This is a genomic window from Bacteroidota bacterium (assembly GCA_023957335.1).
GTDB lineage: Bacteria > Bacteroidota > Bacteroidia > NS11-12g > UBA955 > JALOAG01.
Genome location: JAMLHC010000006.1, coordinates 57672 through 173014, shown reverse-complemented (window position 1 = coordinate 173014; position 115343 = coordinate 57672). Strand labels below are relative to the sequence as shown.

The window sequence follows — 115343 nt, the reverse complement described above, 5'->3', positions numbered from 1 at the left end:
CTTTACTATGGTATTTTTAATGACACTTTTAATGACCAAGGGTATTCAGCCATTGGCAATATTACTCCTTTTAGCAGTCGTGGTCCGACAGCAGATGGCAGAATAAAGCCCGATATCTTAGCGCCCGGTATGGATGTGGCAGCCCCTATTTTTCTACAAGAATTCCCAGGGTGGTCAAAGAATAGACTGGTTGCCATTACTGAATTTAATGCTGACACATTTGCTTATGGGGTTTTTTCAGGTACTTCAATGGCTTCACCTCAAGTAACAGGCACAGTAGCTTTGATGTTGCAAGCTAACCCAAAGCTTACATCATTTCAGATTAAGCAGATTCTTGCTAAAACTGCAATTGTTGACAGTAAAACAGGTGCGGTTCCAAATAATAACGCAGGATGGGGAAAGGTCAATACCTATGAAGCTGTAAAAGAATCATATAGAATTCTAAGTACAGGTGGTATCCATTTCCAAGTTCCTAAGATTATTGCATTCCCAAACCCGAGCTTTGATGAGGTTACCATTCAATCTGAACAAGAACCGATTGAACAGATTGCAATATATGCCATGAATGGTGTGCTGATTTCCAAAGAAGATTTCTCGGAGAAAATGTTTTCAGTCAAACTTTCTCTAACGGAATTAAAAGGAGGAGTCTATATCTTAAAGGTAAATCACCAAGTTCTTCGTTTGATTGTGGATTGAATTTAGGTTCTTGAAAAAAATAAAAATCAAACTTGTTTTGAATAGATAAAAAACTATTTTTGCACCCACGTTTTCAGAAGGGGCGGAAGTACAAAACCAACTGAAATTTTTGTAAAAATGATCCTGTAGCTCAGCCGGTAGAGCATTACACTTTTAATGTAGGGGTCCTGGGTTCGAATCCCAGCGGGATCACAAAGGGGAAGATGTTCAGTCTTCCCTTTTGTTTTTGTAATCATTTAATCTTCCCTTTATGCTTCACATGAAAAAAGCCGAAAAATATGAACTTGCAATGAAAGAAATCGTTGCTGTTTGGGATAAGGATATTCATCTGACAGGTAATCTTGCCAATATCACAGCAATACTCAAAACACATTTTGATTTTTGGTGGGTTGGTTTTTATCAAATAATCAATAATAAACTTCAACTGAGTGCTTTCCAAGGACCGGTTGCTTGCACGCAAATTGCCAAAGGAAAAGGCGTTTGTGGCACTGCATGGGAGCAGGAACAAACTATTGTAGTGCCAAACGTACATGAGTTTTCGGGACATATTGCTTGTAATTCGGAATCTAACTCGGAAATTGTTATTCCTGTAATGTGTTACAATTCTGTTTGGGGAGTTTTAGATATTGACAGCAAGGAGCTTAATCACTTTGATGAAACAGATGCAGTCTATTTAGAAAAGATTGTGAGTTTTGTGTCGAACAACATCACTTTAATAATACCGTATTAATAAATCATGTTAGGATTAAAATTAGCCACAGACCCGCGTTGGGTGGACATTGCAAGTATGAGTCTCGAAGAAATACTCACAGACCATGCATGGTGTGAGCAAAAAGCTGCTACCAATGGAATTACCGTAATTTCAAAATTCTCAGAATTTGAGAATATGTTAGAGGAGGTAACTCCTGTAATTGCAGAGGAATGGGGGCACTTTCGCAAAGTTTTGAAAGAATTAAAAAAACGCAATCTAAAGTTAGGTGCACAGAGAAAAGATGAATATGTAAACGCACTTTATAAGCTTGAAAAAAAAGGGGGAAGCAGAGCTGAGGCATTGACCGAAAAACTACTTATCTGTGCGATGATTGAAGCTCGGAGTTGCGAGCGATTCAGGCTGTTGTCATTGCATATTCAGGATGAAGCACTCAAAGAGTTTTATCATGAATTCATGGTGTCTGAAGCAGGGCATTACACACTGTTTATCAAACTTGCAAAAGACATTATGCCCTCCGATTATGTTGACAAACGCTGGCAATATTACTTAGATGGAGAAGCAGAGATTATGAAACAGTTTGAATATAGAAAAGGACGTATTCACTGACAATAATTCATTATCCCATGTCATTTGAAATTTTAATTTTGCAGTCGTGGAAGAAAAATTTGAAAACAGTGGGATTATTCGTTCTGTAAAAAACCTTTCCCCTTCGGTAAAACATTATCAAGTTGAACTCAGCAACAAAGATTCTTTTGATTTTATACCGGGTCAATTTGTCATAATCTCATTTCCAGGAATACATCACCAGTTCCCTTATCGTAGCTATTCGATAGCCTCTGCACCTAATGGCAATTCCTTTGAATTGTGTGTAGTTTTGAAAGAAGACGGTGCCGCAAGCCCCTTGCTGTTTCACATGCAAGAAGGTAATAAAATCCATTTTAGTGCTGCTCAGGGAAAGTTTGTGTTAGTTGAGGAAACAGCAGGAAAAACCTTTTGTTTTATTTGTACCGGAACCGGTGTAGCACCTTTTAGGTCTATGATTCATCATTTGATAAATAACAATCTGCCTTTTGAAAAAATCATACTGATTTTTGGCGGGAGAACTCAAGAGGATTTACTTTATAGAGATGAATTTGAAGCACTTGCAGCACAAGATAAAAGGATAGCCTATTTGCCGGTTTTGTCTCGTGAAAACTGGGATGGATATAAAGGATATTTGCATCAAGTGTATTTGAATAACCCTGATTTTGTAGGCAAACAAAATATGCAGTTTTATATTTGCGGATGGTCGGGTATGGTGCGAGAGGCGAAGAACAATCTCAAAGAGATGGGCTATTCGCGCAAAGAAATTAAATTCGAACTTTTTGACTAATGTGCTATGGGGTATAAAGCACGTTTGACAGATGTCTTTCAATTTATGAAAGTGTTGAATAGACATCGTATTGTCAATGCCATTGGGCTGTATAGGTCATATCAACAAGCGCGTAAACAAGTTCCACGAGAAGCAAAGTATTTCCCCGCTGCCTTGAATATTGAACCAACCACCTCATGCAACCTGAGATGCCCTCAGTGTCCAAGCGGTTTAAGGGCTTTTACGCGCCCTACAGGAATGTTGCAGCCGGAATTGGCAGAGAAAGTAATTAATGAGCTTGCGCCTACGCTGATGTTTCTTACTTTATATTTTCAAGGAGAACCATACCTGAACAAGGATTTTAACCAAATTGTACGTTTAGCGGCAGACAAAAAAATTTATACCATTACCAGTACGAACGGACATTTTTTCAAAAACAGAGAAATGGCAGAAGAAGCCGTTAAAAGCGGACTGAGCAGATTAATCATTTCCATAGACGGAGTCAGCCAAGAAAGTTATGAGCATTACAGAGTTGGCGGACAACTTGAAAAAGTGCTGTCAGGAACCCAAGAAATTTTTGAAGCTAAGAAACGGCTAAAGAGTTCTACACCTTATGTGGTTTGGCAGTTCATTGTATTTAAACATAATCAAAATGAGATTTCTGCTATTAAAAATCTTGCAAAAAAATACAAAGTAGATGGTTTGCAAATCAAAACAGCACAAGTCTATAATTACGAAACCGGAGATGATTGGATACCGGATGAGGAAAGTAAAAGTCGCTACAAAAAAGTTGATGGTAAATTTATCTTTAAGAACAGCCTGTTAAACCATTGTTGGAAAATGTGGCATAGCGCAGTAGTAACCTGGGATGGAGGAGTTGTGCCGTGTTGTTTTGATAAAGACGCTAAACACAATTTTGGCAATTTGAATGAAAATACGTTTGCAGAAATCTGGCAGGGACGCAAATACATGGGCTTCAGACAGAAACTCTTTTTGGGGCGCAAAGAGATTGATATTTGTCAAAACTGCTCGGAAGGAACCAAAGTGTTTCTCAGCAGAAAATAACAGATTTTAAAATTTCCAACCGGCAAAGTTTCCCGAACTCATCATCATCCATACCGCAGGCTCTTTTGTTTTCTGCTCATTTGCAAATGTCTGAATATCGATGATACTTTTGGCAATAATGGCATTTGGAAAGGTTTTATTAAGTAAGTCTTCGTTAGGGAAAGGTTTCTCTTTGATCGCGAGAGCATGTTTGTCAACAAACACAAGGGCTGCATCGGCACAGTTTAATGCATCCTGATAATGTGGTATGAAATCTTCGTTCAAGCTGCTGTAGGTATGTAGTTCCAACATGCACACAAAATGGCGATTGGCATATTTTTGTCTGACAGCCTGCACTGCGGCTTTTACCTTGGATGGAGAGTGAGCAAAATCGCGCATGACAATTACAGATTCGGATTCAAAAATTTTTTCTTGTCTTTTGCCCGTACCACCAAATGACATCATACTGTTAAGAAAACTTTGTGTTTCAATACCTATGGTTTTACAAAGCAAAGAAGCAGCTTTCATATTTTGAAAATTAAAGGCACCAAAGACTTTCATTGGATATTGATGTGAGTCAACGATTACTTTTGAGTTGGACTCAGTATCTTCAAACTCAAAAGCATCATACTGTTCAAAAAGGATTTTACTTTTAAAATAGGGCTCATCAGCTACAGTTTTATGCACAAATAACTTTGCGCCCTGTGCCAGACTGCCCGTAAAAAAATTAAACTGTTCTACATATTCAGGATAAGTTTTGAAAACATTGATGTGATCCCACGCAACCCCTGTAATTACGGCTGCATGCGGTTTGTAATGTAGAAATTTAGGTTTGGAATCGAGTGCAGACGATAAATACTCATCACCTTCAATAATCATATAAGGTGCATCGCTCAGGCATACCATTCTTTCAAATCCCTCAAGTTGTGAGCCTACTAAGTAGTCAAACCGGATTTGATGTTGTTTTAAACTGTGCATCACCATTGCGGTTGTAGTGGTTTTGCCATGACTCCCCGCAATTACAATACGTGTTTTGCTTGCTGCATGAGAGGCAATGAACTCGGGAAATGATTGAATTTTGAGTCCTAGTGATTGGGCTTTCAGCAACTCAGGATTGTTGGCTTTGGCGTGCATACCAAGGATAATGAGGTCTATATCTTTTGAGAGTTTATCTTCAAACCAACCCTCTTTTTCGGGTAGCAGCCCGGCATTTTGTAATCTCTCTTTTGCAGGACTAAATATGGTGTCATCACTTCCGCTCACATGATGACCTCTGAATTGAAGCTCCAGAGCGAGATTGTGCATAACCGCACCGCCAATGGCTATAAGGTGTATTCGCATATAAGATTAGAATTGTGCAATAATTTCAAGTTGGGTTCTAAAAGCGTGGATGGCATTTCCAAATTCTTTGAAAGTCTTGTCCCTTAATACATCCGCGTGTTTTGCAATATACTTGTCAAAATCAGTAGGAGAGTTATATAGATATTGAATTGCATAAGTTGGACCGTGTTCAATGTGTTCCGGAGAAATCAGTTTGAGCATTCTGCATTCTGTAAAACAACCGGTTTGCATTACTTCAGGAATATGAGTGTGCTTCATCCATTCAAGCCATTTTGTTTCAATGGCATGTTCTGCATGGCAGGTTACATTGTAATAATACATGGGGTAAAAGTACATAGGCTATTCACTCATCTTTTTCAATTTTATAAACATAAAATCAATGTTTGCACAAGTTTTAATCCAGGCAGACTTTTGGTGCAAAATACTTAATTGTATATATTCTACATTGCACTTTTAGCAAGCAATGAAAGTCTTGTTGATGTTGGGTAGTCGGAATAAATAAGAATTGTGCAAATTCCTTTTATCTAGTAAACAAATTACATTCACTAAGGGATTTGAGAATTATAAATGGTAAATGAGGATTATAAATCAGTCAACCCTTCGTGCATTTCCAGTACAAGTCTGTTAAGAGAATGATCAACATCTATAATAAGACTATGATGAATAGGGACGAGTATAGACTTATTCTCCATTTCAATATCCAATAAATCATGCATGGGCATTTGAATCAATTCTTTAATAATTCCAATTCTTTCATTGTTCTGGTTAAAGAGTTCAAGCCCGATAAAGTTGTGATAATCTATCTCCTGATTGTCAGGCAAGTCAGATGTATGTATTTGAATATCAAGCCCGGCAATGGATTGTGCTTCTTTTTCACTGTTGATGTCTTCCAGTTTGATATATTCATTGTCAGCATTATAAGACTCAATTTTATAGGGCACCCATCTTCCTTCTCTTTTCAAAAGCATAAATCCCGATTGAGTAATAGCATTGAAAATGTCGTCAGAATCAACGGCAATTTTGACAGCACCTTTGAATCCATGTGCTTTCACAATAAAACCCACCTTTTGGGTGGGTTTTGAATGAATATTTGCTGTTAAACGGTTTGACATCCGTTATTTTGATTATTCAGCAGTAGGTTCTTCGCTTGTTTCAGCAGTAGTATCATTTGCCGGAGTAACTTCTGCAACCACTTCTTCGCTTGTTTCATCAGTTACTACATCTTCAGTAGGCTCTTCTGTCGCTACTTCCTCTACAGGTGTGTTTTTAGCAAGAATTTTAGCGCTTCTTGCTTCTTTCTTCGCTGTTTCAGCTTTCAATCTTTCAGCCATGATATCAGCCTTAGACTTCACAACTCGAGTCTTTTTGCCTTCTACTTTGCTGACTTTTTGTTCCCACCATGCATCAAATTTTGCATCGGCTTGTTCTTGAGTTAAAGCACCTTTCTTTACACCACGGTTAAGGTGTGCTTTGTAAATTGCTCCTTTGTAAGAAAGGATTGCGCGTGTAGTGTCGGTAGGTTGTGCACCTCTTTCAAGCCATTTTACTGCACTATCAAGGTTCAACTCAATAGTTGCAGGGTTTGTATTAGGATTATAAGTTCCTAATTTTTCAATGGTCTTACTGTCTCTTGGAGCACGTGAATCAACCGCCACAATGTGATAGAAAGCACTTTTCTTTCTACCATGTCTTTGTAATCTTAATTTTACTGCCATTTTGTTTGTTATTTAATTTAACCGCAAGTTCTCCTGATTTGCGGGGGTGCAAAAGTAATGTATTTTCTAAATAAAATATATATTGTTTGAAGTCTTTTTTTAGGGCATGGGTTTCCATTGATTTTTTTTGTTGGCTATCTGTAGTTTCCACATAAAAAATAAACCTGCAATGAAAAAAGAAGCTAATAAAATAACACTATTGCGCATGCCTCCCGTTATTTGAATGAGAATACCATAGCTAAGTGTACCAATGAAAATTGCTACCTTCTCGGTTAATTCATAAAAACTAAAATAGGATGCATTGTCTTTCTTGCCCGGAATGATGCTTGCAAATGCCGAACGCGATTGACTCTGTGTGCCACCCATTACAGCACCTACGGCTACGGCTAAAATATAAAAATGGGTTGCTGTCTTAATAAAATAGGCGCTTACACAAACTGCAATCCAAACAAAAAGCATAATGCTGATTGAAAAGAAAGTACCTTTAATCTTGGATATAAAGGCAAAAAAATATGCACCGGCTATACCTACTAACTGAATGAGCAAAATCACAATGATGAGTTTGCTGCTTTCAAGGTGCAGTTCCTTAGTGCCAAATAAAGTGGCGATGTACATCACCGTTTGGACGCCCATACTGTAGAAAAAGAATGCGAGCAAAAACTTAGATTGAACCGGCACCTTTCTAATAGATTGCTGCACTTGAAGGGCTTCAAGATATCCTTTTTTTAATAGTCCTTGTGGTGTGTTCACAGTTGGTGAATGGGGCATTTTGGATATTGAATACAAACCAAAACATGCCCACCAGATCCCCACGCTCAAAAATGCAAATCGTGTAGCTTGTTTTGAATCCGCAAATCCAAATGTGTCAAAAAAGGATATACAAATCAGATTAATGATGAGCAAAATCATACTGCCTGCATAACCCATAGCAAAGCCCTGCGCACTGAGTTTGTCAAATCTGTCGGGGGTGGATATTTCGGGTAGATAGGCGTTGTAAAAAACCAGGCTGCCTGCATAACCTATCGTAGATAATGCAAACCCGGATATTCCAATCCAAAGATATTCTTCAGAAAAAAAATAGAGAAATGCACATGATAAACTTCCCAATAAGGTGAAGAGTGTGAGAAAGCGTTTTTTCAATCCCGCTACATCTGATAAGCCGGACAGCAGAGGGTTGATGAGTGCAACTATTAAAAATGAAAAAGCCAGAATGAAAGAATAGAGAGCAGTATTTTGTATTTGTATGCCCCAAACTCTTAGCATTTCAGCTTTACTGGCTGTTACGATTTCAAAATAAATAGGAAAAATTGCACTCGTAATGGTGAGTGAAAATGCAGAGTTTGCCCAGTCATAAAGACTCCAAGCTCTGGTTTGTGATTTAATATTCTTTTCTGTTGTCAAAGATTATTCAAGCCAAGAGCGGTAGTACTGATTATCTTCCACGTCAAGAGCCGCCTGAGTTAGGTAGCTGGCGTTGAATGTGTCTATCATCACAGCGAGTTCGCGTGTTTCTTTTTGACCAATACTTTTCTCGAGTGTACCCGGATGTGGACCATGCGGAATCCCTTTGGGGTGAATTGTAAACATCCCTTTGTCAACATGCTTGCGGCTCATGAATTCGCCATCTACATAATAAAGCACTTCGTCACTATCCACATTGCTGTGGTGATAGGGAGCAGGGATTGCAAGAGGATGGTAGTCATACATCCTTGGGACAAATGAACAAATGACAAAATTATGTCCTTCAAATTGCTGGTGTATGGGAGGGGGCATGTGAACCCTGCCTGTAATCGGCTCGTAGTCATGGATTGAAAAAATATAAGGGTAAACCAAACCGTCCCAACCGATTGCGTCAAATGGATGTGTTGCATACACAAAATCATATTGATAACCTGTTTTTCTTACTTTCACAAGGAAATCGCCATGCTCGTCATAAGTTTTTAAATTTTGTGGTGTTTTGATGTCGCGTTCACAAAAAGGAGAATGCTCAAGTAATTGACCTTGATTGTTAGTGTAACGTCTTGGGAATGTAACCGGACTAAAGGATTGTGTAATTAAAAGTCGGTTATCTTCATCATTGAAATGCATTTGATAAATGGTGCCTCTGGGAACCACAATATAATCACCATATTTGAACTGAAGTTCTCCATAAATACTCTTCATGGTTCCAGAACCGTGATGCACAAAAATAATTTCGTCTCCTTCAGAATTTTTGAAGAAATAATCTGTCATACTCTTTTTGGGTGCAGCAACAGCAACGTTTACATCATTATTGCCGAATAAGACAACCCTGCTTTCCAAATAATCTTCCTTGGGTTGAACATTAAAGCCCTGCAAACAGCGCGGGGTAATATTATCTGTAGTAACATATTTAGGGCTAATGTCAACGGATTTGCCTATTTGCTTAATCATTGTAGGAGGGTAATTATGATAAACAATTGAGTAAATACTTGAAAATCCTTCTGTGCTGATAAGCTCCTCCGCATATAGACTTCCATCCGGTTTGCGAAACTGTGTGTGCCTCTTAGGTGGCACTTGACCTATTCGTTGGTAAAATGGCATATTAGTAAGTCTTTTAAATTGTGTCAAAATTAAGCATTTTTGCAAGCATGGAAACACGAACCTTAAAAAAGTGTTTAATTACTTTTTTTAGTATGGTTATATTGCTTGTAGCTTGTAAGCATGAAGTCAAAAGATATATAGACCCTGAAGACACTCATTATTCCGTAGATGTCCGTTCAGTAAGCAGAAGGATTAATAAGGACTCTAAAAATGCTGAACTTTATTACAAAAGAGCCAATATTTTCTTTGTAGAGAATAAATTTAAAGATGCAATTGCGGATATTAATGTCGCCATTGAACTGAGTCCTAAGGTAGCCTTTTATTATATGAAGCTCGGGGAATATTATATGTCAGGCGATACAGCAAATGCTAAAGAGGCTGAGAAAGCTTATTTGAAATCTATTGAACTTGACCCGAGCAAAGAAGAAACGCACTTAAAGTACGCCATATTATTATTGGCTAAGCAACAATACAAAGAAGTTGTTGAACAACTGACGAGTGTTTTAAATATCAACTCTTCTAATGCAGATGCGATGTTTTACTTAGGGATGGTTAATAAGGAAACAGGTGATACTGCAAATGCAATCAAGCGTTTTCAGGAAACTGCCAATATAGACAATGGTTATTACAATGCCTATATGCAACTTGCATTTTTATATATAGATAAAGACCCGCAACTTGCTTTGTCTTACGTAGATAATGCTATAAGAGTGGATGAATTCAGCGATGAAGCTCATTATGCCAAAGGGTTGATTCTTGAAGACAGAGGTGAATATACTATTGCAAAAGAGTTTTATAAACGCACAATTGAATTGAACCCACAGCACAGATTTGCTTATTTTAGGTTAGCTTACATAAATGCAGAAGTCGATAAAAACATGAACAAAGCATTAGAATACCTTGATAAGCTATTGAATATTGACCCGGATTTTGTTCAAGGGTTATATTTCAGAGGTGCAATCTATAAACAGATGAAGATGTTTGACAATGCTTATAATGACCTGGAAAAAGCCAGTCGGCTACAGCCCGATAATCAAGAAATCAAAGCTGAGTTAGAAGAGTTGCGCAAAGGCTGATATAAATTTTAACAATAATTTAAACTATGAGAATACTTGAAAACATAGACCTCAAATCTGTTCTGGTAATGGATATTGAAACAGTATCGGGTTGCAAAAATTTTTCAGATTTACCCGAAAAATGGCAACAACTGTGGAGCAAGAAGGCAAACAACATTAAGGCGGCAGAAGAAGACACTCCTGAATCGCTCTATCCAAGGGCTGCTATTTATAGTGAATTTGGCAAAGTCATCTCTATTTGCTGTGGTATTTTTATCAAAAAAGAAGGAGAGTGGTTCTTCAAATTAAAGGACTTCTCAGGACATGATGAATCCGTATTGTTGAACGATTTTGCAGATATGCTGAATAAACATTTCACATCAGGTCTGTCACGTTTTTGTACACACAATGGACGCGAATTTGACATCCCTTATCTTTGTCGTAGAATGATTATCAATGGAATTAAATTACCGGCAATGATGGATATGAGCGGTCTTAAACCTTGGGAAATACAGCATATTGATACATTGGAATTGTGGAAATTTGGAGATTATAAAGCCTATACCTCTTTGAATGTGCTTGCAGCCGTTTTGGATATTCCTTCACCCAAGGACGATATTGACGGCTCAATGGTGGGTGCAGTATATTGGCAGGAAAATGACTTACATAGGATTGTTACTTATTGTAAAAAGGATGTAGTCACTACTGCACGTGTTCTAATGAAATTGAAAGGATTAAAACCAATTGAAGATGACTATGTCATCATGTAGTGTAGGTGTCTTGTGAAATAGTTTTTGGGGGTATGCTTATTCAATTGTGTATTATTGAGTGCTTGAATTTCATTTATATATGAATGCAAAAACTCTTTATATAATCAGACACGGTCAAACAGATTTCAACAAAAGAAATATTGTACAAGGAAGTGGTATAGACTCCGACTTAAACACTGTTGGTCGTTTGCAAGCTGAGAGTTTTTACGATTTCTATAAAGACGAAGGGTTTGACATTGTTTATACATCAGGATTGAAGCGAGCTATCCAAAGTGTTGATTCATTTATTCAAAATGGGTTTGAACATAGAATTCATCTTGGACTGAATGAAATCAACTGGGGTGTTTTGGAAGGTAAAGAAAATTCACCACAGCAACGAAAAATCTTTGATGAAATCATGAAAGAGTGGCGTATGGGAAACCTTGATAAAGCCATCGAAAACGGTGAAACGCCAAGACAATTGATGCATCGACAAACACAAAGTTTAGACGACATCCTGAAAACAGATGCTAAGAAAATACTTATTTCTTCACATGGCAGAGCATTGCGCAGCTTCATGTGCCTACTCACATGCCAATCTCAACAAAATATGCATTTGTTTCCCCATACCAATTTAGGGCTTTACGTGTTGGAACAAGTTGACGACAGGAGATTTGAGATTGTGATGAAAAATAATACCGACCATTTAGCAGATGCATTAGTAACGAGTTATTATTAATCGTTACTTACCGTTATTGTCAATCATGAGATTTTTTTACATCCCCTTGTCCTGTCTAATTGCGACTGGAATTATTTGTCAAATCATGTTTAAAACTTTCGGATAACCACAGAGGCTGTAGGATTAATTTCGCTGTTTGATTCAAGCTATGGCGGAAAACCCTATTTCATATACAGAAGATAATATTAAATCCCTTGATTGGAAGGAGCATATACGACTGCGCCCAGGTATGTATATCGGGAAGCTGGGTGATGGCGCTGCTGCGGACGATGGTATTTATGTTTTGATTAAAGAAGTGGTGGACAACTCTATTGACGAACACATGATGGGGTTTGGCAATAAGATTGAAGTGAGTATTGCCGGGAATAGAGTTTCGGTGAGAGACTATGGGAGAGGTATCCCACTTGGCAAAGTGATTGATTGTGTTTCTAAAATCAATACAGGTGGCAAATATGATTCAGGTGCTTTTCAGAAATCTGTGGGTTTGAACGGTGTGGGAACCAAAGCAGTCAATGCACTGTCTAATTATTTTATGGTGCAATCATTTAGAGATGGCAAAGTCAAAACAGCCGAGTTTGAAAAAGGTGTTTTGGTCAATGACGCACCCTTGGCAGCTACCGGACAAACCAATGGTACATTGATTGTTTTTGAACCGGATAATACCATTTTCAGAAATTTTCGCTATATCCCGCACTTTATGGAGGATCAGTTCTGGAACTATAGCTTTCTGAATGCAGGTTTAACATTGAATTTTAATGGTCAAATCTTTCATTCCAAAAGAGGATTGTTGGATTTGCTGGAACGCAAAGCTGATATTGAAACACTTCGCTATCCGATTTTACATTTTAAAGGAAAGGATATTGAAGTCGCTTTTTCTCATGGAAATCAATATGGTGAAGAGTATTATTCTTTTGTAAATGGTCAAAATACTACACAAGGTGGTACACATCTATCTGCTTTCAAGGAAGCATTGGTGAGAACCTTGCGTGATTTTTACAAAAAAGATTTTGACCCTTCTGATGTACGCTCTGCAATCGTTGGAGCTATTGCAGTTAGAGTTCAAGAGCCGGTTTTTGAAAGTCAGACTAAAACCAAATTAGGTTCAACTGAAATGTATCCCGGAGGGAATTCTCTCAGGGTATTTGTCAATGATTTTATCAAAAAGGAGTTAGACGACTTCCTGCACAAAAATCCATCAATTGCAGATGCTTTGCTTTCGCGTATTCAGCAATCTGAAAGGGAGCGAAAGGATATGGCAGGAATTAGGAAACTTGCCAATCAAAGAGCCAAAAAAGCCAATGTTCACAACAAAAAACTTAGAGATTGTAGAATTCATTTTACGGATGAAAACAAAGATGAAAGATTTGAAACCACTTTATTTATTACAGAAGGGGATTCAGCTTCGGGCTCAATTACTAAATCCCGAAATGTGGAAACACAAGCGGTTTTTTCATTGCGCGGTAAACCTTTGAACTGCTATGGGCTTAGCAAAAAAGTAGTGTATGAAAATGAAGAGTTTAATTTGTTACAACACGCTTTGGGAATAGAAGAGGGGATTGAGTTTTTGAGGTATAACAAAGTTGTTATTGCTACTGATGCAGACGTGGATGGTATGCATATCCGTTTATTGATGATGACTTTCTTTTTGCAATTTTTTCCTGATTTAGTTAAAAATGGTCATGTATATATTTTAACTACACCACTATTTAGGGTGAGAAATAAGAAACAGACGGTGTATTGCTATGACGAAGCTGAAAAACAAAGTGCTATTTCCCAGTTGGGCAACAAACCTGAAATTACGCGATTCAAAGGGCTGGGAGAGATCTCTCCTGACGAGTTCGGGATGTTTATTGGTGCGGATATGAGGCTTGAACCAATTATCCTCAGAAAAGATACTCCTATTGAAAAACTTCTGAAATATTATATGGGGAAAAATACCCCTGACCGACAAGAGTTCATTATAGAGAATCTAAAAATAGAAAAAGAGGATATTGTTAAAGAAGAAATAGATTCGACAGTAGTTTCAGCCAAAAAAGAAGAAGAAGTAGCAGCCTGATTATTAAGAGAGCATTGAAGTAAATGAGTTACGAAGAAGAAGATCCCATAGAAGAAGAAAATTTGAATGAAGAAGAAGTTGATTCATTAGAAGAATCGGATGGTGGAATTGTGCATGATAACAATGCAGATGGTGGCGTATTGCCGGTTTCTGGCTTATATGAAAATTGGTTTTTAGATTATGCATCTTATGTTATTTTGGAGCGAGCCGTTCCTGACCTCAATGATGGTTTAAAGCCTGTTCAGCGCAGAATTTTACATGCGATGAAAGAGATGGACGATGGCAGATACAACAAAGTTGCCAATATCATCGGACAGACCATGCAATACCATCCTCACGGTGATGCCTCTATTGGTGATGCGATTGTGAATTTAGGACAAAAAAATTTACTCATTGACACACAAGGTAACTGGGGTGATATTCGAACCGGTGATAGTGCAGCAGCTTCCCGATACATTGAAGCCAGACTCACGTCATTTGCACTTGAAGTGCTCTATAATCCACAAACAACCACTTGGGTTAATTCTTATGATGGTAGAAAAAAAGAGCCTTTGCACCTGCCTGTTAAGTTTCCTTTAGTTCTGGCACAAGGAATAGAAGGGATTGCTGTGGGACTTGCAACCAAAATTATGCCTCACAATTTCAAAGAATTGTGTCAAGGGTCCGTAGATGTGCTCAAGGGCAAAAAAACACATATACTGCCGGATTTCTTAACCGGTGGCATGGCTGATTTCTCTAACTATAACAGCGGAATGAAGGGTGGTAAAATCAGGGTGAGGGCACGCATTGAACAGGCAGAAGGGAAAAGACTGCTGGTAAAAGAAATTCCCTACGGTACTACAACCGGGTCTTTGATTGATTCTATTGTGAAAGCCAACGACAACGGCAAAATCAAAATTCGCAAAGTCATTGATAATACTGCCAAAGATGTTGAAATTGAAATTCAGGTAATGCCCGGTATCAGTCCTGAAATGACGATAGATGCACTCTATGCTTTTACGGATTGTGAAGTTTCTATTTCTCCCAGTGCATGTGTGATTGTAGATGATAAACCGGTTTTTCTGTCGGTGGATGAAATGCTTGAAATCAGCACACATAAGACTGTTGATTTACTTGAGCAGGAACTCAAAATAAAATTAGCGGAACTGAATGAAAAATGGCATTTTAGTTCCTTAGAGAAAATTTTTATTGAAGAAAGGATTTATCGCGACATTGAAGAGTGTGAAACTTGGGAAGAAATCATACAAACCATAGATAAAGGATTAGAACCATTTAAACCCAAGCTCAAAAGAGATGTAACTGTTGAGGATATTGCCAAATTGACTGAAATTCGAATCAAGCGTATTTCCAAATTTGATTCTTTCAAAGCAGATGAACTGCTGATAGCACTTGAAAAACAGATTGCAGAAGTGCTTTATAACCTTGAACATCTTGTGGATTATGCCATTGATTATTTTGAAAATCTGGTGAAAAAATATGGTAAAGGAAAAGAAAGGCAAACAGAAATCAGATTGTTTGATACCATTGAAGCTAATGTTGTTGCGGTTGCTAATGAAAAACTCTATGCAAATTTTGCAGAAGGGTTTGTAGGTATGGAACTAAAAAAAGATGAATACATTACGGATTGCTCTGATATTGATGATATTATCGCTTTCCGAAAAGACGGGAAATATCAGATTAGTAAGGTGGCAGGTAAGCAGTTTATGGGCAAAGACCTGATTCATGTGGATGTATTCAGAAAGAACGATGATCGCAAAGTGTACAACGTTGTGTATGTGGACGGGAAAAGTAAAATTGCCTATGTGAAACGTTTTAATGTATTAAGTCTTATACGCGACAAGGAATATGACCTTACTAGCGGAACACCCGGTTCTAAAGTGTTGTATTTTACTGCTAATTACAATTCAGAAGCCGAAAAGATTGGTATTTATTTAAGTTCGCTTGCAAGTGCAAAAAAGAAACTCTTAGAATACAATTTTACAGAATTAGCCATCAAAGGCAGAAACTCTCGCGGCAATTTGCTGACCAAACACCCTATTAGGAAAATTGAGATGACTGAAAAAGGTGTTTCAACGGAAAGGGGGCGCGATATTTATTATGAACTTGAAATTGGAAGGCTTAACACTGATGGGCGGGGAGAATACCTAGGTTCTTTTACTTCGGAAGATAGAATTTTGGCAATTTTTCACGATGGAAGTTACGAGATTACGGATAATGAACTGACGCACAAATTTGACGGTAAAGAGATTCTGTTTCTTCAGAAATTTAATACTGCTCAACCCATTAATGCGGTTCATTACGACCCGGATACAAAAGCTGTTTTTGTTAAACGCTTTAAGATTGAAACAACTACACTGGGCAGAAAATTTAGTTTTATCAGCGAAGGTCGAGGAGCTAAGTTGCTTATAGCATCTACATTTGAAAATCCTGAAATTGAATATAGTTATAAGAATGAACGCGGGGTGAAAATTTCTCAAAAAGTAACACTTGCAGATTTTATTGATGTTAAAGGGTGGAAAGCCACAGGAAATAAGCTTACTTCTGAAAGGTTGACAAGTATCAAATTACTTTCACCATTAAAAGGAGAAATAACAAAAGAAAATATTGGGGATAATATACCAAACAAAGAAGAACAGCAGATTGAATCCCAAGATATTGAAGATGTTGAAAAAGATGATGGAGATGAGACTTCGCCAATACAAATACCGCCTTTGCCCATATCTGAAGAAGTTGTGCAAGAGACAGTGATAAAACAGCCTAAAACAGAAAAAGAAAAACCGGTCGATAAGCAAACCGAAAATGAGCCTCAACCTAAAAAGCCGGTAATTAAAAGTCCCCGCCAAGATATACCTGAAATCAAGATGACCGTGGTTGACACACGAACCAAGAATGAGGACGAGGATAATGCCGATAGTTTTGGACAAAAAAGCCTTTTTGATTTATAATTTAAGATATGTTCAGCCATATTGATACAACCATTGGAAAACTGCTCATTAACGGACTATTTATAGCTTCTGTACTTACACTGCGAGCGGTTGTTTTGCATTTATACAGACGCAGAAAAAACATTGTGAATGGTTTAGATAATTTTATTGTGGGTATCAATACAATCTCACTTATTATCATTCTTGTTCTGTTGTTCTTTGCTTTTCTTCAACTCGTTAATATTGAAATCAAACACTTTTTTACCTCTATTTCCATTATTGCTGCCGCTATCGCAATTTTGTCCAAAGATTATATTTCTAATGCTATCAATGGAATGACGCTTATGTTCAATACCAATATTGAAATAGGAGATTATGTGAAAATTGATGAACAAAAAGGCAAAATCATCAACCTGAGTTTAATGAATGTGCAACTGAAAAGCGAAGAGGGGGATTTAGTGTTGATTCCAAACAATCTTGTTTTGAACCACCAGATAGTAAATTATACTAAAGGAGATACGCGCAAGGCACAGGTTGAATTACCATTGCCGATTATAATGTTTGAGGATATAGAAAAAACAGAGCGAGTATTTAAAGAAACAATCAGCGAGTTTAATCACAAAGCCAATTTGAATAGCTTTAATGTGCGTATTGTTGATATTCAAAAAGATGTTGTAACTGTGCGTTTGTCCATTATTCTTCATGAAACAGATTGGGAGATTGACAAAGAAATTCGCAAGAAATGGATTAACAAATGGGCGTTGCTCAAACAACAATTAGAAAAATAAGATATTTCTATATGCAAAAAAGCAAATTTATAGCCATAGAAGGTGCAGACGGGGCAGGCAAATCAACTCAAATAAAACTGCTCACAGAGTACCTTGAACACAAAGGTGTTGCAACCCGTTTTGTGCATTTCCCGCGACTGAACAAAGGACTTTTTGGAGAAGTGATTGCAAGATTCCTGAGAGGTGAATTTGGAGAATCGGATAAAGTGCATCCACAATTGGTTGCATTGCTTTTTGCAGAAGATAGAAAAGAATTTGCACATACTTTAAAAGGCTGGTTGAGCGAAGGCTGTTATGTACTTGTAGACCGCTACGTGTATTCCAATATTGCCTATCAATGTGCAAAAATCCAAGACCCGTTGGAGAAAATGGCGCTTAAAAAATGGATTCTCACCTTAGAATTTGAGTATAATCAAATTCCCCAACCGGATTTGTCCCTGTATTTAGATGTTCCATTGAACTTTACTCGCAAAGCTCTGGAAGACGAAAGGGAAGGGCTGGATCGCGTTTATTTACAAGGCAAATCAGATATTCACGAAAAGGATATAGACCTCCAAGCATCTGTAAAAAATGAATATGAAAGTCTGATTCAGACAGAGAATGATTTTCAGCGCGTTGTATGTTACAACGAGAATGGTTCAATGAAAAGTATAGAACAAATTCATTCAAGAATACTAAGTCTTGTTGGGATTTAAGCATTCAAGTGCCTAAACAAAAAATGCGACTCTATGAGTCGCATTTCAGAATTTTTATTTTAAGAGAGTTTACATATTTCCCATAGGGGTGCTCATTTTGCGATTTCCATTACATTTATTAGCTGAATAGCAAGAGCTGAACATTGACACTATCACAAATAATAACATCAATAGGGTGATTGTTTTTTTCATTTATTTTTATCTTTTGAATTCTTATTTAATACCAAGCTTTTTGGCTATATTCTTAGGTAAAGCATCTTTGTGAATCATAATATTGATTGTTTTATAGGCTACATAATTCCATGAAGCATAAAGATATCCGTCACAATCATTATGTTTGGTTCCCCAACTGTTTTTTACAATAAAATATTTGGTTCCGTTTTGATCTTTAACCAAGCCGGTAATATGCATTCCGTGATCATCTGTGGTTTCCTGAGCGTCAAACGCAATTTGGCGCATTTCCTGCGTAATCGGTTTTTCAGCCATAGGGTAAATGAAAGCATTACCTGAACGTTCCGCTTCGCTTGGGTTGTTGAAAACAACATTGTCTTTTCCTTTTACTTGAATCATTGAATCATCAGCAGGGACAAGGGCTAAGCCGTTTTTATGTGAAAAACATTTTTCAGACACATCCGAACCCCATGCAAAGGTGTAACCATTGTTAATGGCACTTTCCATGACCTGCATAAATTCATCTAAGGGTAGATTGTAACTGGAAGTCATAGCCCAATTATCGGGCACTTCTATTACAAAACTACTATAAAAAGGATGGTGTGTAAATGATGTCAGGGAAACATAGTCGTCCATATTTAATCCAAGATAATTGGTGAAACTTTGTGGGGTGTATTTCTTTCCTTGATATTCAAAACTTTCTGGAACAGTACCAAAATACGCATCGAGTATTCCGTTAAATGCTCCTTTCCATGCTGTAGTGAGAGATTTTTGAGGATTGTCTTTTAGAGCATCCACAAACCCCTTGAGCACAGCATCTACTTCAGCATGATTGTGTTTTTCTGTCCCGTAATGAAGTCCGGGATATGCTGATTGAGGCACAATGCCATATCTTCTTATCACCCAAGGAATATCATTAAAAGCACCTCCACCGGAGAAATTGTGGTTGCCCTGCATTCTTACGTACATATCAGCTTTGCCCATCCATGCATTGCGTACAATATACATTTCACTAAGCAAATGTTGACCTTTTCCCATGCGGAGTAGTTCGGATTCCAAAAACGACAAGGTAGAAAAACTCCAACAAGTTGAACTTCGGTTCTGGTCTTGCACCGGCATTGCTTCGTTGGCTTTTATCACAGAAAAACGATAAAAACTTTTTTTGGAATTTGTAAGAGTGTCACTGCCAAAGACGGCAAGAGTCATTACAAGAAGTGCTAATGTTAAAGCACTTTGTTTGAATATAAATTTAATTTTCATTTTGCGCTTGCAATTAAGAGAAAAAACAAGTGTAGTTAGGATAATTTAATCTGTCAATAATTAAGATTGTTCTAAAATAAAGACATAGAATTTAGGTTATTCATCAAGTTTAAGCACTGCAAGGAAGGCACTCTGTGGGATTTCTACACTTCCAACTTGTCTCATACGTTTTTTCCCTGCTTTTTGCTTTTCTAAGAGTTTGCGTTTTCTGCTTATATCGCCACCATAACACTTGGCTGTAACATCTTTGCGCAATGCAGAAATAGTTTCGCGGGCAATAATCTTTGCTCCGACTGCAGCTTGAATTGCAATCTCAAACTGTTGTCTGGGAATGAGTTCCCTGAGTTTTTTACAAATCTTTTTTCCTAAATCATACGCTCTGTCTTTGTGAATAATGGCTGAAAGAGCGTCAACCGGCTCTTTGTTGAGCATTATATCGAGCTTTACAAGTTTGGAATCTTTGTATTCAGAAGGGGAGTAGTCAAAAGAAGCATAGCCTCTGGAGATGGTTTTAAGTTTGTCATAAAAGTCAAAAACAACTTCTGCCAAAGGCATCTCAAACGAGAGTTCCACTCTTGAAGTGGTAAGATAAATTTGGTTTTTAATCACTCCACGTTTTTCCAAACAGAGTGACATGATAGAACCTACATAATCAGCAGCTGTAATGATAGATGCATTGATGTAAGGTTCTTCTACTTTGTCAATTAATTCGGGTGGAGGAAGGTCGCTGGGGTTATTTACTTCGATGAATTTTCCTTTGGTCGTGTATGCCTTATATCCAACGTTCGGAACGGTTGTAATTACGGTCATTCCGTATTCCCTCTCTAATCTTTCTTGTATGATTTCCATGTGTAACATTCCCAAGAATCCACAACGGAAACCAAAGCCTAATGCAGCCGAAGATTCCGGTTCAAAAACTAAAGAAGCATCATTGAGTTGCAACTTTGCCATGACATCTCTCAACTCTTCGTAATCTTCGGTGTCAACAGGATAAATCCCGGCAAAAACCATGGGTTTAACATCTTCAAATCCTTTGATAGCTTCAGATGTTGGGCTGTTTTTTAAGGTTATCGTGTCGCCTACTTTTACTTCACGTGCATTTTTAATACCTGTGATAATATACCCCACATCGCCTGTTTCAACTTGATTTCTTGGCTCTAAGCCCAAGCGTAACACTCCGACTTCTTCTGCATAATATTCCTTGCCGGTATTCATAAATTTGATATGGTCGCCTTTTCTAACAACGCCATCAAGGATTTTGTAGTAGGCAATAATACCTCTGAATGAATTGAAAACAGAATCAAAGATAAGTGCTTTTAATGGTGCATTTGCAGCACCAACCGGATGCGGAACCTTTTCAACAATCGCTCTCAGGATGTCGTACACGCCTTGTCCTGTCTTTCCGCTGGCATGAATTATATCTTCTTTTTTGCATCCAATTAAATCAATAATTTGGTCTGAAACTTCCTCCGGCATAGCACCGGGTAAATCTATTTTGTTGAGTACGGGAATAATTTCCAAATCATTATCTAAAGCAAGATAGAGGTTTGAAATGGTTTGTGCTTGGATTCCTTGGCTTGAGTCCACAATCAATAAAGCACCTTCGCAAGCTGCAATGGAGCGCGAAACCTCATAGGAAAAGTCAACGTGCCCGGGTGTGTCTATCAGATTTAACACATATTTCTGTCCATCCAACGTATAATCCATTTGAATAGCATGGCTTTTGATGGTAATACCGCGTTCTCTTTCAAGATCCATACTGTCCAACAATTGCTCTTTCATATCTCGCGCTGAAATAGTTTTTGTGTATTCCAACAAGCGGTCAGCCAAAGTACTTTTTCCGTGGTCAATATGAGCGATAATACAGAAATTACGTATGTGTTTCATTTAGGGGGCGCAAATATAAGGACAAGAAAGGAAATTTTATTGAACAAAAAAGCCTTTACAGATACTGTAAAGGCTTTTGAAACTATCAGAAAGTATGGTTATTTGTCTTTTTCTGCTTCTGCAAAGTAGATTGGTTGAAGTCTTACGCTCATTGGTTCAGCATATACCTCACGCATTTGAAATACGACTTTATAACTGTATTTGGCTTTTGTAAAATACTCCTTCAATTCTGTTGCAGGGCGTGTCAAGAAGAGTGTTGTAGATTCTAATCTGGTTGTAGAATCATTTCCAATTAATGCTATCAAAGTGTCTTGCATTCCTTCGGCTGAAAGATAAATTTTAATATTACGGCAAAATCTAAAATTTGAACTGTCGGGGGTGATCATATTCAACTCCATTGCGTTGAGCGTCATGCTTTTTACCTGATCCATCGTGTATCCCTTTTCTGAAAGTTTTAAACTAAGCGAATTGGTTACGTCTGCTGAGTTTACAGTTACCAAGGCATAGCGATCGACTGTGTCTGGGATTGCAACAGATGCTGTTTCATCCAATCTGATGCGTACTGTTTCGGTTTTTGAACAACTTGTGAAAATCATTGCTCCTAAAATTATAAGAGAGATGATTGAAGATGTGTGTTTCATTTTCATGGCGCAAAAGTAATAATTTTTAAATAATAATAAATATCACCTAAAGTAAAAGTATGAAAGTAGGAAAAGTTAATTTTGGTAAATCCTCCCTATATAATCTATCGCTTTCTTAGCAGTTGCTTTGCTCATGGCTGTATCGGCAAATATATATCAATACTGATGTTGTTTTTATTTTCCCATCCCATTTTACGGATTTGAGGATTGTAATATCTAAGGGTTTTATAGTTAATACTGTTTTGTGCAGCAAATTCAACCCAGTTAATATTTGAATCAGAAATGGTGATTTTCTTATATTCAAAAGGTTGATAGAATTGGTTGTCATCCAAGTGGAATCCATAGTGCTTAGGGGCTTGTATAATATATTTTAAAGCTAAAATTCTAAATATATAACGTGAGGTTTCGTCATTCAAAAATAAATCGTAATATGAAGTTTGATTTTGAGCATTGATTTGTCTCATCATTCCTTCCATACCTGCATTGTAGGCTGCGGCTGCCATTGTCCAAGTTCCAAACTTTGCTTTCGCTTCTTTTAAGTATTTGCAAGCAGCATGGGTTGCTTTGTCAATATTATACCTTTCATCAATTTCGCTGTCAATAAACAAACCATAAGTCGGAGCGGTTTCTTTCATGAACTGCCACATTCCTGCAGCACCTGACGGAGATATAACCTGTGACAAGCCGCTTTCTGCTACACACAAGTATTTCATGTCATCTGGTACATTTTCTTCTTTTAGAATTTTTTCAATGATGGGGAAATAACGTTGGGCTTTTTTCAAAATTAAGATGGTAGAACTGTGCAAAAAAGTATTTACGACCATTTCTCTATCAAATCTCTCTGTCAAATCAGGGTCTGAAAAATCTATGGGTTCTCCGCAAAAATCAGGTTTTTTGGGTAGGGCAGGGGCGTGTATGTTTTGTACACGAACGTTTTCTTCGGATGTATAGTTGGAAGCTTCAACCGGAATATAAGTGTTGGCAGCATTACTCTTAAAAGATTGCAATAAAGCAATAATAATCAAAAGTAATCCGGCTAATCCGAGAATTTGCAGTCCTCTTTTTAAAATCATTTGTGGTGTGGTCATAGAAATAGTTTAAAGGCAAATATAAGTCTTTTCAGATGTTATATTTGTTATTTGTCGTTACAAGAGGCAATCCGACTATTTTCCCTCGTAAATACAGCCGGAGCTTGCTGTTTCTTGTACACAAATTTTGGAGAGAAGTGGCAGTTGAGGTTTGAGCACGTCCCATAACCAAATTGCAAGATTCTCGACAGTCGGATTTTCAAGTCCCTTGATATTGTTGAGTGTTTGGTGGTCTAATTGGTTTACAAGCGGGTTGATTGCAGTTTTCATAATGCCAAAATCCATAATCCAGCCTGTTTCTTTATCTACTTCACCTTTGAGATAGATTGTAAAGCGGTATGAATGTCCGTGAATATTTCTACACTTATGCCCTTCGGGAACATTGGGTAAGTAATGCGCTGCCTCAAAATTAAACTCTTTGTAAATCTCCATTTCCGGGTGTCTCAAAAACGTCTGCGAAAATAAGACTAAGGTTTTGAATAATTAGGGTTTGTTGTAAAAGATTCATCTGTCAATGTTTTGAGAAATGCCAGCAAGTTATCCTTCTGTTCTTGTGTAAGCATCAGACCATTTTCTTTTTGTGGCAGAATCATCAAAGGGTCAATATTGGGAGAGTTCATGTGAACCCCACTGTTGTAGAATTCTATAACTTGTTCAAGCGAAGAAAAGCGTCCATCATGCATAAATCGCTTTCTTAATGTAGCATTTCTCAGCGTTGGTGTCTTATAGGTGCCCCAGTCAGACATGTTGCCTGTTACATCATACCTGCCTTTGCTGCCATTAAAAACGCTGTCTAAACCGATATTGTGAAAATCATTGTCTGTAAACAGCATACTTCCATGACAGTGAAAGCAATCACCGGTTTCAGTAAAGAAAATATCCATGCCGTCCATTTCGGCTTGTGTCAGTGCTACCTCGTTCCTCAAATATTGGTCATATTTGGAATTTCCCGAAATTAAAGACCTGAAAAATTGTGCAAGTGAATAAGCGATTTCTTTTGAAGTGATTTCATCTACACCAAAAGCTTCTTTAAAAGCTTTTTTGTAGGCAGCATCTGCGTTGATTTTGGATAAATCTGTTTGGAAAAATTCGACTACCTCATAAAGCATCACGTTCTCAAGTCCTTGGTCTTTTCTTCCCTTCCATAAAAAATTTTTACTCCAGCCTAAATTTACGTGCGGCAAGACGGTTGTCGGAAACCCGGGGTCAGATGTAAAGCCCTCGGATTGAAAATGACATTGAGAACATGAACGTCCGTCATTGGATAAAATGGGGTCATAATACAACTTGCGTCCTAATGCCAATCTTTCTTTGGTCATTTTATTATCAGAGGGAAAAAGCATTTCCGGAAAAAATCGTGGAATGTCAAGGGTAATAGGAGTTTGCTTTATATCTGAATCCGCTGGCGGCTTAGGCTTTTCTCTCCTACATGCGCTAAATGCAAACAACGCAACCAATAATATAAACAGAAGTCTTTTCATGATTTTATTTTTTAATAGAGAAAATGTCAGCACCATTATTTTTAAGTTTCATCATTGCAGGAGGTTTGTTCATGGAGTAACTTCCATCCGTAACAAAATCATACACTTCGGGGTTTTTGAACCATTCATTCAAATTCATTGAAAGTGAAATATGAGTAGTGTTGTCTATTCCAACTTCAAAAGAATGTTTGAGTTGAATTGCAATGAGGTTTTTATTGTTTCCAATGTGCATTGCAAATCCTTCCTCTTTATCATTATTCTTATACACCCCTTCAAACTTCATAAAGTGATATCCTCCGCCCATTTGATCGGGCCAAGACATGTTTGCCATGTCAATATTGGCATCTAATGAACGTGAAATGTTATGTGCGGAGTCAATTCCGAAGTAGAAAGTAATCTCGTTATATTTACCTGAAGGGATATCTGTAAATGAGAATGAATTTGTTTCAGGTTTAAATGCATTCACATAAATTACCTTGGATGATTTATAAACATCTCCATTCTCGTGCTTAAACTTGAAGCCGGACAGAAAGTATTCCATCCTTGTAATTTTGTAGTTGTAACCGGCTTCGCTTGTATAAGCAAAGGTATCGGTCATAAGAGCAGTGCCATCCACGTTGTAAGTTACTTTGAAAGCTGTAGTGCCATTTCCTTTCTTGGGCACTTTCTTACAGCCCCCAAATGTCAATAAAGTTAATGTGATTAAAATAAAAGTTAAATGTTTCATAATAAATAAAGTTTATGATACAAAGGTACTATCTGTTTGATTGACAATCTATGACAAAAGTCATGTTAACTGTATTGTTGCGACAAGTAGCAATTTCAATCTTCGTTCAAGTGAATGCAGTCCTATTTAATGAGTGCATTGATTGCTTGTGCGAGTGTGGTATCTTTTGCCGAGATTTGATTCCCTTGATCATGTGTTACAAGCCAAATTTCTACTTTATTATAAGTATTAGTCCAAGTGGGGTGGTGGTCAGCTTGCTCAACTAAGTGTGATACCTTAATCATAAAAGCAAAAGCATCATTAAAATCCTTGAAGATAAACTTACGATAAAGTCCTGATGGTGTAGTTTCCCAGCCGGTAATTTTTGCTATATCCATGTCTGTAAAATGATAGGTCAAAATTATTGAAACTTTTATAAAATAAACACAGTCAAACACAAGGAAATCTGAACGAAAATTAAAATATTTGCAAGCAATATGAACACAGATAGGAGCAAAAGTAGAATAGTGAGAGCCCCCAGAGGTTCCCAATTAACATGCAAAGGGTGGTTACAAGAAGCCGCTTTTCGCATGATACAAAACAATTTAGATCCGGAGGTTGCAGAAAAGCCTGAGGAATTGATAGTGTATGGAGGCTTGGGCAAAGCCGCCAGAAATTGGGATGCTTTTGACAACATATTGGAAGCCCTAAAAAATCTGGAAGAAGATCAAACATTGTTGATTCAGTCCGGTAAACCCGTTGGGGTACTTCCCACACACAAAGATGCTCCCAGGGTTCTGATATCAAACTCTCAGCTTGTGCCAAAATGGGCTACATGGGAACATTTTAGAGAACTCGAAGCCAAAGGACTGATGATGTATGGGCAGATGACTGCCGGTTCGTGGATATACATTGGGACACAAGGAATTTTACAGGGTACTTATGAAACCTATTTGGCACTTGCAAATAAACACTATGGAGGAACACTCAAAGGTAAACTCAATGTAACGGCAGGACTTGGCGGAATGGGTGGAGCGCAACCGCTTGCTATTACTATGAATGAAGGAGTTGCCTTGGTTGCAGAAGTGGAAGAGTGGAGAATCCAAAAAAGATTGGATACAAGGTACATTGACAAGATGTCTAAGAATATTGACGAAGCGATTGACTTGGCACTTGAAGCAAAATCAAAAGGTGAGGCTACATCTATCGGGGTGCTTTGTAATGCGGTAGAACTATTGGGCAGGCTGATAGAACGAGGCATCACACCCGACACCCTTACAGACCAGACTTCGGCACACGACCCCTTGATTGGATATTTTCCTGAAGGTTTGACTGTTGATGAGGCAATCAAGTTGCGTGAGACTAACCCTGATAAATATGTTGAACTATCCTATCAAACCATATATAAGCATGTGAGCCAAATGTTGGAACTGCAAAAACGCGGTGCGATTACTTTTGACTATGGAAATAATCTACGGGCAAGAGCTTTAGAGAAAGGGTTGAAAAACGCATTCGACTTTCCGGGATTTGTACCTGCTTATATCCGCCCTTTGTTCTGTGAAGGGAAAGGACCTTTTCGCTGGGTGGCGTTGAGTGGCAACCCGCAAGATATTTATGAAACAGACAAGGTTATTTTGGAACTTTTTCCTGAAAATCAAGGGCTCAAACGTTGGATTAAGATGGCACAAGAAAGAGTGGAGTTTCAGGGATTGCCGGCACGCATTTGTTGGCTTGGACAAGGGGAGAGAGAAAAAGCTGGGCTTGCATTCAATGAATTAGTTAGAAGCGGAAAAGTGGATGCACCAATTGTAATTGGCAGAGATCATTTGGATACCGGTTCAGTAGCATCTCCCAACCGCGAAACCGAAGCAATGAAAGACGGCAGCGATGCAGTAGCAGATTGGCCCATATTAAACGCATTGATAAATACAGCCGGTGGAGCCAGTTGGGTGAGTCTGCATCATGGAGGAGGCGTGGGGATGGGGTATTCAATCCATGCAGGTATGGTGATAGTTGCAGACGGTACCGATGATGCCGCCAAACGATTAAAACGTGTGTTGCATAATGACCCTGCCATGGGTGTTATCAGACATGCCGATGCAGGTTATGAAATTGCAGAAGAAACAGCCAAGAAATTTGGGTTGGGGTAAGGATTTTGTATATAATAAGATATGATTTTGATAACATCAATTTGGTAGTTTAAAAATTATATTTAATTTTGACTCGAACTAAAAACATTTGTGTTATGAAAAATATATTAAAAATAATGGCACTGAGTGTATTGGCTTGTGGCGTATTTGAAAGTAATGCACAACCTCAAGAATATGGCGTTTTTAGAGAAAATTGGGCATTGATCAAACAGGAGGGTATGTACGGATTTATTGATATTAACGGTAAAGTAGTAGTGCCATGTCAATACGATAGGATTTACGAATTTGGCGCTATTAGAAAAAATTGGGCATTGGTCAAACAGGAGGGTATGTACGGATTTATTGATAATGAGGGTAAGGAAGTTGTACCATGTCAATACGATAAGATTTTTGCATTTGGCGTTTTTAAGGAAAATTGGGCATTGGTCAAACAGGAAGGTATGTACGGATTTATTGATATGAGCGGTAAAGAAGTAGTACCATGTCAATACGATCAGATTTTTGGATTTGGCGCTATTAGAGAAAATTGGGCATTGGTCAAACAGGAGAGTATGTACGGATTTATTGATAATGAGGGTAAAGAAGTTGTACCATGTCAATACGATAAAAAAAATGGAAAATTTCGTTTCCCCTTTCTCAATTAATATTGTTCTGAATGCATAATTACGTTATTTACCTCTAATCAGGTAAATGCCTACAAGGATAAAACTTAACGAAAGAAGTTCGGCTTTGCCAAATGCTTCACCATCCATCACACCCCACATTGCTGCAACAAAAGGGAGCATATAATTTACCGCAGCACCAAACAGCGCATTTGTTTTTTGGATAAGTGCATTGTAAACAAACAATGAAAGGGCAGTCCCAATGACTCCTAACACTATGATAGCTGTTAAAGAAATATCCCAATCAGTTGACGGAGCTTGCAAAACATTAGGGGCATCACTTACAAAAAGCACTCCCGTTGCAGGAAATGCCACTATGCTCAATGGCAACATACCGGCAAGAATGGGTTTGATATGACCAATTTTTGATTTAATAATATTGAGGTTAATTCCATAAAAGAACGTTGCCAAAAACACTAATAGGAATGGGATAAAAGAGAATTCCTTTATTTGGATTTCCATCTTGCTGAAAATCATGAAAACAGCACCGGCTAGACCTATGATTAAACCCGTAATTTGTTTCCAATTAGATTTAATATTGAAAGCAAGAACACCCACGATGAGTGTAAAAACAGGGGTGAGTGCGTTGAGTGCACCCGCCATGGAACTATCCAACCCTGATTTCTGTGCATAGGTGAACATGAATGCCGGAAATCCATTTCCAATAAAACCTGCCACTATCAGCCATATCCAGTCTTTGGGCTCAATTTCTTTGCGGTATTTTACAAGAAAAGGCACAGCAATAAGCCCCGCAAAAAATAAACGCATGGAAGCAACCTGAAAACTATTGAATGCAATCAGCCCTTTTTTCATCAAGATAAATGAGCTGCCCCAAATAAAGCCGAGTATAATTAGAATGGTAAATTGACCAAACTTGGTATTAAGCATAAATACTGAAATTGGGGTGCAAAAGTAGTCTTAAGTTTTGCAACTTATTCATAATGTCTTGTCATGAAAAGATTAAGGTTAGATGGAAGTGAAAGCTGTGAAACACTTACTGATATTGTTTGTCAGACATTCTCAATTGGTCAAATTATGCCGTTTTTTTCTTTTTACTCACTAATTTGAATAACACAGGAGCAGTTACTATAAACACTAATCCTAATAAAATGTATTCCAAGTTGTTTTGAACCCACGGAATATCTCCCAAAATATAACCTGCTGTCATAATAATTCCCACCCAGGCAAATGCACCTATTATATTGTATATTGAGAATTTTCTAAAATCCATTTTAACAGTTCCTGCAATAATTGGAGCAAACGTTCTTACAATAGGTAGAAAACGAGCTATTGAAATTGCAAATCCACCTCTTTTATCATAAAATTCGTGAGCGGTTTGTATGTGTTTTCTTTTAACGAGCCAAGTGTCTTTTTCTCTGATTACGATATGTTTAAATTTATACCCGAACCAATAACCAAAAAAGTTACCTAAGATTGTTGAAATTGCAAACATAAACATCCAAAAAGTCAAATTGAGTATCTCGTTTGAGAATGGATAATGAAGCTCGTTTACAGAGGCAATGATCATTCCCGAGATGAATAATAACGGGTCTCCCGGAAGAAAGAATCCAATGATTATACCTGTTTCAATGAATAATATCAATAGAACCAAATACAAGCCCCCATTTTTCATTATCCAATCAGGATTTGTTAAATGTTGCAATGTTTCAATTAATATTTCCAAAGTAGATTATTCTTTCGGCTTGCAAAAGTAGGACAAGCGGGTTACATGATAGCAATGCTATCAAATTGAGTTTATCTGAAATAAGATTAGCTTTAAAGACAATATTAAGAATAGAAAAGCATTGGTGAAAACTAATGAAACCGGTATTTATCATTTTTATTGAAAATGAACTTGTACCAATATGCTTCCGTTATTCTTGATTTTCAATGTGCTATTTATTAGCCGACATTAAGATTACTTTGTTGGCGCTCCACGTTCTACCCAGGTTGCAAATATTTCCGATAACGTCCATGTTTCTCCCATATAGCTATAAGGATTAGCGTTCATATAATTTAAAAATATCAGCACTTCATCTTTGGTAACATTTATCATAACTTCTGCAATTGTTCTTCCAAAATACGGATTATTCATATCAATAATACTTGTAGTTAATCTTTCATCGAAACTAAAAAGATCTCCAGCATTTTTAATGTCATCAATCATTTCCGTTAGAATTTCATTGACTCTCTGCTCATTCATTAATTCATAAGGACTCGTATAAATATGATAGAAGGCCGTTCCCTCTATTGTTGATATTAGGAAGATTCTTTTTCTATATAACTCAAAAAAAACATTTTCCTTAAGGGCATTGGTTGGAATAAATAAAGAAGTGCTTAACATTATTATATAGTTGTTTCCTGCCACAAATTCTTCAATTTCATCTGCATCCGTAATCATTCTTAGATAAGGAATTAAGCCCTCTGAATCTAATACCTTATTGTATATTATCGAGTTCTCTGTTTTTTGATCTGCTCCTAATGGAAATGTTTTGACGACTGTAATTCCTGTATCAGTTTGTGTTAATACTACTAAAGTAGGGGGAAGTGTCAATGACTGTGCGTCTAATTCATTAGAAAATCGGTTGCTCGCTATCGTAAATTGAAGCGTGTCTTTTGTAGATTGAGAAAAATCTTTTTTATTAGAACTAATGGAAACAGGATAGAAATAAACTGCTTCGGGGTCTTCCCAATAATTTGTGGTCTTAGATTGATATCCCTTTTGAATGGCAATATTTCCTATTTGTGTCACCGTATCTTCATTGAAGGTGTATTTTTTATTCTGTTTTTTAGAATTTAAGATATTCTTCTTTACTTGTTTATTTAAGTAAGGTTCAGAATCGGTAGAGTCTAATAACTCTCCTTTCTTATTAATTTTAGCCCAAAAGTCCATGTAACCATCTAATCTTACCCATGTGTAACCTTTATAAAAAGGGTAAGCATGATAATATTGAAAGGGAATGACGGTTTCTCCTTTTTCGTTAATGAATCCCCATTTTCCATCGTATTGGTCATAACAATCAAAACATCCTTTGGAAACAGCAGCTAAACCGTCTTGAAAGTTAGTTACATATTCATAGATAGGAGGAATAACAACTTCTTTATCGGGTGTGCAAAATCCCCACAAATGCCCGCTTCTAAAAGGTATTAAGTCTTGAGCGTAATTTGATAGGGAAGAGCTTAATAAACAAGCTGCAATAAGTATTGCTTTTAGTTTCATCTTTTTTCTATTTCTTTTAATTCGAAACAAATTTAAGATATCTCCCAATATGCTGAAGTAGGTATTTATACCTATTGTACCTTAATTGAAATACCGACTTTGAGTTTAGGATTATGCAGATTTTGGGAATACCCTGCTTGCGTCCAAACCGTTTGTTGACGGCTGTCACTATTCTACTACCTTGCTCGGCTTGGACAAAAAATACACTCTTGCGAGCTTTGGTTCAGGCGTTGGCTTTGAGTGGCTTGCAAGCGTGTTTTATTGATTGTGAATGGGCTTTTCATTCCTTGCTTTTTCTTTCAAAATAAAGCTCTGGTAAAATTATTTTTACTTCCTGTTCGGTGTCTTCTTTTTTCCAGTAAACAATGAAATTTACTTTTGCACTCTTCAAGCAATAGTTTTCCGCTTTCTTACTTTCAATTTGGCTTACAAACTTCTGTGAGAATTTCAAAACTGATTGTCCTTTTAAATTCAAACATTCTTCTCCGTTCAAAGTCAAAGTATCTCCACTTGTTAGTTGAGAAATTAAATGTTGTTTGTTAATGAAGTAATCAAGCCAAACATCTGTATATGTCAAGTGCATTGCTATTTCGTTTGGCGGTAAATAAATTTCTCTATCGTCAATTCGCTCTATATTTTCTACCGAGAGATTATCAAGGAAATTTGAATTAATGTGAACGGTCAAATTCTGCTTTGCTCTTGTCATTGCAACATACAAGAGCCGTTTAGCTTCGTCAGTTGCAGGATTGAAGTTTTCTAGCATCAGGAAAACATTGTCAAACTCTTTCCCTTTTGCTTTGTGAATGGTTGAAACAAAAATTGTTTCTCCGTTCTCATTGAAGAAATCTTCCAACTTGGATTCACGAATGAAAACTTCCAAATCAGATTTGTATTTCTTCTTTGGGTTGGTCGCTTCAAAATCTTTGATGATGTTGTTGCATACTTCCAATTTGGTGCTGTTCCTAAACTTGTCTATCAATTCCCGCTTCGCATTTGCCCAAACATCATCGCTGATTATGAAAACATCGTCAGCCAAATTCAATTGGCTTAAAAAGAATCTGACTTCGGAAAGATTATACAAACTGAAACCATCATTGGTTTGAATCAACTTCGCTTGCATGTCATGTTTTAAAAGGAGCCCAGTGATTTGGAGTGCTTCTTCATTCGTCTTTGTTAGCACACATGTAGTTCCTGTAAGTCCAGTTGTGAGTATGTCATGCACAATCGGAGTAATGAGATTGCCGCTTTGATAACGAACCAATTTTATTTTTCCGTTGTCGGCTTGCTTCGGAATGATTGGAGTGTCTTTTAAGCGATGACGAATTCTTTTTACAAACTGATTCGTGAATTCAACAAGATTGTTTTTGCTTCTGTAGTTCTCAACCAATTCATGCTTGACTGCTTTGCTCACGTGAATAAAATGTTCAAGATATTTTGCACTTGCTCCTCTGAATTCATAAATGTTCTGGTCATCATCACCAACTGCAATCACTCTCATTTCTTCGTTCTGTTCCATCAAGGCGTTTATCAGATTGTATTCATCTTCATCCATGTCTTGTGCTTCATCAATCACTAAAACAGTTTTGGTAATTCGGTTTGCTTCAACTTCCTTGTTTTTAATTTTTTCAATCGTCTTTTTCAAAATCACATTGGACTTTTCCAAACTTCCAACCTTACCTAACAAATCAAAGCAGTAGGAGTGAAAGGTTTTTATCTCAATGTAGTTTGCTACATTGCCAATTAACTTTAACAAACGCTTCTTAAATTCAGTTGCTGCTGCCCTTGAGAAAGTTACCATGAGCAACTGCTCATGTTTTACATCTTCCATCAAAAGCAATGAAGCCAATTTATGAACCAACACTCTTGTTTTACCGCTTCCAGGTCCAGCTGCTACGACAATGTTTTTAGATTCATTGTCGTTTATAATTTTCAACTGCGTTGGAGAAAGATCTCCAAAAAGTTGTTTGAATTTTCCCGGAGTCATTTTGAGTTTTAGAGTATCAACTTTGCTTCCAGGGAAATACTTTTTAAGAAACGAACAGTAGTTTAATTGAAAATAATCCTCCACAAATTGTAATGCGTCCTTGTAGTTATCAATCATTTTCTTGGCATATTCGCCAACAATATGAATTTGCTGAACCTTGTTTTCGTAAAACTGATTTAGCTTCCGATAATCTTCTTTTGTGTATTTTTTGTAATTATCTTGCTCAACTCTTTCAATGGTCAGTTTGTTATAGACAACAAGAAATCCTCCTTCAATTTTTATGGCATCAATCCTTGACAAGTAGAAAAGAGTGTCTTCTACATCGTCAAGAGTAATTTTTATTTCAAACAACTTCGGCTTCCTTTCAAACTCCTCTTTCAATTCGTGAACTGAAAACTCAACCAATACTTCCTCTTTGTCTTTATCATCTTCTGAAACATTCAGTTTACTTTTCTCATAGAGATGTTCAACTATGAACTTTGCCAACTCATGCCGCTTATCCAATTTTTCTCTCAGCGTTTCTTTTGGATGCAGGCAAAGAACCACAACATTATTTTTTGAGTATTCAAGATTCTGTCTCTTAATCCAATTCTTGATTGCCCAAAAGTTGATAATGGTTTTCAGCTTGTTTGTATTTACATCTTCACAACCGTTTGCCTCTGCTTCTTCGTTAAGTTCCTTGATGTGAAATGTCTTTTCCTGTTCCTTAAAAACTGGAAGCAAGAAATTTTCAATCTTACTGAATGTTTCAACTATGTTGAGAGAACGGTTTCTATTTTCTCCTTTCTTAATAAAAGCGGTCAAGTCCTTTGCATCAGCCAAAATCTTTTCCTCACGAAGAAGATTCACAATGTTTATCACTTCTTCTTTTACAATTCCCAAATGGTCGCTGATGTAATCAATTCTTGATTCGGCTGCTTCATCGTTTGCTTGCTTTCTGCTCTTACTTGAAAAAAGTTTCTTGATAATTCGGATTCCTTTTTCTTTTTGCTTTTCCTCAAATCGTTCCGAACCATTAATTTTGTCAATGGCTTCTTGTGCATTCTTTGAAAGAATACTATTAGCGAAAACTCTCGGCATGTTTTGTCCTCGCTTCAAATAACCAGCATCTTCTAAAGCGGCAATCGCTGTCGTTACTCTTGTTTCAATCTCTACAACATTATCATCCCAACCTGCTTTCCGTGCAATCTCCAAAGCGGAGTTTGAAACTGTTGAACGGAACTTTGTAATCTCTTTTATTGCTTTCCAAATTTGTTGAATTTCTTTAATTGAAAGTTTAGTTTGATTTAGAAGAATAAAGTGTTTGCTTAAATCTTCTTCGTTAAACAACACAAAGCAATCAGCTGTTATATTTTCATCTCGTCCAGCTCTTCCTGCTTCCTGAATATAGTTTTCAAGTGAATCGGAAATTTCATAGTGAATCACCATTCCAACATCTTTCTTGTCAACTCCCATTCCGAAAGCAGAAGTCGCCACCATTATTTGTGTATCTCCATTGATAAACAAATCTTGGTTTTCAGATTTTTCCTGCTTATCCATTTTGCCGTGATAAGGTCTTGCACTAAAACCGTCTTTGGACAACCTTTCTGCCAATAAATCGGCTTTTCGTGTTCTTGAAACATAAATGATAGTCGGGCAATTTTTTTCCACAATCAGGTCTCTTGCTTGCTGATACTTTGTTTCCTCGTCTCCTTTTTCAAAAACTTTGTATTGAAGATTTGTTCTTGATGCTTTTGAAGTGAACAGTTCAAGGTCAAGCGAAAGTTTTTCTTTGAAGTAGTCCCGAATATCTTCAATAACCTTTTGCTTAGCTGTTGCTGTGAAACATGAAACTGGAATTCCGTCTTCAAGATTTTTCTTTTCCTGAATTTGCTTGATGAAATCACCTATGTATAAATAGTCAACACGGAAATCCTGTCCCCACGAAGAAAAGCAATGTGCTTCGTCAATAACAAAGCGAACAATCTTTCTTCCCAAAATCAATCTCTCAATTGTCCGTGAACGAAGTGATTCAGGCGAGATGTAAAGAATAGAAGCAGAACCATCCTCAACTCGTTCAAAAGATTTTGCTCTTTCAATCGGGTCAAGCAAACCATTTATTGTAACCGCATCTGTGATTCCAACTTTTTCAAGATTGTCAACTTGGTCTTTCATTAATGATTGCAAAGGAGAAATCACAACTGTCAAACCCTTTGAACATTCTCCACTCATCAATGAAGGAACTTGAAAAGTGATTGACTTGCCTCCGCCTGTCGGGAAAACTGCAAGAATGGATTTGTTGTCAACGGCTGCTTTGACTGCTTTCTCTTGCAGTGGTTCACCTCCGTAGGTTCTGAATGAATCAAAACCGAAAAGTCGTTTCAATCCCTTGTGAATGTTTAATGCGTTGTCGCAATACACGCAACCGCTTACACAAGGTTTGTTTCGCAAGCGAAACATTATCCGTTCAACTTCAGGATAATTTTTCAGCACCCAAGGCGGTGTGATGGAATGTATTTTCTTGTGTTGAATGAAAGAATCTACAAGCGATAAACAGTATGCAAGTTCAATCGGGTATTCGGAAATTATTTTCTTCAAGTCAGCTTGTTCGCAAATTTCATTTTTAAATTTTTGGCGAATCAGTTGTTCAATTTCTGTGCTTACTCCCGTGTATGCAATGAAACGGAAAAAGGAGTGGAACTCCTTTTTGTCTTTCAAAAGCAAATAGAAAATCTGTTTCAGTGTTTCGTCTGTTTGCCTGAAGGCGGCAACTTCGTCATTGAACAAATCTCTTGCTTTAATAGAATCATTCAAAGGATTGTTAGAATCCTCTGATTGAAGTTTGTCATCTTTCAACAAAGCATGATATGGCTTTGTCGGAAATATCAGGGGAGAGAGAAATAAAGTGTCAATGATGTTTGCAGAATTTACTCCCGCATCATTGAGTGCTTTGCCGATATATTTTATGTCGTGGTTGAAAATGTTGTGTCCGCAAATGAATTGTGTTCCGTTCAGAAACAATATGAATTCAGCAACCGAAGTTTTATGAAAAGAACTTCCATCACCCTTGACACTTCCGATGTCAAGAATCTTTCGGCTCTTTGGCTCAACTTCCGTATCAATGAATGCTATTGAGTTCATTTAAACACATTTTTCCTATGCCATCCAAAATTCTCGCTCAAAGGATAATAACTTTTCATTCTCGGCAACTGTATTTCTTTCCCCTCAAACGCCCTTATGTTATAGCTCGTTTCAACTTCTTTAAAACTTTTTGAAACAACCACCCGATAATCGTCATCAATGGCAATCAATCCTCTATCAAAAGCCCTGTGTAAATTCGGGCATAAAGCAATGCCATTCGTTACAGAATCATCATAGCTTATACTAAAGGGCACAATGTGGCAGGCATCAATCATGGATACATTTATTGTTGCATCAATCTTCATCCCTGATACGCAACAAGTATTGTTGTAAATTTTTGGAATCTCTCTCTTGAATAAACTTCCTCGAAGGAAAATTTCTTCATCGTCTTTTTGTTCAAGCAGTTTTTTGATTTCCTGGCGATACTCTTCTGGTGGTTCTTTGAGGATTTTATTTTCTATGTCATCAAATAAATTTTGTTGACAACCAGTTGAATTATTGAAATTACCTTTACTATTTGGGAAATAATCGTCCAATAAAAACTGCATCAAAATTTCATTACACTTCTTGTCTATTATCAATTCATGTAATTCTTCATCTATTACTGCACAATTAACGGCAGCGTTTAGGTTGGAAAAACTTCGCATGGATGCTGATAGTAGAAGAATATTTTCAAAGCCTGGATTTGGAATAAGTTTCCAAAATTTATCGCTGGTTAAATGATAGAAGGGTAAGGCAAATCTGCAATCGTGATTTGAAGTACCAAGAGAATTCCAATTTGATTTGAAAAGAGCTACTAACTCAGGAGTGATGTAAATTCTTTGGTTGTTGTTAATTCCGTTTTGAAAAGTTTGTAATACAGATATCAGCAAAATAGGTTTGTGTGGAGCAACGCCATGAGCCCTGTCTATTCTTAGCTTTTTAAATGCTTTGAGATATTTCTGTAAAAGCTCTTGCACGCTCGTATGATTTATTTTATTTAATACAACTTTTCAATTTTTTTAAGTGCATTCCAAACGACTTGTAAAAGCATTGTGGAATCCTTTCCACCACTAAAACCTATTATCCAAGGTCTTGTTGGGTTCTCGTCATAGAGGTATTGGTCTATAATTTCGTTTTCTAAATGCTGTATGTTTAATGACATGGTTGTTTTACTTTCTTCTTGTTATTTAACATTTTGTAAAAGCGTATTCTAAAAAGTGGCTCATTTGTTTTTTTTGAAAGGTTGCCTTGCGTGTCGGATAAAACCCAATGTGTTATTTGTAAGTTTGCATTTAGTCTGTTGTTTGTTATTCTGCTAAATGTTTGCACCGTTGTCAAATACACTATCTCCCTATTCCCAACCACCTGCAATACTAAACCAAATACCTTTTCAATGCAAGTTTTTTAGTTCTTGTTGAAAGCCTTGATTGGCGAGGGTTTGCATGGTTGTTGTCTTAGATAATTTTTATGCAAAATTTGCACTGTTTAAAGTGATTTTGAGTATGAATGTTCAACATACACACTCTGAATCAGGTTAAAAGTACAGTTATGTTTTTGTTGTCTGATAAGTGAAGGGAATATGACAAAACTGCCATCTCTGCCATATTGCCTTTGTGCACAGACAAAATGTTACTATTTAGATTTGCCGCTTATTTATTTTTTGCATGAGTAGATTTAGGATAAAGAACGGTTCTCGCAATCTTATAGATGAATGATGAAATTAATGGATGAAAAAAAGTGTGAACGTGTTATATGGTATAGAATTCGCGCATTGCGTTAGCGTATGTTATCAAGGTGTTTTAAAACAAAAAGCAGCAAGGAAATGAAAAAATCAATTTTAAATGTAGTTCAATTTTTTGCAATAGGATTTTTATTGAATTTTTCGGATGTAAATGCACAATGTGTTTATCCGGTTCACAATGTTGTAATTTCAAATCCCGGTTCTAATGCGAGTTGGACTTCTTCGGGTGGTCAAACGACCGGTGGCACTCGTTCTAAAACAATACAAATAGGAACTTCACCTGATATTTTTATGAGAATAACTTGGATTGCACGTTCTAGTTCTGCAGTTACTGTCGGCAATTGGGATTATACTGCCGGTGGCTATGCTGCATCTTGGCAACCTGTCGTTACAGTGCCCAGGTCAACCTCTGCTACCGACACCGCTTGGGCTGAATTTAAAGTAGAGTTTGCATCCCGCAACGGAGCAGGGGCAAATAGTTTCAATAATAATCCCTACACTTTCCCTTGTTTGGCTATGACCATTCTTGATATAGATGGAAGCGGAAATTCTACCGGAACAAATGCTTTTAAAGAAACAGTTTGGGTGTCTGCTCCTTCAATGCCTTATGGGATAACTGGTTCAGCAGTAACTTCCGGTATGATTGGCAATTGGATAGTGAATGTGAGCGGGTATCCTGTTTACAATAACATTGATTCTTCTATTCATGCGGCACAAGTACAGATGAACTTTGTCAATGTTCAAAATTTTGATATACGAGCAGGTGTCATTGGTACACGTAGCGCCAACGCTACAGACCGTCAGAATTCTTTTTGGTTTCTGCCTTTTGGCGCACTTACGGTTCCTTTGCCTGTAAGCTATGTTAACCAAACTCTTACTGCTACTACAAACAGCATTGTGTATCATTGGACGACTGCTACCGAAAACAATAACAGCCACTTTGAAGTACAAAAAAGTACAGACGGGGTGTTTTGGAATACCATCGGAAGTAAGCAGGGAGCAGGAAACAGCTATGAGAATCATTCTTATGAGTTTATTGATAATCAACCTCTGCCCGGATATAATTTATATAGATTAAAACAAGTCGATATAGATGGTGTGTATCAATACAGCGAGGTTCAGAAATACTATTGGGAAGGTACTGATGATAATGTACTTATTTATCCTAATCCCTCTAATGGTATCGTGTATATTTCCGGAATGGTGCAACCTGATATAAAGATTTTTTCTTTAGCTACCACTCATATTGTGGCAGAGAGTAAACAGTCTCAACAGATTGACATAAGCAATTTGCCTAACGGGGTTTACTACATAGAGTTATCCAATGGTTTAGGCTCTGACAGAATAGTCAGAGAGAAAATTATTAAGCAATAAGCTATCCTTTTTGTTTTCTTGCTTCAAACATCATAATGGCGGCTGCCACAGACACGTTCAGTGAGTCGTTTTGCCCTTGCATTGGAACCACAATGTTTTGATAGTCCTTGTGTCGCCAGAAATCGGTTAGTCCCGTTGCTTCTGTGCCTAATACGATGGCGCAAGATGAGTAGAAGTCAGCCTGATGATAGGGTAGGGCATTTTCAATAAAAGTAGTAAACACGTGGAGATGCTTATCTTTCATCCACTTGCGGACTTGTTCTTTGTCTGCTGAAGCTTTGTTTACAGAGAATATTGTTCCTACGCTGGAGCGAATTACATTAGGATTGTAAAAATCTGATTTCTCTTCACAAACAATGACAGCGTCTGCAGCACAAGCATCGGCAGTGCGAAGGATAGCGCCCAAATTTCCTGGTTTTTCAACGCTTTCGAGCACTATCACAAGTGCGTTTTTGGATAGTTTAATTTTGTCTAAATCATGATGGGGTATTTTGGCTATTGCCAAGCAAGATGATAGCTCATTGCGGTAGGTTAATTTACTGAAAAGTGAATTGCTGAACCTTTGTTGATTGGGAATGTTAGCTAATTGTTTTTGCTCGGATTCTGTAAGTACTGTGGTTTCTGCTAACACTACATCTGTAATCACATATCCGTTTGCAACTGCCATTAACAGTTCTTTCTTTCCTTCTATTACAAACAACCCACTTTCTCTACGCTCTCTTGACTTATCAAGTTTGAGAATCTTCTTGAACAATGGATTGTCTTTGCTGGTAATCAGGTTCATGCAATAAATTTTGCTTTGAGTTCAGGGGTGGGAATCATGCAGCTTTCTTGTTTGCCAAACCATTTGTATCGGTTTCTGGAAATAAACATATAAACTGCGTCTCTAAGCGGTTTGGGAATTATCCAAAAAACTTGCATTAAAGACCAAAATAAGCCCAGATGTTTGGCTATGATAAGAGCAGCCGAACTTTTGTCATAACATTTGCCATTGGTCAGCACAATGATAGATTCCGGTTGCTTTGTATTGTTTAACTTAATTCCTTGTTGTTGTAAAAGTTGTTCTGTAGCCTGTGATTGGAGTGCCGAAAAAAGAAAGATATTTTTTTTGTCGCGTTTAATGATGAACTGTACAGCGCTATTGCACAGATTACAAACGCCATCAAAGAAGACGATAATGTTAGATTGTAATATGGGTACAGTTGTGGAGGGCATCTATCTTTTGAGTTCTTCTAACTTGTCATCAATGAGGGTGAAAATTTCATCTTTTTCAGGCAAAAATTTCTTGAATTGTGTTTTGGCTTCTTTTAGATATTGAGCCGCTTTGTCTTTATCAGTTTTGTAGATTAATCCGGCTGTGAAATAGTAAAGATTAGCCAGCACTTTGCTGTTGCTCGTGTATTTGGGCATTTGTTCCTCAAAGAATGAAATCAATTCTTTGGCTTTGTTGTATTGGGCATAGATTTCAATTAACCCACCATAAACTGCTGCATTTTCGGGTTCTGTTTCAAAATAAATCAGGGTGTATTTCTTGTATTCTGATTTTTTGAGTCTGATAGAAATGTCAGTGAGTGCGTGGATATTGTCAAGGTTCTTAGGGTTGAGATTCCATGCTTGGAGGAAATATTTGTAGGCTTGCACATCGTCCGAAAGTTCTTCGCAGATATAGCCGGCAAGGCGGTTAGATTCGGATTGAGAAATACTGTCGGTATATAAATCCATGGCAGATTGTACGGCAGACAAGGCAGCCAAAAACTCTTTGCGATACATTTGAGTAAGTGCTAAATTATAATAGGCATCAGCAAATGCAGGGTCTTTGTCCAAGGTGATGGCATAATAGGTCATTGCTTGGTTGTAATCCTCTTTCTGCGAATACAAATATGCCATTACATAATAGGTCTTGGCAGATGCCACTTTGTTCTTAACGGCAACAGGGGCGTATTTTTCTATCTTTTTTACAATTTCATTCTTTTTCATGATCCAGCCTTCAGGATAGTTTTTCATAATTTCGTAATAAAACTCGGCAGCTCCGTTGTACAAATCATAACGCTCAGGATTTTGTTGTATTAATGTGTCAAAAATTGCTTGAACAGGGAAGTTCTTCATCTGGAAATTGCCTTGTTGTTTGCGCATTTGCAGAATATTTTGATTTTTATTAAGGTTTTCAAAAGCAAACATTTGGTGCATCACAGTGGCAATGTGATACTTAATGGCAATGTCTTGTTTGGCAAGGAAAATATCGGGGTTTTTGTTGCCGGGGTCAAGGCTGTCAAGAAATTCAAATGCAGTGAAGTATTGTTTGTCTTGTATCAATCTTTGTGCATAAGTGAGAGGGGTTTCCGGTGGTTGCGCACATGATTGCAGTAGGGGAAAGAAGATTGCAACCCAAACTAAAAAGAGTTTTTTGTGCATTGTATTTGCGATTTTTCTCATTTTTCTTATAAAATTAATCCGTCTTTGATGGTCAATGTTCGGTCGCTTTGGTTAGCCAATTCCTTGTTGTGGGTAACAATCACAAAGGTTTGATTGTAGCTTTGTCTTAAATCAAAAAACAATTTGTGCAGATCTTCAGCATTTTTTGAGTCTAAATTTCCGCTCGGCTCATCTGCAAAAATTACTGCCGGATTATTGATTAAAGCCCTTGCTACTGCTACTCTTTGTTGCTCTCCCCCCGACAGTTGCGAAGGCTTGTGTTCAAAGCGTTCGGAGAGTTTTAGCAAGTCCAATAATTCTTTGGCTCTTTGCATGGCACTTTTTTTATTCTCTTTGGCTATCCAAGCCGGAATACATACGTTTTCGAGAGCAGTAAACTCAGGCAATAAATGGTGAAACTGAAATACAAAGCCTATGTTTTTGTTTCTGAATTTTGACAAAGCGTTAGAACGCAAAGTGTCAATTCGATTTCCATTGATTTCCAATCGTCCGGAGTCTGGTTTGTCCAATGTTCCTAAAATGTGCAGTAAGGTGGTTTTGCCTGCACCCGAATCCCCTACAATGGTAACAATCTCTCCTTTGCCAATCTCAAGGTCTATACCTTTGAGTACCTGCAAACGTCCGAAATTTTTTTGTATGCCTTCTGCTTTAATCATTTCAAAATAGTCTCGCGAATTCTTGTCCATTGGGTGAGTTTCTCTTCAACTTGTGCCAAGGGTAACATATTGGCTCCGTCAGAGAGTGCTTTGCTCGGTTCAGGGTGGGTTTCCATAAAAATACCGTCCACTCCCATAGCAATAGCCGCATTTCCCATTTTTCCGATTAAATGTGGCAAACCGCCCGTTACGCCCGAACTCGTGTTGGGTTGTTGCAATGAATGGGTTACATCCATTACAACCGGACTGCCAAACGCTTGCATTGCAGGTATGCTTCTGAAATCCACTACGAGGTCTGAATAACCAAAGAATGTGCCGCGTTCTGTGAGCATAATATGAGAGTTGCCGCAGTCTTTGACTTTCTGAGCCGCATGTTGCATGGCGTTGGGACCTGCAAATTGACCTTTTTTGATATTGATAAATTTGCCTGTTTTGGCTGCTGCTACAAGCAATTCGGTTTGCCTGAACAAAAATGCAGGGATTTGCAGCACATCTGCATATTCAGCCGCCATCTCTGCCTCAAGATCTGAATGGATATCAGTAACCACAGGAATGCCAAATTCTTTGCGGACATCAGCCAGCCATTGGAGTGCTTTTTCATCACCCACGCCTGTAAAAGAGTCCAAGCGTGTGCGGTTGGCTTTTTTGTAGGATGCCTTAAATATATAAGGAATTTTGAGTTTGTCTGTTACTTTGACAAGCTGTTCAGCTACTTGCATCATCAGTTCGCGACTTTCGGCTGCGCAAGGTCCTGCAAGCAAAAAGAAATTTGAACTGTCGCCATGAGCGATGCCCGGAATGTTTGGAGTCATGAAGTGCAAAAATAGTCATTGCGCCCATGTAATAAAGGATAAAATTGCAAGATTTTGACTAAACGCGTTTTGGATTTATCCTAAAATAGGGAGAAAATTTAATTTTTGGATTGTGCTTTGAGGTTTAGCAAGTATTTCCAATAGTTTTGTACAATGCGAAGTTCGCTAAAACTACACGATTCGCCTTGCATCTGCCTGATTTCACCTATTGATTTGTCGGGGTTGCCTTTGATGGCAGCAAGCAACTCCTGCACTCTGTCTTTATCCATTAACTCAAAAGGAGATATTTCGCCTGTCAGAACAAAAGATGCCAAGTGCCCTTCTATGGTTGATTTAGCCAAAGACCTTGTTTCCATAATATCTTCTAATGTTTTACCATCTTTGAATAAAATAAGTGTAGCGCGATTGCTGTCGCCTTTTTCGGCTTTTTTTACTTTCATCGGTACTGCTTCTTCCTTGATAGTTTGTACGGAGTTAATGACCCCGTTGTAATATTCATCCAAAAGCTGAGAGATATTACCTGCTCTCATGAGCCCTTGTATCAACGCATTTGTGGATTTGAACAGTGCTTTTTTGAGCTCGACTTCATCTGAGAGCGTGCTGATTAGGGTGTTGAATTTTTTAGATACTTTTTCGTGTCTGATATCTGCTCTGTATTTGGCTATAGAAAACAGTATTTTTTCGTCAATTTCCTTTATAAAATAAGTCATTGCAGACTCTACTCTTTGTGCCAAGAGTTGATAGCCGTCTTTGTCGGCATTGGGTAGAATAGAGTTGCGTAAACTGACAATAAATTTCTCTGCTACTTTGTTCATGTCAGCAATGATAGCAAGCCACTTACGTGCATTTCTGTCTGTCAAAACCCTGTCTGGAACCGTTATTTCATTTAATATATTACGAAATTGAGTAAAATCTTCTTCAAGTTTTGTCAAACTAAAGTTGTTGAGCAGAATATGATGTAAGTATTCCCTTTGCCAATTTGGAAGCTGCTCTTCAAGTTCGTCTTCGGAAGTAATGTCTTCCATAAATTCAACCACTTGCAGACTGCTTCTGACACTGCGCGGCTCAATAGGTGTTTTTAACACCAAACCTTCGGGGGAACTTAAACGACTTAGGGCTACATACACTTGCCCTTCAGAAAAAGAACGCCCTGCATCCACGATTGCGCGCTCAAATGTTAAGCCTTGACTTTTGTGAATGGTTACAGCCCAAGCGAGTTTGATGGGGTATTGTTTGAAAGAACCCAGCTTTTTCTCTTCTATTTTATGTGTTTTTTCATTAAAGTTATAGCGGATATTTTCCCATTCTAATTTTGGTATTTGAAACAGTTCCGATTCATTTTCAAATTTGACCCAAATCTCTCCGCTGCTAATACGTTCTATCACAGCAAGTTTACCGTTATAGAATTTGCGGTCATTGCCACTGTCGTTCTTGATAAACATGATTTGCGCACCTTCTTTGAGTGTCAAAATTCGAGGAGCCGGAAACAGGTTCTCTGCAAAGTCATCGGAAATTTCGGCTTCGTAAAAATGTTCACGAGAGTTTAATGACGCAAGTTGTTTGCGGTTAATATCATCGGCTGCAGCATTGTGTGAACATAAGGTTATATAATTCTCACCATCGTTTGGAACAAAATCCGGTTTGTAATGATTTTGATTCAAATCATCTAAGTCTTCGTATTCTGCGCGATTTTCTCTGATTCTGTTGAGCAAGCCTATATAAGAGCGATTGCTTTGGCGATAAACCTTCTCAAATTCTATTTGAATCAAGTGCATTTCTTTTGCTACCTGTGCATCAAAAAAGAATGGACTTTTATAATATTCGCTCATCAAACGCCATTCATCGTCTTTCACCACAGGCGGTAATTGAAACAAGTCACCAATACATAAAAGTTGCACTCCTCCAAATGGTTCATTGGGTCTTCTGCGTATATTTCTCAATACCGTATCTATGGCGTCAAAAGTGTCGGCTTTGACCATGGACACTTCATCAATAATAAGCAGTTCCATTTCTTGCAGCAACTTGCGTTTGCTGCTTCCCATTCTTGTATGCTGCATCAAAGAATAACGGTTGTTGACGGTGATTGCAGAATGAGTATTAGACAATGTGCTGTCAGGCAAAAAAAGTCCGAAAGGAAGTTGGAAGAGTGAATGGATGGTAACGCCACCGGCATTGATAGCTGCCACACCGGTAGGAGCGACTATGACACTTTTTTTGAGTGAGTTTTTGACAATATAATGCAGGAAAGTTGTTTTGCCCGTTCCAGCACGTCCGGTAATAAAGAGATTGCATTGGGTTTGGTTAACATACTTAACTGCTAAATCAAATAATGAATTGCTGTCTAATAGGTTTTTGTCCATATTCTTTACTCTTTGTTCTTACTGTCCAACCAAATTGTTACAGGTCCATCATTAATCAGGTGTACTTTCATATCTGCTCCAAAGATTCCGGTTTGCACTTCCAAGCCTGAAAATTCCTTCAACTCTTTGACAAAGGTATCAAATAAAGGTTGAGAAACAAGCGCAGGAGCAGCTTTTATAAATGAAGGTCTGTTTCCCTTCTTGGTCAATGCGTGCAGCGTAAACTGACTCACAACAAGCAAACTTCCGTTGATGTTCTGAATAGAAAGATTCATGTTGTTTTCCAAATCGGTAAAAATGCGCAGTTGAGTAATCTTGGAGACAAGATAGCGAATGTCATCCAGCGTGTCTTCTGCTTCAATCCCAATAAATAGTAACAATCCTTGTCGTATGGAGCCCGAAGTTTTGCCATCTGCCACAACAGATGCTTCAGAAACTCGTTGGACAAGTGCCCTCATAATGTTTTGTTTTTTCTGTTTGTGCTCACCGCATAGTTGATACCTATTTCAGCACTCAAAGTATAAAGGTGGTGCTTTTCTATGCCGTAACTGGCAAAAATGACTTGCTTTCTGATATTAGGTTGAAAATAGAGCCGCATTTTGGGATATAAATCAACATCAACTCTCGCTCCAATAATTACAGAAGCGTTTACAATCAAAGGTTTTAGCTCGGTCTCATTTTTGTTGAGCGTGTATTCTTTCATTCCATAAGGCTCAAAGCCTCTGAACTCGATTTTCATGTCGTGTTTTAGTAATCCTTCAAGAGAACCGCCAAAGTACCAAGAGAAACGCAACTCTTCATTTTTCATTCTCTTAGGGGTAAAGTCCTTTCCGAATAGCACCGGAATCTCTAAGAAGTGGTAATTGATATTGTAATAAATCTGTCTTGTAAAACCTTGCATATCATCACTAATCTTTACTTTGTCCGGAGGCATGTTGTCGTGAATGACATCCAAGAGATTGATTGGTTCTTTAACTCTTCTCAATCCTTTGTTGCTGTAGTAAATACCGGTGGTTACAATCCAGTCCTTTCCTGTATTAAATCTAAACTGTGCCCCAAAATCAAGAACACTTTTAAGTTGGTCTGCTTTACGCAATGAATCTTTCAGTTCTTTAGAAGTTCCTTTCATCGCAAGGAAACCACCATGAAGTGAAGGCACTATGGATAATCCGATAGTAGCATTTTCATAAATAATATCTTTTTTCTTTTGGGCTTCCAAACGATTGGAGGCTGTTAATAAAATACCCAAGACAAGGGCAACATGTAAATAAAATCGCATTAAGTTTAGTTGAAAATTGAGTTTCCAAAATTCGGTAAATATTTGGGATAAAAAAAGAGCTTCTGTACCTTGAGGGATGAGTGCGGAAGTAGGGGAGTCGTGATTAAATTTAAACCTGTTTTTTCCCTTCATTCACAATTTCTTCTTCTATCAGGTAAAAAGGTCGTTTTTTGACCTCAATGTAAATCCTACCGATATATTCTCCAATAACGCCCAAAATGACTAATAGCACACCCCCCAAAAAGAACATTGCTACTGCAAGCGTTGCCATACCGGGTGTGTCTTGTGGTGAATAGCCAAATATTTTGAAATTGAGCATACGATGAACAATAAAGAAAACACCAAGCAGAAAAGAAGGTATAGAAATGATAAGTCCGAAGTAAGTAGCCAATCTCAACGGGAAAGTTGAAAAGTCAAAGATTCCGTCAATAGCAAGTTTGACAAGTTTTCTGAAAGTGAATTTGACCTCGCCACCGGCTCTTTCAGCTCGTTCATAAGCTACTCCGATTTGTTTGAACCCCGCATAGGCTCTCAGACCACGCACGTATCGAATATTCTCCGGCATTTCGATGTTTAATGCATTGACAACTTTTCTGTCCATCACACTAAAATCACCTGAGTCGATTGGAATATCTATATCACTGATTCTGGCAAGCAGTCTGTAAAAGGTTTTGTAAGCAATTCGTTTAAACAATCCTTCTTTGCGCTTAGTTCTAATGGCATACACAACATGATAGCCTTCTCTCCATTTATCCAAAAATCGAGGAAGCTCTTCCGGAGGGTCTTGCAAATCGCCATCCATAACTATCACAGCATCTCCTTTGGCTTTCTTGATACCTGCTGTAATTGCAGGTTGATGTCCAAAGTTTCGACTTAGTTTTAATACCTTGAAATGTGAGTTTTGGGCAACAAACCCGCGCATTATTTCTATTGAATTATCTCGCGAACCATCATCTACTAAAATAATTTCATAATCCTCTTTCCATAATGGAGCTGCGCCAACAAGGCGGTCATAGAGCTGTTGAAGAATTTGTTCTTCGTTGAAAATCGGAATTACAATGGATATCATGGCGAGTGCGAATTAAAAGTAAAATGGTGATAAACAGATAAATTAACAGAGAAAATCAGAGCATAATTGAAATGAAATAAGTGTCATAACAGTTTTGGAAGTGTGTCCTTATTATTGATTTTCGCCAAAACCGATTTTGCCTGAAAGAGAGGAACCTTCGGGTACTTTAACAGAGTTGTAGCCCATTACTCTGCAAGCTTCAGCAGCCACGCGGATGCTATTGTTTACGCTCCTTTCATCGGGGTAGATATGTGCCATATTGGCAATATATAAATTGGCAAATTCCGTTTCGCAGTCTATGATTTTTTGTGAAAAATTTAAATCACAAACTGTTGCTGCAAATGAGGTTCTGAAAACACGCACTTGTTGAATGGAGTCCAAGTCAAATTTTGGAAATATAAGTTTGAGTTGAGGTATCATTTTTCCGCTAATCTGTTCATCGGTAGCATGAAAAAGCGAATCATTTAAATCAAAATATCTTGACAGATATGTAATGTGTTTGCCTTGATAGTGCTCCGGTTCTATGAAGTTTGTATGTTCAATAATTCCTCCAAAATCAAAACCGGGGTCAGCAACATTTATCCAATAAGTGTTACTGATTTTTTCGGGCGTTTCTAAAATCACGCATACTGCACCAAAATAGTTGACTGCATCGAGTTTATCTTTGGTTGCGCTAAACGGAGGCAGGAGTTTGCCAACAATACTGCCGGGAATCGTAAATAGAAATTTTCCACCTTCAAAAGTGCCTTTGTTTGTAACAACCGAGCGAATACTGTCATCAGGATTCATGTTGATTGCGGTAGCCGGTGCCTCATTGATGAGTTCTACTCCCAATGTGTTGAGCTTTGCTAAGAGTGCTTGTAGCAAGGTGTCCAGCCCTCCTTGAAGATAGCCGAGTCGTTCATCTCCTGATTTTCTTGAATTGAGTCTTTGTCTGAGTCTGCCAATCATCCATGAGAGAGGAATTTTATCTGCATAGGGTCCAAACTTAATGTCGAGCATGGGCTTCCAAATACTGTTCGTAGCTGATTCTCCCGCATTTTCATAAAACCATTCAAGTGCAGTTACGTTTTCATAATTTTGCCATTTGGCAATTTTCCCCAAATACAAGCTGGTAAGCCCCCAACGTATTTTGCCAATAAACTTTATAGGTTTAAATTTGAGCAAATCCATCGCTCCGTTAAAAGGGTAGAGGTGATTGTTGCGAAAAGTGCCCATGGTTGTTTTTTTGTAAATTAACTTGCTTTCAATACCAAGTTCTTTTACAAGCCAATGAATTTCTGCATCATGAGTAAAAAAATGGTGATAAAAATATTCGAGCCTATTTACTCCGATTTCAAAAGTGTTAAGCAAGCCGCCAAAGTCTTTGCTTGCTTCGATAACCTTTACTTTAACCCCTTGTTTGGCAGCAATGTAGGCAGTTGCTAATCCTGTGATTCCTCCTCCTATAATCGTCAATTCTGCCTGTTGTGTCATGTTTGGTGCAAAAGTAGGATTATTCTCTTTCGGCACAAAACGTTCTGAGTACAAGCTTATTTGTCAATCAAGCTTTGTGCAAAAGCAATAAATGTATCTAAATCTTTTTGGACAGTAGCAATTCCTACTGAAATGCGCGTTGCACCTCTCATTCTGCCGAAAAAGCGTTCCATATCCTTGTAATCGTATGTGCCTGTGCTGTTGCTAGTATAATATTTGGAAATTTCTTCTCCGGTCAAACAGCTATTGGTTTCGTCAACACCGGGGTTGCAGAAACATCCGGAGCGTGATGAGATATTGATTTTGTTAGCCAGCATTTCAATATCCTCAAAGTCATAGCGTTCTCCATTTGAATTATAGAAACTCAGAATCATGGTGCCACCCATATTCAGGTGGTCGGCAGGTTCTGAAATACGGATGAGTTCTTTACCATTACTGTGTTTTAACTCGCTGAGGTGTTTACGTAAATACTCACGTAGAGAGGATACGCGCTCGTTTATCTTGTCAATTCCAATGCTTTCAATATAGTCTAAGCCGGTTTTGATGGCGGGTATATCAAGATAGTTTAATGTTCCGTCTTCAAAACGTTCGTGATTGCCAATTAGAGAATAGTGTAGCGCATTTACAGATACAAAGCTAACAGTTCCACCTGCAAACCAGGGCTTGTGTAGTTTCTCGAATTTATCTTTTCTTACCAATAAGCATCCTAAGCCTGTGGGATATCCAAAAATCTTATAAAAAGAAACACAAGCATAGTCAGGTTGGTAACGTGTTAAATCTAAGCGGTTGGAAGGCACAAAAGCAGCTGCATCGAGTAAAACGTCCCAGCCTAAGTCTTGTGCAATTTTTATCCATTTCAAATCATGCTTGACACCGGAAACATTTGATTGTGCAGGAAAAGCAAAGAGTTTGTCCTCAAAACCTGAATTGTTTGCAAGTTCGTTTTGGACGAAATTTTCATCCATGCGCAGATTTTCAAAATAAATCGGTGCGTAAGTAACCTTGCCGCCCTTTGATAAACAAAACTCTCTGATTCCATTTACCGAGTTATGATTGTCGGTCAAAAGCATGAAATGAGATTTTGTATTGAAAGGATAACATTCTCCAATGATTTTAAGCGCGTTAGAAGCATTTTGGGTGAAAATGCAGTAATAGTCTTTAGCATTAAAGTAATCCAATATTTTCTGTCTTGCTTCTGCGACCAAATGCGTGGCAAGCAAGGAAGATGGATTGGTAGAATGGGGATTGCCTAATATATTTTGAGTCAGTAATTTAAAATGGGACTCAATCTGTGATTTTGCATAAACACCACCACCTGTATAATCTAAATAGGCATGATTGTGTTCATCCAAACGTGCGTATTCAGTTTTTCTGAGATACTCAAAAAAGTCATTGTGCGCAAGGCTTTCACTGTTGATATTCTCTAATTTAATATTGGGTTCTTGGTTCAAGGGTGGAGTATCAAAATTTTTGCAAATGTACTATTCGTATTCGAAATTCGGATTAATATCAGTATGATTAAGATGTTTTTGTAAAAAATTGTGTATGTTTTTTGTGAGAGCCATTAATCGGACTTGAACCGATGACCTGCTACTTACGAGATAGCTGCTCTACCAGCTGAGCTATAATGGCTTAAGTGCAACAACAAAATAATAGTGAGTATTTGAAATTAAAAAGGGGGGGGCGCTCCTTGAAAATCTATTCATTTACTTGTAACTTTTTCACAAAATCTTTTACTTCACTTAGCAGTTGAGCGTCTTTTCTATATCCTAAAATACTTTTAACGACTTTCCCATTGGCGTCAATTAACAACATCAATGGGTGTGCTTCAACATTGTATCTTTCTGCAAGCTCTATTCCCTCACCCTTTTCAGCATCGATATCCAAATTGATGAAGTTTTTGTTGAGCAGATCCGCCACCTGAGCAGATTTGAACGTGGTGTTCTTGAGCATTTTGCATGGCCCACACCATACAGCATATACATTCATGAAAATTAATTTATTTTCATCTTTAGCTTTTTTGAGTGCTTCATTAAAAGTGATGTTTTGAAATATTACCCCTTGTGTTTTGGAAGTTTCTTTGAGATTATTGTTTTGAATATTGGTCTCAACTTTATTTTTATGAGGTATTGCTACAAAGGCTAAACCGGTCAATGCTGCTGCAAGTATTATAAATCCTAATGTTTTCATGATATTATGTTAAAAATCCTTGTGCAAACGTACTCATTATTAGAAGTATTACAATACTTAATTTGGATATTTTTTATGAACGACAGTTTGCTCCGATTAAGTTTACCGGATAAAAGAAAACAATCTAAGCTTCTATCTTTCAATCATAAATCAATCATTACTTTTGCAGACTGTGACAAGAAATCGGGTTTTAGTTTATTTGCTCAGTCTGAATTATTTGTTTATTGCTCATTCTGCTTTGGGGCAGGTTCGTATTGGTTCAAACTCACAAACCGGTCAAGACTCGGCACAGAAGAAGAAAAAGCCGTTTTCGGAATCACCCAAAATCGATCCTTTTTTTGCATCCTATAAAGGTGTTGAAGGTGCCGGTTTAAATTACGATAGTCTTGTGTGGGATATAGAAGGTATGCAAAATTATAATCCCCTGTTCAAAGAGTATTTTAATGTACAATCATTGGGAGATGCAGGTTTGCCGGCAATCCCTTATTTGATTAATAGAGTGCAACCTTCAGGTTTTGCTTCCGGCTGGCATTTGTATGATGGATATTTGTACAAGCAAGAAAACGCACCTTATTTGAGGGCTTTTACCCCTTTTACGCGACTGCAATATGTTCAGACTAAAAAAGAATATATACACCTCAACGGATTGCTGACACAGAATATCACACCGGGGTGGAATATGGCGTTACGCTTCCAAACCATTAATAATCTGGGTTTTTATCCAAATCAGAAAAACTCACTCAGACAATTTGGTTTCTCAAGTCGTTACATGGACTTAAGCAATCGCTATTATGCACAAGTAAGCTTGAGCTATAATCGAATGCGCATGCAGGAAAATGGAGGTTGGATAGACGAAAGAAATTTTGACACGCTGCGAGGAGTGAATAAGAGTGCGGAAGTGAGGTTAAATAATTCTTCCAATTATTTTGGAAACCGTGAATATGCTTTTGAACAGGTTTATTGGTTTTCGGGTAAATACATCAAAACCTCTGACACCACAAGGTATTTTAAGCCTTTGTTGGGAATAAAACACCAATCTGTATTTGAGAAAACATTTAATGTGTTTGAATCACAAGGCACAGATTTGACTCTATTTCCTGCTATTTATCTGGATTCGACACAAACGCATGATTCATCTGCATTTGCCAAACAAACTCATAGTCTGGGCATTACAAGCTATATAACAGACACAAGTCGATTTCATTTTTACGCGGGTATTGGTGCAGAAATCTTAAAGGTGCAGTATTTGAATTTTGGGAAGTTCTATCCGGGTAACAACATTTTTTCTGACGCAAGTTTCAGGTGGAAGTTGCTGCCGGGTTTGACTTTGCAAGCGAATGGTAAAACCTATTTTGCAGGTTATAATGCAGGAGATTTTGCTTTGAAAGGAGCGCTTTCCTATTCGTTATTGCAAGCGCGACATACACAAAAGGGAAAAAAACTCCCACTTGAATACATATTTGCAAGGCTGATGTTGCAAAACCATGCACCTGACTATATCATGATGCATTATGCATCTAACAATGTAAAATGGGATAATCAATTTGACAAGGAGCGTGTGTTGCAATTTGAGGGAGGATTTTCAGGTCATTTAAAAACGGGAAACTGGTCTTTGAAATTTGTCAATACAACCATTGCTAACCCTTTGTTTATGGGCTTTGGAGCAAACCCTGAACAACTTCACACGATTGTCAATCAAACAGAGTTGTGGATTGAAGACAATATCAAGTTAGGGCATTTTCATCTAAATAACCGCATTATATTGCAAGCATCGGGCAATCAAGTACAGCAAGAGATAATGCCTACACCCGCAGTATCAACCTATAACAGTTTGTTTTATCAAGGAAATCTTTTCAAAAATGCACTCTTATTACAAATAGGTCTTGATTTTCGTTGGTATAGTCAGTTTTATGCAAACGCTTATGACCCTGTTACACGTATGTTTTACCTGCAAAATCGCAGAATGCAAGGCAATTACCCTATGCTCAATGCTTTTGCAGCAGCAGAAGTTAAGACATTTAGGATGTTTGTAATGATGGAGCATAGTAATTTTGAGTTGTGGGATCAATCTTTTCCAAACCTATATTATTCCACACCCGGTTATTCGCTTGCGCCACGCAGACTCGTTTTTGGAATACAATGGAAGTTTTACAAATAATGTGCTCGTTGATTTTTCGGCATATTTCATGTTTGGCTTAAAATAATTTCTACTTTTGAACGGTTAAACACAAGATGACTATGAAGCAATATATGAGAATTCCATTATTTTTTCTTTTTTTCCTTACTATTACTGCTTGCAGTGCCCAAAAAAAAGGTTCAGGTGAAAGACCAAGTAAACACGAAACCGAAGGCTTGAAATATTATCAAATGGGCGAATATGACAAAGCCCTTGATCATTTTAAAGCCGGACTTAGAAGTGAGCCGGGTGACAAAAGTTTGCTTAACATGCTGGGAGCGGTTTATCAAGAACTCAATGACCATGAGAATGCCATTATTTATCTGAAACAACTTACAGAGTATCATCCCGAGTATGCAAACGGATATTATTTTCTTGCTCGCTCTCAATATAATATCATGAAATACAAGGAAGCAAAGCTCAGTTTAGATACCTTTTTGAAAGGCAAAGACTTGCGCCCAGATTATATTAAACAAGCTAATATCATGATGAAGTCCGTTGATTTTGCTATCAATGCAATGGCACATCCATTAGATATTCAATTTGAGAACCTTGGAAAAAACATTAATTCAAAGTATCATGAATATTGGCCGGGTTTTACCATAGACGAATCAGTATTTATTTTCACCCGTCAAGACAGTTATGGCGAAGATATTTTCATGAGCAGAAAAAAAGGCGAAGAGTGGGGGAAAGCGTTTTTGTTGCCGGGTGACGTAAACACGCCTAATAATGAAGGCAATGTGTCCATTACAGCTGACGGAAAATATATTTTTTATACGGCATGCAACAGACCGGACGGGTATGGAGGCTGCGACATATATTTGTCAATCATGAGTGCTGACGGCACTTTCAGCAAACCCAGAATTATCAGACCCCCTTTGAACTCAAGTGCATGGGAATCTCAGCCGAGTATTTCGCCTGATGGCACTGTGATTTACTTCGCCAGTAATAGAGAAGGCGGTTTTGGAGGGATTGATATATGGCGAGCAGAATGGAAAGGCTCTAATTTTACCAATCCGGTTAATTTGGGTCCGGAGATTAATACCGAAGGTGATGACCAAGCCCCTTTTATTCACCCTGACGGAAAGACACTCTATTTTTCATCTAACGGCAGAGAGCAAACGATGGGAGGACCTGATTTGTATGTTACTCGTTTTGACGGTCAAAAATGGTCAACTCCTGAAAATTTGGGGTATCCCATCAATACAGCAGGTGAGGAGTTCGGTATGATAGTGGACAGAATGGGAAAATATGCTTATGTGAGTTCTGACCGAAAAGGAGGATTAGGAGGCAGAGATTTATATCGTTTTGAACTTCCAAAAACAATTAAACCCGAACCTGTGAGCTTTGTGAAAGGGCGCGTGTTTGATAAACTTACGCGTAAACCTTTGGCTGCAACCGTTGAATTAATTGACTTGAAGACCGGCAATCCCATTAAAACCGTTACTACTGATTCTGTGATGGGCGAATTTTTGATTGTACTTTCCAAAAATCAAGACTATATGTTCAATATTGATAGAAAAGATTATTTGTTTTATTCCGATAATTTCAGACTTACTGAAGGAACACTTGACAAGCCTTTCTTGGTGGAGGCGCCTTTAATTAAGCCTGATTCAGGCAATATTATTGTTTTGCATAATATCTTTTTTGATACAGATAAATTTACCCTCAAACCTGAATCCAAAGCCGAGTTGAAGAAACTCTATGATTTATTAATCCGTTTCCCCGATATGACAATTGAGATAGGAGGGCATACAGACAATGTCGGAAATAAAGAGCACAATAAAAAACTATCTGAAAATAGGGCAAAAGCAGTAGTGGACTATTTGGTCGAAATGGGTGTCAAACGCTACCGACTGACTGCCAAAGGATACGCAGATGAAATTCCAGTTGCTTCCAATGACACGGATGATGGCAAGTCAAAAAACCGCAGAACTGAGATAAAGATTATTTCCAACAAGTAATGTTAGCCGACAAAGCGTCAGCATTAGTAAAACAATGGTCGGCAGAAGCCGGATTTATGCTTTGTGGTATAGTCAGAGCTGAGCAATTAACCCAAGAAGCTTATACACTTGAAAAATGGCTAAATCAAGGATATCATGGCAAAATGCAATGGATTGAGAACTATTTTGATATGCGGATTGACCCGCGCAAATTAGTGCCCGGTGCAAAGTCTGTAATTTGTCTTGCCTATAACTATTTCCCCGAGGAGTCTCTACCGGCAGATGGAGTGAAAATTGCAAAATATGCTTATGGTAAAGATTATCACTATGTTATTAAAAATAGAATGGCTGAAATCACCCGTAAAATGCAGGCAGAGTTTGGCAATTTTATGTTTAGAGTTTTTACAGATTCAGCACCTGTATTAGAATCATCTTGGGCAGGCAGGGCAGGGCTGGGGTGGGTTGGAAAAAACACAATTCTGATTAACAAAAAACACGGTTCTTTCTTTTTACTTGCCGAAATTATTTGTGATTTGGAGTTTGAGTATGACACTCCTTACGCCAAGGATTACTGTGGGACTTGCACCGCATGTGTTGATGCTTGCCCTACCGAGGCTATTCTGCCCGATAAAACCCTCAATGCGCAAAGATGTATTTCTTATTTGACCATTGAGCTAAAGGAAGAAATTCCAAGCGAATTCAGAACTAAAATGGAAGATTGGGTTTTTGGCTGTGATATTTGCCAAGATGTCTGTCCATGGAATAGATTTTCAGCTCCACACAAGGAACCTGATTTTATGCCTCACGAAAAGTTATTTGGATTGCAAAAACAAGACTGGATTGACTTGACAGAAGACATATATAGAGAAATATTTAAAAAATCTGCGGTGAAAAGAGCAGGTTTTGAGAAATTATCACATTCCATCAAACTTGTGCAAAATCCAAAGTGAATTTCTCAAAGTAAAATTAATCGACTTCTTATTTTTTGTTCTTTGCTAATTGTTCTCTGACAATAGCAAGGCCTTCAGTAAAACTGTGTGGTTCATAACCCAACTCCTTCCTTGATTTGCTGAGGTCAAAACCTGTTTTAGGTGGTCGTTTTGCTGCTTGGTTAAGTGTCAAACTGCTGACCTCTGTAATCTGACTGATGTCTAAATTCCAAAATTTGCCTACTTCTCTTACCAGCTCATCAATGCGGTACAAATCTTTGCCCGAAATATTAAAAATACCCTGAGCATTATGCTTTTCTGCCAGATAACAACCTAAGGCAAGGTCTTCTGCAAGCGTTGGTGTCCGCCATTGGTCATTGACAACAGTCATTGGTTTTCCTTTTTCTAATGCACCTTTTGCCCATAATACAATATTGCTTCTGCTCATATCTGCTACTACTCCATACACCAATACAGTTCTCAAAATTGCATATCGAGTTGCATATTGCTGCACACGTTTTTCGCCTTCCCACTTGCTGTTGCCGTAGAAACTCAATGGATTGGGTGTGTCGTCTTCTTTGTAGTTGCCTTTGGTTCCGTCAAAAATAAAATCGGTTGAAATGTGAATCAGATGAATCCCTAATTCAGTGCAAATCTTGGATAGGTTCTCTACCGCCCTGACATTATAAAGTGTGCAGCTTTCTTTGTCATGTTCACAGTCGTCAACTTGGGTCATTGCTGCTGCATTGATTAATACATCCGGCTTTGTAGCATAAAGAATCTGTTTTGTTTTTTCAAAATCTGAAATGTCTAGTTCTACATATTCATAACCTCCTTTCTGAGGGTTTCTGTTTGTGCCGCGCCCGCTTGCAATCAGTTTCCTGTCAGATATAGTGGTGTATAAATCAGTAAGTTTTTGACCTAATAAGCCGTTGCTGCCTGTTACGAAGATTGTTTTCATCTTGTTGGAATGCAAAGTTATTAATTAAAAATAAGCAACTTGTACTTTTTATTTTATTTACTATTTTTACAACCTTTAATATAATAAAATGATTATGAGAAGAATAAATACCGTTTTAATCGCGATGATGCTCGCACTGATTTCATGTAAATCTACGCAAGTAGGGCAGTTTGCATATAATAAAAACACACCTCAATCTGACTATGATTATATTACACCTTCAGACAGAAATTATTCGAATCAGAAAGGGAACATGAGTCAACCGGAAATGCGCACACCTTTCAATGAAAACAATTTCTCAGTCGAATCAAATGTAGTTTCTGATAAAAAAGTGTCAAAACAAAAATTGATCAAGGATATTAAATCCAAGTTGGGTGTTACTTCTTTATTAGGTTTCAAACCTTCTATTAAACAGATAAAAAACGAATATAAAGCAATCAAAAACTCTTTTAAAAATAAATCACGTGCAAGTACGAGTTTTTGGGAAGTTATTGGTTATATTTTTCTAGTTGCGCTCATCATAATCATATTTTATCTTTTTCTTTATCTTTTCTGGCTTTTTGTAAATGCAGCATTTCCCGTTGTAACATTGGGGGGGTGGATGGTAGGATGGACCTTGCTCTTCTTGATTATATTGCTTGGTACTTGGATCAAATCTTGGTGATAATATATTTTGTTTGAATTATTGAGCAAATAATGCTTGTCCGGAAAAGCGTTGTTCCAATGATGGATAGATAATTTCTTTTGTAGGGGGACTTTCTTTCTAATTAATTTCAAACTGCTAGTTTTTCTTAATAGTTAATCCTAATTTTGCCCCAACGAAAAAGTTTTGGGGTGCTCTCTTAATTGAGAACTGAGATTATACCCACATCACCTGGATCATGGTCATTCATGCGGCAGGGAAAGCTTATGTGGCAAACTTCTTTTCTGACACACTTCATGCTTTTTCATTTATTAATTTAATTGAAAATGAAAAAGTTATTATTAACACTTGTAGTCCTGTTACCGCTCTTTGCGCACACGCAAAGCAAGGACAAAATTCAAATCAGCGGTAAAGTCCTGTCATCCGAACTCAAACCTATGGAAGGGGTTTCGGTCTTTGTTTCACTGCCGAATGGTAATTCTGCCGGAGGTCAGACTTATAAAAATGGGGATTTTGCCATCCCTATCTTGGTTGAAAACCAAAACCAAGTTTACATCCGGCTGTCGTATCTGGGATTTTTGACAGTGTATGACACCTTAACAAATGCTGATTTTACTCAACATAAAACCTATTTCATGCATATTGCAACACGAGACCTCGATGCGGTCAATATTACAAGTTCCGTCATAGCTGAAGTGGATGCTCCTATTGTCAATCAAACGCTTAATAAAGCCGATATTGAAAGTAAAAATTTAGGACAAGATATTCCGGTAATCCTCAACAATATGCCATCTCTTGTTTATACCACGGATGCCGGTGCAGGCATTGGCTATTCAGCATTAAGAATCCGAGGTTCAGACCAAACGCGGATTAATATCACGGTCAATGGTATTCCACTCAATGATGCTGAAGCGCAAGGGGTGTTTTTTGTTAATATGCCCGACTTTGCTTCTTCTGCCACAAGGATTGACATTCAAAGAGGAGTAGGGGCTTCAACCAATGGTGCAGGTGCATTTGGTGCAAATATAAATTTGGAAACCTTTGACAGAAGCACTCATCCGTATTTTGAACTCAATAATTCATTCGGTTCTTTTGAAACCTATAAAAACACAGCAGTTTTTAGTACCGGTTTAATCAATAATCGCTGGAAAATGAATGGACGTTTGTCGCAAATTTCTTCTCAAGGCTATATTGACCGGGCTTCGTCAAATTTAAAAAGCTATTATCTGGATGCAACTTATCAATCGCTCAATAAGAAATTTATGTTGGATGCAATTCACTTTTCAGGAAGTGAAAGAACTTATCAGTCATGGTGGGGAACGCCCGAGAGTCGCGTTATTGGCGATGTGGCAGAGATGAATGCGTATGCAGATCGCAATTTTTTGACGCCAGAACAAAGACAAAATCTGCTCAATTCGGGAAGAACATATAATTATTACGAATACAAAAACGAAACAGATAATTATAAGCAATCACATTATCAGTTGCATGCGAACTATCGGATTAGCAACAAGTTGAAGTTGTCTGTGAGTGGTTTTTATGTAAGAGGACTCGGGTATTTTGAACAATCTATGCCGGGACAATCATTCTCTGACTACGGAGTGCTGCCGTATGTTGCAGGAGCAGACACCATTTCTCAAACTGATATGGTACGTCAACTTTGGCTTGATAATCATTCTTTTGGTGCTGTTTACGGATTGCGTTATCAGAATCAAAAAACCATCGTGCAGTTGGGTGGAAGTGTAAATCGCTATTTGGGAGATCATTATGATGATGTTACTTGGGCACAGTTTTCCGGCAATATGCCTAAGGATTATCGTTTCGCAAGCAGTTTTTCCACAAAAAATGACTTCAATAATTTTGTCAAAATAACCCATGAACTTAACTCAAAACTAAGTCTGTATGGTGACTTGCAACTCAGAATGATACATTATCGTGCAGATGGTTTGGATGATAACAGAGTGCCTTTTGCTTTCAATCAAAACTATGTATTCTTCAATCCAAAAGGGGGAATTAATTATGCTATCAGTCAATCATCCAGGGTTTATTTCTCTGTCGCAAATGCCAAACGCGAACCGGTGCGTATGGATTTTATTGAATCTGCGCCCAATATTCCAAAATTTGAAAATCTGATAGATTATGAATTGGGGTATCAAAAGAGAACTAGCAAATATTTATTGGATGTGAATCTATATTATATGGACTATCGCAATCAGTTGGTATTGACGGGCGAAATGAATTCTGTGGGTGGTTTGATTAGGAAAAATGCCGGCAGAAGTTTCAGAGAGGGCATTGAGTTGCAAGGAACCTATGTGATTAATAAACGAATAAGTTTGGGTGCTAATCTCAACCTGAGTATCAACCGTATCAAGGATTATAAAGAAGTAGTTATGGATTGGTATGGTGTAGTAGATGAGCAGGCTTTTGAGTATAAAAATACACCTATTTCGTTTTCGCCATCTGTAATTGCAGCCGCCTTTACAGAGGTCAAACCTTTAAAAAACTTGACTGTCAATGTAACAGGCAAGTATGTTGGTAAACAATACTTGGACAACTCTGGTAGCAAAGAAAGTTTGCTCAATGCTTATACAGTGATTGATTTGAGGATGTCTTATAGTATCCCTAACAAACTTGCTCATACAGAGATTGTGTTGTTAGTCAATAATATTGCCAACCAAATGTATTCCAGCAACGGCTATACCTATAAATATTATTTGGGTAGTAAGGATGTTCTATATACCGATAAAATGCTCTATCCCCAAGCGGGTATCAATTATTTGATTGGGGTAAATATGAAGTTTTAACTATGTGCAACAAGCACATAATGAATGATATGTAACCTTAATATTGTGTTATTTTCTCTGACAAAATGATAGTTAACAGCATGGCTTAAAATAAAAGCAATTAATTACCTTTATTTAGAATAATTCTTATTAATTTCGTGCCCTCACAAAGGTAGAAAGACATGGAAAATTCTGCAAACAAAATATTGGTGGTGTCTGAACTTGAGCCAAGACTAAAACACTCCACAGTGTTTCAATACTTTAATGATTTAAAAGAAGGGGAAAGTTTTATCCTTCAAAATGATCATGACCCCAAACCACTTTATTATCAGTTAAAAGCGGATAATGGTGAAACCTTCACATGGGAATACTTGGAAGAAGGTCCGGCAGTATGGAAAATCAGAATTGGCAAACACAAGACCAAACAAGCAGCTGCTGATGAGGTGGTGCTCAATGCAACTTTGATTGAACCACAATACAAGCATGCCACCATTTTTGCGCAATTTGATAATTTGAGAGAAGGTGAGAGCTTTATCCTACAAAACGACCATGACCCCAAACCCCTACATTATCAATTGCAACAAACACGAGGAAATGTGTTTTCTTGGGAATACCTTGAGCAAGGTCCGCAATGGTGGAGAATCAGGATTACCAAAGAAGCTCCAAAGCAAGGGCATCCTGCATTGAGCAAAGCCGCCAATGGTGAATATATTTTGAACGCAACCTTGATAGACCCGCAATACAAGCACGCAAGTATTTTCGCTTTCTTTGACGACCATCGAGAAGGGGAGAGTTTCATTCTGAAAAATGACCATGACCCAAAGCCCTTGTATCATCAATTACATCAGAACAGAGGCGATATTTTTACTTGGGATTATTTGCAATCAGGACCCGATTGGTGGATTATCAGAATTGCAAAAAAAATGCTTCATGGCGGAGAATCTGCTCATAGCGAAGAAGAAGGAGTTTTGGACGCTACGCAACTACCTCCTCCGGTGAAACATGCTAAAATCTTTGAAAAGATTGACAGTCTGGCTGTCGGTGAGTTTTTTATTCTGAAAAATGACCATGACCCCGTGCCTTTGTATTATCAATTAGAACAAACACGAGGGGATGAATTTTCATGGGAATATTTGGAAAAAGGTCCGCAATGGTGGAGAGTGAAGATTGGTAGAAATGCCAAGCAACAAGCCTCAGCATCAACGCCTCAAAGTGAAGATGATGAAAATAAATTAGATGTTACCCAGTTACCACCTGCCCACAAACACCCAACTATTTTTAAGCAATTTGATGCACTTGAAGGAGGAAGATGGCTCACCTTGTACAATGACCACGATCCCAAACCCTTGTATTATCAGTTGATGGCAGAACGTGGAAATATTTTTTCTTGGGAATACTTGGAGCAAGGTCCAAAGTGGTGGAGAGTAAAAATTACCAAACGCAATTCAGGTGAAAAAGATGAAACTCTGGGTGAAATTGCGGCTAAGGATTTTAGAAAAACGGCTGTATTTGCCAAGTACAAACTCGACTATGGCTTCTCAGGTAAGAAAACTATCAAAGAAGCATGTGATTCCCTTGGAGTTGATGTAACTCTTGTAGAGCAGGAACTCCAACAAATAGAAAAAGGTCAAGGCAATCAACCCCGCCCCTTGCCCTATAATGATTGGAACTTAGATTTTCTGTCTGATTATGTTGTAAATACTCATCATTCTTTTATAAGGCAAATTGTGCCCGACTTGCGCACAGCCTCCAAAAATGTGTTGAACCAACATGTGAAGGCGCACCCCGAATTGGAAGAGATATATGCCAATATTGATAAATTTACCAATGCACTTTTGGCTCATTTGCAAAAAGAAGAAACTATTCTGTTTCCTTTTGTCAAACAAATAGTAAGTGCAAAAGCACAAGCTAAAACCGTTGAAAACCCTGCGTTCAAATCCATTGCCGAGCCAATTAATATGCTCGAAATGGAACATGATACATACAAAGATTATATGCTAAATTTGCGCAAGTTGACTAATAACTACACCTTGCCTAATGATTCGTGTGCGAGCTACGAACTTGTTTATAAACTCTTGCAGGATTTGGAAGCAGATATGTTTGTTCACGCACATTTGGAAAACAATATCTTGTTCCCTAAGGCAATAGAATTAGAAGGTGCTAACCATCATTCATCATGTTAATAAATTCAGGCACTAAGATTTCGCAAATCCTCAAAGCTCATCCCGATGCTTTGGAAGCTATTATTAGTATTTCACCCAAATTTACAAAACTCCGAAACCCGCTTTTGAGAAAGCTCATGGCTGCAAGGACTTCCATCAGTATGGCAAGCAAAGTAGGGGGAGTGAAAGTAGATGATTTTTTTGCAAAATTGAAACCATTGGGTTTTGAGATTGACAGCAACTATAAAGAAGAGCACGAAGGCAGTACCAGCCCAATGCCGGAATTTGTTAAGAATCTGAAACCTGAAAATGTAGTGGAATTAGATGTTAGACCTATCCTTGACTCCGGTGGCGACCCGCTTAATACTATTATGATGAATGTAAACAAGCTGAATGCCCAACAAGCACTCAAAATCATCAATACATTTGAACCTACACCGGTAATTATGATTCTTGAAAAAAGAGGATTCGTTGCTTATACTGAAATTGTTAATTCAAATCTTGTACACACCTATCTTTACAACACTTCCGGTGCTGGTGAAATTAAAGCCGAAATCAAAAATGATGCAGCAGGTTGGCAGGAAATGTTAGCTAAGTTCGAAGGCAAATTGGATGAAGTCAGAGTCGAAAAAATGGAACCCCCTTTACCTATGATGATGGTGCTCGAAGCATGCGACAAACTCCAATCTGACAGAGCGGTTTATGTGTATCACAAACGAATTCCGGTGTTTCTGCTTCCTGAGTTGCAAGATAGAGGGTTGGACTATAGAATTAATGAAATTACCGATGGTGATGTGCGAATTTTAATATTTAAGAAGTAAGGATGTTCGCTTCTCCTTTTGATACAAATCTTGTAAAAACTACTTCCTATAAGGTTGTTATTCCTTTTTATGCTTATGCAGCCGTGTGGTTTTTAATTGCTACTGTATTGCTGTTGTTGTCGGGAAATTACTTTTTCGGACACTATTTTCAGTTTAATATATTAGCTATTACCCATTCTATGGCATTAGGTTGGGGAACCATGATTATTCTGGGTGCTAGTCATCAGTTGGTGCCGGTGCTTATAGAAGGAGAACTTTATAGTAATAAACTCGCAAATACCTCTTTTGTTTTTGCCGGTATAGGCATTCCGATTCTTGTATATAGTTTCTATATGCATGAATTCGGTTTGACGGCAGAAGTGGGAGGAAGCTTAATACTTTTGGGCTTAATGGCATATTTTGTAAATGTTCTTAAGAGTATTCTTAATTCCAAGAAAAAAAATGTTCATACACTTTTTATCTTTTCTTCAATTGTATGGTTGTTGATTACCGTAGGATTAGGTGTAACATTGGTTTTTGATTTCAGTCTTGATTTTTTACCCTTTGACGCAACACACTATCTCCCTTTGCATGCCCACCTGGGTATCGTGGGTTGGTTCTTGTTATTGGTAATGGGCGTGGGCTCTCGTTTGATACCTATGTTTATGATTTCTAAATACACCAACAAAAAACTCTTGAGAATTATCAATTTTTTGGTGAATTTGGGAATATTGCTTTACACAGTTTTATTCCTTTTCTTTTATGAACAAAAATGGCTGTTATTTCTGCCATTTATATTGGTGTTAATGGGGTGTTCTATGTTCATTTATTTTTGTATCAAAGCATACAAAGGACGGTTGAGAAAAAGAGTGGATTATCAGACACAGTTGGCAATATTAGCGGCAATCATGTTTTTGATTCCAATCGTCCTTTTGGTCATTGTGTTGCTGAGTTCCGCCACTTCTTCTGAAATACCCCTGAATGTTGTGATGACATACGGCTTTATGATATTCTTTGGTTGGATGACAGCCATTATTTTGGGGATGACATTCAAAACATTGCCATTCATTGCGTGGAATAAAGCATACCGCAAACGTTCTGCATTAGGCAAAACGCCAAACCCCAAAGACTTGTTTAATGACAAGGTGTTTAATGTGATGGGGGTGTGCTATCTGACAGGCTTGTTCGTATTTGCATCCGGAATCTTGTCAGGGCTATTGATTTTAATCAAATTTGGGTCATTTTTGTTGCTGATAACAGCAATATTGTATAATATCAATGTTTTTAAAGTAATCAATCACAAACCAATTCAATTATGAATGTATCTAATAACAACGAAATAAAGAGTACTATCGCTTTGGCAGGTCTTCAATATGTGATAGATCCTGAAATAGGATTAAATATTGTAGATCTTGGGCTTGTCTATGACCTTTATTTTGACGAAGAAAAGAAAAAAGTCTTGTGTACAATGACTCTGACAACCGAGTTCTGCCCCATGGGCGATGCTATTGTGGGCGATACAACTTCTTCGTTGGAAGCGTCTTTTCCGGGCTATCAAATAGAAGTTAAGTTAACTTTTGATCCGCCTTGGAGTTATGACGCTGTATCGGAACAAGGGAAGCAATATTTGGGAATGTAACCTATGTTGAGTATCACTTGCCAAACCGCTATAAAAGCGGTAACTTATATCGCTTCCAAATTTCCGGATAAAAAAAAGTCCGGGATTAAAGAGATTGCAGCTCAAATCAATGAAAGCGAGCACACCATTGGAAAGGTTTTACAAAAGTTAACTAAGCTTGCTATCATTAGCAGTATCAAAGGTCCTAACGGTGGATTTTTTATAACCAAAGCTCAAGAAAGTGCACCTCTAATCCTTATTGTTAAAGCAGTAGAAGGGGATGATTATTTTGAGAGATGTGGTTTGGGTCTTAGTACATGCAGTGATCAGCATCCTTGCCCTATTCATAAAGATTTTAAGCCTGTGAGAGAGTCGTTTAAGCGTTTTTGTAAGTTAAAAACGATTGGTGATTTATATAGGGATTTGAACGTTGGAAAGGCATTTCTCAAAGGGTGAATCTGTGATCGATTGAATTTTAATTAATTAACTTTAATCTTGATGTTAATAATTTGTGCGTAATTCGAATATTTTAATAAAGGACAACCTTGTCCTTTATTGTTACGTTTGCCGTGCATATTAAAAAACAAGGTGTTATTATTATTACTATTTAACAAACAATAAACTTAACAATTACAAATATGAAAGGACAAGAGTTCGTTTTAGCGTTATTTCTTATCTGTGCCGTGGCTATTTCATTGATTTCTTATATGATATATCGGAGCACAATGAAAGGTGATGAGGAAGGCGAAGGAATTAAGAATCCCTTAAGAATGAGGTTTTACTTCTTATTACTTTGGGGTGGTGTACTGCTGATTTTGATGTCAATCACAATCCCCAGATCACCTTATTTTTTATACAAAAATGATTCTCCCGCAATGGTGGTCAATGTGTCATCCGGCAAGTTTGCTTTTGGTATAAGTGATGAGAATGACAACTATTCAGTTGAGATTCCGGCAGGTAAAATGGTGGAATTCAGAGTAACCAGTATTGATGTTACGCACGGTTTTGCTATCTATAATGATAAAGCAAAGTTAATCACTCAATCACAAGCGATGCCGGGATATGTGAATCGTTTGCGTTGGGTGTTCAATGAACCTGGTACCTATAGTGTATTATGTACTGAGTTTTGTGGAGTAGGGCATCAGATAATGAGAGGAGAATTTATCGTAAAATAATTAAAATAACAGACTTATGAATATATCATTGAAAAGAATCACATCTACTTGGATTATCACAATCCTGCTTTTATTCTTTACCGCTATTATTCTGGGTATTACCATGCGCTTTAATCAGGGAAATGTTATCAGTATGGATGATGGCAAGTTTTATGGATTAATGACAACTCATGGAATGACTATGATTGCTATTTGGGCTGTTGCCGGAATGGTCGGAGTTCATTATTTGCTTAATCGCTATGTAAATGTGGGGGCTGGTTTAAGCAAGTTTGCTTTTGTTTTGACTATCATTGGAGTTATAATGTTTTACATTTCAACCTTCATCGGTCATTTTCATGCCGGATGGACTTTCTTATATCCATTGCCATTTCTGAACATTGGTGAATGGGAGTCTTGGGCTACACCATTGTTTTTTTGGAGTTTGACTGTATTGGGTGTAGGATGGTTAGTTTGGTCAATAGGCTTATTAGTTGCTATTTTTAAGAAATATTCTCTTAGAGAAACATTTGCGTGGCAACATCTTTCTAAACAAACTCCCGAAGTTCAAACACCTCCTTTGGTATTGATTTCAGCAATTTCGCTTGTAGGCGTTGTTCTTTGTTTGTTGACCGCAGTTGTAATCCTAATTTTATCTTTCGCAGAATGGTATTCTGATGGTGCATTTAAAAGCGACCCATTATTAATGAAAAACTTAATTTATTTCTTCGGTCATACTATTGCCAATGAGTCTCTTTATCTTGGGTTGGCAATTGTGTATGAGTTGTTACCTGAAATAAGCGGACGTCCTAAGTTCAAAACCACTTGGTATGTTTCTTTGGGTTGGAATTTTACTTTGTTGTTTGTGTTAACAGCATACTTCCATCACTTATATATGGATTTTGTGCAACCGCTTGGACTTCAAATGTTTGGGCAGTTTGCATCTTATTTTGCAAGTATTCCTTCTGCAGTTGTAACCATCATAAGTGTAATAGTGTTGTTATATGGGCACAAAATCAAATGGACAATTACAAATCTTCTATTTTTCATTGGTATTACCGGATGGATTATTGGGGGAGTAGGCGCATTGATTGACTCAACTATTTCTAATAATATTTTCTTGCACAACACACTATGGGTGCCTGCTCACTTCCATACGTATAATGCATTAGGTAATGTGTTGCTTATTTTGGGGTTCTTTACATGGGTAGCCAACGAATTTTCAGGTAGTCATACAGACCCAATGAGAAAACTCAAATTGACTTTGTTAATTGTAGGTGGCTTTGGTTTTGTCCTGATGTTTTATTGTGGTGGAGCAGAATCAATTCCCAGAAGATATTCAGTTTATCCTGCAGAATTTACCAGAGCCGCTTTGTTCGCCACTGCAGCAGCCTGGTTTGCAATCATATATCTATTGGGGATGATACTTATCTTTGTAGATATTTTCAAAAAATGCATAAAAGTATTTTCGCCCTCTTCGCATTAGTTCTATTTAACTTAGGAATCTCATTTGCTCAGACATCTGAGTATAATTTGTCGGAAGAAGATAGGCTTTATACAAAGGTAGAAAATATTCAAATACAGACAACGCAAGGAGAGGAGCTTAAACTGTCGAATCTCTATAACAGAGAGCCTCTAATCCTTGCTTTGGTTTTTACACGCTGTACCGGAGTGTGCTCTCCTTTATTGAGTAATTTAAAAGAGAATATTACCAGACTTAATCCTAAGCTAAAGTTCAAAGTTTTGGTTGTCAGCTTTGATACCGCAGATACTAAAGTTGATTTGAACAATTACGCCCAACTCTTGGGACTGAACGATGATGAAAGATGGGTCTTTGGTACGACTTATCAGATTAATGAGTTAATTGAATCGGTTGGTTTTCACTCACAATGGGACAGTGTTACAAGACAGTATGAACATGATGCTTTGTTGGTGGGAATCAATGGCAACGGTTATATTATTAAAAAACTTATCGGGATTAGGGATGTCAGAGCATTAGAAGTTATGCTCAAATCCATTCATAATGAATTTGTTATTTCTTATCCACTGCCTCATAATAATTCGGTTTTATCTTGTTTCTCTTATGACCCGATTACAGGGAAGAAAAAATTAAAATTCGGTTTGTTTTTGCTCTTAATTCCTGCACTCGGAACAATTATTTTGCTTGTTGTTATTTCAAGTCAAAAAAGACAGCTCAGAAAATAAAAGCCTGATTCTTCTTATTTAGAACCATTGTTGACAGTGCTGTAATTGTTTCTTATCTAAAAGAATACATCACCTATATTTTAGTTAAATCATACGTTGTTTAAATGTTGAATCAGAATTCTAATTTAACTAAAACATGATAATAGTCATAATTAAACATGATATATCTCATGTAGAATATTGAGAAAAATCATATCATATATTTTTTATGCAGGCTTGGTTTGTTTTGTCAAATGCAGAAGAACCAAATACAATTCAATATTTATCTAACTAAAATAAATGCTTATGAAAACCGGTTTGCAATCCATACAAAAGAACCTTTTTGAGTCTCATAAAATATTAATAATGTTAGTTTTGACATTCCTGATGCTCAGCATTTCAACTGTGAGTTTTGGACAAAATGGGGAAGAAATATTTACTAAAAATTGTGCTTCGTGTCATAAAATAGGAGGGGGACGTCTTGTAGGTCCAGACCTATTAGGAGTAACCGCTTTGCGTTCAGCAGATTGGTTGCTGAAATGGACCAAATCTTCTCAAACACTAATCAAAAGTGGCGATCCGGATGCAAAAGCAATTTCAGATGAATTTGGCGGTTTGATTATGCCGGATCAAGCATTATCAGATAATGATATCAAAGCTATTTTTACTTTCATAGCAAGTAAAGGCGGATACACCGGTGCTGATGCTCAAATTGCGAGTGTAGCTTCAAATGAATCCGATAACGCAACCGAGGCGGATATACAAAAAGGCAAATTTATTTTTGAAGGAATTCAAAGGTTGTCAAACCACGGACCTGCATGTATTTCATGTCATAATATTAATTATAAAGGTGTGCTTGAAGGTGGTCTGTTAGCAAAAGATTTGACCGATGTGTTTAGCAGAATGGGAGGAGATGCCGGTTTGAAAGGAATTCTGGGTGCGCCTCCATTCCCTGCCATGACAGAATCTTATAAAGACCATCCGATGACAGATGAAGAAATCGGAAATATAGTGGCATTTTTAAACAAAGTTGATAAAGACAAAGCAAATCAGGTTGCATCTTCTTTCAATCCTTTATTGTACGGAGGTAGCGGTGGCATAATCGGACTGCTTCTTATTTATTGGATTTTATGGTATGGTAGGAAAAAATACACCGTCAAAAGAGAAATTTTTAACAGACAAATCGAATCAATTTAATCAATAAAAAACAAAAACTATGAGCTGGATAGAAGACATTATATCTCCACAAACCAGAAAATGGGAGGAGTTTTATCGTAACCGCTGGCAATACGATAAGGTGGTGCGAAGCACTCATGGAGTGAACTGTACAGGTGGATGTTCATGGAATATTCACGTAAAGGACGGGATTGTGGTTTGGGAGACCCAAGCACTTGATTATCCCTTGCTTGAAAACTCTTTGCCACCATACGAACCGCGTGGATGTCAGCGAGGAATCTCTTATTCATGGTATCTGTATAGCCCAATCAGAGTAAAATACCCTTTGATGCGCGGTGCTTTAATGGATTTGTTTAATGAAGAAAAGAAAAATGCTAATGGAGACCCAGTTAAAGCTTGGGCAAACTTGCAAAATAGCCCTGAGAAAAGAAAAAGATATCAGCGTGCAAGAGGCAAAGGCGGTTTCAGACGTGCCAAATGGGATGAAGTGCTCGAACTCATTGCGGCTGCAAATATTTATACCATTAAAAAATATGGACCGGACAGAATTATTGGTTTTTCGCCAATACCGGCTATGTCCATGCTTAGCTATGCTTCAGGTGCACGGTATCTTCAATTAATGGGAGGTGTAAATCTCAGTTTCTATGATTGGTATTGTGATTTGCCTCCTGCATTTCCGGAAGTTTGGGGAGAGCAAACAGACGTTTGCGAAAGTGCTGACTGGTACAACTCCAAATTCTGCGTATCCATGGGTGCCAATTTAGGTATGACAAGAACTCCGGATATTCACTTCTTCTCCGAGTCCAAACACAATGGGACTAAGACGGTAGTGATGTCGCCCGATTTCAGTATGGTGGCAAAACATGCAGACCAATGGATACCGTGCCATGCAGGCTCTGACGGTGCATTTTGGATGGGAGTAACACATGTAATCCTGAAAGAATACCATGCGGACAGACAAGTACCTTATTTTATTGATTATGCAAAACGTTATACCGACTGTCCTTTTTTGGTAGAACTTGATAAATCAGGTGATTGCTATAAGCCCGGCAGAATGCTGAGAGCGAACAGAGTAAAGAAATATAAGGATGTCGAGAATGGTGATTGGCAATTTCTCAATATTGATGAGAAGTCCGGCAATCTTGTTTGTCCTAAAGGATCCATGGGAAGCCGCTGGGCGGAAGAGAAAAAAGGAAATTGGAATCTTAAATATGAAGATTTCTTGGATAACAAACCTTATGAACCCATGCTGACATTGCTCAACAAAAACGATGAAGTTTATAATGTTGAATTTTTGGAGTTTGGTCTTGACAAAACGGCTGTGCGTGGTGTGCCGGTTAAATTAATTGAAACAATCGATGGTACAAAAGTGCCCGTAACCACAGTCTATGACCTTACCATGGGGCAATATGGTGTTGGCAGAGGATTGCAAGGCGAATATCCGACTGACTACAACGATGACAAACAAGCATACACACCCGCTTGGCAGGAAATATTCACAGGAGTTGGTAGAGACACCGTTATTAAGTTTGCTCACGAATGGGCTGATACAGCTGAAATTACCAATGGAAAATGTATGGTAATTGTGGGTGCAGCTATCAACCATTGGTTTCATGGAAATTTGATGTATCGTGCAGCAATTATGGCTCAGATGCTTACCGGATGTAATGGTGTAAACGGAGGAGGAATGAACCACTATGTAGGTCAGGAAAAATTGGCGCCTGTAGATTCTTGGGGAACCATTATGTCAGCAAAGGATTGGATTCCTGCAAACAGGTTACAGCAGGCTCCCATTTGGCACTATATCAATTCTGACCAATGGAGGTATGATAATAATCAAGTTGAATACAATAAAGTCCCAAAAGATAGTAAATATGGCAAGATGCACTCTGCGGACTGGACTGTCATGTCGGTGCGAAACGGTTGGATGCCTTTTTTCCCACAATATAACAAGAACAATCAGGATGTTATAAATGACGCTATAGCTGCCGGTGCAAAAGACGAAGATGGCATCAGGAGGCATATTGTAGATAAACTTAAATCAAAAGAATTAATGCACTCAGTGGCAGACCCTGATGATGAAATCAATTTCCCGAGAAATTGGTTTATTTGGCGTGGAAACGCGCTGATGTCTAGTGCCAAAGGGCATGAATACATGCTCGACCACTATTTAGGTACACACAATAACAAAATTGCTGATGAAGTGGCTCAACCACACGTGCATGAACTAATATGGCGTGAAGCTCCCAAAGGCAAAATGGATTTGATAGTGGATATAAACTTTCGTATGGATACATCTGCTTTGTATTCTGATATTGTGCTGGCAACCGCTTCTTGGTATGAAAAAGCAGATATTAATTCCACCGACTTACACTCTTTCATACACCCGCTTTCCGCTGCTGTGGCACCCGTTTGGGAATCTAAATCAGACTGGCAGATTTTTCAAGCTTTAGCAAAGAAAGTGAGTGAACTTGCTTGCACGCATTTGCCCGAGCCTGTTAAAGACGTTGTAAATGCCCCTTTGTCACATGACTCAGCAGATGAAATTACGCAACCGCGTATGTTGGATTGGGCTAAAGGAGAATGTGAGCCCGAGCCCGGTAAATCAATGCATAAGCTTGTGTTTATTGACCGAGATTACACTCAGATTTATAATAAATATATTTCGCTCGGACCTAATATGCATTCCAAACCGTTGGGAGCGCATGGGGTGTCCTATATGGCAGAAGACGTTTACAATGAAATGATTTTGGATAAACGCCATGTTCAGAAAGTAAACGGAGTGGAATATCCATCTATCAAAGAAGATGTAGAAGCCGTTAATGCAGTACTTACATTGTCAACTCTCACCAATGGTAAACTTACCGTAAGAGCCTATGAAAACATGGAGAAGAAAACCGGTTTGGATTTGGTTGATTTGGGCGAAGGAAGCAAAGATGTAAAGATTGATTACAAAGATTTACAAGCTCAGCCCAGGCGTTACAATAATTCACCTCTTTGGTCAGGCTTGATGAATAACGGCAGAGCATATTGTGCTTACACTTATAACGTGGACAGGCTTGTACCTTGGAGGACTTTGTCCGGTCGTCAGCATTTTTATTTAGACCATGACGGATATCTCGAATTTGGTGAGAACTTGGCAACCTATAAACCTTCGCCAACTCCTCAAGTATATGGAGATTTGCGTAAAACTGTCAATGACGGCAAAGCAAAAATGCTGAATGTGCTTACTCCTCATGGTAAATGGCATATTCATTCCACCTATGGTGATACATTGAGGATGTTGACACTTTCTCGCGGTATCGAACCTTGCTGGATTAGTGAAGCAGATGCAGCAGAACTTGGTATTAAAGACAATGATTGGGTTGAGGTATATAATGACCACGGGGTTTATTGTACGAGAGCGTGTGTGAGTGCAAGGATTCCAAAAGGTGTTTGTATTGTGTACCACTCACCCGAAAGAACTTATTCTGTACCTAAATCTCAGGAGCGAGGCGGAAGAAGGGCAGGGGGGCACAATAGCTTTACCAGAGTTCACTTAAAACCCAACTTGATGACGGGGGGGTACGGGCAGTTTTCATTTCACTTCAATTATTGGGGACCCGTGGGAGCTAACAGAGATACACACGTATTGGTTAGGAAAATGGAAAGAGTAGAATTTTAATTATTAAACATAAAAAACTAAATTATGGATATTAGATCTCAGGTTTCTATGGTTTTTCATCTCGATAAATGTATCGGATGTCATACATGTTCAATAGCTTGCAAAAATATCTGGACTGATCGCAAGGGTGCAGAGTATATGTGGTGGAATAATGTGGAAACAAAACCGGGTACGGGTTACCCTACTAAGTGGGAAGATCAGGATATATACAAAGGCGGTTGGGAGAAAAACGGAGATACGGTTTCACTAAAAGGCGCAGGGAAGTTCAAAGGATTGAAAAATATTTTTCATAACCCACATTTACCCGTGCTTGATGATTATTATGAACCATGGACATACAAGTATCAAGATTTGTTTACTGCTCCCGAAGGTGATGACCAGCCTACTGCTCGCCCTGTTTCTCTGGTTACAGGTGAACACATTGATGTAAAAGCCGGTCCAAATTGGGATGATGATATGGGTGGTTCTCCGGATTATGCACGACAAGATGTCAATCTGGATAAATTAACACCTGCTGAACAAGAAGCCATGTTCCAGTTAGAGCGTATGACTTTCCATTATTTACCCAGAATTTGTAACCACTGTCTGAATCCTGCGTGTGTTGCTGCTTGTCCCTCAGGCGCAATCTATAAAAGAGGAGAGGATGGAGTTGTACTTATCAATCAAGAGCGTTGTCGCGCTTGGAGAATGTGTGTTACCGCTTGCCCTTACAAAAAGAGCTATTATAATTGGAACACCGGTAAATCTGAAAAATGTGTTTTGTGTTATCCCAGACTTGAGTCCGGACAAGCACCGGCATGTTTTCACTCTTGCGTTGGCAGAATCCGTTATTTAGGTGTGATGCTCTATGATGCTGACAAAATTGAAAATGTAGCAGCTTCTGCTGATGATAAGCTTGTTGACAATCATTTGGATATCTATTTAGACCCATTTGACCCGGAAGTTATTAAACAAGCTAAGTTGAATGGAATTGCTGATTCTACAATTGATGCTGCCCAAAAATCTCCGGTTTATAAATTTGTGAAAGTATGGAAACTCGCTTTACCGTTGCACCCTGAGTTTAGAACTCTTCCTAACTTGTTTTATGTGCCTGCTTTGTTACCTACAATGGCAACTGTACAAGATGGAAAATACGATTCAACAAGTAAATCGCTTTGGAATGGAGTTGAGAAAAACCGTTTGCCCATGAAGTATCTTGCTTCTTTGTTTTCTGCCGGCAATACCGATAAGATTGTGGAAGTTATGAAACGTCTGATGGCTGTGAGATTGCACAGACGAGGAGTAACAACAGGCGATCTTGCAAAAGAAGAAATTTCTGTTGCTATGAATGAAGCACAAGTAGATGCTGACATGGCAGACGCTATATTTAGGCTTACGGCTTTGGCTACATTTGATGAGCGTTTTGTTATTCCGCCTGCTCATCGTGAAGAGTCTATTGAAATGCTCGAAAATACAGCGGATGTGAAAGGTAATACCGGATTTGGATTTAAGGAAAAACCTGTTAGAGGATTGTAATATGAGAAAATTTGCTCATTATAAAGTTTTGGCTGATTTGTTCAGATATCCCGATGCGAAATTCCCATTGGTTGTCAATCAATGCAGCCAACTGATGATAGAGTCTTATCCGGAAGCTGCCAAAGAAATGCAGATTTTTGTTGATTATATCAACTCTCACAATGCAGATACATTCCGAGAATTATACACCAAGACTTTTGATGTACAAGCTGTGTGTTATTTAGACTTGGGCTATGTGATTTTTGGCGAAGACTACAAAAGAGGTGTCTTTTTGGTAAATATGAAGCAGGAGCAAGACAAAATCGGAAATGACTGCGGCACTGATTTGCCGGACAATCTGAGCAATATGCTGACATTTTTTGATAAAGCACTTGAGTCTAAAATTATTGATGAATTAGCAATAAAAATATTGATACCGGGTGTGCGCAAGATGTTGGAAGAGTTTGAGCCGACACGTATGGATATTAAACTGAAAATTCTCAAAAACCGTCATTATGCAATCATTCAAGAAGAGTTATATGCGGGAAATGTATATAAACATGCGCTGTCTGCTTTGTTGCAAATCTTAGAGAAAGATTTTGAAAATATAAGTTTTGCACCCGCCCTCGACCCTGTTATTGATGAACAACATCACAAATCTTTTTTTAATAAAAGCAGTGTGAATATGGGTGTCAATCAAGTTTTTGAAATAAATAAAAGTAATAATCACTATAAACAAGATTAGCTATGATAAACTATCTATTATTTGCTGTTCTGCCTTATGTATCGCTTGCGATATTTATCATCGGTTCTATATACCGTTATAAAAGCAGAGGGTTTTCAGTTTCTTCCATTTCATCTCAGTTTCTGGAAGGCAAAAGGCTGTTTTGGGGAAGTCAACCGTTTCACTGGGGACTTTTCATTTTATTTTTCGGGCACTTGATTGCTTTTTTGTTTCCAAGAGCAGTTTTGGCATGGAATGGAGAGCCCGTCCGATTGTTGATACTTGAAATAACCGCATTCTCTTTCGGTTTGAGCGCCTTTGTGGGTGTGATTTTGTTGGTACAAAGACGTCTTACTAACCGTAGAATCCAAATAGTAACCAGCAAAATGGATGTAATAGTGTTTGTCATTCTGCTTGTTCAAATCATTTCAGGATTGTTGGTAGCCTATCACAACCGATGGGGTTCCTCATGGTTTGCTGCTTTTCTTACTCCTTATTTGCGCTCTGTTTTTGTATTTGATCCTCAGATTGATGCCATTGCAAGTGTGAACTCATGGTCTCTCAAAATTCACGTTGTGTCAGCTTTCTCGCTGATTGCCTTTATTCCATTCACTAGATTTATGCACTTCTTGGTATATCCTCTGGATTACCTCTGGAGAAACTATCAGCAAGTAATTTGGAATTGGAACAGAAAAGCAATTCGCACTTCGCGGGCACACTCTTTCGGCAAGAAATCTAATAACAATTGATGTCACTAAACTTTGAACCAAATGAAAATACTAAACTTTGAATTAAAAGCAGTAACAAGAATGAAAGCCCTCTATGCTTTGATTCTATGTTTGCTTGTGAATACAGGGATTGCGTTTGCTCAAACCTCTCAAGCAATCAGCAAAATGGAATCGACTTTAATATACATAGGTATTGGATTAGGGTTGATTTTTATTGTTTATGGAATTTTTGTCATCAATCAATCAGTGCAGGTGATGAGAGGGTTTGGACAAGAACCTGATTGGTTTGGAGCTATTCCCAAGTGTTTGCATAAGAATCGAACAATAGTCAGCTTTCTCTTCTTCCTCATTGTGTTGATAGGGATATATTTTGCATTGACATATACCGCTTGAAAAAAATCATTTAACAAAAGATGACACAACATAAGACTAACGGACTGGATTTACAAGCACTCAACGAATTAGATCCGCTCAAACGCAATGTGGAAAAGGAGTTGGGACAAGAGGAACTTACACCAATGGAGCCTCCTTCAGCATACGAATTACCGGTGTCTGACAATCTTAATTTCAAAGAATTTGCAATGGCACTTCAAATCTTGATGAATGAGCATCAAATGGCTTTGGAAAAGATAACTCGTTTTGAACAAGCCTTGGTACAATTCAAGAAGAATGGCTATAAACTTGACACATTTATCAATGACACTTTTAAAGAATTTTTTAATTTCTTTGATGATAAACTCTTGCCTCACAACCAAAAAGAGGAAAAAGCTTTATTCCCGTTTTTGCATCAAAGATTAATAGAGGTGGGCGAACATAGTATAGGTGCCAACCCCAAAACTGCAATTGATGTAATGGAAGATGACCATATTAAGTTTATTCAGCTCGGAGCGTTGACCTTTAATCTGTTAGGTGTTGCCACTCGATTGAATGATATAGATTCAAGGAACTTTGTTTTTGATACTGCTTATGAAAATGGTCGCGAATTGGTAGAAATGCTGAAATTACACATTTACCGCGAAGATTATACTTTGTTCCCATTGGCAAATAAGCATCTGACATCAGCGGAATTGGACAATATAGAAAAGTCTATGTGTAAGATGGCTTAGGGGTAATGCTTATGGCGCCAAGGGGCAAATAATTTTATCAAATTATGAATTCTCAATTGCATATAACAAATAAATAACCCTTGCTTATGAAGCCACATCGCATTTTATTTCTGAATTTTCTTGCATTCACAGTTTGTTTTGCAGCATGGATGATTAATGGCGTACTTGTTACGTATCTTACTAACAATGGTATTTTTAAATGGAGTACAGAGCAAATTGGCTGGTTGTTGGGTGTGCCCGTTTTAGTAGGTTCCGTTCTAAGGTTGCCTGTAGGTATGTTGACGGATAAATTTGGCGGACGCTGGATGATGACAATAATCCTGATTTTGAGTGCTGTCCCAATGTATTTATTATCTTTTGCCGACAGCTACGGGATGTTCTTGTTGCTTAGTTTCTGTTTTGGACTTGCAGGTAGCTCTTTTGCAGTAGGTGTAGCTTATGTATCCTTGTGGTACCCAAAAGAGAAGCAAGGTACAGCATTGGGAATCTTTGGTGCAGGTAACGTGGGAGCCGCTGTTACTACTATGTTTGCTCCGGGGTTGTTGAATCGGCTTACACAAAACAATACAAACCTTGATGCTTGGCGTACTTTGCCTCAGTTTTATGCCGGTTTGTTAATTGTGATTGCCTTGATTTTTTTCATTTTTACTATCAATAAGAAACCTGAAATTGTCAAAACTTTTGCTCAACGTTTTGCTCCACTAAAAGAGCTAAGAGTTTGGCGGTTTGGGTTGTATTATTTCTTTGTTTTTGGAAGTTTTGTGGCATTGTCGCAGTGGTTAATTCCCTATTTTGTTAATGTATATGCTTTGACCATTGTAGCTGCAGGCTTAATGACAACGGCTTTTAACTTGCCTGCCGGTTTGATACGAATTGTAGGAGGAGTTTTGTCTGACAAAGTAGGAGCAAGGGTGGTTTTGTATTGGGTGTTTGGGGTATGTATTGTCTGTTTGATTTTTCTTTTTCCGCCAAGGGTAGAAATTCAGACACCGGGTCAAGGAATTATGGCTGCAAAAGCAGGGTTGGTGGATTCGGTTTCGGGTTCTGAAATTGTTATTGTTGATGAACTGAACAAGGTTGATAAAATGGCTTATCCTTTGCGCTCAAAGGAAGATCACATTGCCATTCGCTTTGGTATTCATCATGATAAGGAAGGTTTTTTACCCTTACCTTCAACTCTTGTTTGGCATGAACCTCAAGTCAAAGCCGGAGAACATATTAACAAAGGACAATTGCTTGCCAAAGGGGTTACCATGATATATTTTCAAGCTAATAAATGGATATTTACAACTCTTGTATTCATCATCGGTATCATGATGGGAATTGGCGGAGCTGCCGTTTTTAAACATATTTCAAACTATTATCCCAATGATGTGGGAACTGTGGGTGGAATTGTTGGGGTGCTTGGGGGCTTAGGCGGATTTGTTGACCCTATTATTTTTGGGTATTTATTAAAAATGACAGGAGTATGGACTTCTTCTTGGGTGTTTTTATTGGTGATTGCACTTATATGCATAGTTTTAATGCGACTTGCAATCAAACACGTAGTTGTTTCGCATAACTTTGCCGTACCAAAGGAAGCAATGAAACAATGAAAAAACTATTGCTGGACTCTATAAAGACGCTATCTCCTTCTTATTTTGCTATGGTAATGGCAACCGGTATTGTGTCTTCAGCTGCATTTTTTTTGGGTTATTCAATGATTGCCTTAACACTTTTTGGTTTAAATATTTTTTTATATTGTGCCTTATGTATTGTCGCTTTATTACGTATTGTGTGGTATAAAGCAGAGGTGATGAATGATTTATTTGATCATCTGAAAGGAATGGGCTTTTTTACTTTTGTAGCTGCCACGTCAGTGCTAGGAACTCAATTTGTATTATTGTCAGTGAATTATCAATTTGCTTCTGTATTATGGGTGATTGCTTTGATTGCTTGGCTTGTTGTTACTTATACTGTCTTTACCAACCTGACTATTAAAAAAGAGAAACCTTCTTTTGCTGAAGGGATAAACGGAGCATGGTTATTGGCGGTGGTTTCAACACAAAGTCTTGCTGTATTAAGTTCAAAACTGTCTATGCACTATCCGGATTATAAACTTGTATTGAATTTTTTTGCTTTTTCTATGTGGTTATGGGGCGGAATGCTTTATATCTGGATGATTTCTCTTATTTTTTATCGATATGCTTTTTTCAAATTCTCACCCAGTGATTTGACACCGCCTTATTGGATAAACATGGGAGCAATGGCAATTTCAACTTTTGCCGGTTCTCTGTTGATTATCAATACACCCAATGCCCCTTTTCTATTGTCAACATTAGCTTTCCTGAAAGGGTTTACCATATTCTATTGGGCTACCGGAACATGGTGGATTCCGATGTTGTTTATCTTGGCATTCTGGCGTCATGTATATAAACGATTTCCTTTGACTTATGACCCCTTGTATTGGGGCGCGGTATTCCCTCTGGGAATGTACACCGTTTGTACTTATGAAATGGCTAAAGCTATGAATCTCGAGTTTTTGCTCCCCATTCCCAAATATTTTATTTTTATTGCACTGATTGCTTGGGCAGCCACATTTTATGGCTTTGTAAGTAATATAATCAAAATTATACGTTTAAGTATTTAGGTAGTTGTTAACTGTATGATGCAACAGAAAAACCCATGATAAAAAAGGCTTGTATTTCAATCGTGAATTTGTTTGTATTCTTTTCATGTGTTGCTCAAGATGCTACTTCAATAAAAAAGCAACAATTTTTTTCTTTATCTTCTGCTTACGGAATTGGAAATGTGATACCTACATCTCCTTTTGTTATGGGAGATAACCTTAATGGAAAGCCTATTGATAAGTACCAATACTTATCAGTAAAAGCTTTATGGCAAAACCCCGGATACACACATTGGCAAAGAGAATATAGAAGCCCTTATTATGGAGTTGGTTTATCCCTTGGCGATTTTTTTAATTCAAAAGAAGTAGGTTACCCGCTCTCTTTATATGGGATTTTAGGTGTGCCAATTAAGAGATGGCGAAAAATTGAAGTCTTTTCAGAGTTTCAGTTTGGTATGACCGGCAATTGGAAATACTATGATTCAATCTCCAACCCTAAGAATATTGTTATTGGCGGTGGACATACGGTACATTTGGATGTAGGGTTTAAATTAATATATAATATTGACCGTCATTTTGATCTTGGTGCCGGATGCAGTTTTATACATTTCTCAAATGGAGGTTTTGAAAGACCTAACAGAGGTTTTAATATATACTCACCCAATTTAGAATTAAAATATCGATTTGCTGCAAGACCGGACTACAGAGTTGTGCCGAAGGCTAACAAATTGAAAAAATCGCATAACTTGTTGATTATGCTTGGGTATGGTGATTATCAATTAGTAAAACATGAATTAGATACGAACTATTTTGCATTTGCCGGGATTTCTTTAATTTATTTAAATCAACTAACAAATGCCTTCCGCTTAGGGGGTGGTACTGATTTGAATTATTGGTGGGGGCTTAATGCAAATCCTGATGGGACTTATGCCGGATATTCCTTTGACAATATTACAGTCGGACTCATAATCCAACCTGAGTTTATGATTAGCAAACTAACCTTGGTCGGAGGTGTTGGAGTGTATGCACATCATAAGGATTATGGTAGTTTTAAACAGTTGTATCAAAGATTGGGAGTTCGTTTTGATGTATATAAAAACTATTCTGTAGGCATTAACATTAGAGCCATTAATTTTATGTTAGCAGAAGTATTAGAATTCAATTTTTCCCATAGATTTCAATGGGAGAAGAAGTAGTAGCACTTTGAATAATAAACGGCTGGTGCGTAGTGAGCAACTGCCATTATCATTCCACATGAGTTTTGTTCATCCTGAATAGCCAATCAGCGGTCTGTGTTTGTGAAAATGCATATTTTCTCAACTTTGTTGCAATTTCAGACTGTTCTCGGATATAATTTTTACTGTTAGCTTCTGACCTTTTGTATAAATACTCACTGCCTGAATAATAATAAATGTAGAGCCATTCGTCATTTAGCGCACTTAGTTTGTCATCAGACGAAAAATAAATCATATCTCTTTCCACCTGATCGGGTGCTGCACCCAATGTGTTATTGAGGTAGGAAAGTTTTAAAAGCGACATCAGATATGGAAAAACATCGGATTGTTGCAGGTATGAATTTACTTGCTTGGATTCTATTTTGCCGGGTTGATAAATAATGAAAGGAATGTGATGATAGTTGAGTGCAAAACCCGAAATCTGAGTCCCTATATTCAGCCCGTGATCGGCTATAAACATAAATATAGTGTTTGCATACCACGGTTGCCGGCTGCATTCATTCATAAATTGTCCTATTGACCAATCTGCATAATGAACAGCATCTAAACTTTTTTCATGGTATTTGAGTGGAAATGATTTTGGAATAATATAAGGGTCGTGGTTAGAACTGGTTAAAATGGTAGTAAAAAAAGGAGAGGATTGAGCGGTCAGGGTTTTGACTGCATACTTAAACAGGTAGTCATCTGCTACTCCAAACGGTCCCACAAGTGCATTGCGATCATAGTCGTTTTGGCTGTATATTTTGTCAAATGAGTTAAAAGGCAAGAATGAACCCAGATTGTCGAAACTCTTGTCATGTGTGGTGAAAAAATAGGTTGAATAGCCGTTCTGTTTTAAAATGAATGGGATTCCGCTATATCTCCTCAGTGGGACAGTGCCCATAGGGCGAGTTCTCTTGATTGCAGGAAAACCATAAAGGGTAGAAAAAACACCATTATTAGTGTGAATTCCGGCACTATACATTTTGTTGTGCATGATTCCGGCTTTGCTCAAACTATTAAGGTGGGGAGTTAGTCCCGAAGTGTCCCCTCCAAATTCCATATAAGCAGCACTCATGCTTTCCATAATCACCAGCACTACGTTGGGTGTGAAGCCGGTTGCTTGATAGTTCTTATATCGTGTGATTGGAGAAATACTATCGATAGCGGATTGAATGTTCAAATATGTTTTTGTGAGCGTAATGGCTTCTTGGTCATCCATCAAATCAGCTTTTGCCTCATAGCTTTTAATCAAAGTGAAAATAGGGTTAAGTGCAAGCTGATTAATAATGACATTGTCTGAAAAAAAAGCATCCCCTTCTTTTAGAGGATGGTCAATACGCCCGCGCATCCCCAGGAAAGTAAGCGTTATCAACCCTATACTAACAAATACTTTGGGTATTAGAGATTTGTGAGTAGTGAAATTTTGACAGTTGCGTATGTCTCCGAAGCCTTTTCTGTGTAACAACCAAATTGTAAACGCACAAATAGCTAATGCAACTGCAAATAATGCCAAATGGAAGTTGTTCTCAAGTAACATTTCAGACACTATGCGCGGATTGTCCATCCATTGAAATGCAGACTCAGTTAGTTTATTCTTGAAAAATAAAAAATATGGAATGTCCGCAATCGTCAAAATGATGATAACGGGCAAGCTGAAGATGTAATACCAAATCGTAGCTTTAAATAGAGTTTTTTGAATTCCTCCTTTTGCAGTCCATAGCGAAATCAGAAACAGCAACACAGGAATGGCACTATAAAATGCAATAACAAAAAAATCAAAAGGAAGTCCGTTTTTGATAATCGAAAACAAAATAATTCTAATACTATCTGAATCGAGAACACCCGTCAAACCAATTAATGAGAGGCGGGCTATGTTAAACAGTACAAAAGTTAGCACTCCCACTAGAAAAATGAATCGTAAATGCTGCATTGAAAGACGTGGAGTTTTTGCGTTCATCCTGATAGTTTGAGAAATGCAAATGTATAACAGAAGCATGACGCTTTATTTTATCAATTTATGACAAAAATCATATTTGAATAATCTTCTTTATCCTTTCTTTGTTTGTATGTTGGTTGATTCATTCGGCAGAGTACATGACTATCTAAGATTGTCGCTTACAGATAAATGCAATCTACGTTGTGCATACTGTATGCCTTATGATTTGCCTAATGGATTTTATGCCAACTCAATTCGATTGAATGCTGACGAAATTTTTGCCATTGTAAAGGTTTTTGTCGGACTTGGAATTAAAAAAATCAGAATTACCGGTGGAGAGCCATTGGTCAGAAAAGAGTTTAGGAAGATAATAAGTCTTTTATCAGGTTTGCCTGTTGAACTTGTACTCTCTACCAATGGAGTGTTAATAGATGAATTCGTTGATGATATTGAGAATGCCGGTATCAATTCGGTAAATGTCAGCCTTGATTCACTCAAGCAAGCAACATTTTTATCTTTAACAAAAAGAGATTTTCATCAAAGAGTTTGGACGAATATCCTCCTTTTGTTAGAACGAAATTTTAATGTCAAGGTTAATACAGTTGCCATGAAAGGAATGAATGATGATGAGATTGTTGATTTTATAAGGCTTACGCAGAACTATCCTCTGCACATTCGTTTCATAGAATATATGCCTTTTATGGACAATGGTTGGCACAAAGATAAAGTTATAACCTTCGAAGAAATTATTGCGCTGGCAAAAGGCAAATATGACTTCGAGCCATTGAAAATACCGCAACACAGCACATCCAAAGATTTCAAAGTCAAAGGCGCAAAAGGAACTTTTGGTGTAATCACAACTATGAGTAATCCATTTTGCGGTGATTGCAACAGACTCCGATTGACAGCGGATGGTAAAATAAAGAATTGCTTGTTTGGAAAAGAAGAAATTGACTTGTTGTCCGGTTATCGAAATAATAAAGATATAAAGGAGTTGATTTTACAATCAGTTCAAAGTAAACATGCTGTGATGGGCGGTCAGTTTGACAAGGAAGGTTATCTTAAAACCTGTGCTGACAATATTGATAACAGAAGTATGGTTGGAATAGGAGGTTGATATGATAGAGGTTAAAGAGGCAATAGAAATATTGAAAAGTAACTTAAGCACATTGCCTAACGAGAAGGTAATTGTCCCTAAGGCATTAGGGAAGTATATTGCCGAAGACATTATTTCTCCTATGAATGTTCCGTCTTTTGATAACTCAGCAATGGATGGATATGCAATCAGTTTTGTAGAAAATAATAGTCAATATTATTTGGAATCTACCCGTTCGGTTGCCGCAGGAGATACAGCAACTCATGTTTTGCAACCGGGGAAAGCAATGCGCATTTTTACGGGAGCACCTATTCCCAAAGGCGCAGATACCGTGGTGCAACAAGAGTTAGTTTCATTGCAAAATGGGACAATCTCTGTGGATTTGAACTTGTTGCAACAAGGCAGTCACATTCGTTATCAAGGAACGCAGTGTAAGGCGGGGCAAGTCATTGTAAAATCTGGCACTTTCGTGAATGCAGGGGTGATTGCATTGTTGAGTTCTGTGGGTATAACTGAAATAAATGTTGTACGTAAACCGAGAGTAGGACTTGTTGTAACAGGGAATGAATTAGTTCAACCCGGTAATCCTCTCAAGTCGGGTCAGGTTTATAATTCTAATGAGGGTGCTGTGTTTGCTTTTCTTCAATCTATGGGAATACCTTGCTATGTCTCAAATACAGTCAAGGATGATAGCCAAGAATTAACTTTGATTGTAAGAAATGCTATACAGGAGTATGACGTGCTTATTCTTACAGGCGGTATTTCGGTGGGAGACTTTGATTTTACGTATAATGCTTTGTCTGCAAATAAAGTTGAAACACTGCTATATAAAGTAAAGCAAAAGCCAGGCAAGCCTTTGTATGTTGGGAAAAAGGGAAATACCCTAATCTTTGCGTTGCCAGGGAATCCGGCAGCCGTGATTTCATGCTTTAACCAATACGTCAAACCAAGCTTAAAAATGATGATGGGGGGGGTGGATGCTTTCGCTCCATCATGTTTGTTGCCGCTTGCGCTTGATTGGACTAAAAACACAAATTTAACAACCTTTCTGAAGGCTAAGGTGTCAGATAATAAAGTGGAAATTTTGAAAGGTCAAGATTCTTTTGATCTGCAAGCATTTGGAGAGGCTAATGCGTTGATTATGGTGTATGAAAACGAGATGGCAAAACAAAAGGGAGACTTAGTAGAGGTGTATTATTTGTAGAAATGGCAGAGCATTATTCCATATTTCTATTGTTGTTAATGCCATTGGCAGCATTTCTCTATTCCTCTGTAGGACACGGAGGGGCTAGCAGTTATATTGTGTTGCTGACTTTGTTTGGTTTTGCACCTGTCGAAGTACGTCCGGCTGCATTGGTATTGAATATTGGGGTTTCAGCAATTTCATTTTATACTTTTTACAGAAAATGCGATTTTCCATTCAAATTGTTTTTGACCTTGATTCTATTCTCTATGCCGGCTGCATACTGGGGAGGTACTTTTACTTTGGACATAAAAGTTTATCAAAAAGTGCTTGGGGTCTTACTCTTATTGCCTATTTCAAGATTGTTTGGAATTTTTAAAGTAAGAGAAGGGAAGCCCATTGCTCAAAATTTTGCAATCATGGCTTCATTAGCTTTCCTCATAGGTTTTGTTTCGGGAATTGTGGGCATTGGGGGAGGTATTTTGCTTTCGCCCATCCTTATTCTTTTTGGTTGGGCAGATTTGAAACAGACAGCTGCCGTGAGCGCTTTGTTTATTTTTATGAATTCAATTGCCGGCTTGTTGGGTGCGGGTGTTACAGACTTTTCATGGTTGCCTCATTTTGAACTGATTATCCCTCTCACACTTATCGGTGGAATATTAGGTGGATATGTGGGTGCTAATAAATATAGCCCCCCTGCTATGAAATACGCCTTGGCTTTTGTTCTGACTGTGGCTTCTATTAAGTTTTTGTTATAATGATGATAAACAACATTGATATCTATATTGCAGCAGGAGGCAAAAGTAGCCGAATGGGGCAGGATAAGGGATTGTTGAAAATCAACAACAAACCTATGATTGTCTATATTGCCGATATGTTACAAGAAGCCGGTTTGGGTTTTACTGTTATTGCAAATGCAGATGAATATTTGCATCTGGGATATCGTGTTATCAAAGATGTTGTAAAAGAAAAAGGTCCTATGGGTGCGCTGTACACCGCATTTTGCCATACAAATAAACAATATGTACTGTTGCTGGGTTGCGACACTCCTTTTTTCCCGTATCCTGCTTTAAAACGATTGATTGAGAATACCGGTAAAAATCAAGTGACTGTAATACAAAATCATAGCGAAATCAACCCGCTACATTGTAGTTATGCCATCACGCTAAAAGAAAAAGTGAAATCATGTATTGAGCATAATAAATTAAAAATGCAAGACATGATTCTGCAATCAGAATATCAATTGATTAACATAGATGATATAGCAGTTCAATTTCCCAATGGATTTATTAATATGAACGAACCTCAAGATTTGAAACAATGTGTGCTAATATGACTCAACATAAAATAAAACTTCTGGCTTTTGGAATGGTTGCCGAAAAAATCAATCAATCAAAAATAGAGATTGATTATATTGACAATTCCGACAGCCTGAAGGCTTGGATTGTAACTCAATATCCTCAGTTGAAAGATTTGAAATATTCAATTGCTATAAATCATAAAATTGTGCAGGCAAATACCGCTATACCCAATGGTGCCGAGGTGGCTTTGCTCCCCCCTTTTTCCGGAGGATAATGAAATGAATAGGTTTGACCGACAAATACATTTAAGAGGTTTTGGTTTGAAAGAGTTGGCTAAACTTCAACACGCATCTGCTTTGGTTATTGGGGCAGGCGGCTTGGGTTGCCCTGCATTGCAGTATCTTGCGGCTGCCGGAGTTGGCAGAATTGGAGTAATGGACGGAGATACAATCAGTATGTCCAATCTGAATCGTCAAGTATTATACGGTGAGTCTGATGTAGGCAAGAAAAAAGCGATTGTAGCGGGTAATGTATTGTTGGAAAAATATAGCGATGTCAAGATTGAAATCATTACGTCTTATCTCAACACTAATAACGCTTTGGGCATCATCTCTTCTTATGATATTGTTTTAGATTGTACTGATAATTTTACAGTCCGATATATGGCAAATGATGCTTGTATTTTGCTCAACAAACCTTTGGTGTATGGGGCTATTTATGAGTATGAAGGACAAGTAAGCTTGTTTAATGCAGCAAATGAAACCGGACAAGTTTTTAATTACCGTGATTTATTTCCCATTCCTCCCGATGTTGCAGCAATTCCAAATTGTGCCGAAACCGGAGTGATTGGAGTGTTGCCTGGTATTATTGGTGCAATGCAGGCTGCAGAAGCCATTAAATATCTGACTGGAATCGGGAGGACGTTGGCTGGCAGGGTGTTATACTACAATATGGAGCAACAGCATTTTTATGAATTAGATATTACAGCATTGCCTGAAAAAATCTCTTACAGACCACAATCAGGAGCTGAGTTCCGAGAATTTGACTATGCGCTCTCTTGTTCTGCGGTTCCTTGTATTGATTGGGAAAGAGCCTATGAATTTTATATGGTTCAACCTAATCAAACCCTTTTTGTTGACATACGAGAATCTGACGAAGAGCCTAAAATAGGACAAGTAAAATGTATTCGAATTCCATTATCGGATTTTGACAATGCAGATTTTGATACCAGTGGATATACTCGTCTGCTGGTCTTTTGTCAACACGGAATCAGAAGTGTCAGAGCTGTCAATTTGTTAAAAAAGCAATTTCCTGAAAAAGAGATTTTTTCCATTAATGGCGGGGTGATGGATTCTTGCTCACCTGTTAACAAAACTTTTTACCATGCATAAGCCTAAGAATATTTTTGTACAAGGTGCAATATCGCCACAGAAAATTGCTGAAAGCATTTCGCATCACAGCACTAAAATAGATATAGGTGCACATAGTATCTTTTTAGGACAAGTTCGTGCAGATATTAAAGAAATGGGTGTGGTTGTAGCCATTGATTATACGGCTTACGAAGACATGGCAATTGCAAAAGCACATGAAATAAGAGAGTCGGTTTTTGCAAAATATGAATTGACTTGTATGCACATTTATCATAGCCTTGGTGAAGTAAAATCAGGGGAGATATCACTCTTTGTATTTGTTTCCTCCAAACACAGAAAAGCAGCCATTGTAGCCTGTGAGGAAGTGGTTGAAAGGGTTAAAAAGGATTTGCCGGTTTGGGGTAGAGAAATATTAAACAATCAGCATAGTGTGTGGAAAGACAATAGTGGAAGCTAAGAGAGCACGCCCTTTGCTGTTTTATTCAAGGATAGAGTTGGGGTTAAGAGGAGAGATAATATTCTTGAGTTTATTAATGTTGTCAATAATAATTTTTCTTCCGTGTTTATGAATTAGTCCTTCTTCCTCGAATTCGGTGAGTTGTCGCACTACCTGTTCGTTGGAAGTACCTGCAACAGAGGCTAAGTCTTCACGTGTAAAATGCACGTCCAGCATATTCAAATAGTTGACACCAAAGTTATTGTATAACAAAACTAAGGAATAAGCAATTTTTTCTCTGATAGTCATTTGAGCAATGATTTTTAACCTTTCTTCTACTTTTCTCAGTTCATCCGAGTAATAGAGAAGCATAGCATAAGTAAATTCAGGGTTGTTCATAAAGATATTGTGCAAGGTGGCATTGTCAATAAAACAAACCTGAGTATCATCCATAGCAATTGCGCTGATTGAATATGTATCACTACCTAAGCCGCGATGTCCCAATACGTGTCCATCTTTGGAAAATCGAACTATCTGAGGCTTGCCGGTAAAGCCGATCGAAATAACTTTCACTTTTCCTTTTATGATGAAATACAAACCCAATACAGGTGCACCGGCATTGATAATGTTCTGTCCGCGATTATACGTAGTCTGAAATTTCTTTTTATCTATTAAAGCATGCCATTCCTTAGCGATGTGCTTTTTAATAAAACAATTGGAATCTTCGCAGTTATTGCAGCTTAATTTCTTCTTGAGTGTGCTTTGGTCGCTTATGGTTTTTAGAGCCAAGATGTTTGATGTTTAATTCGTTACAAAATTAGCTAAATAGATATAAGTACACTCTTTGTACAATCAGGACTATGTTTTCTTTAATTTTGAAATGCCTGCAATATTTTTTTTGATGATTTGAATTTGCCTTTTTTTATGGGTTTTGTCTTTTAGTTCATATTTAACTAACACGTGTTAATATTTATCGAGTAATTATTTTGTGCATAACTTGAAATCTGGACTATAAATGTTCAATTTGAGTTCAGATTAATTCTAAATTAACTCGTCAATATTCTATATATCAGCATTATACATAAGTTATTTTTTAAATAGTCTTTGAAACTTTAAATATGACAAAAGTCATGTATTTTGGGATTTGCCTCTTTTAAGATTGCCTTAGTAATTTCAAAAAGCTAAGATAATGGGAGACATTAATACATTAATCAGTCGTTGTGAAGAACTTGCTTTCGACTTAAATTTTACACATGCAAAAGAGTGGAAAAAAGCAGACGCATCCCGTGTGATCGTTGGTTATATGCCTATTTATTTTCCACGAGAGATTATCCATGCAGCCGGTGGTTTGCCTGTAGCCATATTTGGCGGAGGCGACCGTAAGCAGATTATAAAAGGAGATGCTTACTATCAATCCTATATATGTCATATTCCAAGAAGCATTATTGACATGGCTTTGGATAAACATTTTGACGGATTTGATGGTTTTTTATTCCCTTCTATCTGTGATGTGTTGAGAAATCTTTCTGGAATTTTTAGGACAAAAGGCTTTGGTAAGTTTGTGAAATACATGGACTTTCCTCAAAACTTCTTACCCGAAGTGGGAGGTGTGTTCTATCAAGATGAAATGCGCCATGTGTTGCATTATATTAAAGAAATTAATGGCTTGGAAGTTACCCCCGAGAGACTAAACCACTCCATAGCATTGTACAACAAAAACCGCAGCTTGATTGAGTTTATTTATGATATACGCGAGAAATACCCTTGGAGATTATCCATGAAAGATTGGTATCATATCCTGCGTGCGGGCACAGTCATCCCGGTAGAAGAGCACAATGAAATTTTAGAACAAGTGGCTCAGTATGTTAAAGACAATGTTGGACAAAGGCAGGATAAAGTGAAGGTGGTATTGTCGGGGGCTTTTTGTGAACAACCCTCAGTAGGATTAATTAGATCGGTAGAAGAGGCAGGTTGTTATATCGTTGATGACGATTTGCAGTTGGGCTCTCGTATGATTATTGGTGATATTGATGCAAATACAAATGAACCTCTTGCTGCAATTGCACATGCGTATATTTATCAAAGCCGTTATTCTTCTTCTATTTATGATGTCGAGAACCCTAAAGAATATCGTTTAGCGAAGATTGTGGAAGAACGCAATGCTGATGGAGTCATTTTTGCTTCTGCAAGTTTCTGTGACCCGAGTTTGTTAGATGCCCCAATTTTTCAGAACGCTTTTGACAGAATGGGTATTCGATATATAGCATTCCAGTTCAGCGAAAATATTAACCAATTTAAAGTGATTAAAGAACAAGTTGGAGCTTTCTCTGACTCTATCAAACTATGGGAGGACGAACCCATGCCCGTTGAGTCATAACAAAATATTAATTAAATAAAAAACACAAATATGGCACCTCAAGACGTAATCAAGGAAAGGAGTATGATTCTTCAAAAAGAAATGATTGAAGGATTATTTAACGACTTAGAAAAAGCACATGAAACAGGCAAAAAAGTCTGTTACACTTTTGTGCCCGGCAACCTTTCTGAGCTAATCAGAACCTTTGATATGCTGCCGGTTTATCCTGAAATAAATGCACTGCAAAGTGCTATGCGCAAAAAATCAGCCGCTTATATTAAAGAAGCCGAAAGACATGCCCACTCTGAAGATGTTTGTACTTATGTGAAATGCGATGTTGGGATGTTAATGAAAGGAAATATAGGTCCAACAGGACAAAAACTGCCTCCACCCGATATTCTCTTGCTCAGTTACACAGGTTGTTTCACATTTATGAAATGGTTTGAAACCCTAAAAAGAGAATACCCAAATGCGGAGGTTGTGATGATTCACACTCCATATCAAGAGGGTGGAAAAATGACCCCTGAGATGATAAACTATATGGTTAAGCAAATGCACGAAGAGGTTATTCCTAAAATGGAAAGGGTATCAGGAGTGAAATATGATGAAAATAAGCTAAAGAAAATCCTTGAATTTTCCAAAGAAGCCGAAGATTGGATTACTAAGATTTTTGAAACTCCCAAGCACAAACCTTCGCCCATTGATGCCTACTTTGCCGGTGTATATTATATAGGACCAATCAATATCGGTTTCAGAGGGACACCCGAAGCGGTTGAATATTACAAAGAACTTTACAGTGAAATTCAAGAAAGAATTCGCTTAGGATTGGGACCTGTTACGCCCGAAGGGGAGATGAAAGAAGAAAAATTCCGTCTTGTAGTGGAGGGACCGCCTAATTGGACAAGTTTTCGTGAGTTCTGGAAAATATTCTATGACATGGGAGCGGTGATTGTAGCCTCATCTTACACTAAAGTTGGCGGTGTATATGATTTAGGCTGGCGACACGACCCTGAAAAACCTTTGCAATCACTAGCGGAATATTGTATGAATTGCTACACAAATCTCAATATTCCTCAACGTATTGATTTGCTCACCAAATGTATTGAAGAATATCAAGCAGATGGCTATGTAACAAACTCTATCAAGAGTTGCAATTCTTTCTCAGCCGGTCAGTTGGCAATGATGAGAGAGATAGAAGATAAATTGGAAATACCGGTTGGTTTTATTGAATCAGACCTTGTTGACCCGCGCTATTTCTCGTATTCAAATATCAAAAATCGTTTAGAATCCTATTTCCAAATGCTTTCACAACGTAAAATGATGGAAGCGGAAGAAGCACATTAACTTTTAAAAAACTTGAGAAAATGAAAAAATACTATTTAGGAATTGACCTTGGCTCTACTACCTCTAAGGCTGTTATCGTAAACGAAACAGACGAAATTGTGGGTAGAGGGATTACAAACACCAGAGCCAATTACAAAGTCGCGGCTGATATTGCCCGTGAGCAAGCAATTTATGACGCACGCTTCAATCTGATTGAAAAGAAAATGAAAGAAAGCATTGCTGACATGCCTGAATTCAAAACATACATGAAAGACCTGCGAAGTGTTTTCCAGTATTGTCAGTTCAGAAGAAGAATGGACAGCTTGGCTGATATGCTGATTAAAACTGCATCGGAATCAACACACCCCGAAAAAGATACTATCGTTGAAAGATTAAGAGCAATCATTGCAGTTATCCGTCCGCAGATGCGACATGAATTTATTCACGAAGGCTTGGGAAGTAAAAATCAATTTTTCAGAGACATTGTGAGCGAAAAATACAATTCAGAAGTAGGCAAAATGGAACCTAAATTTTATGAACCCTTAATGCTTGCTTTCGATAAAAGTATCACACCTATTGAAAATGAAATGGTGGAGTATAACTTTAAAGATTTGGTGTTAGAAGCCATGGATATTTTGGAAGAAAAATACAAAGGATTGGCGGATATGCAAGAGGATGGAAGCAAAGAGGATTGGTACTATTCAGAAATGAATGCAATGAAAAATCAATATAAGAAAATTGGGCACACCCTGCATTCGCATATTGAAGAAATTGCAGATGAAGAGATTTATATAGCTAAAATGGTGGGAACCGGCTATGGTAGAGCTTTGTTGCCCTTTCCCGAAGATTGTATCAAGTCAGAGATTCTATGTCATGCCTTTGGTGCGCATGCTGTTTTTCCTAACACCCGAACAGTTCTGGACATTGGCGGACAGGATACGAAAGCAATTCAAGTAGATAAGTACGGTTTGGTTACAAGTTTTCACATGAACGACCGTTGTGCAGCAGGATGTGGTAGATATTTGGGGTATATAGCAGATGAATTCGGTTTGTCGCTGAATGAACTTGGACCCGAAGCCAATAAAGCCAAAAAAGAAACAACAATTTGTTCAACTTGCACTGTGTTTGCCGGTGCGGAGATTAAGGAATTGCTACATAATGGAGAACAAAAGCCTGATATTCTTGCCGGCTTACACAAATCAATTGTGCAACGCGCAATGTCGCTTATTGCCCGCTCCGGTGGTGTGAAGAATGAATTCACTTTTACGGGTGGAGTAGCAAGAAATGAAGCCGTATTAAAGTATGTCAAACAAATGGTCATTGACTCTTATGGCGAAGTAACCATGAATATACATACGGATTCTATTTTTATGGGAGCTTTAGGCGGGGCTATGTTTGCCCGCAGAAATATTAGTGCGGACTTGCCTCAAGGCACTATGGTTAGGGAAACAGGAGGCGAAGTAAGCTAATCAATTATTATTATTATTATTATTATGGGAAATACTATTTACACTATGGGGATTGATGTTGGTGGCAGTTATGTCAAAACCGTACTGATGTCTTATGACAAAGAGAGCGGACAACATCGTCTGATTGACAAACAAACCGAAAAAATCAGAAAAAGGGATCCTAAGGATGTGGCGCACGATTCGATTGACATGATTTTGGAGAGAAACAACCTAAATTATGAAAAAGATATTGCCTACCTGGCTTCAACCGGAGAAGGAGAAATGGTTGATAAAAAAACAGGACACTTTTACAGTATGACTACCCACGCCAGAGGCGGTATTTTTTTGACTCCCGGTGCCAGAACCGTTGTGGATATGGGTGGTTTGTATGTAAGAGCAATCAAAATTGACGAGCGTGGCAAAGTGCTTGACTATAAAATGACGGGGCAATGTGCTTCAGGTTCAGGGCAATTTATTGAAAATATATCTCGCTATCTCGGCTTAGCTGTAGAAGAAGTTGGAGATATTTCTATGCAGGCAGATAATCCTGAAGTGCCTTCAGGTATTTGTGCAGTCTTGGCAGAAACGGATGTAATCAATATGGTGTCAAAAGGTGCTTCAACTCCCAATATTATTAAGGGAATTAATATTTCTATAGCACAAAGAGTTGTCAAATTGCTGAGTTCTCTTAAAGCAGAATCACCTATTTCTCTGATGGGTGGAATGGGCATGAACAAAGGAATGATTCAGGCAATCGAAGAAGTGGCTTCTGAAAACAAAAAGAGTGACATTAAATTTCAATCTCACCCTGATGCTATTTTTTCAGGAGCCATTGGTGCTGCACTTTGGGGTGGATACAGATATCATGTCTTGAAGGAAAAAAGTGGACAAGAGTTAGTAGCGTCTTAAAAAACTTAATTGAATCTCTATGACCAAGACTTTACCATTCAGACCTGTTGCCAATGAGGTAATGCAAAATTTGGCTATAATGTTTGAACAGAATAGCCGCAGATTTGCTGATAAACATATCTTTTGCCAAAAAGATAAGGATAATGAATATCAAGGGATTAGCTGGAAGTCTTTTTATGAAGATATACTCAATATAGCATGGAATCTACAAAAGGCAGGAGTGGCAAAGGGTACTAAAGTAATTTTGTATTGCCCCAATTCACTGCAAATGCTAAGAGCAGAAATGGCTGTCATGACTATGGGTGCTATTGCAGTTCCGATTTTTGCATATTTCAAAAAAAATACATCTGAACTGCTCATCAACCATTCGGATGCTGAGTTTATCATTCTTGCAGGTCATTTTCAATTTAATGAACTAAGTTCTAAATTACCTAAAATAAAAACTATCTGGACTTTTGATGAAGTCAGTAACGATACTACTTATCAAGTCAGAAATTTTGCACAACTACTTACAAAAAGAGAAGATGCAGACTTCACACTCAATACAGATGCACAAACCACCGACATCTGTTTGAACATGTACACATCCGGTACAATGGGGGTGCCAAAATGCGTACAACTAACCCATCAAAATATTCTTTCGCAACAAGCCTCTATTCATGAAGTACTCAAGGTAGAATCCGGTGATAGGTTTTTGTCATACTTACCTTGGCATCATAGCTTTGGAGGTATTTTTGAACTTTTCAGTGCCTTGTACAATGGTGCAACCTATTATTTGGAGAGCAGTTTTGGGAAGGATGCTAAAATTATTTTTGAGAATTGGACTAAGGTAAAACCTACTGTATTCTTCAGTGTTCCAAAGGTTTACCAAGCGCTGTTTGAACTAGCCAAATCCAGCAAGGACGCAGAAGAAGCATTCTTTAATTCAGGGCTTAAATTTATTTTTACCGCAGCCGCTGCTTTGCCTCAAAGATTATCAGATGAATTTGAGAAACGCGGTATCAATGTGATTGAAGGCTATGGTCTTACAGAAACTTCACCTTGTTGTACCTTGACAAACCCACACTTGAAACGCGAGACAGGAGTGGTTGGAATGCCTATACAGGGAGTTCACATTAGAATAGGGAAAGATGATGAAATTCAAGTGCAGGGTCCCAATGTTATGCAGGGTTATTACAAAAATGACGAAGCCAATTTCGGTGCATTTACAGAAGATGGATGGTATCGGACGGGAGATGTAGGCAAAGTGTCCGACAATGGACTTCAATTGATTTCACGCAAGGACAGAATTTTTAAACTCTCCAATGGTGAAAAAGTCATACCAACTGATTTAGAAAAAGCCATAGAGCTAAAGTGTCATTATGTGCAATATGCAGTGGTAGCAGGTAGTGGAGAGGAGTTTCCTGTTGCATTGATTTTTCCCAATAAAAAATTACTCAATCAGCCCGACTATGCCATTACACCTGAGCAGGGCTGCTTTTGTCCCAGAAATATCAACGAAATGGGGCATTGTTTGACAGGTTGTTTGCAGTTAGCAAATCAATCTATCGGGCAAAAATTTGCTAAAATCAAGTCCGCAGCCATTATTAACGATGAGCTTTCATTAGACAACAACATGCTCACACCTTCTATGAAAGTGGCTCCCAAAAATGTGCTTGAGAAATACAAAACACATCTGTATAATCTTTATGGAGACAATGTTCCTACAGACGAAGAGGTGTATATCATAGAATTAGATTCCAACAATAACTTTAAGCGATGTACATAATCAAATCAACAGAGAAAATGAAGGCTATCATGGGCAACTATTTCCGCTCGCTTGAAAATGGCGAGAAGAAGGTTGCTTGGTGCACCAGTGTGGGACCAGCCGAACTTTTACGTTCTTTTGGATTTGAAGTGTATTTTCCTGAAAATCACGGAGCCTTATTGGGCGCAACCCGCACGGCTATGGATGTAATTCCGGAAGCCGTTAAAATGGGATATTCAGGTCATGTCTGCTCTTACACTACTGCCGATATTGGTTCGTATTTGAGAAATGATACACCCCTGAAAAAGCACTATGGTATGAAAGGTCATCCCAAACCGGACCTTATTGCTTTCAACACCAATCAATGTAGAGAAGTACAGGATTGGTTCTATTTTTTTGCCAAAGAATTTAATTGTCCGGTTGTAGGGATTACACCCCCTCGCTATTTGGAAGAAGTTACTCAAAAGGAAGTGGATTTGGTAGTTGAGCAATTCAAATCCATGATTCCTATTTGCGAGCAAGTGAGCGGACAAAAATTTGATGAAGCAAAGTTCAAAGAAACGGTGCGTTTGAGCAAAGAGGCTACTTTGTTGTGGCAAAAAGTGCTCAAAACCTCAACTGCCATGAATGCTCCAATCAGCTTTTTTGATGGTACTATCCATATGGGACCTATTGTTGTACTGCGAGGTACACAGATTGCCAAAGACTATTATACTGAACTGTTGGCAGAGTTGGAAGAAAACGTTAAGAATAATGAGGGATTTCTACCTAAAGCAAGAACAAGAATTTTTTGGGAAGGAATGCCTATTTGGGGCAAGTTGCGAATGTTGAGTGATTTGTTCACGTCAAATGGTGCAGCTGTTGTTGCTTCAACGTATTGCAGCAGTTGGGTTTTTGACAAGTTTGACGAAAATGATCCTTGGAATTCAACCGCAAGAGCTTACACCGAAATTTTTATTAATCGTGGTGAAAAAGCCAAAATGAGAATGTTGAGTGACTGGTTTAAGGAATATCGCATTGATGGAATTATTTATCACGATTCTAAAACTTGCTTTAATAATTCAAACGCCAAGTTTGGTATGCCGCAGAGGTTAAAAGATATAACCGGAGTACCTGCTCTGGTAATAGAAGGAGATTTGTGTGATTTGAGGTTTTTTAGTGAAGGACAGAGCATTACCAAAATTGAAACCTTTTTAGAACAATTAGAAGAAAATATTGTGTTAAAATGAGCAATAACAAGCAAATAAAAGTGGGCATTATTGGGTTGGGCCCGGTGGGGGGGATTCTTGCCGTGAAACTTCAACAGGCCGGTTGCGAAGTGGCTCTGTGCATTAGAAATGAAGTAAAACGGAATAAAATTATTAATGAGGGTATAATTCTCGAAAATGTGTTTCAAGATAAGGCACGCTTTAACCATGTTTTTGAGAATGTTGATGATTTTGTAAACCTCGATTTGGACTATTTAATTTTTGCTGTCAAGACTTATCATGTGCCGGATTTGCTCAAATCAACGTCTGCTTTAATTACCGAAAAACTGACTGTTGTTGCTGCACAGAACGGAATAGACACTGAACATCTTTATACTTCCACTTTTGGTGATGGAAAGGTTTTGCGAATGGTTGTAAACTTTGCCGGGAACCAAATAAATCCCAATACAATTAAGGTCAGTTTCTTTACACCGCCCAACTATTTAGGTTCTATCAATGACAATAGAAGGGCACAAGCAGATGAATTGGCTCAAATTCTCACATCTGTGAATGTAACAACCGAAGCTGTTTCAGCTTTTGATTTAGTGAAAAAAGTATGGCACAAAACCATTCTCAATTCTTCGCTCAGCGCCCTTTGTGGTGTGGGCAGGCTGACTATGGCGGAAGCAATGTCAGACCCCGATACGGTTGAATTGATTGAGCAAACTATCAGCGAAGCAGTAGGAGTTGCCGAAACTGAAAAAATCCGTTTTGACGATAATTTTATAAGGGAATGTATGCGCTATCTCAAAAAAGGGGGAGATCACTTCCCTTCTTTAGCGCTTGATTTAATTAATGGAAAGGAAACTGAAATTGAGTTTTTTAATGGAAAGATTGTAGAATATGGACGCAAACACTACGTGCGTGCTTCATTAAACTTGTCTTTTACCAATATGGTAAATGCCATGACAAACAAAAATATCATTTCGCGCATGCCCGGAATTACAACCGACATAAGCCGCAAAATTTTGAACAAAGGTTTGACTATTAATCCCGAATCGCTGAATCAATACAAAAAATCAGATTGCTTCTTGGGTATTGACTTGGGTTCAGCCTACACTAAGTTTACGGTTATTGATGACAAAGGACAAGCATTATTCAGATATTTCCTGCCCACATTAAACAATGATAAACAGGCATTCAAAAATGTAATGCAGTCTATTAGTACAAATTTTAATATCGTCATGAGTTGTGCAACAGGCTATGGGCGCAAACATTTTACAATGTCTGATATTGTCAAAACAGAGATTAATTGCGCAGCAGCCGGTGTTTCTTTGGCTTGTCCGGGAGAGAAAAACATCATTGATATTGGCGGGGAAGACATCAAAATTATTCGTTGTGATAAGGACGACAATGTACAGAACTTTTATATGAATGATAAGTGTGCTGCAGGAACTGGAGCTTTCCTTTCAGAAATTGCAGAACGAGCTTCTATCAATATTGCTGAAATGAGTACGCTGGCTTCTCTTTCCAACTATGAAAAAGAACTGAATAGCTTCTGTACTGTGTTTGCAAAGACAGAAATCATGAATTGGATTTTTGACGGAATGTCACTCGAGGATATATCGCGAGGTGTCTATAATTCTATTGCCAACAAGATTGCCAAAATGCGTATCGATCCCGGTATTCCAACTTATATGATTGGCGGAGTGATAGCGCATCATCCTTATCTGAAGCAGATTTTGAGCGAAAAGTTTGATTTGAAAATAAATATTATTGAAGCTCCTCAATTTGTGGTTTCCTATGGTGCGGCAGTAATTGCAGCAAAGACGTTTGCCAAAAAGGGAAAAAATGAACCCGAACCGGCTGAAGCAGAGAATTAATGTATATAAAGAAGTAAATGAAGCAAGCGAATAAATTAACACAAGAAGCACGAATACCCTATGGAACATGGGGCAGTAGCTATTTCCCTGCATGGCAGAGTTCACCTTTGGCAGAGGTCAATATAGGACAGTTTGCAGGCGAAGCAATGGCGCGCATCTTATCTAAGAGAAAGGTTTCGACTTCGCATTTAGATTACCTGATGATAGGTTCAACCGTTCCTTGGCATTTCAAATTTTGGAATGCAACTGTTGTGGCTAATTGTATGGGAAGAAGAATACCGGGTTTTCATGTGGAGCAGGCTTGTGCAACAGGGTTGCAAGCAGTTGTTTTGGCTGCAATGCAGGTGCAATCCGGTGCAAGTGAAGTGGTGGGAGTGTTGACATTCGACCGAACAAGTGATTCGCCAGCTAGTGTTTTCCCCGAAAGAAGAGCCTATCGCAGAACTGAAGTCATCAGTGATGTATGGGATAATTTTGGCTTTGACCCTTCTACTGAAAAAGCCATGATTACTTCTGCCGGCAATGTGGCAAGAAAATATAAAATTGATAGAAAAGAAATTGATGAACTGACCGCATACCGTTACCATCAATATTTTCAAGGTAAAGAAAAAGGTTTTCTTGATAGAGTTACCATGCCTTTAGAGGTGTTAAATGTTCAAGGTAAGTCAATGGGGGTAATTAGCGAGGACCTTGGAGTCAGGAAAATTTCTTTGGATACCCTGCGTGCCATGAAAGACCTTGATACTTGTGTTACAAGCGGAACTCAAACACATGCGGCAGACGGCATGGCTACTTTGTTAGTTACTTCTGCCGAAAAAGCAAAAGCAATCAGCACAAGGCCGGAAATCAATATCAGTTTTGTTGCAAAAACCGAAGTGCGCGTATTGCCTTCTTCCATGCCTGAAGCTCCTGCAATAGCTGTAAAAAAATTGTTATCACAAACCGGTTTGAACATGGATGATATGGTTGTGGTAAAAGACCATAATCCCTTTGCAATCAATGATGCTGTATTTGCGAAAGTGATGAACTACGATTGGCATAAAATGAACAATAACGGCAGTCCTTTGGTTTGGGGACATCCCCAAGGTCCAACACTTACCAGAGTAATCATCGAAGCCTTAGAGGAAGCAGTGGATTTGGGGGGAGGTTATGTGTTGGTTTTTGGTTGTGCTGCCGGAGATGTGGGAATAGCTTCAATTTTTAAAGTAAACTGATAGGAGAGATATGAAGAAATTAATGAGAAAATCAACGCTGGAAGCCCTTGACTTAGGAACTGTTGCAGATATTTTTAATACAGGCAAACTACCGGTTTCTTTGGAAGAAATTGTAGATAAGGTTTTTGGTGATAAACATAATCGCGGTGCAATGGTAATTTCGGGTGCAGGTGGCATTGTGGGTGCCGGCAAAGTGATGCAATTTGCTTCGCGATTGATGGAAATGAATGTGCCAATCATCGCGCTGGATTTGCCGGGTGCGCCCGATGGAATAGCCCGACAATACAAGGGTTTGCAAGCCTCTTTTGGGACAGAAGGCGCAAATCAAATTATGAAGAATATTGTAAAGTTGAATTATGACGGCAATACACTGCCCGAATCTTTAAAGCAATACAATCCTAAGTTTCTGTTAGAAGCCATTCCTGAAAAGTTAGAACTCAAAAAAGCACATTATGATTTGTTCAAAAATGAATACCCCAATATTCATATATGGTCTGTAACTTCAGGATTCCCGTCCAAAGAGCTGGGAGTGGGCATTGCACATCCCGCTTTTCCGCATGAAATCAACAAAGTTTTTGAAATAGTAGAATCCAAACCCTCTGCACATACGCATCTTTTGTGGGCAATGGGCTTAATTCCAATGCAGGTCAGCGATGATTGGTCATTTGTGCTGGATGTGTTTTTCTGCGGATTACTTCAAGCAAGTATTCAGTTTTGCAATCGGACCAATACTCCTTATTGGAAAACGGATAAATATATACGCCAAATTATGGGACCTAATCCCTTCAGAGCACATGACGTGATTGGTGCAAAGGGTTCTAATTTCCTTACCTGGTCTTGTTTGTATCATTTAGGAAAAGAGTACGGAGCTTTGTTTGAACCAACTGCAGAACTGACAGAAAGAAAAGAAAGTGGGCTCAATTGGTATCCCGCCAATCATTTCCGTCCTCTTGTGGGCTGGCAAATGGATGAAGAGCAGTCAGAAGAATTGAAATCTATTGTGTATGGTGCGTTGATTCAAATGACTACAATCATGTTGCATGAGAAGCGTGCTGATTTGGCTACTATGAATGCAATAGGCGAGTTGTGTGCTCAGTTTACCAATGGATTGCCCGCCTTTATCCGCAGAATTGGAACTGAGAAAGCATTAGAATATGTGAAAAAATACCATGCTCTTGAACCCAATGCCGCAAAAACAAAATGGTACCCGGAAACATTGCAAAATTTGAATTCTCCGGAATGGCAGCAGTTATATGTGAATGCGGAACATGATGGAACCAACGGCTATATCTGCATAAGCAGAGAAAGTTATAATTATGATGTCAATGCGGAACTCAATCGCGCTATTGACTGGCTGCACAAAGAAGGCATCCACAAAGTTGTACTCACATCTGATTTTCATTTTTCAACTCAAATGGTAGGAGCGGATACAACAGAATTTTTTCCGGCTGTAACGGATAGTAATATCGGTGAGAAAATTTCTGCAGATTGGTCAAAAACTGCCAGAAGATTATACCATGAATTTGAAATTTCAATAGGTTTTGTCAATGGCAAAAGATGCATGGGCGGGATGCTCGAATTGATGATGCATTGTCAATACTTGATAGCTCCCACACAAGTTAAGTTTGCAATGCCCGAAGTAACACTGCCGGTTATTCCCGGTATGGAAGGCTGTCATTGGGTGTTTCGCAAAACAAGTAAAGATGAACATTCCGTGATGCTCGATATGCTGATGCATGGGAAGCAAGTAAATGCTCAACAAGCACAAGGATTTTTGGTAGATTATACAGGTTCGCTCCAAGAATGCCTTGTCATGACAAAGAATATCCTTGCTAAAGGCGATGCAGCATTGACAAAACGCTCTGTTGTGAAAGAAGCAATGCCTCATATTGCTTCTGAAATCGAAAAAGTTAATTGGTCAGACAATCCCCTGATTCAATCTGCTCAAAAAGAAATTGCAGATTGCATCATTGCTGCTTGTTCCGCAAATATGGAAGATGCCTTACAGGTTCAGGCAAAGGTGTCGGCAAAATTTATGTCAGGACAGCTGTTCCGCAAAGGGAAAATAGGTCTTGAATATGATAAAATGATAAATAATTAGATATACAGATGGAAGCAATCAAACAATGGCAAATGACAGCACTTAAAGCTGATTTTATTTTGGTAAAATCTCCTATGCCTACCGTAAAAGAAGATGAAGGATTGGTTAAAGTAGCCGGTTGCGGGGTCTGTCATACGGATTTGAGCTTTTGGCACGATGGCGTAAGAACCAAAAAAGAAATGCCATTGACTTTAGGACACGAAATCAGCGGTACAGTCATGGAAGGTCCTGTACATCTAAAAGGAAAAAATGTGATTATTCCTGCAGTATTGCCATGCGGAGACTGTGAATTATGCAACAAAGGCAGAAGTAATATTTGTCAAAATCAGTTAATGCCGGGTAATGATTTTCATGGTGGTTTTGCATCACATATTGTGGTACCGTATAAATACCTATGCCCTGTGCCTGATGCGGTGCTTCAGAAATATAAGTTGGAAGAACTGTCCGTAATTGCAGATGCAATTTCGACTCCTTACCAAGTTGTGAAAAAGTCGGAATTAACAAGCGGAGATTTGGCAATTTGTATTGGTGTGGGCGGTGTGGGTGTATATGGAGCATTGATTGCTAAGATAATGGGTGCTAAAGTGCTTGCGATTGATATTAATGATGAAAAGTTAGCACAAGTAAAAAACAATGGTGTCCATTCTACTCTCAACACCAAGGGTATGGACATGAAAGAAATAAAAGCCAAGGTTAGGGAAATCGCTCAGGAATTAGGTGCGCCCAAATACGGTTGGAAAATTTTTGAATTTTCAGGTACTACTGCCGGTCAGGATTTAGCCTTTAACCTCATCACTTATACATCCACTTTGAGTATCGTGGGCTTTACCATGAATAAGTTAGAAGTGCGATTGAGCAACTTGATGGCTTTTGATGCTAAACTCATTGGTACATGGGGTTGCAAACCGGAACTATATGCTGAAGTAGTAGAGCTGATTACAAGTGGAAAATTGGATATCAAAGACTTTGTTCAGATTTTCCCTATGAGCAAAATCAACGAAGTTTTTCAAAACACATTATCTCATAAATACACCAAGCGAACCGTATTGATTCCGGATTTTAATTAATTGAAAATAAGCAAAATGGAAGCATTAAAAAATCATAATATTGTAGAAAACTATAGCTACACAGACATTATTTACGAAAAACGTCCTTGTTTGGATGCGGACAATTCACTGGTACAAGGATTGTACAACGCCTGGATTATCATTAATAATCCTAAACAGTATAATTCATATACAACCAAAGCAGTCAAGGAAATTATCCTAGCTTTTGGTGAAGCCTCAAACGACCGTAGTGTTGTAGCTGTTGTTTTTACCGGTGCAGAGGACAAAGCATTTTGTACGGGTGGTAACACCAAAGAATATGCAGAATACTATGCCGGAAATCCGCAGGAATATTCACAGTATATGCGCTTGTTCAACGACATGGTTTCTGCCATCATGAAGTGCGAAAAACCGGTTATTTCTAGGGTAAACGGAATGCGAATTGGTGGAGGACAAGAAATTGGAATGGCTTGCGATTTCACGGTAGCCAGCGATTTGGCTCGATTTGGTCAGGCAGGTCCCAAGCATGGAAGTGCTGCTATTGGTGGGGCTACTGACTTTTTGCATCTTTATGTGGGTGTAGAAAGAGCGATGTATTCACTTTCGTTGTGCGAACCTTGGACAGCACATCAAGCCCTTAATTATGGGATGATTACTGATATTGCCCCCGCATTGAAAGTGGAAGGTAAGTTTATTCCAAACCCATTGGTGAATATTGAAAAATATGCGGATGAGTATGGCAGGGTGATTTTTGGTGCAATGAAAACAGGAGAGGCATTTGCCAAAGGAAAAGAATTGATGGCAAAAGGCGAAGTGGATTTGTCTAAATTAGATGAATTGGTAAATCGTTTGATTGCAAAGCTTTTATATACTTTCCCAAATTGCTTGCATAAAACGCTGTCGGAGGTACGCAAGAAAAAATTAGAACATTGGGATAAAAATAAGGAAAGCAGTCGGGAATGGCTGGCGCTTAATATGATGTCTGAAGCCAAAGCCGGATTTAGGGCGTTTAATTACGGACCTAAAGATAACAGAGAAGTTGACTTTATTAAACTACGTCAGTTGTTGGCGCAAGGTCATGAATGGAATGAAGACCTCCACCGTGTCATTTCACCTCAATTTAAAACAGAAAACAGATAGTATGGAAAAAGTAAATCTAACTTATTCGCATCATGGTTCTGTTGCTAATCTTGTTTTAAATGATGGTAAGGGCAATGTGTTAGACAATATTATGATGTTGGAATTATTGGATTGTTTCAAAGAATTTGAACAAAACAAAAATCTAAAACTGATTGTTTTTCAAGGCGAAGGCAAGCATTTTTCGTTTGGTGCAAGCGTGGAAGAACATACCCGAGAATTTGCAGAAATGATGTTGAAGACTTTTCACGAAATGTTTTTTACTCTTTCAAAATTGTCAATCCCTACAATGGCAAAGATTTCAGGACAATGTTTGGGTGGAGGAATGGAATTGGCAATTTTTTGTAATTTTTTGTTTGCAGACAAAACAGCCAAGATGGGGCAGCCCGAAATTGTCTTAGGTGTATTTCCACCCCCGGCATCCATTATCCTTCCCGAAAAAATTGGGCTGTCAAGAGCAGAAGAATTGTTGTTGTCCGGTAGAAGCATAGACGCAGAGGAGGGGTTTCGCATTGGCTTAATACACAAAGTATTTGATGACAAAGAAGCTCTTAATGCTTCAACGGAGGAATGGATAGAGAAGAACATAGTGCCCAAGAGTGCATCATCGCTACGGTTTGGTGTAAAAGCTTCAAGGGCGAAATTCAATCATGTATTGAATAATTTTTTACCTCAATTAGAACAACTTTATACACGTCAGTTGATGGCAACCGGAGATGCTAATGAGGGTATTCAGGCATTTTTAGAAAAACGTCAACCGGCTTGGACAAACGAATAAATGATATTGAAAAATGATAGTAGAAAGCGCAGTCATAAAATTTGCAGGTGATTCCGGAGATGGAATGCAGTTGGTGGGAACATTATTTACCGAAAATGTTGCATTGATGGGGAATGCCATTGCTACTTTTCCTGATTTTCCGTCCGAAATCCGTGCCCCTCAAGGAACAGTTGCAGGTGTTTCGGGCTTTCAAATTCATTTTGGCAGCTCAGGTGTTCACAGCCCTGGAGATGCTCCTGATGTCTTGGTAGCAATGAATCCGGCTGCGCTCAAAGCCAATATCCACAACCTCAAAGCCAATTGTATGATTTTGGTTGATAGTGATTCATTCGGGAAACGTGATATTGATAAGGCTGGATTTGAAAGCAACCCATTGGAGGATGATTCATTGAGCGGATACAAGGTTGTTGCAGCACCCATCACTTCACTTACGAAGGCTGCTGTGTCAGAATTGGGACTCGACAACAAATCTGCTGACCGATGTAAAAATATGTTCACACTTGGAATGGTGCTTTGGCTATTTAATGAACCGATTGAATACACGATTCAATATTTTGATCAGAAATTCAAAAAGAAGCCCCTCATAGGAGAAGCAAACAAAAAAGCGTTGAATGCAGGATACAACTATGCACTGACTACCGAAATCATTAAGTCTGCTTATCAAGTTTTGCCCGCCAAGAATACGCCCGGCACCTATCGAAATATGACAGGAAACCAATCTGCTGCATGGGGATTTATGGCAGCAGCAGAGAAAGCTGCGAAACCGCTTTTTCTCGGTTCTTATCCTATCACTCCGGCAACCGATATTATGCAAGAACTTGCCAAGCACAAATGGTCGGGGGCAAGGGTATTTCAAGCAGAAGATGAGATTGCAGGGATTTGTTCCGCTATCGGTGCCGCTTTTGCCGGTAATATAGCAGTTACCACGACTTCCGGTCCAGGTATGGCACTTAAAACAGAAGCCATCGGACTTGCCATCATGACTGAATTGCCTATTGTCATTGTGGATGTGCAAAGAGGAGGTCCCAGTACAGGACTTCCCACAAAAACAGAACAAAGCGATTTGATGCAAGCGGTGTGGGGCAGAAATGGAGAAAGCCCGATTGTAGTGCTGTCTGCCTCAAGACCTTCTGATTGCTTTGATTGGGCTTATGAAGCGGTTAGGATTGCCGTTGAGCACATGACGCCTGTTATCCTGCTCACAGAAAGTTATTTGGGCAATGGCGCAGAGCCATGGAAAATCAAGCGTTTGGCTGAAATGCCTGCAATTACTCCAAGAACTTTGAACCAAGCAGACTCCTTATGGAAACCTTATAGCAGAGACTTGGATAAACTCGCCCGAAGTTGGGTTGTGCCGGGAACTGCCGGTATGCAACACAGAATCGGAGGGCTGGAAAAAGATGAATGTACCGGATGTGTTTCGCACAACCCGCTCAACCATGAGAAGATGGTACACATTCGCAAAGAGAAAATCCAAAGGATTGCTAACTATATACCCTTACAGAAATACAAAGGTAAGGATGCCAATGATTTGCTGGTTGTTTGTTGGGGCGGACAGTTTGGAATTGTGCTTGGGGCGGTTATGGAATTACAGGAAGAAAATAAAAACATTGCCTTTACCAATTTTAATTATATCAATCCTTTGCCTAAGAACACAGAAGAGATTTTTGCTAAATTTAAACGCATAATCGTATTCGAACTCAATACAGGACAGTTTGCCAACTATCTGCGAGCAGTTTTGCCTCAGTTCAAATATAAACAATATAACAAAATTCAAGGATTACCCTTTACTGTCAAGGAACTCAAAACCAAATTCAATCAAATACTTTCAGAATCTTAATATGGAAACTCTACAATGTTTATATAAACCCAAGGAATACGCCAGCGACCAAGAAGTAAAATGGTGCCCCGGTTGTGGTGACTATGCTATTATAAATGCGGTACAAAGGGCATTCTCTGAATTAAACCTCAAGAAAGAGGATACTGCAATCATTTCGGGTATAGGGTGTTCTTCCAGATTTCCATATTACATGGATACTTTTGGATTTCATACAATTCACGGCAGACCGGCCGTCATTGCTTCGGGCGTAAAGCTTGCCAATCCCGAATTAAGTGTATGGATTGTGAGCGGTGATGGAGATTCACTTGCCATAGGTGGTAACCATTTTATTCATTTGGTGAGAAGAAATATCAATGTAAATCTGCTGCTTTTTAATAATGAAATTTATGGGTTGACCAAAGGACAACACTCGCCTACAACTAAGCAAGGTGTGCATACCAAATCAGCTCCTTTTGGCACGATTGAAAATCCGTTTAATGTGGGTGAATTGGTGTTGGGATCACAAGGTCAGTTCTATGCCAGAGTGCCGGATACAGATGTGAAATTGATGGCAAGTGTTTTTATTGAAGCAGAAAAGCATAAAGGAACTTCGGTGGTTGAAATTCTTCAAAATTGTGTGATTTTTAATGATGACACCCATGCTTCTATTACAGCAAAAGAAAACAAAGCCAATACACAACTCATTTTAGAACATGGTAAACCCATGCTCTTTGGTGAAAATAACAATAAGGGTTTGCGTCTGAATGGTTTGGATTTGCAGGTGGTAACAATAGGAGAAAATGGGATTACTGAACAAGATATATTGATACATGATGCACATTCAAAATCAACGGTGTTACATAATATGTTGATTCAGATGAAATTGCCTGACTTTCCTGTTGCAATGGGTGTTATTAGAAATGTTGAATCATCGGTATATGATGAAGAATTTCACCGACAAATCACAGAAGGTAAGAAAGAAGGGAAGTACAAAACAGTGGATGATTTATTTTTTAGCGGAAACACATTTGAAGTAAATTAAAATACAAAAAATACTATGGCTATTAAAATTACTGATGACTGTATCAATTGCGGAGCTTGCGAGCCCGAATGTCCTAACAAAGCGATTTATGCCAATGGCGTACCGTGGACTATGGCTGATGGAACCAACATCACCTCCGATTACGAACTGATGAACGGAGAAACGATTGACCCTTATAGGGAGCAAAATGCCATTTCTGATGAGTTTTACTACATCGTTACTGACAAATGCACCGAGTGCGTTGGTTTTCACGATGAACCACAATGTGCTTCTGTGTGTCCCGTGGATTGCTGTTTGCCGGATGAAAATCACAAAGAGTCAAGAGAAGAATTGGAAGAGAAACAAAGAAAACTTCATGAATAGATGTTAGAGAATTTGTCAAATATCAATAAATCGGCTGTAATTATATTGGCAGGAGGGGAATCCAAAAGAATGGGCTTTCCTAAACTGCTATTGCCGTTTGATAGTGGCAAAACCTTTATTGAACAGATTGTAAAAGTTTATAGCACAGTCATGCAAGGTTCGATTGTGTTGGTGTTGAATGATGCAGTTTTGAATCAATACAAAAATTATTTTGAACAATTACAGGGGATAAGGATTGTACCCAACACTCATCCTGAGCTTGGCAGAACATTTTCTATCAAACTTGGCTTGGAAACAGTACACGAGAACAGGATATTTATACAAAATGCAGATAATCCTTTTGTCAATGCGAGTGTTTTGCAGGATATGCTTGCAATGAAACCTATTGACGGCTATGTTTCTCCACGGGTATCCGACAAGGGTGGACATCCGGTTTTGCTTTGTGGCAATGAGATTGCAGCGATTAAAGAATCAGGAACAGACAGAAGTCTGAAAAGCATTCTTGCCAACCAAAACCGCATTGATTATGCAACCCGTGACCAATCTGTGTTGTACAATATTGATACACCTGAGGAATACAAAAAGCACTTTCCAAATTTAAACATGCAATTTAACAATGTCTGAACCTATAATTCCATATAATCATAAACCGCTTAAATCAGCACTCTGCATTATTGTTGATACACGAGGCTCTACTCCTCGTAAGGCAGGGACAAAGATGCGTGTGTTTGAAAATGGGACAATAGAGGGTAGTATAGGCGGTGGTGCATTAGAGAAAAAAATTATTGAGGATGCCATTACACAAATCAAAATAGGAAGTCCAAAATTGTTTGAACATCAGCTTCTCCAACAACATCACATGTGTTGCGGTGGTATGGTGAAAGTGTATATAGAACCTGAGGAAGTGCAAAAAAAATTGGTAATTTTTGGAGCCGGTCATGTTGGACAGGAGTTGGCAAATCAAGCTGTGAGAGCGGATTTTGATGTGTCGGTTTATGATGATAGAGCTGAATATTTTCAGCAAATAAACCATAAGCAGGTGCACACACACTGTATTGATTTTGCCGAAGCTTTGAAACAAATATCCTTTGATGATAATACCTATATTGCTATCATGACTTACCGCCATGATATTGATCGAGCATTACTGCGATACTGTTTGCGCAAAGAACACGCCTATTTAGGATTCATTGGCAGTCAAAGAAAAATCTTGCTAACCCGTAAAATGTTACTGCAAGAGGGTGTTGCAAGCGAAGACGAGTTGGACAAAGTAGATATGCCAATCGGATTGAATATTGGAGCCGAAACTCCCTATGAAATTGCTGTTAGTATCATTGCAAAGTTGATTGAGGTCAAAAACATTGGAAGCGTTAATATGATTAAACAAATTAAACAAATAGAGCAATGTATAAAAGAACAGCCATAATAACCGGAGCAGCACAAGGAATTGGAAGAGCTATCGCTCAACGGCTATCACAAGAGGGTTGCTTGTGTATTTTGGTAGATATAGATGAAGCGAAAGGGCAGGCGTTGGCTGCAGAATTGAACAATGGTGCAACATTTTACAAATGTGATATCAGCAATGAATCTGATGTAAAAAGCCTTTTTGCATCCATAGAGCAAGTAGATATTTTAGTCAACAATGCCGGAATCATTCGGGATAATATGATATGGAAAATGTCTGTGGAAGATTTTGATTTGGTAACCAATATTAATCTCAAAGGTACTTGGATGATGTGTAGAGCAGCGGCTATTAAAATGAAAGAACAAAAGAACGGACGTATTGTAAATATTGCCTCGCGTGCATGGTTGGGCAATCCCGGACAATCTAATTATGCGGCTTCAAAAGCAGGTGTGGTCAGCCTTACGAGGGTGTTGGCATTGGAATTGGGAAGGTATGGCATTTTAGTAAATGCAATTGCACCCGGTTTTATTGATACTCCTTTGGCGCGTGGATTGTCAGATGAAGTGCGTGCAAAGTTGATTCAAGCGCAACCCACACAAAGCATGGGAAAACCCGAAGATATTGCACAAGCTGTTGCTTTTCTGTGCGATAAAAGAACGCAGTTTGTAACAGGTCAAACCCTTTATGTAGATGGGGGGAAAAGCATAGGAGCCGGATTGTAAAATAAATAAGAAAACACATGAGAAAGATAAGTCTGAAAATCAATAATAAACCCTTTACATTCCTTGCAGAAGACTCAGAAACGCTGTCGCATTTGATTCGCGAACGTGCCGGGCTAACCGGTACTAAGGTGGGGTGTAGCCAAGGTAGTTGCGGTGCGTGTACGGTCATAGCAGACGGGACACCCGTACTCAGTTGTATTACTCCTGCCTTTAGATTTGATAATGCGGAGATTCAGACTGTGGAAGGGTTGGCAGAAAATGCTACACCTGAATTATTGCAAGAACTCTTTGTGCGCAAGGGGGCTGTTCAGTGCGGATTTTGTACACCCGGAATGATTTTGACAGCTAAAGATTTTGTGGAAAAACATCCCGATGCTTGTAAACAAGATATCAAAGAAGCTCTGTCCGGAAACCTTTGTCGTTGTACCGGATACAAGAAAATTATTGAAGCTGTTACGGATTATACCGAATTAAAAAAACAAGGGATTGAACATTTGCCAACCGTGCCGGAAAGTAAAAATATAATTGGAGTAGGCAGACCGTATATTGAAGCTGAAAAAAAAGCATTGGGTAAAGCATTGTATGCGGATGATTTACAATTTAGAAACCTATTGTATTGCAAATTTTTGAGAAGCACTTATGCTCATGCCATTATCGAAGATATTGACATTTCTGATGCGCAAGCAATGGAAGGCGTGGTATATGTAACGGTTGGGAAGGAACTCCCCGAAAAGTTTGGAGTATTGCCCGTTTCGCATGACGAAACTGCTATGGCAATTGATAAAACACGCTATTTTGGCGAAATTGTTGCGGCTGTTGCTGCAGAAAGTTTTGAAATAGCAGAAGAAGCCTGCAAAAAGATTAGGGTAAAATACAAGCCGCTTCGAACCTATTTCACCATAGAAGAGTCTTTGAATGATGTGGGAACAGATGCGAAGATTCATGAACATTGCAAATTCAATAATAATATTCACAAAAAAGCCGAGTTGCGATTTGGTAATCAGCAAGAGGCTTTTCAAACTTCAGATATTGTTTCAGAAATGGAATTTGATGTAGAAGGTGTTTCGCACGCTTTTACAGAGCCACATTCTGCTACAGCCTTTTGGGATGAAAATGGCTTGACAATACATACAGCAACACAAGTTCCGCATTATTTGCACAGAGCATTAGCCAAAGTGATGCAGGTTCCTTTGAGTAGAGTCCGCGTGATTAAACCTTATGTAGGGGGCGGTTTTGGAGGCAAAAGTGATCCTTTTCCACACGAAATGATTATTTCACATATTGCTCGCAAAACCGGAAGACCTGTGCGTTCTACTTTCACAAGAGAAGAGGTTTTTCTTAGCAATCACGGAAGGCATCCATCTAAGTTTAAAATGAAAATGGGGGCAGACAGCAAAGGGATGCTGAAAGTGTTGGATGCAGACGTTGCTATTGATGGAGGTGCTTATGGTAGTTTTGGCGTAGTTACTTCATACTATAACGGGGTATTGTTGCAAGCACCTTATGAAATCAAAAACTTTGGATTTAGAACCTATCGCGTATATACTAACAAACCGCAATGTGGCGCTATGCGTGGTCATGGCGCGGTAAATACACGCTTTGCTGCTGAAACATTGATTGATGATATTGCACACCGCTTGAGCATAGACCCTTGTGAGATGCGGCTGCAAAACTTTTACAAAGAAAATATAGTTACAGTAGGAGAATTCAGAATCACTTCCAACGGTAGCAGAATGGCTTTGCAACAAGTTATGGAGCGTTCAGGATGGAAAGAAAAAAGAGGAAATTTGCCCAAAGGCAAAGGGATTGGAGTGGGCTGCGGTTTCTTTATTAGCGGAAGCGCATTACCCATCATTTGGAATGAATATCCACAAACAGTAGTGCACTTAAAATTAGATTTTGATGGTAGGATTTTGATTTCATCGGGAGCAAGTGATATTGGGCAAGGAAGCGATACTATGCTCGCAATGGTGGTGGCAGAAACTATGGGAGTGGATATGCAGAAAGTGTTTGTTTTGGCTGCTGACACCCTACTTACACCTGTGGATTTAGGCAGTTATTCAAGTCGAGTAACTTTTATGTGTGGCAATGCAGCCAAGCAGGCAGCAGAAAAATTAAAAACAGAAATTTTGGAAGCAGTTTCCAAGAGAAAACAAATTGCCATAGATGAGTTATTCATAGAAAATAGTCGTGTGCGTTCCAATGACAACAGTGTAAATTTAGAATGGTTGGAAGCTATTGATATTACTACGGCTAATCGAGGTGCTTTGACCGTGAGCGGCAATTATATCTCACCAAAATTAGGAGGAGATTTCAAAGGTGCCGGAGCAGGATTAAGTCCTTCCTATAGTTTTGGAGCTTGCATTGCAGAAGTGAATGTCAACCAAACAACCGGACAGGTAGAGGTATTAAATGTATGGGGAGCACACGATTGCGGAAAAGCACTCAATCCTTTGGCGGTAGAAGGACAGTTGGAAGGCTCATGGCACATGGGAATTGGGCAGGCGATGAGTGAAGAAATGAAATATTACAACGGTTTGCTGCTCAATAACAATTTCTGTGATTATAAAATACCCACAACATTAGACACACCCGAAATGGACACTAACATTATAGAATCCGGTGATCCCGAAGGTCCTTATGGTGCAAAAGAGTGCGGAGAAGGTGCTTTGCATCCGGTGATTCCTGCTATTGCGAATGCCATTTTTAATGCCTGCGGTGTGAGAATCACGAAATTGCCAATAAAAGCGGATGAAGTGTTGGCACAGATTAAAGCCAATATGCAATCAGAATCAATATCAATTAACTAAAACCCGAAAAACTATGGAAGCAACGCAATCTTACATTAAAGTAAAAACCGTAAACGAAGCCATGCAACTGATAAACAGTTTGCACAACGCCATATTTGTAGCGGGAGGTACGGATGTATTTGTCAATAAACAACAAGGAAATATTGAAGCTGATTGCCTGATTGATGTCTCGGGAATAGAAGAACTTAAATCGGTTCGATTGCATGCTGACCGTATGGAGATAGGTGCAATGGTTACGCTGGAAACAATTATTCAATCCACAGAGATTATTGAAAGGTTTTTTGGACTTGTGCAGGCAGCACTTGCTGTGGCAACGCCTGTTATCCGTAAGACAGCCACAATAGGAGGTAATTTATTGTGTGAAAATCGTTGTTTTTATTACAACCAAAGTGAATGGTGGCGTGAGGCTGTAGGACACTGTCTTAAATGCAACGGTGATATTTGTCTGGCAACAGGCGGTAAGAAAAACTGTTTTTCAAAATTTGTCAGTGATAC

The 115343-nt window shown here is 38.3% G+C and carries 100 protein-coding genes and 2 tRNA genes (2 of these 102 cut by a window edge); 66 read left to right on the top strand and 36 right to left on the bottom strand.

Going from position 1 to position 115343, the window contains the following annotated elements:
• From M9892_11900 to M9892_11875, 6 genes are all read left to right on the top strand, one after another.
• Positions 1 to 696, top strand: partial view of a S8 family peptidase gene (locus M9892_11900; GenBank protein ID MCO5255053.1) — the final stretch only. Its footprint begins 1485 nt before the window's first position; the window shows 696 of its 2181 coding nt (coding positions 1486-2181); the start codon falls outside the window, past its left edge; it ends in the stop codon at positions 694 to 696.
• Positions 697 to 815: 119 nt separating this feature from the next.
• Positions 816 to 888: transfer RNA gene (locus M9892_11895), tRNA-Lys, on the top strand.
• A gap of 58 nt (positions 889 to 946) precedes the next feature.
• Positions 947 to 1426 (top strand): GAF domain-containing protein, encoded by a 480-nt coding sequence (locus M9892_11890; GenBank protein MCO5255052.1) that lies wholly within the window; start codon positions 947 to 949, stop codon positions 1424 to 1426.
• A gap of 6 nt (positions 1427 to 1432) precedes the next feature.
• Positions 1433 to 2014, top strand: coding sequence for a tRNA-(ms[2]io[6]A)-hydroxylase (locus tag M9892_11885; protein MCO5255051.1), 582 nt, complete (start codon positions 1433 to 1435; stop codon positions 2012 to 2014).
• A gap of 46 nt (positions 2015 to 2060) precedes the next feature.
• Positions 2061 to 2780 (top strand): FAD-binding oxidoreductase, encoded by a 720-nt coding sequence (locus tag M9892_11880; GenBank protein MCO5255050.1) that lies wholly within the window; start codon positions 2061 to 2063, stop codon positions 2778 to 2780.
• Between the two features lie 6 nt (positions 2781 to 2786).
• Positions 2787 to 3824, top strand: a complete 1038-nt coding sequence (locus M9892_11875; protein MCO5255049.1) for an SPASM domain-containing protein — start codon at positions 2787 to 2789, stop codon at positions 3822 to 3824.
• Between the two features lie 6 nt (positions 3825 to 3830).
• Here M9892_11875 and M9892_11870 read toward each other — a convergent pair whose 3' ends face one another.
• The 6 genes from M9892_11870 to M9892_11845 form a co-directional block, all read right to left on the bottom strand.
• Positions 3831 to 5144 carry a Mur ligase family protein gene (locus M9892_11870; GenBank protein MCO5255048.1) on the bottom strand — a complete coding sequence of 438 codons (1314 nt, stop codon included), beginning with the start codon at positions 5142 to 5144 and terminating at the stop codon, positions 3831 to 3833.
• 6 nt (positions 5145 to 5150) lie between these two features.
• A complete protein-coding gene (locus M9892_11865) occupies positions 5151 to 5480 on the bottom strand; it encodes a DUF4286 family protein (protein ID MCO5255047.1) in 330 nt (109 codons plus the stop codon).
• Positions 5481 to 5725: 245 nt separating this feature from the next.
• Positions 5726 to 6256: a ribosome maturation factor RimM gene (rimM, locus tag M9892_11860; protein MCO5255046.1), complete on the bottom strand. Its 531-nt coding sequence runs from the start codon at positions 6254 to 6256 to the stop codon at positions 5726 to 5728.
• 12 nt (positions 6257 to 6268) lie between these two features.
• On the bottom strand, positions 6269 to 6859 hold the full coding sequence (locus M9892_11855) for a 30S ribosomal protein S16 (protein ID MCO5255045.1): 591 nt from the start codon (positions 6857 to 6859) through the stop codon (positions 6269 to 6271).
• Positions 6860 to 6958: 99 nt separating this feature from the next.
• Positions 6959 to 8260: an MFS transporter gene (locus tag M9892_11850; GenBank protein ID MCO5255044.1), complete on the bottom strand. Its 1302-nt coding sequence runs from the start codon at positions 8258 to 8260 to the stop codon at positions 6959 to 6961.
• A 3-nt stretch (positions 8261 to 8263) separates the two neighbouring features.
• A complete protein-coding gene (locus M9892_11845) occupies positions 8264 to 9421 on the bottom strand; it encodes a homogentisate 1,2-dioxygenase (GenBank protein ID MCO5255043.1) in 1158 nt (385 codons plus the stop codon).
• Between the two features lie 92 nt (positions 9422 to 9513).
• On the opposite strand from M9892_11845, the gene M9892_11840 reads away from it, so the two are divergent.
• The 7 genes from M9892_11840 to tmk all read left to right on the top strand — a co-directional run bounded on the left by M9892_11840 (position 9514) and on the right by tmk (position 18427).
• Positions 9514 to 10497, top strand: coding sequence for a tetratricopeptide repeat protein (locus M9892_11840; protein MCO5255042.1), 984 nt, complete (start codon positions 9514 to 9516; stop codon positions 10495 to 10497).
• Between the two features lie 26 nt (positions 10498 to 10523).
• Entirely contained in the window at positions 10524 to 11246 is a 723-nt protein-coding gene (locus M9892_11835) for a 3'-5' exonuclease (protein ID MCO5255041.1), read from the top strand.
• Positions 11247 to 11325: 79 nt separating this feature from the next.
• The gene (locus tag M9892_11830; GenBank protein ID MCO5255040.1) at positions 11326 to 11964 is read left to right on the top strand and encodes a histidine phosphatase family protein; all 639 of its coding nucleotides are present in this window, start codon (positions 11326 to 11328) and stop codon (positions 11962 to 11964) included.
• A gap of 148 nt (positions 11965 to 12112) precedes the next feature.
• A complete protein-coding gene (locus M9892_11825; GenBank protein MCO5255039.1) occupies positions 12113 to 14020 on the top strand; it encodes a type IIA DNA topoisomerase subunit B in 1908 nt (635 codons plus the stop codon).
• 23 nt (positions 14021 to 14043) lie between these two features.
• Positions 14044 to 16965, top strand: coding sequence for a DNA gyrase/topoisomerase IV subunit A (locus M9892_11820; protein ID MCO5255038.1), 2922 nt, complete (start codon positions 14044 to 14046; stop codon positions 16963 to 16965).
• Between the two features lie 8 nt (positions 16966 to 16973).
• Entirely contained in the window at positions 16974 to 17732 is a 759-nt protein-coding gene (locus tag M9892_11815; GenBank protein MCO5255037.1) for a mechanosensitive ion channel family protein, read from the top strand.
• 11 nt (positions 17733 to 17743) lie between these two features.
• A complete protein-coding gene (gene tmk / locus M9892_11810) occupies positions 17744 to 18427 on the top strand; it encodes a dTMP kinase (GenBank protein ID MCO5255036.1) in 684 nt (227 codons plus the stop codon).
• A 213-nt stretch (positions 18428 to 18640) separates the two neighbouring features.
• Here tmk and M9892_11805 read toward each other — a convergent pair whose 3' ends face one another.
• From M9892_11805 to M9892_11770, 8 genes are all read right to left on the bottom strand, one after another.
• Positions 18641 to 19858, bottom strand: coding sequence for a C1 family peptidase (locus M9892_11805; protein MCO5255035.1), 1218 nt, complete (start codon positions 19856 to 19858; stop codon positions 18641 to 18643).
• Positions 19859 to 19954: 96 nt separating this feature from the next.
• Positions 19955 to 21745, bottom strand: a complete 1791-nt coding sequence (gene lepA / locus M9892_11800) for a translation elongation factor 4 (GenBank protein MCO5255034.1) — start codon at positions 21743 to 21745, stop codon at positions 19955 to 19957.
• A gap of 98 nt (positions 21746 to 21843) precedes the next feature.
• The gene (locus M9892_11795; GenBank protein MCO5255033.1) at positions 21844 to 22392 is read right to left on the bottom strand and encodes a hypothetical protein; all 549 of its coding nucleotides are present in this window, start codon (positions 22390 to 22392) and stop codon (positions 21844 to 21846) included.
• 125 nt (positions 22393 to 22517) lie between these two features.
• Complete coding sequence (locus M9892_11790; GenBank protein MCO5255032.1) at positions 22518 to 23459, bottom strand: lytic transglycosylase domain-containing protein; 942 nt, start codon at positions 23457 to 23459, stop codon at positions 22518 to 22520.
• 90 nt (positions 23460 to 23549) lie between these two features.
• Positions 23550 to 23906, bottom strand: coding sequence for a 6-carboxytetrahydropterin synthase QueD (gene queD / locus M9892_11785; protein ID MCO5255031.1), 357 nt, complete (start codon positions 23904 to 23906; stop codon positions 23550 to 23552).
• A 35-nt stretch (positions 23907 to 23941) separates the two neighbouring features.
• Complete coding sequence (locus M9892_11780) at positions 23942 to 24955, bottom strand: cytochrome-c peroxidase (GenBank protein ID MCO5255030.1); 1014 nt, start codon at positions 24953 to 24955, stop codon at positions 23942 to 23944.
• A gap of 4 nt (positions 24956 to 24959) precedes the next feature.
• Positions 24960 to 25682 (bottom strand): hypothetical protein, encoded by a 723-nt coding sequence (locus M9892_11775; GenBank protein ID MCO5255029.1) that lies wholly within the window; start codon positions 25680 to 25682, stop codon positions 24960 to 24962.
• A gap of 122 nt (positions 25683 to 25804) precedes the next feature.
• A complete protein-coding gene (locus M9892_11770) occupies positions 25805 to 26059 on the bottom strand; it encodes a 4a-hydroxytetrahydrobiopterin dehydratase (GenBank protein MCO5255028.1) in 255 nt (84 codons plus the stop codon).
• A gap of 99 nt (positions 26060 to 26158) precedes the next feature.
• Here M9892_11770 and hutU point away from each other — a divergent pair, with 99 nt between their 5' ends.
• A complete protein-coding gene (hutU, locus tag M9892_11765) occupies positions 26159 to 27811 on the top strand; it encodes a urocanate hydratase (protein MCO5255027.1) in 1653 nt (550 codons plus the stop codon).
• Between the two features lie 95 nt (positions 27812 to 27906).
• Positions 27907 to 28455, top strand: a complete 549-nt coding sequence (locus M9892_11760) for a WG repeat-containing protein (protein ID MCO5255026.1) — start codon at positions 27907 to 27909, stop codon at positions 28453 to 28455.
• 24 nt (positions 28456 to 28479) lie between these two features.
• Here the strand turns inward: M9892_11760 and M9892_11755 are convergent, their stop codons facing one another.
• From M9892_11755 to M9892_11730, 6 genes are all read right to left on the bottom strand, one after another.
• Complete coding sequence (locus M9892_11755; protein MCO5255025.1) at positions 28480 to 29361, bottom strand: DMT family transporter; 882 nt, start codon at positions 29359 to 29361, stop codon at positions 28480 to 28482.
• 145 nt (positions 29362 to 29506) lie between these two features.
• Positions 29507 to 30157 (bottom strand): VTT domain-containing protein, encoded by a 651-nt coding sequence (locus M9892_11750; GenBank protein MCO5255024.1) that lies wholly within the window; start codon positions 30155 to 30157, stop codon positions 29507 to 29509.
• A gap of 234 nt (positions 30158 to 30391) precedes the next feature.
• Positions 30392 to 31693: a WG repeat-containing protein gene (locus M9892_11745; protein ID MCO5255023.1), complete on the bottom strand. Its 1302-nt coding sequence runs from the start codon at positions 31691 to 31693 to the stop codon at positions 30392 to 30394.
• Between the two features lie 280 nt (positions 31694 to 31973).
• Positions 31974 to 36797, bottom strand: coding sequence for a RecQ family ATP-dependent DNA helicase (locus M9892_11740; protein MCO5255022.1), 4824 nt, complete (start codon positions 36795 to 36797; stop codon positions 31974 to 31976).
• Positions 36794 to 37756 carry an HNH endonuclease gene (locus M9892_11735; protein MCO5255021.1) on the bottom strand — a complete coding sequence of 321 codons (963 nt, stop codon included), beginning with the start codon at positions 37754 to 37756 and terminating at the stop codon, positions 36794 to 36796. The genes M9892_11740 and M9892_11735 overlap by 4 nt, the downstream gene beginning before the upstream one ends.
• A gap of 20 nt (positions 37757 to 37776) precedes the next feature.
• Positions 37777 to 37941 (bottom strand): hypothetical protein, encoded by a 165-nt coding sequence (locus tag M9892_11730; protein MCO5255020.1) that lies wholly within the window; start codon positions 37939 to 37941, stop codon positions 37777 to 37779.
• Positions 37942 to 38601: 660 nt separating this feature from the next.
• On the opposite strand from M9892_11730, the gene M9892_11725 reads away from it, so the two are divergent.
• Positions 38602 to 39894 (top strand): T9SS type A sorting domain-containing protein, encoded by a 1293-nt coding sequence (locus tag M9892_11725; GenBank protein ID MCO5255019.1) that lies wholly within the window; start codon positions 38602 to 38604, stop codon positions 39892 to 39894.
• A gap of 1 nt (position 39895) precedes the next feature.
• On the opposite strand, the gene M9892_11720 is transcribed toward M9892_11725, so the two are convergent.
• From M9892_11720 to M9892_11660, 13 genes are all read right to left on the bottom strand, one after another.
• Positions 39896 to 40678, bottom strand: coding sequence for an RNA methyltransferase (locus tag M9892_11720; protein MCO5255018.1), 783 nt, complete (start codon positions 40676 to 40678; stop codon positions 39896 to 39898).
• On the bottom strand, positions 40675 to 41109 hold the full coding sequence (locus M9892_11715) for a thiol-disulfide oxidoreductase DCC family protein (GenBank protein MCO5255017.1): 435 nt from the start codon (positions 41107 to 41109) through the stop codon (positions 40675 to 40677). Before M9892_11715 ends, M9892_11720 begins: the two co-directional genes overlap by 4 nt.
• On the bottom strand, positions 41110 to 42327 hold the full coding sequence (locus M9892_11710) for a hypothetical protein (protein MCO5255016.1): 1218 nt from the start codon (positions 42325 to 42327) through the stop codon (positions 41110 to 41112).
• A gap of 5 nt (positions 42328 to 42332) precedes the next feature.
• Positions 42333 to 42983 (bottom strand): ABC transporter ATP-binding protein, encoded by a 651-nt coding sequence (locus tag M9892_11705; protein ID MCO5255015.1) that lies wholly within the window; start codon positions 42981 to 42983, stop codon positions 42333 to 42335.
• Positions 42980 to 43795, bottom strand: coding sequence for a 3-deoxy-8-phosphooctulonate synthase (kdsA, locus tag M9892_11700; protein ID MCO5255014.1), 816 nt, complete (start codon positions 43793 to 43795; stop codon positions 42980 to 42982). Before kdsA ends, M9892_11705 begins: the two co-directional genes overlap by 4 nt.
• 98 nt (positions 43796 to 43893) lie before the next feature.
• Positions 43894 to 46155 (bottom strand): helix-turn-helix domain-containing protein, encoded by a 2262-nt coding sequence (locus M9892_11695; GenBank protein MCO5255013.1) that lies wholly within the window; start codon positions 46153 to 46155, stop codon positions 43894 to 43896.
• Positions 46156 to 46160: 5 nt separating this feature from the next.
• Entirely contained in the window at positions 46161 to 46613 is a 453-nt protein-coding gene (gene dtd / locus M9892_11690) for a D-aminoacyl-tRNA deacylase (protein ID MCO5255012.1), read from the bottom strand.
• Entirely contained in the window at positions 46610 to 47566 is a 957-nt protein-coding gene (locus tag M9892_11685) for a hypothetical protein (GenBank protein MCO5255011.1), read from the bottom strand. Before M9892_11685 ends, dtd begins: the two co-directional genes overlap by 4 nt.
• On the bottom strand, positions 47544 to 48503 hold the full coding sequence (locus M9892_11680; GenBank protein ID MCO5255010.1) for a glycosyltransferase family 2 protein: 960 nt from the start codon (positions 48501 to 48503) through the stop codon (positions 47544 to 47546). Before M9892_11680 ends, M9892_11685 begins: the two co-directional genes overlap by 23 nt.
• Before the next feature lie 111 nt (positions 48504 to 48614).
• Entirely contained in the window at positions 48615 to 49979 is a 1365-nt protein-coding gene (locus M9892_11675) for an NAD(P)/FAD-dependent oxidoreductase (GenBank protein ID MCO5255009.1), read from the bottom strand.
• A gap of 56 nt (positions 49980 to 50035) precedes the next feature.
• Positions 50036 to 51430 carry an aminotransferase class V-fold PLP-dependent enzyme gene (locus M9892_11670; protein MCO5255008.1) on the bottom strand — a complete coding sequence of 465 codons (1395 nt, stop codon included), beginning with the start codon at positions 51428 to 51430 and terminating at the stop codon, positions 50036 to 50038.
• A gap of 108 nt (positions 51431 to 51538) precedes the next feature.
• A tRNA-Thr gene (locus M9892_11665) sits at positions 51539 to 51611 on the bottom strand.
• A gap of 66 nt (positions 51612 to 51677) precedes the next feature.
• Positions 51678 to 52169 carry a thioredoxin family protein gene (locus M9892_11660; protein ID MCO5255007.1) on the bottom strand — a complete coding sequence of 164 codons (492 nt, stop codon included), beginning with the start codon at positions 52167 to 52169 and terminating at the stop codon, positions 51678 to 51680.
• Between the two features lie 172 nt (positions 52170 to 52341).
• Here M9892_11660 and M9892_11655 point away from each other — a divergent pair, with 172 nt between their 5' ends.
• From M9892_11655 to queG, 3 genes are all read left to right on the top strand, one after another.
• Complete coding sequence (locus M9892_11655; GenBank protein MCO5255006.1) at positions 52342 to 54327, top strand: putative porin; 1986 nt, start codon at positions 52342 to 52344, stop codon at positions 54325 to 54327.
• A gap of 92 nt (positions 54328 to 54419) precedes the next feature.
• Complete coding sequence (locus tag M9892_11650) at positions 54420 to 56309, top strand: OmpA family protein (protein ID MCO5255005.1); 1890 nt, start codon at positions 54420 to 54422, stop codon at positions 56307 to 56309.
• On the top strand, positions 56309 to 57238 hold the full coding sequence (gene queG / locus M9892_11645) for a tRNA epoxyqueuosine(34) reductase QueG (protein MCO5255004.1): 930 nt from the start codon (positions 56309 to 56311) through the stop codon (positions 57236 to 57238). The genes M9892_11650 and queG overlap by 1 nt, the downstream gene beginning before the upstream one ends.
• A 28-nt stretch (positions 57239 to 57266) precedes the next feature.
• Here queG and M9892_11640 read toward each other — a convergent pair whose 3' ends face one another.
• Positions 57267 to 58178, bottom strand: coding sequence for an SDR family oxidoreductase (locus M9892_11640; protein MCO5255003.1), 912 nt, complete (start codon positions 58176 to 58178; stop codon positions 57267 to 57269).
• Between the two features lie 94 nt (positions 58179 to 58272).
• Here M9892_11640 and M9892_11635 point away from each other — a divergent pair, with 94 nt between their 5' ends.
• The 20 genes from M9892_11635 to M9892_11540 all read left to right on the top strand — a co-directional run bounded on the left by M9892_11635 (position 58273) and on the right by M9892_11540 (position 82215).
• On the top strand, positions 58273 to 58842 hold the full coding sequence (locus tag M9892_11635) for a hypothetical protein (protein MCO5255002.1): 570 nt from the start codon (positions 58273 to 58275) through the stop codon (positions 58840 to 58842).
• Between the two features lie 305 nt (positions 58843 to 59147).
• Complete coding sequence (locus M9892_11630) at positions 59148 to 61625, top strand: TonB-dependent receptor (GenBank protein ID MCO5255001.1); 2478 nt, start codon at positions 59148 to 59150, stop codon at positions 61623 to 61625.
• 161 nt (positions 61626 to 61786) lie between these two features.
• Positions 61787 to 63787, top strand: a complete 2001-nt coding sequence (locus M9892_11625) for a DUF542 domain-containing protein (protein MCO5255000.1) — start codon at positions 61787 to 61789, stop codon at positions 63785 to 63787.
• Positions 63781 to 64587, top strand: a complete 807-nt coding sequence (locus tag M9892_11620; protein MCO5254999.1) for a DUF2249 domain-containing protein — start codon at positions 63781 to 63783, stop codon at positions 64585 to 64587. Before M9892_11625 ends, M9892_11620 begins: the two co-directional genes overlap by 7 nt.
• Before the next feature lie 2 nt (positions 64588 to 64589).
• Entirely contained in the window at positions 64590 to 65885 is a 1296-nt protein-coding gene (locus M9892_11615) for a cytochrome C oxidase subunit I (GenBank protein ID MCO5254998.1), read from the top strand.
• Positions 65882 to 66205, top strand: a complete 324-nt coding sequence (locus tag M9892_11610) for a metal-sulfur cluster assembly factor (GenBank protein MCO5254997.1) — start codon at positions 65882 to 65884, stop codon at positions 66203 to 66205. The genes M9892_11615 and M9892_11610 overlap by 4 nt, the downstream gene beginning before the upstream one ends.
• Before the next feature lie 3 nt (positions 66206 to 66208).
• Entirely contained in the window at positions 66209 to 66640 is a 432-nt protein-coding gene (locus tag M9892_11605) for an Rrf2 family transcriptional regulator (protein MCO5254996.1), read from the top strand.
• 182 nt (positions 66641 to 66822) lie between these two features.
• Positions 66823 to 67359 carry a cytochrome C oxidase subunit II gene (locus M9892_11600; GenBank protein MCO5254995.1) on the top strand — a complete coding sequence of 179 codons (537 nt, stop codon included), beginning with the start codon at positions 66823 to 66825 and terminating at the stop codon, positions 67357 to 67359.
• 16 nt (positions 67360 to 67375) lie between these two features.
• Entirely contained in the window at positions 67376 to 68821 is a 1446-nt protein-coding gene (locus M9892_11595) for a cbb3-type cytochrome c oxidase subunit I (protein MCO5254994.1), read from the top strand.
• Positions 68788 to 69540, top strand: a complete 753-nt coding sequence (locus M9892_11590) for an SCO family protein (GenBank protein MCO5254993.1) — start codon at positions 68788 to 68790, stop codon at positions 69538 to 69540. The genes M9892_11595 and M9892_11590 overlap by 34 nt, the downstream gene beginning before the upstream one ends.
• Before the next feature lie 285 nt (positions 69541 to 69825).
• Entirely contained in the window at positions 69826 to 70716 is an 891-nt protein-coding gene (locus M9892_11585) for a cytochrome c (protein MCO5254992.1), read from the top strand.
• Positions 70717 to 70735: 19 nt separating this feature from the next.
• Positions 70736 to 74359, top strand: a complete 3624-nt coding sequence (locus M9892_11580) for a nitrate reductase subunit alpha (protein MCO5254991.1) — start codon at positions 70736 to 70738, stop codon at positions 74357 to 74359.
• Between the two features lie 24 nt (positions 74360 to 74383).
• Positions 74384 to 75874, top strand: coding sequence for a nitrate reductase subunit beta (gene narH, locus M9892_11575; GenBank protein MCO5254990.1), 1491 nt, complete (start codon positions 74384 to 74386; stop codon positions 75872 to 75874).
• Position 75875: 1 nt separating this feature from the next.
• Entirely contained in the window at positions 75876 to 76598 is a 723-nt protein-coding gene (locus M9892_11570; protein ID MCO5254989.1) for a hypothetical protein, read from the top strand.
• Positions 76599 to 76600: 2 nt separating this feature from the next.
• Positions 76601 to 77326 carry a respiratory nitrate reductase subunit gamma gene (gene narI, locus M9892_11565; protein ID MCO5254988.1) on the top strand — a complete coding sequence of 242 codons (726 nt, stop codon included), beginning with the start codon at positions 76601 to 76603 and terminating at the stop codon, positions 77324 to 77326.
• A gap of 21 nt (positions 77327 to 77347) precedes the next feature.
• Positions 77348 to 77698 carry a hypothetical protein gene (locus tag M9892_11560; protein ID MCO5254987.1) on the top strand — a complete coding sequence of 117 codons (351 nt, stop codon included), beginning with the start codon at positions 77348 to 77350 and terminating at the stop codon, positions 77696 to 77698.
• Positions 77699 to 77718: 20 nt separating this feature from the next.
• Positions 77719 to 78411 (top strand): hemerythrin domain-containing protein, encoded by a 693-nt coding sequence (locus tag M9892_11555; GenBank protein MCO5254986.1) that lies wholly within the window; start codon positions 77719 to 77721, stop codon positions 78409 to 78411.
• An 86-nt stretch (positions 78412 to 78497) separates the two neighbouring features.
• Complete coding sequence (locus tag M9892_11550) at positions 78498 to 80006, top strand: MFS transporter (protein MCO5254985.1); 1509 nt, start codon at positions 78498 to 78500, stop codon at positions 80004 to 80006.
• Complete coding sequence (locus M9892_11545) at positions 80003 to 81040, top strand: tellurite resistance/C4-dicarboxylate transporter family protein (GenBank protein MCO5254984.1); 1038 nt, start codon at positions 80003 to 80005, stop codon at positions 81038 to 81040. The genes M9892_11550 and M9892_11545 overlap by 4 nt, the downstream gene beginning before the upstream one ends.
• Before the next feature lie 35 nt (positions 81041 to 81075).
• Positions 81076 to 82215 carry an acyloxyacyl hydrolase gene (locus M9892_11540; GenBank protein ID MCO5254983.1) on the top strand — a complete coding sequence of 380 codons (1140 nt, stop codon included), beginning with the start codon at positions 81076 to 81078 and terminating at the stop codon, positions 82213 to 82215.
• 49 nt (positions 82216 to 82264) lie between these two features.
• Here the strand turns inward: M9892_11540 and M9892_11535 are convergent, their stop codons facing one another.
• Positions 82265 to 84232 carry a sulfatase-like hydrolase/transferase gene (locus tag M9892_11535; GenBank protein MCO5254982.1) on the bottom strand — a complete coding sequence of 656 codons (1968 nt, stop codon included), beginning with the start codon at positions 84230 to 84232 and terminating at the stop codon, positions 82265 to 82267.
• 70 nt (positions 84233 to 84302) lie between these two features.
• Here M9892_11535 and moaA point away from each other — a divergent pair, with 70 nt between their 5' ends.
• Genes moaA through M9892_11500 form a run of 7 tightly spaced genes read left to right on the top strand, consistent with a single transcriptional unit; the run spans position 84303 to position 89579 of the window.
• On the top strand, positions 84303 to 85289 hold the full coding sequence (moaA, locus tag M9892_11530; protein MCO5254981.1) for a GTP 3',8-cyclase MoaA: 987 nt from the start codon (positions 84303 to 84305) through the stop codon (positions 85287 to 85289).
• Between the two features lies 1 nt (position 85290).
• Entirely contained in the window at positions 85291 to 86472 is a 1182-nt protein-coding gene (locus M9892_11525) for a molybdopterin molybdotransferase MoeA (GenBank protein MCO5254980.1), read from the top strand.
• 2 nt (positions 86473 to 86474) lie between these two features.
• Positions 86475 to 87209, top strand: a complete 735-nt coding sequence (locus M9892_11520) for a sulfite exporter TauE/SafE family protein (GenBank protein ID MCO5254979.1) — start codon at positions 86475 to 86477, stop codon at positions 87207 to 87209.
• Positions 87209 to 87787 (top strand): molybdenum cofactor guanylyltransferase, encoded by a 579-nt coding sequence (locus M9892_11515; GenBank protein MCO5254978.1) that lies wholly within the window; start codon positions 87209 to 87211, stop codon positions 87785 to 87787. Before M9892_11520 ends, M9892_11515 begins: the two co-directional genes overlap by 1 nt.
• Entirely contained in the window at positions 87784 to 88026 is a 243-nt protein-coding gene (locus M9892_11510; GenBank protein ID MCO5254977.1) for a MoaD/ThiS family protein, read from the top strand. The genes M9892_11515 and M9892_11510 overlap by 4 nt, the downstream gene beginning before the upstream one ends.
• A 4-nt stretch (positions 88027 to 88030) precedes the next feature.
• Positions 88031 to 89143, top strand: coding sequence for a HesA/MoeB/ThiF family protein (locus M9892_11505; GenBank protein ID MCO5254976.1), 1113 nt, complete (start codon positions 88031 to 88033; stop codon positions 89141 to 89143).
• Positions 89136 to 89579, top strand: a complete 444-nt coding sequence (locus M9892_11500; protein ID MCO5254975.1) for a molybdenum cofactor biosynthesis protein MoaE — start codon at positions 89136 to 89138, stop codon at positions 89577 to 89579. The genes M9892_11505 and M9892_11500 overlap by 8 nt, the downstream gene beginning before the upstream one ends.
• A 21-nt stretch (positions 89580 to 89600) precedes the next feature.
• Here M9892_11500 and M9892_11495 read toward each other — a convergent pair whose 3' ends face one another.
• Positions 89601 to 90347, bottom strand: coding sequence for a Crp/Fnr family transcriptional regulator (locus M9892_11495; GenBank protein MCO5254974.1), 747 nt, complete (start codon positions 90345 to 90347; stop codon positions 89601 to 89603).
• A 400-nt stretch (positions 90348 to 90747) separates the two neighbouring features.
• Here M9892_11495 and bcrC point away from each other — a divergent pair, with 400 nt between their 5' ends.
• The 20 genes in view from bcrC to M9892_11395 are tightly spaced (at most 30 nt apart) and all read left to right on the top strand, a layout consistent with a single transcriptional unit that may run on beyond the window.
• Positions 90748 to 91935: a benzoyl-CoA reductase subunit C gene (gene bcrC / locus M9892_11490; protein MCO5254973.1), complete on the top strand. Its 1188-nt coding sequence runs from the start codon at positions 90748 to 90750 to the stop codon at positions 91933 to 91935.
• A 30-nt stretch (positions 91936 to 91965) separates the two neighbouring features.
• Positions 91966 to 93258 (top strand): benzoyl-CoA reductase subunit B, encoded by a 1293-nt coding sequence (bcrB, locus tag M9892_11485; GenBank protein ID MCO5254972.1) that lies wholly within the window; start codon positions 91966 to 91968, stop codon positions 93256 to 93258.
• Between the two features lie 20 nt (positions 93259 to 93278).
• Positions 93279 to 94706 carry an acyl-CoA dehydratase activase gene (locus M9892_11480; protein ID MCO5254971.1) on the top strand — a complete coding sequence of 476 codons (1428 nt, stop codon included), beginning with the start codon at positions 93279 to 93281 and terminating at the stop codon, positions 94704 to 94706.
• 24 nt (positions 94707 to 94730) lie between these two features.
• Positions 94731 to 95594 (top strand): benzoyl-CoA reductase subunit D, encoded by an 864-nt coding sequence (gene bcrD, locus M9892_11475; protein MCO5254970.1) that lies wholly within the window; start codon positions 94731 to 94733, stop codon positions 95592 to 95594.
• A gap of 19 nt (positions 95595 to 95613) precedes the next feature.
• Positions 95614 to 97362, top strand: coding sequence for an AMP-binding protein (locus M9892_11470; protein MCO5254969.1), 1749 nt, complete (start codon positions 95614 to 95616; stop codon positions 97360 to 97362).
• Positions 97353 to 98570, top strand: coding sequence for a 2-hydroxyacyl-CoA dehydratase family protein (locus M9892_11465; GenBank protein ID MCO5254968.1), 1218 nt, complete (start codon positions 97353 to 97355; stop codon positions 98568 to 98570). The genes M9892_11470 and M9892_11465 overlap by 10 nt, the downstream gene beginning before the upstream one ends.
• Positions 98567 to 100411 (top strand): 2-dehydropantoate 2-reductase, encoded by a 1845-nt coding sequence (locus M9892_11460; GenBank protein MCO5254967.1) that lies wholly within the window; start codon positions 98567 to 98569, stop codon positions 100409 to 100411. The genes M9892_11465 and M9892_11460 overlap by 4 nt, the downstream gene beginning before the upstream one ends.
• Before the next feature lie 17 nt (positions 100412 to 100428).
• Positions 100429 to 101625 (top strand): thiolase family protein, encoded by a 1197-nt coding sequence (locus M9892_11455; GenBank protein MCO5254966.1) that lies wholly within the window; start codon positions 100429 to 100431, stop codon positions 101623 to 101625.
• A 10-nt stretch (positions 101626 to 101635) separates the two neighbouring features.
• Positions 101636 to 103726: an enoyl-CoA hydratase-related protein gene (locus M9892_11450; GenBank protein MCO5254965.1), complete on the top strand. Its 2091-nt coding sequence runs from the start codon at positions 101636 to 101638 to the stop codon at positions 103724 to 103726.
• An 8-nt stretch (positions 103727 to 103734) separates the two neighbouring features.
• Positions 103735 to 104793, top strand: coding sequence for a 6-hydroxycyclohex-1-ene-1-carbonyl-CoA dehydrogenase (gene had / locus M9892_11445; GenBank protein ID MCO5254964.1), 1059 nt, complete (start codon positions 103735 to 103737; stop codon positions 104791 to 104793).
• 15 nt (positions 104794 to 104808) lie between these two features.
• The gene (gene oah / locus M9892_11440; protein MCO5254963.1) at positions 104809 to 105912 is read left to right on the top strand and encodes a 6-oxocyclohex-1-ene-1-carbonyl-CoA hydratase; all 1104 of its coding nucleotides are present in this window, start codon (positions 104809 to 104811) and stop codon (positions 105910 to 105912) included.
• A 1-nt stretch (position 105913) separates the two neighbouring features.
• The gene (locus M9892_11435; protein ID MCO5254962.1) at positions 105914 to 106687 is read left to right on the top strand and encodes an enoyl-CoA hydratase-related protein; all 774 of its coding nucleotides are present in this window, start codon (positions 105914 to 105916) and stop codon (positions 106685 to 106687) included.
• 13 nt (positions 106688 to 106700) lie between these two features.
• Positions 106701 to 108527: a 2-oxoacid:acceptor oxidoreductase subunit alpha gene (locus M9892_11430; protein ID MCO5254961.1), complete on the top strand. Its 1827-nt coding sequence runs from the start codon at positions 106701 to 106703 to the stop codon at positions 108525 to 108527.
• A 1-nt stretch (position 108528) separates the two neighbouring features.
• A complete protein-coding gene (locus M9892_11425; GenBank protein MCO5254960.1) occupies positions 108529 to 109548 on the top strand; it encodes a 2-oxoacid:ferredoxin oxidoreductase subunit beta in 1020 nt (339 codons plus the stop codon).
• A gap of 15 nt (positions 109549 to 109563) precedes the next feature.
• Entirely contained in the window at positions 109564 to 109911 is a 348-nt protein-coding gene (locus tag M9892_11420; GenBank protein MCO5254959.1) for a 4Fe-4S dicluster domain-containing protein, read from the top strand.
• Positions 109912 to 110535, top strand: coding sequence for a nucleotidyltransferase family protein (locus tag M9892_11415; protein ID MCO5254958.1), 624 nt, complete (start codon positions 109912 to 109914; stop codon positions 110533 to 110535). It abuts the gene before it with no gap.
• Positions 110528 to 111337: an XdhC/CoxI family protein gene (locus M9892_11410; GenBank protein MCO5254957.1), complete on the top strand. Its 810-nt coding sequence runs from the start codon at positions 110528 to 110530 to the stop codon at positions 111335 to 111337. Before M9892_11415 ends, M9892_11410 begins: the two co-directional genes overlap by 8 nt.
• Entirely contained in the window at positions 111316 to 112038 is a 723-nt protein-coding gene (locus M9892_11405) for an SDR family oxidoreductase (GenBank protein ID MCO5254956.1), read from the top strand. The genes M9892_11410 and M9892_11405 overlap by 22 nt, the downstream gene beginning before the upstream one ends.
• Positions 112039 to 112055: 17 nt before the next feature.
• Positions 112056 to 114848 carry a molybdopterin-dependent oxidoreductase gene (locus M9892_11400; protein ID MCO5254955.1) on the top strand — a complete coding sequence of 931 codons (2793 nt, stop codon included), beginning with the start codon at positions 112056 to 112058 and terminating at the stop codon, positions 114846 to 114848.
• A gap of 13 nt (positions 114849 to 114861) precedes the next feature.
• On the top strand, positions 114862 to 115343 hold the 5' portion of the coding sequence (locus tag M9892_11395) for an FAD binding domain-containing protein (GenBank protein ID MCO5254954.1). It continues 457 nt past the right edge of the window; the window shows 482 of its 939 coding nt (coding positions 1-482); it begins with the start codon at positions 114862 to 114864; its stop codon lies off the right edge, out of view.

Excerpts from the sequence above, each read along its gene's own strand:
- M9892_11605 (MCO5254996.1), top strand. The coding sequence starts at position 66,209 with ATGTTGAGTATCACTTGCCAAACCGCTATAAAAGCGGTAACTTATATC.
- M9892_11500 (MCO5254975.1), top strand. The coding sequence starts at position 89,136 with ATGCATAAGCCTAAGAATATTTTTGTACAAGGTGCAATATCGCCACAG.
- rimM (MCO5255046.1), bottom strand. The coding sequence starts at position 6,256 with ATGTCAAACCGTTTAACAGCAAATATTCATTCAAAACCCACCCAAAAG.
- M9892_11710 (MCO5255016.1), bottom strand. The coding sequence starts at position 42,327 with ATGAGAAAAATCGCAAATACAATGCACAAAAAACTCTTTTTAGTTTGG.
- M9892_11520 (MCO5254979.1), top strand. The coding sequence starts at position 86,475 with ATGGCAGAGCATTATTCCATATTTCTATTGTTGTTAATGCCATTGGCA.
- M9892_11815 (MCO5255037.1), top strand. The coding sequence starts at position 16,974 with ATGTTCAGCCATATTGATACAACCATTGGAAAACTGCTCATTAACGGA.
- M9892_11845 (MCO5255043.1), bottom strand. The coding sequence starts at position 9,421 with ATGCCATTTTACCAACGAATAGGTCAAGTGCCACCTAAGAGGCACACA.
- M9892_11820 (MCO5255038.1), top strand. The coding sequence starts at position 14,044 with ATGAGTTACGAAGAAGAAGATCCCATAGAAGAAGAAAATTTGAATGAA.
- M9892_11610 (MCO5254997.1), top strand. The coding sequence starts at position 65,882 with ATGAATGTATCTAATAACAACGAAATAAAGAGTACTATCGCTTTGGCA.
- M9892_11450 (MCO5254965.1), top strand. The coding sequence starts at position 101,636 with ATGAAGAAATTAATGAGAAAATCAACGCTGGAAGCCCTTGACTTAGGA.
- M9892_11570 (MCO5254989.1), top strand. The coding sequence starts at position 75,876 with ATGAGAAAATTTGCTCATTATAAAGTTTTGGCTGATTTGTTCAGATAT.
- bcrC (MCO5254973.1), top strand. The coding sequence starts at position 90,748 with ATGGGAGACATTAATACATTAATCAGTCGTTGTGAAGAACTTGCTTTC.
- M9892_11715 (MCO5255017.1), bottom strand. The coding sequence starts at position 41,109 with ATGCCCTCCACAACTGTACCCATATTACAATCTAACATTATCGTCTTC.
- bcrB (MCO5254972.1), top strand. The coding sequence starts at position 91,966 with ATGGCACCTCAAGACGTAATCAAGGAAAGGAGTATGATTCTTCAAAAA.
- M9892_11505 (MCO5254976.1), top strand. The coding sequence starts at position 88,031 with ATGAATAGGTTTGACCGACAAATACATTTAAGAGGTTTTGGTTTGAAA.
- M9892_11455 (MCO5254966.1), top strand. The coding sequence starts at position 100,429 with ATGAAGCAAGCGAATAAATTAACACAAGAAGCACGAATACCCTATGGA.
- M9892_11420 (MCO5254959.1), top strand. The coding sequence starts at position 109,564 with ATGGCTATTAAAATTACTGATGACTGTATCAATTGCGGAGCTTGCGAG.
- M9892_11705 (MCO5255015.1), bottom strand. The coding sequence starts at position 42,983 with ATGATTAAAGCAGAAGGCATACAAAAAAATTTCGGACGTTTGCAGGTA.
- M9892_11525 (MCO5254980.1), top strand. The coding sequence starts at position 85,291 with ATGATAGAGGTTAAAGAGGCAATAGAAATATTGAAAAGTAACTTAAGC.
- M9892_11545 (MCO5254984.1), top strand. The coding sequence starts at position 80,003 with ATGAAAAAACTATTGCTGGACTCTATAAAGACGCTATCTCCTTCTTAT.
- hutU (MCO5255027.1), top strand. The coding sequence starts at position 26,159 with ATGAACACAGATAGGAGCAAAAGTAGAATAGTGAGAGCCCCCAGAGGT.
- M9892_11555 (MCO5254986.1), top strand. The coding sequence starts at position 77,719 with ATGACACAACATAAGACTAACGGACTGGATTTACAAGCACTCAACGAA.
- queD (MCO5255031.1), bottom strand. The coding sequence starts at position 23,906 with ATGGAGATTTACAAAGAGTTTAATTTTGAGGCAGCGCATTACTTACCC.
- M9892_11890 (MCO5255052.1), top strand. The coding sequence starts at position 947 with ATGCTTCACATGAAAAAAGCCGAAAAATATGAACTTGCAATGAAAGAA.
- dtd (MCO5255012.1), bottom strand. The coding sequence starts at position 46,613 with ATGAGGGCACTTGTCCAACGAGTTTCTGAAGCATCTGTTGTGGCAGAT.
- moaA (MCO5254981.1), top strand. The coding sequence starts at position 84,303 with ATGTTGGTTGATTCATTCGGCAGAGTACATGACTATCTAAGATTGTCG.
- M9892_11595 (MCO5254994.1), top strand. The coding sequence starts at position 67,376 with ATGAATATATCATTGAAAAGAATCACATCTACTTGGATTATCACAATC.
- M9892_11840 (MCO5255042.1), top strand. The coding sequence starts at position 9,514 with ATGGTTATATTGCTTGTAGCTTGTAAGCATGAAGTCAAAAGATATATA.
- M9892_11725 (MCO5255019.1), top strand. The coding sequence starts at position 38,602 with ATGAAAAAATCAATTTTAAATGTAGTTCAATTTTTTGCAATAGGATTT.
- M9892_11460 (MCO5254967.1), top strand. The coding sequence starts at position 98,567 with ATGAGCAATAACAAGCAAATAAAAGTGGGCATTATTGGGTTGGGCCCG.
- M9892_11435 (MCO5254962.1), top strand. The coding sequence starts at position 105,914 with ATGGAAAAAGTAAATCTAACTTATTCGCATCATGGTTCTGTTGCTAAT.
- bcrD (MCO5254970.1), top strand. The coding sequence starts at position 94,731 with ATGGGAAATACTATTTACACTATGGGGATTGATGTTGGTGGCAGTTAT.
- M9892_11740 (MCO5255022.1), bottom strand. The coding sequence starts at position 36,797 with ATGAACTCAATAGCATTCATTGATACGGAAGTTGAGCCAAAGAGCCGA.
- M9892_11430 (MCO5254961.1), top strand. The coding sequence starts at position 106,701 with ATGATAGTAGAAAGCGCAGTCATAAAATTTGCAGGTGATTCCGGAGAT.
- M9892_11550 (MCO5254985.1), top strand. The coding sequence starts at position 78,498 with ATGAAGCCACATCGCATTTTATTTCTGAATTTTCTTGCATTCACAGTT.
- M9892_11830 (MCO5255040.1), top strand. The coding sequence starts at position 11,326 with ATGAATGCAAAAACTCTTTATATAATCAGACACGGTCAAACAGATTTC.
- M9892_11640 (MCO5255003.1), bottom strand. The coding sequence starts at position 58,178 with ATGAAAACAATCTTCGTAACAGGCAGCAACGGCTTATTAGGTCAAAAA.
- M9892_11875 (MCO5255049.1), top strand. The coding sequence starts at position 2,787 with ATGGGGTATAAAGCACGTTTGACAGATGTCTTTCAATTTATGAAAGTG.
- M9892_11885 (MCO5255051.1), top strand. The coding sequence starts at position 1,433 with ATGTTAGGATTAAAATTAGCCACAGACCCGCGTTGGGTGGACATTGCA.
- M9892_11535 (MCO5254982.1), bottom strand. The coding sequence starts at position 84,232 with ATGCTTCTGTTATACATTTGCATTTCTCAAACTATCAGGATGAACGCA.
- M9892_11470 (MCO5254969.1), top strand. The coding sequence starts at position 95,614 with ATGACCAAGACTTTACCATTCAGACCTGTTGCCAATGAGGTAATGCAA.
- M9892_11695 (MCO5255013.1), bottom strand. The coding sequence starts at position 46,155 with ATGGACAAAAACCTATTAGACAGCAATTCATTATTTGATTTAGCAGTT.
- M9892_11650 (MCO5255005.1), top strand. The coding sequence starts at position 54,420 with ATGAGAATTCCATTATTTTTTCTTTTTTTCCTTACTATTACTGCTTGC.
- M9892_11730 (MCO5255020.1), bottom strand. The coding sequence starts at position 37,941 with ATGTCATTAAACATACAGCATTTAGAAAACGAAATTATAGACCAATAC.
- M9892_11795 (MCO5255033.1), bottom strand. The coding sequence starts at position 22,392 with ATGAAAATGAAACACACATCTTCAATCATCTCTCTTATAATTTTAGGA.
- M9892_11620 (MCO5254999.1), top strand. The coding sequence starts at position 63,781 with ATGTTAATAAATTCAGGCACTAAGATTTCGCAAATCCTCAAAGCTCAT.
- M9892_11625 (MCO5255000.1), top strand. The coding sequence starts at position 61,787 with ATGGAAAATTCTGCAAACAAAATATTGGTGGTGTCTGAACTTGAGCCA.
- M9892_11760 (MCO5255026.1), top strand. The coding sequence starts at position 27,907 with ATGAAAAATATATTAAAAATAATGGCACTGAGTGTATTGGCTTGTGGC.
- queG (MCO5255004.1), top strand. The coding sequence starts at position 56,309 with ATGTTAGCCGACAAAGCGTCAGCATTAGTAAAACAATGGTCGGCAGAA.
- M9892_11870 (MCO5255048.1), bottom strand. The coding sequence starts at position 5,144 with ATGCGAATACACCTTATAGCCATTGGCGGTGCGGTTATGCACAATCTC.
- M9892_11660 (MCO5255007.1), bottom strand. The coding sequence starts at position 52,169 with ATGAAAACATTAGGATTTATAATACTTGCAGCAGCATTGACCGGTTTA.
- M9892_11590 (MCO5254993.1), top strand. The coding sequence starts at position 68,788 with ATGCATAAAAGTATTTTCGCCCTCTTCGCATTAGTTCTATTTAACTTA.
- M9892_11585 (MCO5254992.1), top strand. The coding sequence starts at position 69,826 with ATGAAAACCGGTTTGCAATCCATACAAAAGAACCTTTTTGAGTCTCAT.
- M9892_11400 (MCO5254955.1), top strand. The coding sequence starts at position 112,056 with ATGAGAAAGATAAGTCTGAAAATCAATAATAAACCCTTTACATTCCTT.
- narH (MCO5254990.1), top strand. The coding sequence starts at position 74,384 with ATGGATATTAGATCTCAGGTTTCTATGGTTTTTCATCTCGATAAATGT.
- M9892_11600 (MCO5254995.1), top strand. The coding sequence starts at position 66,823 with ATGAAAGGACAAGAGTTCGTTTTAGCGTTATTTCTTATCTGTGCCGTG.
- M9892_11855 (MCO5255045.1), bottom strand. The coding sequence starts at position 6,859 with ATGGCAGTAAAATTAAGATTACAAAGACATGGTAGAAAGAAAAGTGCT.
- M9892_11680 (MCO5255010.1), bottom strand. The coding sequence starts at position 48,503 with ATGATATCCATTGTAATTCCGATTTTCAACGAAGAACAAATTCTTCAA.
- M9892_11580 (MCO5254991.1), top strand. The coding sequence starts at position 70,736 with ATGAGCTGGATAGAAGACATTATATCTCCACAAACCAGAAAATGGGAG.
- M9892_11790 (MCO5255032.1), bottom strand. The coding sequence starts at position 23,459 with ATGATTTTAAAAAGAGGACTGCAAATTCTCGGATTAGCCGGATTACTT.
- M9892_11410 (MCO5254957.1), top strand. The coding sequence starts at position 110,528 with ATGTCTGAACCTATAATTCCATATAATCATAAACCGCTTAAATCAGCA.
- M9892_11405 (MCO5254956.1), top strand. The coding sequence starts at position 111,316 with ATGTATAAAAGAACAGCCATAATAACCGGAGCAGCACAAGGAATTGGA.
- M9892_11510 (MCO5254977.1), top strand. The coding sequence starts at position 87,784 with ATGACTCAACATAAAATAAAACTTCTGGCTTTTGGAATGGTTGCCGAA.
- M9892_11515 (MCO5254978.1), top strand. The coding sequence starts at position 87,209 with ATGATGATAAACAACATTGATATCTATATTGCAGCAGGAGGCAAAAGT.
- M9892_11780 (MCO5255030.1), bottom strand. The coding sequence starts at position 24,955 with ATGAAAAGACTTCTGTTTATATTATTGGTTGCGTTGTTTGCATTTAGC.
- lepA (MCO5255034.1), bottom strand. The coding sequence starts at position 21,745 with ATGAAACACATACGTAATTTCTGTATTATCGCTCATATTGACCACGGA.
- M9892_11835 (MCO5255041.1), top strand. The coding sequence starts at position 10,524 with ATGAGAATACTTGAAAACATAGACCTCAAATCTGTTCTGGTAATGGAT.
- M9892_11560 (MCO5254987.1), top strand. The coding sequence starts at position 77,348 with ATGAAAATACTAAACTTTGAATTAAAAGCAGTAACAAGAATGAAAGCC.
- M9892_11415 (MCO5254958.1), top strand. The coding sequence starts at position 109,912 with ATGTTAGAGAATTTGTCAAATATCAATAAATCGGCTGTAATTATATTG.
- kdsA (MCO5255014.1), bottom strand. The coding sequence starts at position 43,795 with ATGACTCCAAACATTCCGGGCATCGCTCATGGCGACAGTTCAAATTTC.
- M9892_11865 (MCO5255047.1), bottom strand. The coding sequence starts at position 5,480 with ATGTACTTTTACCCCATGTATTATTACAATGTAACCTGCCATGCAGAA.
- M9892_11480 (MCO5254971.1), top strand. The coding sequence starts at position 93,279 with ATGAAAAAATACTATTTAGGAATTGACCTTGGCTCTACTACCTCTAAG.
- M9892_11630 (MCO5255001.1), top strand. The coding sequence starts at position 59,148 with ATGAAAAAGTTATTATTAACACTTGTAGTCCTGTTACCGCTCTTTGCG.
- M9892_11465 (MCO5254968.1), top strand. The coding sequence starts at position 97,353 with ATGTACATAATCAAATCAACAGAGAAAATGAAGGCTATCATGGGCAAC.
- M9892_11425 (MCO5254960.1), top strand. The coding sequence starts at position 108,529 with ATGGAAACTCTACAATGTTTATATAAACCCAAGGAATACGCCAGCGAC.
- tmk (MCO5255036.1), top strand. The coding sequence starts at position 17,744 with ATGCAAAAAAGCAAATTTATAGCCATAGAAGGTGCAGACGGGGCAGGC.
- M9892_11745 (MCO5255023.1), bottom strand. The coding sequence starts at position 31,693 with ATGAAACTAAAAGCAATACTTATTGCAGCTTGTTTATTAAGCTCTTCC.
- M9892_11825 (MCO5255039.1), top strand. The coding sequence starts at position 12,113 with ATGGCGGAAAACCCTATTTCATATACAGAAGATAATATTAAATCCCTT.
- M9892_11685 (MCO5255011.1), bottom strand. The coding sequence starts at position 47,566 with ATGAAGGGAAAAAACAGGTTTAAATTTAATCACGACTCCCCTACTTCC.
- M9892_11805 (MCO5255035.1), bottom strand. The coding sequence starts at position 19,858 with ATGAAAATTAAATTTATATTCAAACAAAGTGCTTTAACATTAGCACTT.
- M9892_11615 (MCO5254998.1), top strand. The coding sequence starts at position 64,590 with ATGTTCGCTTCTCCTTTTGATACAAATCTTGTAAAAACTACTTCCTAT.
- oah (MCO5254963.1), top strand. The coding sequence starts at position 104,809 with ATGGAAGCATTAAAAAATCATAATATTGTAGAAAACTATAGCTACACA.
- M9892_11540 (MCO5254983.1), top strand. The coding sequence starts at position 81,076 with ATGATAAAAAAGGCTTGTATTTCAATCGTGAATTTGTTTGTATTCTTT.
- M9892_11755 (MCO5255025.1), bottom strand. The coding sequence starts at position 29,361 with ATGCTTAATACCAAGTTTGGTCAATTTACCATTCTAATTATACTCGGC.
- narI (MCO5254988.1), top strand. The coding sequence starts at position 76,601 with ATGATAAACTATCTATTATTTGCTGTTCTGCCTTATGTATCGCTTGCG.
- M9892_11635 (MCO5255002.1), top strand. The coding sequence starts at position 58,273 with ATGAGAAGAATAAATACCGTTTTAATCGCGATGATGCTCGCACTGATT.
- M9892_11720 (MCO5255018.1), bottom strand. The coding sequence starts at position 40,678 with ATGAACCTGATTACCAGCAAAGACAATCCATTGTTCAAGAAGATTCTC.
- had (MCO5254964.1), top strand. The coding sequence starts at position 103,735 with ATGGAAGCAATCAAACAATGGCAAATGACAGCACTTAAAGCTGATTTT.
- M9892_11675 (MCO5255009.1), bottom strand. The coding sequence starts at position 49,979 with ATGACACAACAGGCAGAATTGACGATTATAGGAGGAGGAATCACAGGA.
- M9892_11770 (MCO5255028.1), bottom strand. The coding sequence starts at position 26,059 with ATGGATATAGCAAAAATTACCGGCTGGGAAACTACACCATCAGGACTT.
- M9892_11775 (MCO5255029.1), bottom strand. The coding sequence starts at position 25,682 with ATGAAACATTTAACTTTTATTTTAATCACATTAACTTTATTGACATTT.